At 68.6% G+C, this 115,080-nt stretch carries 108 protein-coding genes; 52 read left to right on the plus strand and 56 right to left on the minus strand.

Annotated elements, in window-relative coordinates; translation table 11 throughout:
• Positions 1–189: 189 nt before the first annotated feature.
• The 3 genes from IG65_RS0119080 to IG65_RS0119090 are packed head-to-tail and all read right to left on the minus strand — an operon-like array spanning position 190 to position 3,254.
• Complete coding sequence (locus tag IG65_RS0119080; RefSeq protein ID WP_030516292.1) at positions 190–1,305, minus strand: CHAP domain-containing protein; 1,116 nt, start codon at positions 1,303–1,305, stop codon at positions 190–192.
• 19 nt (positions 1,306–1,324) lie between these two features.
• Entirely contained in the window at positions 1,325–1,816 is a 492-nt protein-coding gene (locus IG65_RS0119085) for a hypothetical protein (RefSeq protein ID WP_030516293.1), read from the minus strand.
• Positions 1,817–1,841: 25 nt separating this feature from the next.
• The gene (locus tag IG65_RS0119090) at positions 1,842–3,254 is read right to left on the minus strand and encodes an amino acid permease (protein ID WP_197039871.1); all 1,413 of its coding nucleotides are present in this window, start codon (positions 3,252–3,254) and stop codon (positions 1,842–1,844) included.
• A gap of 172 nt (positions 3,255–3,426) precedes the next feature.
• On the opposite strand from IG65_RS0119090, the gene IG65_RS0119095 reads away from it, so the two are divergent.
• From IG65_RS0119095 to IG65_RS0119110, 4 genes are all read left to right on the plus strand, one after another.
• Complete coding sequence (locus tag IG65_RS0119095) at positions 3,427–4,200, plus strand: enoyl-CoA hydratase/isomerase family protein (RefSeq protein ID WP_030516295.1); 774 nt, start codon at positions 3,427–3,429, stop codon at positions 4,198–4,200.
• 9 nt (positions 4,201–4,209) lie between these two features.
• Positions 4,210–6,387 carry an acetate--CoA ligase family protein gene (locus IG65_RS0119100; protein WP_051756467.1) on the plus strand — a complete coding sequence of 726 codons (2,178 nt, stop codon included), beginning with the start codon at positions 4,210–4,212 and terminating at the stop codon, positions 6,385–6,387.
• Complete coding sequence (locus IG65_RS0119105) at positions 6,384–7,184, plus strand: crotonase/enoyl-CoA hydratase family protein (protein ID WP_030516297.1); 801 nt, start codon at positions 6,384–6,386, stop codon at positions 7,182–7,184. Before IG65_RS0119100 ends, IG65_RS0119105 begins: the two co-directional genes overlap by 4 nt.
• 95 nt (positions 7,185–7,279) lie before the next feature.
• Positions 7,280–8,650, plus strand: a complete 1,371-nt coding sequence (locus IG65_RS0119110; RefSeq protein WP_030516298.1) for an FAD-binding oxidoreductase — start codon at positions 7,280–7,282, stop codon at positions 8,648–8,650.
• 24 nt (positions 8,651–8,674) lie between these two features.
• Here IG65_RS0119110 and IG65_RS0119115 read toward each other — a convergent pair whose 3' ends face one another.
• Positions 8,675–9,589: a MurR/RpiR family transcriptional regulator gene (locus IG65_RS0119115; RefSeq protein WP_030516299.1), complete on the minus strand. Its 915-nt coding sequence runs from the start codon at positions 9,587–9,589 to the stop codon at positions 8,675–8,677.
• Positions 9,590–9,892: 303 nt separating this feature from the next.
• Positions 9,893–10,192 carry a hypothetical protein gene (locus IG65_RS0119120; RefSeq protein ID WP_030516300.1) on the minus strand — a complete coding sequence of 100 codons (300 nt, stop codon included), beginning with the start codon at positions 10,190–10,192 and terminating at the stop codon, positions 9,893–9,895.
• Between the two features lie 307 nt (positions 10,193–10,499).
• Between IG65_RS0119120 and IG65_RS0119125 the strand changes: the two genes are divergently transcribed.
• Positions 10,500–10,754 carry a nickel-binding protein gene (locus IG65_RS0119125; protein ID WP_030516301.1) on the plus strand — a complete coding sequence of 85 codons (255 nt, stop codon included), beginning with the start codon at positions 10,500–10,502 and terminating at the stop codon, positions 10,752–10,754.
• Between the two features lie 115 nt (positions 10,755–10,869).
• On the opposite strand, the gene IG65_RS0119130 is transcribed toward IG65_RS0119125, so the two are convergent.
• Positions 10,870–11,523: a hypothetical protein gene (locus tag IG65_RS0119130; protein ID WP_030516302.1), complete on the minus strand. Its 654-nt coding sequence runs from the start codon at positions 11,521–11,523 to the stop codon at positions 10,870–10,872.
• Between the two features lie 19 nt (positions 11,524–11,542).
• Here IG65_RS0119130 and IG65_RS38555 point away from each other — a divergent pair, with 19 nt between their 5' ends.
• Positions 11,543–11,716 carry a hypothetical protein gene (locus tag IG65_RS38555; protein WP_167356733.1) on the plus strand — a complete coding sequence of 58 codons (174 nt, stop codon included), beginning with the start codon at positions 11,543–11,545 and terminating at the stop codon, positions 11,714–11,716.
• Between the two features lie 96 nt (positions 11,717–11,812).
• On the opposite strand, the gene IG65_RS0119140 is transcribed toward IG65_RS38555, so the two are convergent.
• From IG65_RS0119140 to IG65_RS0119155, 4 genes are all read right to left on the minus strand, one after another.
• The gene (locus tag IG65_RS0119140; protein ID WP_030516303.1) at positions 11,813–11,992 is read right to left on the minus strand and encodes a hypothetical protein; all 180 of its coding nucleotides are present in this window, start codon (positions 11,990–11,992) and stop codon (positions 11,813–11,815) included.
• Between the two features lie 68 nt (positions 11,993–12,060).
• Positions 12,061–12,912: a carbohydrate ABC transporter permease gene (locus IG65_RS0119145; protein WP_030516304.1), complete on the minus strand. Its 852-nt coding sequence runs from the start codon at positions 12,910–12,912 to the stop codon at positions 12,061–12,063.
• On the minus strand, positions 12,913–13,767 hold the full coding sequence (locus IG65_RS0119150) for a carbohydrate ABC transporter permease (protein ID WP_051756497.1): 855 nt from the start codon (positions 13,765–13,767) through the stop codon (positions 12,913–12,915). It lies immediately after the preceding gene.
• Between the two features lie 116 nt (positions 13,768–13,883).
• Positions 13,884–15,242, minus strand: coding sequence for a sugar ABC transporter substrate-binding protein (locus tag IG65_RS0119155; RefSeq protein ID WP_051756469.1), 1,359 nt, complete (start codon positions 15,240–15,242; stop codon positions 13,884–13,886).
• A gap of 215 nt (positions 15,243–15,457) precedes the next feature.
• Between IG65_RS0119155 and IG65_RS0119160 the strand changes: the two genes are divergently transcribed.
• Positions 15,458–15,841 carry a hypothetical protein gene (locus IG65_RS0119160; protein ID WP_030516307.1) on the plus strand — a complete coding sequence of 128 codons (384 nt, stop codon included), beginning with the start codon at positions 15,458–15,460 and terminating at the stop codon, positions 15,839–15,841.
• A 52-nt stretch (positions 15,842–15,893) separates the two neighbouring features.
• On the opposite strand, the gene IG65_RS0119165 is transcribed toward IG65_RS0119160, so the two are convergent.
• On the minus strand, positions 15,894–16,385 hold the full coding sequence (locus IG65_RS0119165) for an SRPBCC domain-containing protein (protein ID WP_030516308.1): 492 nt from the start codon (positions 16,383–16,385) through the stop codon (positions 15,894–15,896).
• Between the two features lie 87 nt (positions 16,386–16,472).
• On the opposite strand from IG65_RS0119165, the gene IG65_RS0119170 reads away from it, so the two are divergent.
• From IG65_RS0119170 to IG65_RS0119185, 4 genes are all read left to right on the plus strand, one after another.
• Positions 16,473–16,814 (plus strand): helix-turn-helix transcriptional regulator, encoded by a 342-nt coding sequence (locus tag IG65_RS0119170; protein WP_030516309.1) that lies wholly within the window; start codon positions 16,473–16,475, stop codon positions 16,812–16,814.
• On the plus strand, positions 16,807–17,340 hold the full coding sequence (locus IG65_RS0119175) for an SRPBCC family protein (protein ID WP_036525168.1): 534 nt from the start codon (positions 16,807–16,809) through the stop codon (positions 17,338–17,340). The genes IG65_RS0119170 and IG65_RS0119175 overlap by 8 nt, the downstream gene beginning before the upstream one ends.
• Before the next feature lie 142 nt (positions 17,341–17,482).
• Entirely contained in the window at positions 17,483–17,881 is a 399-nt protein-coding gene (locus tag IG65_RS0119180; protein ID WP_030516311.1) for a hypothetical protein, read from the plus strand.
• Complete coding sequence (locus IG65_RS0119185) at positions 17,882–18,631, plus strand: 2-phosphosulfolactate phosphatase (protein ID WP_231509286.1); 750 nt, start codon at positions 17,882–17,884, stop codon at positions 18,629–18,631.
• Positions 18,632–18,649: 18 nt separating this feature from the next.
• Here the strand turns inward: IG65_RS0119185 and IG65_RS0119190 are convergent, their stop codons facing one another.
• Entirely contained in the window at positions 18,650–18,916 is a 267-nt protein-coding gene (locus IG65_RS0119190; protein ID WP_106958407.1) for a hypothetical protein, read from the minus strand.
• Between the two features lie 63 nt (positions 18,917–18,979).
• On the opposite strand from IG65_RS0119190, the gene IG65_RS37845 reads away from it, so the two are divergent.
• Complete coding sequence (locus IG65_RS37845; RefSeq protein WP_156055684.1) at positions 18,980–19,117, plus strand: Rv1535 domain-containing protein; 138 nt, start codon at positions 18,980–18,982, stop codon at positions 19,115–19,117.
• A 121-nt stretch (positions 19,118–19,238) separates the two neighbouring features.
• Here the strand turns inward: IG65_RS37845 and IG65_RS0119200 are convergent, their stop codons facing one another.
• Positions 19,239–19,670 carry a hypothetical protein gene (locus tag IG65_RS0119200; RefSeq protein WP_030516314.1) on the minus strand — a complete coding sequence of 144 codons (432 nt, stop codon included), beginning with the start codon at positions 19,668–19,670 and terminating at the stop codon, positions 19,239–19,241.
• Between the two features lie 166 nt (positions 19,671–19,836).
• Between IG65_RS0119200 and IG65_RS0119205 the strand changes: the two genes are divergently transcribed.
• From IG65_RS0119205 to IG65_RS0119215, 3 genes are read left to right on the plus strand one after another with little or no spacing between them, the layout of a single operon-like run.
• Positions 19,837–20,865 carry an AraC family transcriptional regulator gene (locus IG65_RS0119205; protein ID WP_030516315.1) on the plus strand — a complete coding sequence of 343 codons (1,029 nt, stop codon included), beginning with the start codon at positions 19,837–19,839 and terminating at the stop codon, positions 20,863–20,865.
• A gap of 57 nt (positions 20,866–20,922) precedes the next feature.
• Positions 20,923–21,390: a hypothetical protein gene (locus IG65_RS35980; protein ID WP_051756471.1), complete on the plus strand. Its 468-nt coding sequence runs from the start codon at positions 20,923–20,925 to the stop codon at positions 21,388–21,390.
• Positions 21,390–22,976, plus strand: coding sequence for an FAD-dependent oxidoreductase (locus IG65_RS0119215; RefSeq protein ID WP_036525170.1), 1,587 nt, complete (start codon positions 21,390–21,392; stop codon positions 22,974–22,976). The genes IG65_RS35980 and IG65_RS0119215 overlap by 1 nt, the downstream gene beginning before the upstream one ends.
• Here the strand turns inward: IG65_RS0119215 and IG65_RS0119220 are convergent.
• Both IG65_RS0119220 and IG65_RS0119225 read right to left on the minus strand, forming a co-directional pair.
• On the minus strand, positions 22,973–23,935 hold the full coding sequence (locus IG65_RS0119220; RefSeq protein WP_030516318.1) for a triacylglycerol lipase: 963 nt from the start codon (positions 23,933–23,935) through the stop codon (positions 22,973–22,975). The genes IG65_RS0119215 and IG65_RS0119220 overlap by 4 nt on opposite strands.
• A gap of 127 nt (positions 23,936–24,062) precedes the next feature.
• The gene (locus IG65_RS0119225; RefSeq protein WP_081879589.1) at positions 24,063–24,710 is read right to left on the minus strand and encodes a TetR/AcrR family transcriptional regulator; all 648 of its coding nucleotides are present in this window, start codon (positions 24,708–24,710) and stop codon (positions 24,063–24,065) included.
• Positions 24,711–24,754: 44 nt separating this feature from the next.
• Here IG65_RS0119225 and IG65_RS0119230 point away from each other — a divergent pair, with 44 nt between their 5' ends.
• Complete coding sequence (locus tag IG65_RS0119230; RefSeq protein ID WP_051756472.1) at positions 24,755–25,696, plus strand: alpha/beta fold hydrolase; 942 nt, start codon at positions 24,755–24,757, stop codon at positions 25,694–25,696.
• A 6-nt stretch (positions 25,697–25,702) separates the two neighbouring features.
• On the opposite strand, the gene IG65_RS0119235 is transcribed toward IG65_RS0119230, so the two are convergent.
• Positions 25,703–26,713, minus strand: coding sequence for an AraC family transcriptional regulator (locus IG65_RS0119235; protein WP_030516321.1), 1,011 nt, complete (start codon positions 26,711–26,713; stop codon positions 25,703–25,705).
• 122 nt (positions 26,714–26,835) lie between these two features.
• On the opposite strand from IG65_RS0119235, the gene IG65_RS0119240 reads away from it, so the two are divergent.
• Positions 26,836–27,681: an SDR family NAD(P)-dependent oxidoreductase gene (locus IG65_RS0119240; protein ID WP_030516322.1), complete on the plus strand. Its 846-nt coding sequence runs from the start codon at positions 26,836–26,838 to the stop codon at positions 27,679–27,681.
• Positions 27,682–27,732: 51 nt separating this feature from the next.
• Positions 27,733–29,376: an acyl-CoA synthetase gene (locus IG65_RS0119245; protein ID WP_030516323.1), complete on the plus strand. Its 1,644-nt coding sequence runs from the start codon at positions 27,733–27,735 to the stop codon at positions 29,374–29,376.
• Between the two features lie 76 nt (positions 29,377–29,452).
• Here IG65_RS0119245 and IG65_RS0119250 read toward each other — a convergent pair whose 3' ends face one another.
• Complete coding sequence (locus IG65_RS0119250) at positions 29,453–30,613, minus strand: acyl-CoA dehydrogenase family protein (protein ID WP_030516324.1); 1,161 nt, start codon at positions 30,611–30,613, stop codon at positions 29,453–29,455.
• Positions 30,614–30,749: 136 nt separating this feature from the next.
• Positions 30,750–31,400, minus strand: coding sequence for a TetR/AcrR family transcriptional regulator (locus tag IG65_RS0119255; protein ID WP_030516325.1), 651 nt, complete (start codon positions 31,398–31,400; stop codon positions 30,750–30,752).
• 102 nt (positions 31,401–31,502) lie between these two features.
• Between IG65_RS0119255 and IG65_RS0119260 the strand changes: the two genes are divergently transcribed.
• Positions 31,503–34,463: a crotonase/enoyl-CoA hydratase family protein gene (locus tag IG65_RS0119260; RefSeq protein ID WP_030516326.1), complete on the plus strand. Its 2,961-nt coding sequence runs from the start codon at positions 31,503–31,505 to the stop codon at positions 34,461–34,463.
• 124 nt (positions 34,464–34,587) lie between these two features.
• On the opposite strand, the gene IG65_RS0119265 is transcribed toward IG65_RS0119260, so the two are convergent.
• The 5 genes from IG65_RS0119265 to IG65_RS0119285 all read right to left on the minus strand — a co-directional run bounded on the left by IG65_RS0119265 (position 34,588) and on the right by IG65_RS0119285 (position 43,578).
• Entirely contained in the window at positions 34,588–36,024 is a 1,437-nt protein-coding gene (locus tag IG65_RS0119265; protein WP_063833679.1) for an FAD-binding oxidoreductase, read from the minus strand.
• Between the two features lie 62 nt (positions 36,025–36,086).
• Positions 36,087–37,313 carry a hypothetical protein gene (locus tag IG65_RS39165; RefSeq protein ID WP_231509287.1) on the minus strand — a complete coding sequence of 409 codons (1,227 nt, stop codon included), beginning with the start codon at positions 37,311–37,313 and terminating at the stop codon, positions 36,087–36,089.
• Between the two features lie 90 nt (positions 37,314–37,403).
• Entirely contained in the window at positions 37,404–38,972 is a 1,569-nt protein-coding gene (locus tag IG65_RS39170; RefSeq protein WP_231509288.1) for a BTAD domain-containing putative transcriptional regulator, read from the minus strand.
• Positions 38,973–39,450: 478 nt separating this feature from the next.
• Positions 39,451–40,209, minus strand: coding sequence for a Mut7-C RNAse domain-containing protein (locus IG65_RS0119280; RefSeq protein ID WP_030516329.1), 759 nt, complete (start codon positions 40,207–40,209; stop codon positions 39,451–39,453).
• Positions 40,210–40,305: 96 nt separating this feature from the next.
• Positions 40,306–43,578 (minus strand): arabinosyltransferase domain-containing protein, encoded by a 3,273-nt coding sequence (locus IG65_RS0119285; protein ID WP_030516330.1) that lies wholly within the window; start codon positions 43,576–43,578, stop codon positions 40,306–40,308.
• Positions 43,579–43,978: 400 nt separating this feature from the next.
• On the opposite strand from IG65_RS0119285, the gene IG65_RS0119290 reads away from it, so the two are divergent.
• Both IG65_RS0119290 and IG65_RS0119295 read left to right on the plus strand, forming a co-directional pair.
• Entirely contained in the window at positions 43,979–44,935 is a 957-nt protein-coding gene (locus IG65_RS0119290) for an LLM class F420-dependent oxidoreductase (RefSeq protein WP_030516331.1), read from the plus strand.
• Positions 44,932–46,053, plus strand: a complete 1,122-nt coding sequence (locus tag IG65_RS0119295; RefSeq protein ID WP_081879590.1) for a CaiB/BaiF CoA-transferase family protein — start codon at positions 44,932–44,934, stop codon at positions 46,051–46,053. Before IG65_RS0119290 ends, IG65_RS0119295 begins: the two co-directional genes overlap by 4 nt.
• A 176-nt stretch (positions 46,054–46,229) precedes the next feature.
• Here the strand turns inward: IG65_RS0119295 and IG65_RS0119300 are convergent, their stop codons facing one another.
• On the minus strand, positions 46,230–47,276 hold the full coding sequence (locus tag IG65_RS0119300) for a ferredoxin--NADP reductase (RefSeq protein WP_030516333.1): 1,047 nt from the start codon (positions 47,274–47,276) through the stop codon (positions 46,230–46,232).
• A gap of 73 nt (positions 47,277–47,349) precedes the next feature.
• Between IG65_RS0119300 and IG65_RS0119305 the strand changes: the two genes are divergently transcribed.
• From IG65_RS0119305 to IG65_RS0119325, 5 genes are all read left to right on the plus strand, one after another.
• Positions 47,350–48,753, plus strand: coding sequence for a class I adenylate-forming enzyme family protein (locus tag IG65_RS0119305; RefSeq protein ID WP_030516334.1), 1,404 nt, complete (start codon positions 47,350–47,352; stop codon positions 48,751–48,753).
• Positions 48,731–49,636, plus strand: coding sequence for an acyl-CoA dehydrogenase family protein (locus IG65_RS0119310; protein ID WP_030516425.1), 906 nt, complete (start codon positions 48,731–48,733; stop codon positions 49,634–49,636). The genes IG65_RS0119305 and IG65_RS0119310 overlap by 23 nt, the downstream gene beginning before the upstream one ends.
• A complete protein-coding gene (locus IG65_RS0119315) occupies positions 49,623–50,711 on the plus strand; it encodes an acyl-CoA dehydrogenase family protein (RefSeq protein WP_030516335.1) in 1,089 nt (362 codons plus the stop codon). Before IG65_RS0119310 ends, IG65_RS0119315 begins: the two co-directional genes overlap by 14 nt.
• Position 50,712: 1 nt before the next feature.
• A complete protein-coding gene (locus IG65_RS0119320) occupies positions 50,713–51,492 on the plus strand; it encodes an enoyl-CoA hydratase/isomerase family protein (protein WP_030516336.1) in 780 nt (259 codons plus the stop codon).
• 89 nt (positions 51,493–51,581) lie between these two features.
• Positions 51,582–52,394, plus strand: coding sequence for an LLM class flavin-dependent oxidoreductase (locus IG65_RS0119325; protein ID WP_051756501.1), 813 nt, complete (start codon positions 51,582–51,584; stop codon positions 52,392–52,394).
• A 38-nt stretch (positions 52,395–52,432) separates the two neighbouring features.
• On the opposite strand, the gene IG65_RS0119330 is transcribed toward IG65_RS0119325, so the two are convergent.
• Positions 52,433–53,179: an SDR family NAD(P)-dependent oxidoreductase gene (locus tag IG65_RS0119330; protein WP_030516338.1), complete on the minus strand. Its 747-nt coding sequence runs from the start codon at positions 53,177–53,179 to the stop codon at positions 52,433–52,435.
• Positions 53,176–53,940 carry an SDR family NAD(P)-dependent oxidoreductase gene (locus tag IG65_RS0119335; RefSeq protein WP_030516339.1) on the minus strand — a complete coding sequence of 255 codons (765 nt, stop codon included), beginning with the start codon at positions 53,938–53,940 and terminating at the stop codon, positions 53,176–53,178. The genes IG65_RS0119330 and IG65_RS0119335 overlap by 4 nt, the downstream gene beginning before the upstream one ends.
• A gap of 53 nt (positions 53,941–53,993) precedes the next feature.
• On the opposite strand from IG65_RS0119335, the gene IG65_RS0119340 reads away from it, so the two are divergent.
• From IG65_RS0119340 to IG65_RS0119350, 3 genes are read left to right on the plus strand one after another with little or no spacing between them, the layout of a single operon-like run.
• Complete coding sequence (locus IG65_RS0119340; protein WP_030516340.1) at positions 53,994–55,430, plus strand: class I adenylate-forming enzyme family protein; 1,437 nt, start codon at positions 53,994–53,996, stop codon at positions 55,428–55,430.
• Positions 55,423–56,568 (plus strand): thiolase family protein, encoded by a 1,146-nt coding sequence (locus tag IG65_RS0119345; RefSeq protein WP_030516341.1) that lies wholly within the window; start codon positions 55,423–55,425, stop codon positions 56,566–56,568. Before IG65_RS0119340 ends, IG65_RS0119345 begins: the two co-directional genes overlap by 8 nt.
• Complete coding sequence (locus tag IG65_RS0119350; protein WP_030516342.1) at positions 56,565–57,476, plus strand: ArgK/MeaB family GTPase; 912 nt, start codon at positions 56,565–56,567, stop codon at positions 57,474–57,476. The genes IG65_RS0119345 and IG65_RS0119350 overlap by 4 nt, the downstream gene beginning before the upstream one ends.
• 16 nt (positions 57,477–57,492) lie before the next feature.
• Here the strand turns inward: IG65_RS0119350 and IG65_RS0119355 are convergent, their stop codons facing one another.
• From IG65_RS0119355 to IG65_RS0119365, 3 genes are all read right to left on the minus strand, one after another.
• Positions 57,493–58,311: an SDR family oxidoreductase gene (locus IG65_RS0119355; RefSeq protein WP_030516343.1), complete on the minus strand. Its 819-nt coding sequence runs from the start codon at positions 58,309–58,311 to the stop codon at positions 57,493–57,495.
• A gap of 172 nt (positions 58,312–58,483) precedes the next feature.
• Positions 58,484–59,296 carry an acyl-CoA thioesterase II gene (locus tag IG65_RS0119360; protein ID WP_030516344.1) on the minus strand — a complete coding sequence of 271 codons (813 nt, stop codon included), beginning with the start codon at positions 59,294–59,296 and terminating at the stop codon, positions 58,484–58,486.
• Positions 59,297–59,340: 44 nt separating this feature from the next.
• Positions 59,341–59,994, minus strand: a complete 654-nt coding sequence (locus IG65_RS0119365; RefSeq protein WP_030516345.1) for a TetR/AcrR family transcriptional regulator — start codon at positions 59,992–59,994, stop codon at positions 59,341–59,343.
• A 178-nt stretch (positions 59,995–60,172) separates the two neighbouring features.
• Between IG65_RS0119365 and IG65_RS0119370 the strand changes: the two genes are divergently transcribed.
• The 5 genes from IG65_RS0119370 (at position 60,173) to IG65_RS0119390 (ending at position 64,568) form a co-directional block, all read left to right on the plus strand.
• Entirely contained in the window at positions 60,173–61,171 is a 999-nt protein-coding gene (locus IG65_RS0119370) for an acyl-CoA dehydrogenase family protein (protein WP_030516426.1), read from the plus strand.
• Positions 61,155–62,333 carry an acyl-CoA dehydrogenase family protein gene (locus IG65_RS0119375; protein ID WP_030516346.1) on the plus strand — a complete coding sequence of 393 codons (1,179 nt, stop codon included), beginning with the start codon at positions 61,155–61,157 and terminating at the stop codon, positions 62,331–62,333. Before IG65_RS0119370 ends, IG65_RS0119375 begins: the two co-directional genes overlap by 17 nt.
• A gap of 9 nt (positions 62,334–62,342) precedes the next feature.
• Positions 62,343–63,131 (plus strand): enoyl-CoA hydratase, encoded by a 789-nt coding sequence (locus tag IG65_RS0119380; RefSeq protein ID WP_030516347.1) that lies wholly within the window; start codon positions 62,343–62,345, stop codon positions 63,129–63,131.
• A gap of 11 nt (positions 63,132–63,142) precedes the next feature.
• Positions 63,143–63,661: a hypothetical protein gene (locus IG65_RS0119385; protein ID WP_030516348.1), complete on the plus strand. Its 519-nt coding sequence runs from the start codon at positions 63,143–63,145 to the stop codon at positions 63,659–63,661.
• A 187-nt stretch (positions 63,662–63,848) separates the two neighbouring features.
• Positions 63,849–64,568, plus strand: coding sequence for a 3'(2'),5'-bisphosphate nucleotidase CysQ (locus tag IG65_RS0119390; RefSeq protein WP_030516349.1), 720 nt, complete (start codon positions 63,849–63,851; stop codon positions 64,566–64,568).
• Positions 64,569–64,632: 64 nt separating this feature from the next.
• On the opposite strand, the gene IG65_RS0119395 is transcribed toward IG65_RS0119390, so the two are convergent.
• The 11 genes from IG65_RS0119395 to IG65_RS0119445 form a co-directional block, all read right to left on the minus strand.
• Entirely contained in the window at positions 64,633–66,123 is a 1,491-nt protein-coding gene (locus IG65_RS0119395; protein WP_231509289.1) for a DUF4153 domain-containing protein, read from the minus strand.
• Positions 66,124–66,397: 274 nt separating this feature from the next.
• Positions 66,398–67,420, minus strand: a complete 1,023-nt coding sequence (locus IG65_RS0119400) for an ATP-binding protein (RefSeq protein ID WP_051756505.1) — start codon at positions 67,418–67,420, stop codon at positions 66,398–66,400.
• Between the two features lie 56 nt (positions 67,421–67,476).
• Positions 67,477–68,178: a response regulator transcription factor gene (locus IG65_RS0119405; RefSeq protein ID WP_030516352.1), complete on the minus strand. Its 702-nt coding sequence runs from the start codon at positions 68,176–68,178 to the stop codon at positions 67,477–67,479.
• A gap of 82 nt (positions 68,179–68,260) precedes the next feature.
• Complete coding sequence (locus IG65_RS0119410) at positions 68,261–69,064, minus strand: inositol monophosphatase family protein (RefSeq protein ID WP_030516353.1); 804 nt, start codon at positions 69,062–69,064, stop codon at positions 68,261–68,263.
• Between the two features lie 179 nt (positions 69,065–69,243).
• Entirely contained in the window at positions 69,244–70,221 is a 978-nt protein-coding gene (locus IG65_RS36975; RefSeq protein WP_030516354.1) for an acyl-CoA dehydrogenase family protein, read from the minus strand.
• A gap of 145 nt (positions 70,222–70,366) precedes the next feature.
• On the minus strand, positions 70,367–71,464 hold the full coding sequence (locus IG65_RS0119420; protein WP_030516355.1) for an acyl-CoA dehydrogenase family protein: 1,098 nt from the start codon (positions 71,462–71,464) through the stop codon (positions 70,367–70,369).
• A gap of 54 nt (positions 71,465–71,518) precedes the next feature.
• On the minus strand, positions 71,519–71,935 hold the full coding sequence (locus tag IG65_RS0119425; protein ID WP_030516356.1) for a nuclear transport factor 2 family protein: 417 nt from the start codon (positions 71,933–71,935) through the stop codon (positions 71,519–71,521).
• The gene (locus tag IG65_RS0119430; protein ID WP_030516357.1) at positions 71,922–73,133 is read right to left on the minus strand and encodes an amidohydrolase family protein; all 1,212 of its coding nucleotides are present in this window, start codon (positions 73,131–73,133) and stop codon (positions 71,922–71,924) included. The genes IG65_RS0119425 and IG65_RS0119430 overlap by 14 nt, the downstream gene beginning before the upstream one ends.
• A gap of 4 nt (positions 73,134–73,137) precedes the next feature.
• Positions 73,138–73,479: a hypothetical protein gene (locus IG65_RS0119435; protein WP_030516358.1), complete on the minus strand. Its 342-nt coding sequence runs from the start codon at positions 73,477–73,479 to the stop codon at positions 73,138–73,140.
• Positions 73,466–74,731: an aromatic ring-hydroxylating dioxygenase subunit alpha gene (locus IG65_RS0119440; RefSeq protein ID WP_030516359.1), complete on the minus strand. Its 1,266-nt coding sequence runs from the start codon at positions 74,729–74,731 to the stop codon at positions 73,466–73,468. The genes IG65_RS0119435 and IG65_RS0119440 overlap by 14 nt, the downstream gene beginning before the upstream one ends.
• Before the next feature lie 4 nt (positions 74,732–74,735).
• Positions 74,736–75,266, minus strand: a complete 531-nt coding sequence (locus IG65_RS0119445; RefSeq protein WP_030516360.1) for a carboxymuconolactone decarboxylase family protein — start codon at positions 75,264–75,266, stop codon at positions 74,736–74,738.
• Positions 75,267–75,560: 294 nt separating this feature from the next.
• Here IG65_RS0119445 and IG65_RS0119450 point away from each other — a divergent pair, with 294 nt between their 5' ends.
• The 7 genes from IG65_RS0119450 to IG65_RS0119480 all read left to right on the plus strand — a co-directional run bounded on the left by IG65_RS0119450 (position 75,561) and on the right by IG65_RS0119480 (position 82,415).
• The gene (locus IG65_RS0119450; protein ID WP_030516361.1) at positions 75,561–75,866 is read left to right on the plus strand and encodes a hypothetical protein; all 306 of its coding nucleotides are present in this window, start codon (positions 75,561–75,563) and stop codon (positions 75,864–75,866) included.
• A 31-nt stretch (positions 75,867–75,897) separates the two neighbouring features.
• Positions 75,898–77,076 (plus strand): acyl-CoA dehydrogenase family protein, encoded by a 1,179-nt coding sequence (locus IG65_RS0119455; protein ID WP_030516362.1) that lies wholly within the window; start codon positions 75,898–75,900, stop codon positions 77,074–77,076.
• Positions 77,076–77,840: an SDR family NAD(P)-dependent oxidoreductase gene (locus IG65_RS0119460; RefSeq protein WP_030516363.1), complete on the plus strand. Its 765-nt coding sequence runs from the start codon at positions 77,076–77,078 to the stop codon at positions 77,838–77,840. Before IG65_RS0119455 ends, IG65_RS0119460 begins: the two co-directional genes overlap by 1 nt.
• Positions 77,840–79,084: a CaiB/BaiF CoA-transferase family protein gene (locus IG65_RS0119465; RefSeq protein ID WP_036525174.1), complete on the plus strand. Its 1,245-nt coding sequence runs from the start codon at positions 77,840–77,842 to the stop codon at positions 79,082–79,084. Before IG65_RS0119460 ends, IG65_RS0119465 begins: the two co-directional genes overlap by 1 nt.
• 188 nt (positions 79,085–79,272) lie before the next feature.
• Positions 79,273–80,115, plus strand: coding sequence for an enoyl-CoA hydratase/isomerase family protein (locus tag IG65_RS0119470; protein WP_036525196.1), 843 nt, complete (start codon positions 79,273–79,275; stop codon positions 80,113–80,115).
• Complete coding sequence (locus IG65_RS0119475; RefSeq protein ID WP_030516366.1) at positions 80,108–81,253, plus strand: thiolase family protein; 1,146 nt, start codon at positions 80,108–80,110, stop codon at positions 81,251–81,253. Before IG65_RS0119470 ends, IG65_RS0119475 begins: the two co-directional genes overlap by 8 nt.
• Before the next feature lie 13 nt (positions 81,254–81,266).
• Positions 81,267–82,415 (plus strand): acyl-CoA dehydrogenase family protein, encoded by a 1,149-nt coding sequence (locus IG65_RS0119480; RefSeq protein ID WP_030516367.1) that lies wholly within the window; start codon positions 81,267–81,269, stop codon positions 82,413–82,415.
• A gap of 60 nt (positions 82,416–82,475) precedes the next feature.
• Here IG65_RS0119480 and bfr read toward each other — a convergent pair whose 3' ends face one another.
• The 3 genes from bfr to IG65_RS0119495 form a co-directional block, all read right to left on the minus strand.
• Positions 82,476–82,958 carry a bacterioferritin gene (gene bfr, locus IG65_RS0119485; RefSeq protein WP_030516368.1) on the minus strand — a complete coding sequence of 161 codons (483 nt, stop codon included), beginning with the start codon at positions 82,956–82,958 and terminating at the stop codon, positions 82,476–82,478.
• A gap of 58 nt (positions 82,959–83,016) precedes the next feature.
• Positions 83,017–83,208: a bacterioferritin-associated ferredoxin gene (locus tag IG65_RS0119490; protein ID WP_030516369.1), complete on the minus strand. Its 192-nt coding sequence runs from the start codon at positions 83,206–83,208 to the stop codon at positions 83,017–83,019.
• Positions 83,209–83,364: 156 nt separating this feature from the next.
• A complete protein-coding gene (locus IG65_RS0119495) occupies positions 83,365–84,360 on the minus strand; it encodes a GlxA family transcriptional regulator (RefSeq protein ID WP_030516370.1) in 996 nt (331 codons plus the stop codon).
• A gap of 98 nt (positions 84,361–84,458) precedes the next feature.
• On the opposite strand from IG65_RS0119495, the gene IG65_RS0119500 reads away from it, so the two are divergent.
• The 3 genes from IG65_RS0119500 (at position 84,459) to IG65_RS0119510 (ending at position 88,485) form a co-directional block, all read left to right on the plus strand.
• Positions 84,459–85,781 carry an MFS transporter gene (locus IG65_RS0119500; RefSeq protein WP_231509290.1) on the plus strand — a complete coding sequence of 441 codons (1,323 nt, stop codon included), beginning with the start codon at positions 84,459–84,461 and terminating at the stop codon, positions 85,779–85,781.
• A 45-nt stretch (positions 85,782–85,826) separates the two neighbouring features.
• Positions 85,827–87,209 (plus strand): serine hydrolase, encoded by a 1,383-nt coding sequence (locus tag IG65_RS0119505; protein ID WP_063833670.1) that lies wholly within the window; start codon positions 85,827–85,829, stop codon positions 87,207–87,209.
• 169 nt (positions 87,210–87,378) lie between these two features.
• Positions 87,379–88,485, plus strand: coding sequence for a hypothetical protein (locus tag IG65_RS0119510; protein ID WP_030516373.1), 1,107 nt, complete (start codon positions 87,379–87,381; stop codon positions 88,483–88,485).
• A gap of 111 nt (positions 88,486–88,596) precedes the next feature.
• Here IG65_RS0119510 and IG65_RS0119515 read toward each other — a convergent pair whose 3' ends face one another.
• The gene (locus tag IG65_RS0119515) at positions 88,597–89,484 is read right to left on the minus strand and encodes a GyrI-like domain-containing protein (RefSeq protein ID WP_030516374.1); all 888 of its coding nucleotides are present in this window, start codon (positions 89,482–89,484) and stop codon (positions 88,597–88,599) included.
• 210 nt (positions 89,485–89,694) lie between these two features.
• Here IG65_RS0119515 and IG65_RS0119520 point away from each other — a divergent pair, with 210 nt between their 5' ends.
• On the plus strand, positions 89,695–90,579 hold the full coding sequence (locus IG65_RS0119520; RefSeq protein ID WP_030516375.1) for a universal stress protein: 885 nt from the start codon (positions 89,695–89,697) through the stop codon (positions 90,577–90,579).
• 28 nt (positions 90,580–90,607) lie between these two features.
• Here the strand turns inward: IG65_RS0119520 and mgtA are convergent, their stop codons facing one another.
• Complete coding sequence (gene mgtA, locus IG65_RS0119525) at positions 90,608–93,340, minus strand: magnesium-translocating P-type ATPase (protein ID WP_081879593.1); 2,733 nt, start codon at positions 93,338–93,340, stop codon at positions 90,608–90,610.
• A 165-nt stretch (positions 93,341–93,505) separates the two neighbouring features.
• Here mgtA and otsB point away from each other — a divergent pair, with 165 nt between their 5' ends.
• Positions 93,506–97,477, plus strand: a complete 3,972-nt coding sequence (gene otsB / locus IG65_RS0119530) for a trehalose-phosphatase (RefSeq protein WP_255359472.1) — start codon at positions 93,506–93,508, stop codon at positions 97,475–97,477.
• Between the two features lie 84 nt (positions 97,478–97,561).
• Here the strand turns inward: otsB and IG65_RS0119535 are convergent, their stop codons facing one another.
• Genes IG65_RS0119535 through IG65_RS0119550 form a run of 4 tightly spaced genes read right to left on the minus strand, consistent with a single transcriptional unit; the run spans position 97,562 to position 100,211 of the window.
• Entirely contained in the window at positions 97,562–98,137 is a 576-nt protein-coding gene (locus IG65_RS0119535) for a hypothetical protein (RefSeq protein WP_197039873.1), read from the minus strand.
• Positions 98,134–98,817, minus strand: coding sequence for a hypothetical protein (locus IG65_RS0119540; protein ID WP_051756479.1), 684 nt, complete (start codon positions 98,815–98,817; stop codon positions 98,134–98,136). Before IG65_RS0119540 ends, IG65_RS0119535 begins: the two co-directional genes overlap by 4 nt.
• On the minus strand, positions 98,804–99,754 hold the full coding sequence (locus IG65_RS0119545) for a universal stress protein (RefSeq protein WP_030516380.1): 951 nt from the start codon (positions 99,752–99,754) through the stop codon (positions 98,804–98,806). The genes IG65_RS0119540 and IG65_RS0119545 overlap by 14 nt, the downstream gene beginning before the upstream one ends.
• A 46-nt stretch (positions 99,755–99,800) precedes the next feature.
• Positions 99,801–100,211, minus strand: coding sequence for a hypothetical protein (locus IG65_RS0119550; protein WP_030516381.1), 411 nt, complete (start codon positions 100,209–100,211; stop codon positions 99,801–99,803).
• 254 nt (positions 100,212–100,465) lie between these two features.
• On the opposite strand from IG65_RS0119550, the gene IG65_RS0119555 reads away from it, so the two are divergent.
• Genes IG65_RS0119555 through IG65_RS0119570 form a run of 4 tightly spaced genes read left to right on the plus strand, consistent with a single transcriptional unit; the run spans position 100,466 to position 103,760 of the window.
• Positions 100,466–101,224 (plus strand): SDR family NAD(P)-dependent oxidoreductase, encoded by a 759-nt coding sequence (locus IG65_RS0119555; RefSeq protein WP_030516382.1) that lies wholly within the window; start codon positions 100,466–100,468, stop codon positions 101,222–101,224.
• A 2-nt stretch (positions 101,225–101,226) separates the two neighbouring features.
• Positions 101,227–102,192 carry a nitroreductase family protein gene (locus tag IG65_RS0119560; protein ID WP_030516383.1) on the plus strand — a complete coding sequence of 322 codons (966 nt, stop codon included), beginning with the start codon at positions 101,227–101,229 and terminating at the stop codon, positions 102,190–102,192.
• Between the two features lie 4 nt (positions 102,193–102,196).
• On the plus strand, positions 102,197–102,799 hold the full coding sequence (locus IG65_RS35985; RefSeq protein WP_030516384.1) for a hypothetical protein: 603 nt from the start codon (positions 102,197–102,199) through the stop codon (positions 102,797–102,799).
• 40 nt (positions 102,800–102,839) lie between these two features.
• On the plus strand, positions 102,840–103,760 hold the full coding sequence (locus IG65_RS0119570; protein ID WP_030516385.1) for a universal stress protein: 921 nt from the start codon (positions 102,840–102,842) through the stop codon (positions 103,758–103,760).
• Between the two features lie 30 nt (positions 103,761–103,790).
• On the opposite strand, the gene IG65_RS0119575 is transcribed toward IG65_RS0119570, so the two are convergent.
• Positions 103,791–105,506, minus strand: a complete 1,716-nt coding sequence (locus IG65_RS0119575; RefSeq protein WP_030516386.1) for a GAF domain-containing sensor histidine kinase — start codon at positions 105,504–105,506, stop codon at positions 103,791–103,793.
• Between the two features lie 271 nt (positions 105,507–105,777).
• On the opposite strand from IG65_RS0119575, the gene IG65_RS0119580 reads away from it, so the two are divergent.
• Complete coding sequence (locus IG65_RS0119580) at positions 105,778–108,303, plus strand: cation-translocating P-type ATPase (RefSeq protein WP_231509291.1); 2,526 nt, start codon at positions 105,778–105,780, stop codon at positions 108,301–108,303.
• On the opposite strand, the gene IG65_RS0119585 is transcribed toward IG65_RS0119580, so the two are convergent.
• The 6 genes from IG65_RS0119585 to IG65_RS0119610 all read right to left on the minus strand — a co-directional run bounded on the left by IG65_RS0119585 (position 108,290) and on the right by IG65_RS0119610 (position 112,748).
• The gene (locus IG65_RS0119585; protein ID WP_036525177.1) at positions 108,290–109,294 is read right to left on the minus strand and encodes a nitroreductase family protein; all 1,005 of its coding nucleotides are present in this window, start codon (positions 109,292–109,294) and stop codon (positions 108,290–108,292) included. The two genes, IG65_RS0119580 and IG65_RS0119585, sit on opposite strands and share 14 nt — an antisense overlap.
• Before the next feature lie 83 nt (positions 109,295–109,377).
• Positions 109,378–110,022, minus strand: a complete 645-nt coding sequence (locus tag IG65_RS0119590; RefSeq protein ID WP_030516389.1) for a response regulator transcription factor — start codon at positions 110,020–110,022, stop codon at positions 109,378–109,380.
• A 135-nt stretch (positions 110,023–110,157) separates the two neighbouring features.
• On the minus strand, positions 110,158–110,619 hold the full coding sequence (locus tag IG65_RS0119595) for a DUF2267 domain-containing protein (protein ID WP_051756482.1): 462 nt from the start codon (positions 110,617–110,619) through the stop codon (positions 110,158–110,160).
• Positions 110,603–111,115 (minus strand): pyridoxamine 5'-phosphate oxidase family protein, encoded by a 513-nt coding sequence (locus IG65_RS0119600; protein ID WP_369801567.1) that lies wholly within the window; start codon positions 111,113–111,115, stop codon positions 110,603–110,605. The genes IG65_RS0119595 and IG65_RS0119600 overlap by 17 nt, the downstream gene beginning before the upstream one ends.
• A gap of 101 nt (positions 111,116–111,216) precedes the next feature.
• Complete coding sequence (locus IG65_RS0119605) at positions 111,217–112,038, minus strand: sigma 54 modulation/S30EA ribosomal C-terminal domain-containing protein (RefSeq protein ID WP_051756483.1); 822 nt, start codon at positions 112,036–112,038, stop codon at positions 111,217–111,219.
• Positions 112,039–112,130: 92 nt separating this feature from the next.
• Complete coding sequence (locus IG65_RS0119610; protein WP_030516393.1) at positions 112,131–112,748, minus strand: DsbA family protein; 618 nt, start codon at positions 112,746–112,748, stop codon at positions 112,131–112,133.
• 130 nt (positions 112,749–112,878) lie between these two features.
• On the opposite strand from IG65_RS0119610, the gene IG65_RS34885 reads away from it, so the two are divergent.
• Positions 112,879–115,032 (plus strand): MMPL family transporter, encoded by a 2,154-nt coding sequence (locus tag IG65_RS34885; RefSeq protein ID WP_036525179.1) that lies wholly within the window; start codon positions 112,879–112,881, stop codon positions 115,030–115,032.
• Positions 115,033–115,080: the final 48 nt, after the last annotated feature.

Consider the following 115,080-nt stretch of genomic DNA (forward strand, 5'->3'; position numbering starts at 1 on the left):
TCGGTGGGATGGCCGCCAGGCTTCGACAAGGTCGAATACAAACGACGCAACGTGGTCGAGCGCGCGTTCAACAAGGCCGAACACTGGCGCGCAGTCGCGACTCGCTACGACAAGCTCGCCCTGACCTACCGCGCCGGATTCACACTGGCTCTCATCGTCGAATGGCTCAAATCATTGGGAGACACTGACCTAAGCCTCGACACCGTTGTTCTGCGCCGGTGGATGAATTACCCCGTCCACGTAACTGCTGCCCGGCGAGTACGTGTGCTCACGCACCGCATCACCCGAATTGCCTTCGATCGTGTGAATGGTGCCGTTGGCATCGACCTTCTCGACCAGACCGATGTGGCCGACTCCGTTCAGGACGATGAGGTCGCCCACCTGGGCGCGGGAGGCTTTGTCGGCGAGCCCGTGGCGTTGTGCGTCCGCCCAGATCGTGGGCACGCTGACGGCCAGCCCGTGACTGTCGGTGGCGGTCCAATTCAACGGGATGTGCGCCTGCTTCCAGGCCCAGGTGGCGAACGCCGCGCACCACGGCCCGTCGATGTTGTAGGGCTTGCCCGGCAGGTGGTTGTCGCCCGTTTCGTGGACGTTGAGCTGGCTCATGGCGGCCTGGATGGCGCCAGGGGCACCGGGCGCCAACCGAAGCGGGACAATGCTTCCCGGCCCTGCCGGCGTGCCGGGCGTCGACCACGGCGTCGTACCGACGCTTGGCGTGCCGCCGGACGGATATGTCCCGGTGGGGCGGTAGGTGGGGACCGAACTCTCGATGGTTCGCTTCTGGTGCTGGATCTGCCTCGCGGCAGACCCGACCTTGCCATGCACATAGCTGACGGCGTCGAGGGCGGCGGTGATCAGGCGCAGTTCGTCACCTGGTGCCAACGGTTGACGGCTCTCGTTCATCTTCGACGCGTATTCGAGCGTGCCCTGGAGGCGGTGCACCTTGGCCATGCAGTCGGTGAAGGTCCCGTTCGAGGTGTCGAAGGTGGAGTAGTAGGCCTTACGGACGTCGTCGTTGTGGCCGCTGATCGCCACCTTGGCGGCGCGTATCTTCGCCAGCGTCGCGGCGTGGCTGTCGACCAGGGCGGCGTAGTCGTGTTTGTCGTCGAGTCCGTCCTGGAGCAGTCCTTGCTTGCCCAATTGGTACAGCAGGTCGGGCTGTTCGGACGGCTTTCCCGAGGCCAGCAATCCGATCGATCGGCGCAACGCCGTCTGCACCGCGTCGAGAACGGCAATGAGGCCCTTGTGTGCTCCGGCCGGCGGAGTCAGGGTGATGTCGCTGAGGTGAAATGTGCTCGGGCTCATCGTGTTACCTGCGGGAGAGTCACGATCGGGGTCGGCGGTCGGGGTCGGGGTGAGCGGCGCGCCACCTGAGCAACCCGGCGATCAGCGCGTCGACTTGGCTGCCCGACAGGATAACTGTGCCGCATCGCGCGGGTTCGGTGATCGAGAATCTGAGCTCGTCCTCCGATATCGCCGGTTTCTCGCAGCCGAGCAACGGCGCTTCGGCCGCGATATACCCGTCGAGCATGGTCCCGATGTAGTAGGCGGGGTTGTCGTCCGGGCCGAAGGTGAGCCGACTGCCCAGCATGCGATCGACGATCGCGTGGATCTCGGGGATGACCTGTTCCGGCGGCCGGCCCGAATCGCGTGCGTGTTCCTCGATCATCACGGCGAGCGGGGCGGTCGGATCGCCACTGGCAGAGACGATTTCATCGACGCTGTGGCAGTTCCAGTCGATGTCGCCGTGCTCCATCCGGTCGGTGATTACCGACATCAGGCGGACGGCCAGGTCCTTGTCGGTGTGTCGGGGCATGCGGTCGGCCTTTCGGATACGGGTCTCACCCGCCGACGGTGTGGCTGGGCGTAGCGGAAGGGACAGATGTGGTTCGGCGATGTCGTTGATGGACCAACCCCGCGCATATCGCCGCTGCGGTCACGATTGTGGTCAGCGCCAGGGAGTTTCGCGTCGCGGAGGTGAAGGCCATGGCCGCCACGATGGTGACCAGCGCCGCGGCCACCAGATACGACAGGTAAGGATGTCCCCACATTCGAACTCCGCGTTCGAAATCGACGTCGGCTCGCTCGTTGCGACGAGAGACGATTTGCGTGGCGCAAATGCAGAGATAGACCACGACGGCCACCGAGCCCGACGAGTTCAACAAGAAGGTGAACACCGCGCCCGTCGGCAGGAAGTAGTTGGCGCCGACCGCGACGAATCCCGCACTGGCGGCGGCGAGCACCGCCGCGACGGGCACGGCGGATGCCCCTGGACGGCCGAGGAGCGCCGGCGCCTCCCCGCGCTGGGCCAGCGAGAACAACATCCGCGAGGACGAGTAGATGCCCGAATTGAGGCACGACAACACGGAAGTGAGCACGATGAGATTCATCACCGTCCGAGCTCCGGGAAGCCCCAGTGTGGAAAGAACTGCGGTATAGGGACTCTCGGTGACCACGGCGGCATTCCAAGGCAGCAACGTGACCACGACGAGCACGGAACCCACGTAGAAAATTACGATGCGCCAGGCGACGCTGCGCATGCTGCGCCTGACCGCGCGGCCGGGATCGGCGGCCTCACCGGCGGCGATGGTGACCAGTTCGGTGCCGAAATAGGAGAAGAACACTGTCAGCACGGCCACCAGTACGGGGCCCGCACCGCGAGGGAACAATCCGCCGTGTCCGAGCAGGTTCGTGGTGCCCGGTGAGTTGTGATGGGGCAGCAGCCCCAGGATCGCGGCACCGCCGATACCGATGAACAAGACGATCGCGGTGACCTTGATCAGCGCGAACCAGAACTCGAACCGCGCGAACGAGGTGACCGCGGTCAAGTTCACCGCGGTGAGGGCGGTCATGAAGCCCAGAGCGGCGAGCCAGGTGGGCACCGCGGGCGCGAGCTGGTGCGCGATCGCGGCGCCGGCGATGGCCTCGAAAGCCACTGTGACACACCAGTGATAGGCGTAGAGCCATCCGACGGCGAGGCCCGCCCACGAACCCAGCTCCCGTGAGGCGTAGGCGGAGAACGAACCCGTGGCCGGGTAGGCGGTGGCGAGTTCGGCGAGCATCCGCATGACGAGCACGACCAGCAGTCCGGTGCACAGATATACGAGCACGATCCCGGGCCCGACGGCCGAAATCGTTGCACCACTGCCGACGAACAGTCCGGCGCCGATGACGCCGCCGATACCGATCATCGTCATCTGGCGGGTGCTGATGGCGCGTTGCAGGTTTTCCGACGTGGACAGCGAGGTGGGCACGGTGGCGCCTTCTTCCTGAACCTCTGGGCGGTGACCCAGGTAATCGCTTGCCCCCCTTATGAAACACGCCATTCCCACGGGATGCAAGAGAAGTTGCATGAAAACTGTTTTGTGCAACTATTGCTTGCAGCCGGCGTAGCCGTGCTCGAGCCGACGAAGGGATATACCGACCGTGACGACAGTGGTGACGACTCGATCCGACGATCTGATGACGCTGACCTTGAACCGACCGGAGCGACTGAACGCGGTCAGCGAGACGATGTACGAAACACTGATCGAGCAACTGACTCTTGCCGATTCCGCACCCGAGCTCCGCGCCGTCGTCATCACCGGCGCTGGACGCGCCTTCTGTGTCGGAGCCGACATGAAAGCCCACAGCTCCGGCACCCGCGACCGCTCCGACCGCGAGCGCTACCTGCTGCTGGCACAGACAGTGTGTGAGCGGATACAGACGATGAACACCCCGGTAGTCGCCGCCGTCAACGGCTACGCGCTCGGCGCCGGCGCTGAAATCGCCGTCAGCGCAGACTTTCTCGTCGTCGCATCGGATGCTCGGATCGGCTTCCCGGAGGTCGGCCTCGGCACCTTCGTGGGCGGCGGAGTCACCCACCGGCTACCGCGGCTCGTGGGCCTGCGCCGCGCCACCGAACTGCTCTTGCTCGGTGAACGATTCAGCGGAGCGGACGCGCACGCGTGGGGTCTGGCGTATCTGGCGGTGGACAGTGGCAGCGTCGTCACAGCGGCTCAGGCGCTGGCCGCCACGTTGGCCAGGAAAGCCCCGCTGTCTGTCGGCCGAATGAAACAGGCGCTGCGCCACAACGACTCTCTCGACGCGGCGCTCGAATCCGAACCACACCAGATTCTCGCGTTGATGGAGACGCGGGACTGGGCCGAGGGTGTCGCGGCCTTCGCCGAGCGGCGCGCCCCCCGCTTCGAAGGAAAGTAGGAAAGCGCTGTGGTGCAAGCACATTCCGCATCGCCCGCCTTGCAGACCGCTCCCGCGCGGTCGGCCCTGGCCCGCTTGTTCGATCCACGGTCGGTCGCGGTCATCGGCGCCTCGGCCGATCCCGGCAAACGCGGCTACCAGGCCGTTCGGGGACTTCAGGAGGCCGGTTACGCCTATCCGGTGTATCCGGTGAATCCTCGCGGCGGCAGCATCCTCGGTCTCGAGGTCGCGTCATCGATCGCACAGCTTCCCTATGGCGTCGACGTCGCCCTCATCGCCCTGCCCGCCGCTGCCGTTCCCGAAGCGCTGCGGCGTTGCGCGGCGGTGGGGATTCCCGCGGCGGTGGTGTTGGCCAACGGATTCGAGGAGACCGGTGCGGCGGGCGCGCAGGCGCAGACCGCATTGGCTCGAGCGATCGCCGAGACCGGCATCCGCGTCGTCGGACCCAACACGTCGGGCCTTCTCAACCTCGCCACAGGCGCGAATCTCGTTGGTGTACAGAACGTTCCGCGTGGTGCCATCAGCGTGATCACGCAAAGCGGGAATATGCTGCTGTCGCTGGTGAACGACCTTCGGACACTGCGGGGTACCGGTATCCACGCCTATGTCGGACTCGGCAATCAGGTCGATGTGAGCTACGACGAATGTCTCGCCGAACTCGCGCGTCATCCCGAAACCGGGGTGATCGCCATTCATATCGAAGGATTCACCGACGGCCGTGCGTTCCTTCGGTCCGCGGCGCGGGCGATCCGGGACACTCCGGTGGTGGTCCTGCGCGGCGGACGGTCGCAGGCCGGTCGGGCCACCGCGCGTTCACACACCGCGTCCGTGGCCGGATCCGACGCTGTCGCCGCCGCCGTGCTGCGCCAAGCGGGCGTGGAATCGGCCGAACGATCCGACGAACTCGCTGTGCTCGCCAATGCCCTGGCCTCCACCCACCCCATGACCAACGGACGCGGCGTCGTGGTGCTGTCGGACGGCGGTGGACACGCCGCGCTGGCCGCCGACGCGCTGGCCGCCGCCGGTGTCGAACTCGCAGCCCTTGCCGACGACACCCGCGATGCACTGCGGCAACTCCTCGGCCCCGCAGCAGCGGTGTTCAATCCCGTCGATGTCGCGGGCGCCACGGACACCGATCCCGGTCTTTTCGCCGACGCGGTCGAGATCCTGACCGGTGATCCAGCGGTGGGGCTGGTGTTGATCGTCGGTATGTACGGGGGCTACCACCTGCGTTTCGATGCCGCACTGGCCGAGCAGGAGGCCGCCGCCACGGCGCGACTGCTGGAATGTACTGCCGCGCAGAAGGTTCCGCTGGTCGTGCACAGCTGCTACGCCGGTGAGCGGAATGTTCACCACGACCTGATGCGCGCCCGAGGGGTATCGGTGACCAGTTCCCTCGACCACGCGGCCCGTATCGTCGCGGCCCTGCAACGACGCGGCAGAATCCTGGCCACCGCAGCCCAGCGGTCGTCGTTCGCCCTGCCTCGTCCTGCATCGCGGCTGGTCTCGGATCGGCCGGTGCTCGACGAACCCGCCGCCAGAACCTTTCTCAGCCGGCAGGGCATCGGTGTCGGCGAATGGACGGTGGCACCGACGATCGCCGACGTCGTCGTCGCCGTCCGGGAATACCGGCGGCCGTGCGCGTTGCGGATCGTATCGCCGGATGTGGTGCACAAATCCGACGTCGGTGGTGTGCGGTTGCATGTGGCGGCCGCGGACGCCGAGGCGACCTCAACGGCCATGATCAAGTCGGTGACCTCCGGCGTGCCCGGTGCGCGGATCGACGGGATCATCGTCACTCCGATGGCCGAGCCGGGCGTCGAGCTGCTCGTCGGCGCGATGCGTGATCCGGTCTTCGGGCCTGTCGTCGCCTTCGGCAGCGGCGGGGTACTGGTCGAAGCACGGGACGACGTCACCTTCCGCGCCGCGCCGCTCACCGAGGTCGAAGCCCTCGAGATGATCGAGGAAACCAGGGCGTCACGTCTACTCGATGGCCACCGCCACCTGGAAGCGATCGATCGGAAACAGCTGGCGCGCCTGCTGGTTCGCGTCGCCGCGATCGTCGCGGCGCACCCGGAGATCGCCGAACTCGACCTCAACCCGGTAATCGCCTCCGGCACTGCGATCCTTCCGGTCGATGTTCGAATCATTCTGTCCGACAACGACACCGAGGAGGCCGGACGGTGAGTGGACCGGTGCGGATCGACCGCCGCGGTGACGTGGTGGTGTGGACTCTCGACAACCCGGCCACACGAAACGCGATCTCCGACCCCGAAACCATCGCGGCACTGGAGGACGCCATCGCCGAGGCCGACCATGACCTCGGCGTGCGCGTCGCCATTCTCACTGCGGCCGGCCCAGCGTTCTCTTCGGGAGGCAACATCAAGGACATGCGCGACCGGACGGGAATGTTCGGCGGCAGTCCGGCGGAGCTGTATCGCAATTACCGGCACGGCATTCAGCGCATTCCGAAAGCACTGTATTACTGCGAAGTTCCGACGATCGCGGCGGTGAACGGGCCTGCCGTGGGCGCCGGCTGCGACGTGGCGATGATGTGCGACATTCGGATCGCATCCACCGCCGCGACCTTCGCGGAAAGCTTCGTGCGAGTCGGCATCGTTCCCGGCGACGGCGGGGCATGGTTGCTTTCCCGCGCGATCGGCCCGGCCCGCGCCGCGGAGATGGCTTACACCGGCGAGCCGGTCGCCGCGGCCACCGCGCTCGAGTGGGGCCTGATCTCCGCGGTTGTCGAGCCGGCGCTTCTTCTCGAATCGGCACACACCCTCGCGACGCGAATCGCGAGGCAACCGCCGCATGCGCTGCGGATGACCAAACGCCTGTTGCGTTCGGCTGAAAACCACAGTCTGGACGGTATTTTGGATCTCTCCGCAGCGATGCAGGCCGCGGTCCACCACACCGCCGACCACGCCGAGGCCGTCGCGGCGATGCTTGCCCGCCGAGAACCGCGGTTCACCGGGACGTAGTCGGCGATCCGTGAGATGTGTTGTTGCCGTTGCCTTCGGTGAACGCCTCAGCAGAGGTAAATGGCTCAGCGGACGCGAGTAGGAGAATCGACGGGGTGCAAACCCTGGAACTGGTGGACGAGCTGGCGGCGATCGTCGGTCGAGCCCATGTGCTCACCGATCCGGACGTCGTCGCCGGACACGTAGTCGACTGGACCGGCCATTGGGTAGGGAGCACCTGCGCCGTGGTCCGCCCCGCCGACACCGCGGAGACCTCCGCGGTCCTGGCGGCCTGCCACCGAGCCGGGGTCGCCGTCGTTCCGCAGGGCGGAAATACCGGCTTGGTCGGCGGGTCCGTTCCGATGCGGGGCGAGTTGGTGCTCAGCACCGCTCGTCTCGACGAGATCGAGCGCGTGGACCCGATCGGCCGCACCATCGCCGCAGGTGCCGGCGTGACCGTCGCCCGAGCCCAGCAGGCCGCGCGCGCCCACCATCTCGACCTGGGAGTCGATCTGGCCTCTCGGGATTCGGCGACGCTCGGCGGGATCGTCGCCACGAATGCCGGCGGCATCCGCATGATCAAGAACGGCAACACCCGTCATCAGGTGCTCGGACTCGAAGCGGTGCTGGCCGACGGCCGAACAGTCAGTCGCTGGAAGGAATTGACCAAGGACAACGTCGGATACGACCTGCCCGGGCTGCTCGCCGGCTCGGAGGGCACGCTGGCGGTGATCACCCGCGTACTCATGCGGCTGGTCGTTCCGCCGCGGGAAACGCACGTTGCGCTCATCGGCGTCGGCGCCGTCGGCGGCGCACTGCGCCTGATAGCCGAAATACAGCGTGCCGGAATCACATTGGAGGCCGCGGAACTGATGACCCGGGCCGGTATCCATTTGGTCCGCACGCACTGCGCGCTTCGACCACCGCTCGCTGCCGACCCCGCGTACTACCTGCTGGTCGAGGTGTCGGGCCGGCCGGAAACCCGGGCAGCGCTGTTCGACGTGCTGGAAGCCGCCGGACCGAATGTGCTCGACGCGGCCGTGGAGCAGGGACCCGCGCATCGGCTCTGGCAGTACCGGGAAGGACACACCGAAGCGGTGAGCGCCGAATCATCCACTCCGCCAGTGAAACTCGATCTGTCCACCCCGGTGCGGGAAATCGAGCCGTTCCTCTCAGCGCTCGGCGAGGATCTCGCCGAATCGGCTCCTGCTGTGCGCGCGATCTGTTTCGGCCACCTGGGCGACGGCAACATCCACGTGAATCTTCTCGATGTCGCCGGCGACGACCGCGATGCGGTGACCGACACGGTGCTGCGGCGGGTGGCCCTCCACGACGGCAGCATCAGTGCCGAGCACGGAATCGGGCGGGCGAAGGCTCGGTGGATCGGACTCGGTCGCAGCGACGTCGATCTCGACATCATGCGGTCCATCCGAGCTGCCCTGGATCCGGCACGACTGCTCAACCCGCACATTCTTCCCGCGAAATGATCTTCATTCCTGCCGAGAAGTTGCTCAGCCGCGAGCAGACGTGGTCCCACTGCTGTAGATACCGAAACTGCTCAGCAGGTTCTCTTCCTCCAGCAGGGTCGATCGGACGCTGTGACCGAGGGTTTGGGCGACACCGGCGGCCAACGCCTGTGCCAAGGCGGTGAACGCGGTCATCGACCGGAGAACCGAGGCACTGGACGCATCGACGAGAAAACAATCGTGGGCGGTCGTCGCCAGCGGAGACCCGGCGTTATCGGTCAGCGCCACCACATGCGCACCGCGGTCGCGTGCCCACTGCGCGGCGCGCACGGTATCGGTGCTGTAGCGATGAATGGATATCGCGACGAAACAGTCGCCCGCACGCACTCGGCGCAGCTCGTCGGTGAGCGAGCCGGCCGCACCGTTGATGGTGTGCACATCCTCGCGCAGCATGCCGAGCAGATATCCGAGCAGGTAGGCCGGGGCATGAGATTTACGCAGACCCAGCACGTGGACGTGGGCATCGCGTGCCAGGCGTTCGACAACGCGGTGCCAGGTCGGCTCCTCGATACGGGCGAAGGTGCGGGCGATGTTCGCCTGATCCAGCGCTGCGGCCTGTTCGAGTACTCCGCTGCCGACGTTTCCGAGCTGCTCCATGCTGTCGAAGCGGCGCAGCAGTTGCGCCTGCTCCTGCAGATGTTCCCGACACAGACGGATCAGCCCCGGGTAGCCCTGCAAGCCCAGGCCATTGGCGAACCGAACGACGGTCGCCTGGTTCACCCCGACCGCGGAGGCGAGCTCCGAGACGGTCATGAACGCGACGGTCTCGGGATCCGACATCACGCGCTCGGCGAGCTTGCGATGCGAGGGCGACATCGAATCCAGACGCCGGCGCAGTTCGGCCAGAAGTTCGTCGAAGCTCGCAGGGCCCGACGTCGACTGCTCACTTGTGGCGGCCATGGTCGCTCCATTCTCCGAACTGCCCGGAGGGTCGGCGGATCCGGACACCTGAACTCTAATGGGCCGCGGTGCCCGACGAGCCACGCGGCGAATCAGATTCGGACGTCCACTCGGCGACCTGCTTGGCCGACAGATGAACCCAGTGTTCGAAGTTCCCCTGCTACGGCAACTCGGTACGGAGATCGAAGCGACCGAAAATGGCGAATCTGCAGCTATCGATCGTCATTCGAGGCCGGCTGCGGTCGCACCACCAAGGTGGGGTCCGCCGGCCGGCTGGAGCGAAAGAGGTTCTGCCGCCAGGGATCAGGAGGCCGGCTTGGGCTGGGAGAGGTCCTTGATACCGGTGATCGCCGTGATGATGTTGTCGATGGTGGAGGTGCCGCCCTCGAGGGCCGAGCTGCCGGAGTCGAGCATGGCCGAGCCCGACGACAATCCGGCGGAACCGGAGGACGAACCGCTGTCCGCCGAGCCCGTGTTCAGCTGCGCGGGGGCGGTGGTGCCCGAGTCGGCCGAGGGTGCGGCCGCGGAGGCCATGGCGACCGGGCCGAGGAACAGCGCGGCGGCGGAGAGGGTGGCGGCAGCAAAGATCTTGCGAGAGACCATGTACGGGGAGTTCCTTCCACAGATGGATAACGATGCCATCACGGCGCGTAACCCAAATATATGAAGGTGAAATGTGTAAATCCACTTTCGTTACTGTGTGAATGGTCACGGTTAACATCTGGCGAACTGCGTATTTCGTGTAGGCCTCAGAATTGATCTTGCATTCTTTCCGTTGATTACATGATCAATTTTCCGGGCTTCCGGCCGATGCCTCGAATCGCGGTCCGCGGGCTGTCGGAGGGATCACGTGCGGCGTAATCTACGTCACATCGCCACTCGGCGTCGCCCACTCGACCAAGGAGTCCTGATGGTCCTCTTCATCGACGTGCACGAACATCTGCCCGAAGGCACGACGGTGCGGGACGTGGCCGCCGCTCATGCCGCCGACGTGGCGATCCAGGGAGATTACGGCGTGACGTACCAGCGCTACTGGGTCGACGAAGCGAGCCACACGGCGTTCTGCCTGGTCGATGCCCCGGATGCGGACACCGCGATCAGCGTGCACCGCGAGGCGCACGGCCTCGTTCCCGACCGGATCTACCCGGTGGTGGAGGGCGACTGATCGTTTCCGCCGGAACGTCCACGCCCCGGCTCGATCGGCCCGCGGCGTCCGAACGAGTGCGGCTGGGATCGCCCGCGTCCTTCTGCCGACGCCCGGTACTCCGGATATCGGTGCGTCAGCGCCCGAAAACGTTCACTTCGATCTCACCGCCGAGGCGATAGCCCTCGGACAGATGCAGATTGTCGCCGCTCCAAAATCTGCCCGGGTCGTACCAATTCGGGCGCTTCTCCGGCAGCAATCCCATCGCTTGGTAGGTCAGGGCGACGATTTCCGCGCAGTAGGCGTTCTCCAGGCCTGCCTCGGTTTCGCGGTGCTTCGAACGCTTCGGTCGCGGTATCCGGCCCCGGAACCACCGGCCGGCCAGCGCGCTTGTCGAGGGAAAAGGCATGCCGTCCAGCCGTGCGACCGTCCGCAGGGCCGCATCCTCCATCTCGGGTGTCACAGGGCGATCGAGCTGGCGCAGCCAGGCTTGCTGCCCGTAATCATTGGTCCAGCGCAGGACCGCGGCCTGCAGGTCGTGCAGCTGGGCGCCGCGATGGTGGCTGCCGGACCAGACATCCGGCAGCGCCCGCCCGAGTTCGGCATGCCAGATCAGGGCGGGCAGGTCGTCGACGACCACCGCCATGCCGACATGGTTGACCGGGCTGTTGGTCAGGCCCCGGATCGCGCGATCGGCGCCGGAATGTCCACGGAACAACCACAAGTCGCCCGTCCGCGTGAGTTCGACCGCTTCATCCAAACCGATACTCGAGGGCGCTTCGCGTGGCACAGCGACTAGCCTAGGCCGTATGCGGTGGTGGAAAGTACTCGGCTTGGCAGGAGCCGCGGGTGTCGCGGCGACCGGAGTGGTCATCGTGCGCTCCGAGCGCAAGCGCCGGGCCTACACCCCGGATCAGGTCCGGGAGCGCCTGCACGCCCGCCTCGGCGACCAAGCCGAGCCCATCGGCGACGGCGAGGACTGATCCGGGACGGGAAGCGTTCGCCCGCAACAGTTTCCATTCCGTGGGGCGCATTGGTGAGCGAAATGTCCTTGTCGGAAGAAAACCCCGGGGCGTCGGTCAGTAGTTTCCGCCGGGCGGGTATTCGGAGAAGAACTGCTGCAGGAACGGGGTGGCGGCATCGAGGCCCCACCGGACAGCGCCGAGTATCGCGTTGCCCGTATTGATGACCACGAATCCGATGACATCGCGATTTTGTTCCGCGAGTTGCTGGAGTGGCTCGATGATATTCGTGAACATGATATGTCCTTCGCATCCGGGCGGATGGGTACGTTCCACGCTGCCACAGTGGGCAATGGGTGACCAGGTCACCGCCCACCCAGTCCCGACATCGCAATCCCTCGCACGAACGACTTCTGCGCGAACGCGTAGATCACCAGCATCGGCGCCACCATCAGGATGGAGGTCGCCATCAGGATCGGCCAGTTGGTTTCGTACTGGCCCTGCAGGCGCACCAATCCCAGTGTGAGCGTGGAGATCTCGTCGCGCTGGATCATCACCAGCGGCCACAGGAAGTCGTTCCACACCGTCACCCAGGTGAGGACCGCGAGCACCATCACAGCTGGGCGGGCGTGGGGGAGCAGAACGCGCCAGTAGGTCTGCCAGACCGAGCAACCGTCGAGGATGGCGGCTTCCTCCAGTTCGACCGGCAGGGTGATGAAGAACTGGCGCATGAGGTAGGTGCCGAAGGCGCTGCCGAACAGGCCCGGCACGATCATGGCCAGGGGGCTGTCGACCCAGCCGAAGGTGCGCATGAGGATGAACTGGGGGATGACGGTGACGGTCGCCGGGACCATCAGGGTGGCGAGGTAGGCGACGAACAGGACGTCGCGGCCCTTGAACGGCAAGCGGGCGAAGGCATATCCGGCCAGCGAGCAGAAGAACACCTGACCCGCGGTGACACAGCCGGCGTAGAGCACGGTGTTGAAGAAGATCCGCCCGAACGGCATCAGGTCGAAGATGTCGCGGTAGTTCGACCACGCCGGGTGGGCCGGGAGGATGCTGGTGTCGGAGATGTTGCCCTGCTTTTTCAGCGAACTCGACAACGCCCACAGCAGCGGAAACAGCGCGCACCATGCCATCGCGACGAGCACCAGGTACAGCAGTATCCCGCGCCCGGTACGGCGGAGAACGGCACTATTCGCGGTCGCGGTCGTCACCTAGGCCTCGCTTTCGTAGGCATCGCCGCGGGTGAAGCGCAATTGGAGCAGTGTCAATGCCAGCAGGATCGCGAAGATCACCCAGGCGAGGGCACAGGCGTAGCCGATGTCGTCGAAGGAGAAGGCGTTCTGGTACAGCATGATTCCGAGCACGTACGTGCCGGTTTCGGGACCGCCCTTGCCGCCGGTGAGGACGTAGGCCTGATCGAACACCTGGAACGAGTTGATGACCGTGATGACGAACGCGAACGCCAGCGCGGGCCGGATCAGCGGCACGGTGATCGAGCCGAACCGGCGCACCGCTCCGGCGCCGTCGATACGGGCGGCCTCGTAGATGTCGGCCGGTATGCCCTGCATGGCGGCGAGCAGGACGACGGTGACGAAGGGGACGCTCTTCCACACACTGACCAGACACAGCGAGACCATCGACCACCCGGGGTCGGTGAGCCACGGGACCGGACCGATGCCGATCCAGCCGAGGGCGGTGTTGAGCACGCCGTAGTCGGTGCTGAAGGTGAGCCGCCACACCACGGCCATCGCCACGGTCGAGGCGACCAGCGGCATGAACATGATGCTGCGAAAGATGCCGATACCCTTCAGTTTTCGATTCAGGGCCGCCGCGACGGCGAGACCGATGGCAATGGTCGGGATCAGCGTGCCGACGGTGAAGATCACCGTGTTGCGCAAGGCCACCCAGAACAGCGGGTCGTGTGCGAAGAGCCGGCGGAAGTTGCCGATACCGATGAACTTCGGCGAACCGAACAGATCCCAGCTGTGCAGGCTCAGATACAGCGTGAACACCAAGGGGAAGGCCATGAACACCGCGACCGCGATCAGGTTGGGGGCGATGAACATTCGGCCCGCGGCGGCCTTGCGCCGGCTCAGCGGTGAGCGATGGTTGCTCACTGTGCCCGGTGAGGTGCGGGACACCTGCACCCCGTCGGCACAGCGAACCGCTGTGCGATTGTCGCTCACTGTGCCTCCAGGAGGTCGTTGATCTGTCCGGCGAGGCCGTGCTTGAACCACTCCGCGGAGGCGGCGCCGCGGAACACGTGGTCGTATCCCTGCTGGATCACCGCGTCGACGCGTGGCCATGCGGGTGTGACCGGCAGGTTGTTGGCGTGGTCGCCGCCGTGGAACACCTCGAGGTTGTGCACCTTCGCATGTGCCTGCGCGAACCCCTCGGAGCCGAGCGCCGATTTCAACGCGGGAACGAACAGTCCCGATTTCGCGATGACCGCCTGACCGACCGGCCCGGTGGCGAATTTGACGAATTCCCAGGCCTGCTCCTTGCGCGGGCTGTCGGCGGCGATGGACAGGCCGGTGGTGCCGATATCGGACCGCGCGGCGGTACCGCGCGGGCCGACCGGTAGCACCGTGACGTCGAAATCGAGGTCTTCCTGGCCGGCGTAGGTGCTGTACATCCAGTGCCCGGACAACGCCATCGCGGCTTTGCCCTGAGCGAACATGTCCGACGACGACAGCGATTGCTGGAATTCGATTGTCGGCATCACCCGGTGCCGGGTGGACAGGTCGGTGTAGAACTGGACGCCCTCGATGAAGGCGTCGTTGTCGATGTTGGTGCGGGTCGGGTCGACGGACGGGGTGAACCATTCGATGCCGTTGTTCATCCCGAAGCAACTGGCGGAGTAGTAGACGGTCCAGGGATCCACGAACCCCCATTGGATCACGTCGCCGGAGCTGTCGCGTTTGGTCAGCGCCTGTGCGGCGCCGAGGAATTCGTCGAAGCTCCAGGCATCCTCCCAGCGTGCGGGCGGAGGTGCGAGTTTGGCGTCGGCGAAGAGTTTGCGGTTGTAGTACAGGAAGATTCCGGCCCACTGCTCGGGCAGCGCGTGCTGCGCGCTCTTGTAGCGGAATGTGTTGTACAGGGGCATCGAGCTGTCCCGCTTCAGCTCGGCCGCGTACGCCGGGTCCTTGTCCAGAATCGTGTCGAGGTTTTCGAAGATGCCGCGTTCGGCGAGGAAGGAATAGGACAGATCCCACGACATCAGCACGTCCGGGCATTTGCCGCCCGCACAGTAGGTCAGGATCTGAGTCTGTGGATCAGGGCCGGACATCTGAGTCCGGATCTTGATGTCCGGGTGCAGCTTGCGAAACTCGTCGATGATCTCGAGCCGGACCTTCGCCTCGTCCGGTTTGGCCTGGAAGAAGAAGGTGAGCGCATCGTCGTCGTTGTCACCGCAACCGGCTATCGAGGATGCGGCTGCCACCGCCCCGGCCGCCGCCGCGCCCCGCAGGAGCGTGCGCCGGTCGAACCTTCGAGTCGATGCCACCCGCGCCCCCGTTCGGCTGCAACAAGCGAACTTCATTGCAGAAGAACGTAATACCGCAGGGGCTGATTCGTCTGGAAAAACGCCCGAGACCGGCCGGGCCTACGGTCCTGCTCGTGACCGGGCCGGGGCAGCCCGCGGACATGTGGCAGATTCTCGGCAATCGCGGCTGGGCAAACTCTGGTCAACCCCCTCGACGCCCACGCGCGGCATACTGGAGTCATAGCGCCGACGTCGTCCTCGGGAGGATCGAGATGGCAAACAACGGGCCTTTCGGGATCGATCCGGAAGAATTCGAGCGCGCTCTGCGCGAGGCGGAAGTCGAGTTTCGCGACCTGCTCGGCAAGGCCGCCGGATACCTCGACCGCAGCACCGTCAATTCGCTGACGTCGCTGTTCGGCCAGTTAGTTCAGCCGGACCGCGCGCGGACGCCGGAACCGGACGACGCGACGACCGGGGAGACCGGCAGCGGGGTGTGGGCCGTCTACAGCGTCGACGACGCCGGTGAGGCCCGGGTCGAGCAGGTCTTCCCGACCGAGCTCGAGGCCTTACGCGCACATCGCGACAACACCGACGAACGCCGCAAGGTGCGATTCCTGCCCTACGGCGTCCCTGCGAGCGTGCTCGACCAGACCTGAGGGCGTTAACGGCCGGCCGCGGCCTTCCCGGGTGGCCGTCCCAGCGGTCTCCTCAGTGCGGCGTCGCTGCCGCATTCTCGACCGCCAGGGCGAGAGCTTGCGGGTCTTCGTCGGGTTGACCGGTGCCGGTGGTGATCAGGTCGTGCAGGCTCCGGTCGATGTAGAACGACCAGCCCTTGCGGCAGGCGTCGAAGCATTCGAACGCCGGGGTGAGGCCGACGTGGGTGAAGCGGAGTTCGGTGGTGTCGGCGCGGCGGGTGATCTCGAAACGGATTTCGGTGTCGTTCCATTCGGTCTGGTCGTCGACCAGGGTGAGCCGGGCGTCCAGGACGCGCCAGACGACGCGATCGTGCGGGACGACCTCGGTGACCTCGATGGTGGCGCGATGCACGCCCGGAACCTCGTACGTGAAGACGTCTCCGGGCTTTTCGCTGCGTCCGGTGAGAGCTTTCGACCACCAGCCGCGCACGTCGAGCACGGCGTCGAAGGCGGATTCGGGAGTTCGGTGGACGGCGAAGGTCGTCGTGAAGTTCTGCTCGGTCATGGGTTGCTCCCTGAAGGGGTGGGTGAATCGGCTGATATTCAACCGATGGGTTGACAGTAGGTGCGGGAAGACGGAATAGTCAACCATGTGGTTGAGAATTCTTCGGAACGGCTCGACGTGGTGTTCCACGCGCTGTCGGACTCCACGCGCCGCTCGATGCTGCGCACACTGGCGCGGCGCCAGTGCAGCGTCGGGGAGCTGGCTGCCCCGTTCGACATCTCGCTCGCGGCCGCGTCCAAGCACATCAAGGTGCTCGAGCGGGCCGGGCTGGTGCGACGCAGCGTGCACGGGCGCACACATCTGTGCCGGCTCGATCCGCGCCCGTTGCGAGAGTGCGCCGAGTGGGTGAACTTCTACGAGCGTTTCTGGAACCAGAGTCTCGATGCTTTGGAAGCCGCACTGCTACAGGAGGATTCGCGAGATGAGTGACTACGGGGAGGTCGTCGAACCGGGCACGGTCCGCATCGAACGGCTACTGCCCGGGCCGATCGAGCGGGTCTGGGCGTATCTGACCGATATCGACAAGCGCGCGACCTGGCTGGCCGGCGGGCTGCTCGAACAGGTCACCGGCGGCCGGGTCGAACACATCTTCCGGATTCACGAGCTCACCGGCGAAGGCGATCCCGCCGCGGTGGCCGACCGCAGGCACGGCGAGGTGCTCGAATGGGATCCTCCGCATCTGCTGCGCCACACCTGGAGCAGTGGCGGCGGCCTCGCCGACTCGGAGGTGACCTTCGCGCTCGAGCAGGTCGCCGACAAGGTCCGTTTGACGGTCACCCACCGCCGGCTCCCGACCCGCGGCGAGATCCTCGATATCGCCGCCGGCTGGCACACCCACCTGGACATCCTGCACGCCAGGCTCACGGCATCCGCACCGGATCCGTTCTGGCCGAAGTTCGATTCTCTTCGCGCGCAATACGAATCGCTGCTTCCGGATTCGTCGAATGACCGCTGATCTAGGCAACCGCAGGTGCCACGAGGCCGTAACCACCTTTGTCGCAACGCATCTGGTGCGAGCGAACCGGTCGAGCGATGGGACGCCGTCGAGCTGGTTCCACACCGGTGCGCCCAGCGAGGAACTGAACGGAGTCCTCAGAGTGGGCGCTGCGATCCCGCAGGAGATCGAGCAGTTGCGCACACTGTTCGACGGCGTACCGGCATGCTGGCATTTCTGGCCGGACGTCGATTCGCCGGAGATTCCGGAGCTCCTGCGGCGGCGCGGACTGGAGTTGTTCGAAACCGAGCCGCTGATGATGCTCGCCGATCCCGGCCGAGCCGTGTACCGGGAACACGGGCGACCGGAGCCGATCGAGGACGCGACCGGCGATGCCGGCCTCGCCGAGTGGGCGCGACTCTGGTCGGGTGTGCCCGAGGTCGACGATCTCGTGCCAGTTCACCGCGGAGTCGGCGCAAACCGTATGCGCTCGAGCACGACTCGACGCTGCTCACCCGCCGTGTGGCTCGCGGACGCGCCGAGTCGAGTGCACTATCGGTGAGTGAACGCGGGCATCTTCCGGCAGCAGGGCTATCGCATTCGTCTCGAGTGGGGGCGCGAGGGTGTCGAGCAGTTGGGTCCGGAGTGCGGGGCGTTGATCATCGTCGACGTCCTCTCCTTCTCGACAGCGGTCGATATCGCGGTATCGCGGGGCGGGCGGGTGTTGCCGTTACCGTTGCGGCACGCCGATCCCCGGGCTGCCGTCGAGGCCGAGCGGGCCGGCGCCGTGCTCGCTGCTGCCAAACACGAGAGTGGGTGGTCGCTGAGTCCCTCGTCCCTGCTCGTACTTCCGGCGGGCACGTTGCTGGCGCTGCCGTCGCCGAACGGCGCCACGCTGTCGGCCCGCGCCGCGGGATTCGATCTCACCGTCTTTGCCGGATCGATCCGCAATGCCGATGCGGTGGCGAAGGCGGCGATCGCCGCTGCCGGTGATCGACCTGTCGGGATCGTCCCGGCGGGCGAGCGGTGGGGCGTCGTGGACGGGCCGCTGCGTCCGAGCCTCGAGGATCACCTGGGGGCGGGCGCGATCGCCACCGCACTCCTCGCACACGATGCCCACGGCTCGCCGGAGGCCCGGCACGCGGCCGTAGGTTTCCGCGCCGTGGCAGGTGAATTGCCCGCAGTCCTGGCCGAGGCGATCTCCGGCCGGGAACTGACCGGTATCGGGCTGGTGCACGACGTACGGCTCGCGGCGCAGTGGAACATCAGTACGGCCGCGCCCGTGCTCGTCGGCGGAATCTACGGCGGGTAGGCGCGTCCGAGGTGGGAATCAGGCGTCTTCGAGGGCCTCGCCGATTTCGTGGGCCACGCGGTTGTGCTGGTTTTCCGCGAGCCAGTGCCCGCCGGCCAGTACCAGGGCGACGGGCCATTCGATGATTTCCGCGGCGGCCAGGGCGCCCAGTGCGCCGTAGTAGGCCAGTTGTTCGGGGCGGGGGATCGGTACTCGGCCGAGCAGAGGCAGTTCCACCGCGAAACTGTGCGCGGCCATGACCTTGTCGACCGCGTTCCGGTGGCTGGTATGCGATTTGTCGGCCATATGTTGCCTTCCGGTCATGCAAAATTCGGGGTCCCGACGCTCGAGTTCGCCACAGTGGCCGTCGTGAGGACAGCTGATGTAGGCGGCCAGGATCCGTTGACGGGCGCGCTGACGCAGGTGCTGACCGTTCCCCTGCGTGAGTTGTACGCGGCGTTGTGGCGCCTGGGAGTCATCGACGTCGTCGGCGAATCATCGCGCTGACCGTTCCCACGCTACGCCGCGAGTCGAGGCCGACGACGTCACGTAGGACGGCCGTCGACGCGCAACGAGAAGCGTGCGCCCACGGTCACGCGGAAGGCTGCTGGAGGTCCGCCGGCGCCGGTTACGCCTTGCTGGGTGCGCGCCGTGAGCGGGCCGCGGTCTTGCGGGCGGGCGTCTTTTTGCCACCGTCGCTGCGGCGGGCCGGTCGGTCACTGCGTGCCGGCTGCTTGCGCTGCGCGGCGGGAGCCCTGGTGCCCGACGACGGTTGCTGGTCCGGGTGCGAGGTGAGCCTCCGGAGTACGAGTGCGGTGCCGCCGACGCCCAGGAGCACAGGCCAGTCCACGACTCCCGTGGCTCCGATCGCCGCCAACGTGAGCGCGGCGGCCGGTGTCGAATGACTCCCGCTGCTCAGTCCGCTCCGCACCCCGGACACGACGCCCTGCATCCCGCCGAGAACTCCGTTCACCGCGGCGCCGCCCACCGCCCCGGCCGCGGAGGTGGTCGCATCGGCCGTCCACGAAATCGCTTTTACCCCGCCCTCGAGAAGGTCCATCGTCACTCCCTTTGAGTTCACCTTTTGGACATCTGCGAGCAAGCTGCAGTCTACTCGTGGCGCGCGGCCGCTCCGGGCGTAGCGACCGAGATGAAACATTCGCCCAGCACTCCTCGTGACGAGCGCGGTCGGTCATCACTCGGATCGTGATTTATCCTGGCGCGACATGAGCGATGTGATCCGAGCTGCCGCCCTGCGGGGTTTCGGGAGCGTGATCGAAGAGTGCGGAGGTGACCCTGCCGCGCTGCTCGCACATGTCGGAATCGAACCCGCGCTGCTGGACTCCGAGGACGCGCTCATCTCGCATCGCAGTCTGGCGCGGCTGCTGGAACACGCATCCGCCGAATTGGATGTCCCCGACCTGGGCCTGAGAGTGGCCGAACGCCAAGACATTTCGATCCTCGGCCCGCTCGCGGTGGTCATGCTCCACTCGGCGACCCTGCGCGAAGCGGTCGAGAGTGCATCCCGGTTCATGTTCGTGCACAGCCCGGCGGTGTCGTTCACCCTGACCGATGATCCGGACGGGAATGCGGACGTGGCCGGTGTGCGGTACTCGCTGAGTGCGCCCCCGCCCACGCGACAGGTCGTCGAAATGGCGCTGCTGGTGGCATATCGGGTGGGTCGACTCGAACTCGGCGCGGCGACGCCGCCGATAGGCGTGGACTTCCCGCATTCCCGGATCGCCCCGCCCGAGCGGTACGTGGAGTGTTTCGGGGCGCCGGCCCGATTCGGCCGCCGCACGGCCACCCTGAGATTGCCGGTCGAGGGGCTGGACTCCTCGCTGGCGGCGGCGAATCCGCTGCTCAGAAAGCTCGCCCTGGACTACCTCACCTCGCGTTACCCCGACCCGCAGCAGGTGTACGTCCCGCGGGTTCGTGGCTATCTCGACCAGGCTCTGGGCAGTGGGGCGATCGAGTTATCAGCTGTCGCAGCCACTTTCGGTATTCACGCGCGAACTCTGCAGCGCAGGCTGGTGGCGGAGGGCACGTCCTACGCCGAGATTCTCGACGCGGTCCGCCGCGATGCCGCGCTACGCCACTTGATCGAGTCCGACCTCGCCCTGTCTCGCGTGACGGCTGCGGTCGGACTGGCGGAGCAGTCGGCACTGACGCGCTGCTGCCTGCGCTGGTTCGGCGCCACCCCGAGCGCCATCCGCCGCGCGGGCGGCGTCGCCGAACCTGTCGTCCAGAGGTAAATCTCTGTCGTCGGTGGGCAATACCCCGCAGGTCGGTGGAACGCACACTTCCCTGTCATGGACAACACCCTCGCCCGGCGCAGCAGCGAAGAGTTACGCGCACTGTTTCGGACTGCGGCGTGCCCGGACCTCGCGGAGGTGACGGGACGTCTCGAGGCCGAGCTCGCCGGACCGGCGCTCGTGCGTGCGCTGGCCCCGATAGCGTTCCGGCTCACCGGCCTGGCGGACTGGTGGGGTAAGGATCTGCGACCAGCTCCCGCGGGGGACGGGCTGACGGGGTACAACCTCGCCGGCCCGCGCGGCGAATCGGCCACCCTGCCGCTGCGCGCGACCATCGGTCCCTCCCGGCTCGACGGCGCGCCGGCCGTGGTGGTCAGCTATGCATCCGATGCCCCCTTCCCCTGGCGGCGGGTCGTCGACGATCTGCGCATCCTTGCGGACGGGACCGTGCTGGGCCTGACGTTCGGCCTGCCCCTCACGCCCCGCGGCGGCTCGCCTTTCCTGCTGCGACGGGAGGTTCGGTGATGCGCGATTGGATCGTGATCGGATCCGGTTTCGGCGGCAGCGTCGCCGCGTTGCGACTGGCCGAGAAGGGATACTCCGTCACCGTGGTGGAGAAAGGCCGCCGCTACCGGGACGAGGACTTCGCCACCAGCGCATGGCAGGCCCCGCGCATGCTGTGGGCTCCGCGCATCGGCCTCAGAGGGATCCTCCAACTGCGGCCGATGAAGCACGTATCGGTGATCTGCGGGGTCGGCGTCGGCGGCGGGTCCCTGGTGTACGCGAGCACGCTGTACGTTCCGCACTCCGACGACTTCTACCGGCACGAGCAGTGGGCCGAGCTCGCGGATTGGCGAGCGGTGCTCGCTCCGCACTACGCCACCGCCGAACGCATGCTGGGGGTAGTGGACTGTCACAGCGACGGTCGAAGTGAGCAGATGATGCGCGCCGTCGCGGCCGACCTCGGTGTGCCGGATGCCGTGCACCAGACCAGAGTGGGGGTGTATCTCGGCACTCCGGGCAAGACGGTGCCGGATCCCTTCTTCGGCGGTGCCGGACCTGAACGCACCGGGTGCCTACGCTGCGGCGAATGTCTGCTCGGTTGCCGCCACGGCGCCAAGAACAGCCTGGTCAAGAATTATCTCCACCTGGCCGAAGGGTTCGGAGTCGAGATCCGGCCCGAACGCACGGTCGTCGGTATTCGCCCGCTCGGCGCCGCCGACGGCAGCGACGGTTACGCCGTCACTACCGAACGTTCCGGCGCCTGGATACGGCGTGACCGCCAAGTCGTGCACGCGCACGGAGTCGTGTTCGCGGGCGGAGCGATGGGAACGAGTGAACTGCTCACCCGAGCACGCGCGACGGGTTCGCTACCGAGACTGTCGGACCGTGTGGGGCATTTCGTACGCACCAACAGCGAAGCCATCACCGCGGTCACCGCGCACGACCGCTCGGCCGATCTCGCCACCGACCTGACCATCACGATGAGTGTGCATCCCGACGAGCACACCCATGTCACCAACAACACCTACGCGGCGGCCGGTGACGCGTTGGCCTTGACCTTCGGGCCGTTCACCGGCGGCCGGCGGCGAACCCTGCAATTCGTGCGAGAGATCGCCCGGCATCCGTTCCGCTGGCTGAATCCCATGCGCATCCGTGGCTGGTCCCGCCGCACCGTCGTCTTCACCGTCATGCAAAGCCTCGACAGCTCACTCCGGTTGCGTCCCAAGAGATTCGGTTCGGGGATGGCCACCGTCGTCGACGATGCCGGCACAGCCCCGGCGAGCTATCTGCCGATCGCGAACCGGTTCACCGAACTGGCGGCGCGACACATCGGCGGCTACCCCGAAAGCTCCGTCGCCGAATCGCTGATCAGCTCGCCCACCACGGCTCATATCCTCGGCGGCGCCGTGATCGGGCCCGACGCGAGCCGAGGAGTGGTCGACCGATACCACCGGGTCTTCGGCTACCGCAATCTACTGGTGACCGACGGGTCCGCGGTACCGGCGAATGTGGGCGTCAACCCGAGCCTCACCATCACCGCCATGGCCGAGGAGGCACTGAGCCACATTCCGGCCAAATCCACCCCGCGAGAAGCGGATTCGAACTAGCGGCCGGCGCTCATTCCAGGGTAGAACGGGTCGACCTGCATACATGGCACGGGCTCGGCCTCGGAGGGGGTGAGGGCGTTCTTCACGTAGCGCCAGGCGCGTTCGCTGTAGGCGATGGCGAGATGTTCGGACAGATCCTGCGGGCAGCCGTCCTGCAGGAGGATATTCGTGACGTTCGGTCCGTCGAGGAAGCCGTTGGTGTACGGGGTGGCGATCTCGTCGTATTTGGAGACGATCGTCGTATAGTGCGGGCCCGGCCGAGTGTCGCCGCTGCCGTACACCTGCTGGACCAGCTCCGAATACTGGGTCTGCTGCGCGAAGGCGGGCAGCAGCGCGGCGACGATCCGGTAGCCCATCTCGCCGAACGGCGGGATGAAATAACGGAGGTAGGTGAGCATATCGCCGGTCGAACCGTGATTGCCGGGTGCGAGGCCGATCATCTTGTCGACCTTGGTGTCTCCGCCGAGAAAGTCGATGTAGTAGTGCGGTAACAGTCCGCCGCCCTGTGACCATCCGACCAGGTCGACCTTCTTCGCTCCGGTCTCGTTCATGATGCGGTCGACCTGTTGCGAGATCTCCTCGGCAGAGCTGCGGATATCGGCCAGCCCCTGCACCGGGGAGGACGGGACCGCGGTGATGTTGCCGTAGTTGAAGGTGTAGACGCAGTAGCCCTGGTCGGCGAGAAAGGGTGCGCCGGCGGTGTATGCCCACTGGGCGGTGGCGGTGGCGTTGAGCAGGATCACCGGGTTCGGGTGTTGCGGGGTGAGTCGGCAGTTCGGGTCGTTGGCACCGGCCGGATGCCAGTGCGCGTCGAGTGTCTGATCGAGCATCTTCGGGATGGCGGCCCGGAAGTCCCACTGCACGGGATAGGTCGGTTCCGCTCCGGCGTTCGGAGCCATCGCCGCCGCTGCCAGCAGTGCGACCACTGCTGTCCACAACCTTCTTCCGAGCGTCCGCATCCCTCTGATCCTCCGAAAAGTCTTGTTCACGTGCTGAACCCGCATCTGGCAACGTGCGGAGCCAGAATGTTACGGCTGAGACTCGCCTGCCGTGGTGACTTTCGGACGAAAGGCCGGGATGGGTCGGTCAGCGCATCGGAGTCGTGACGAGCGGAGCGATGACGCGGCGGGCGAGGTCGCGCGCGACGGTTTCGTCGTCGAGGTCGAAGCCGGTGGGCGGGAAGAGGAGATAGCCCAGCGTGAGCCGGATGACCGCGCCGGCTTGCAGGTCCGGGTCGCCGGGCGGCAGTGTGCCCTCGGCCTGTCCGGCGCGTATCCGGGCGGCGACGAAACGGTGGCCGATGTCCATCGGGGACGGATCGCCGGAGGTGAGCGCCGTGAGCAGCTCGGCGTTGTACGGCGCTCCGGTGTTGTTCGCGAGCAGTTGCCGGCGCAGGCGCAGGCAGGCGACGAAAGCTTCGGCGATCCGCTCGGTGGGGTCGGTGACGGTGAGGTATGTCGAGGTGATCTCGGTGAGGAAGTCGTGCAGCGTATGCGCGACGGCCGCCTCGAACAGAGCGTCGCGGCCACCGAAGCGCCGGAAGAGGGTGGCACGACTCATCCCGGAGCGGGCCGCGACGTCGTCCATCGTCGCGGCGTGTGTGCCGTGTTCGGTGAGTACGCGCAGCGCCGCCTCGTAGACGCGCGCCACCTCCGGACCTACGGGGGTGGCTGCGACGGCCTTGTCGATCGCGCGGCCGAACAGGCTTGTCAGCGGCACAGATGAACGAGGCATCGGACCATCGTCTCACTTGAGACTTATATGCTAAAAATAGTCTCATGAGTGAAGCGGTGGCCGACGGGCGGCAGCGAGTGTCGGCCGACGGCCCGGTGCAGGTGCGCCAGATTCGCAGTGCGGACGGCACTCGCCTGCATGTGGAAATTCACGGCCCCGTGGACGGGCCCACGATCGTGCTCACCCACGGTGTGCTGTGCGCGCTCGGTTTCTGGCGCAACCAGATCGCGGCACTGTGCGGGGAGTTTCGTGTGGTGGCCTTCGACCATCGCGGTCACGGTCGTAGCGAAGCCGCCCGGCGTGGCCGCTACACCCTCGAACACCTCGCCGACGATCTGCACGCCGTCGTATCCGCCACGGTCCCGGCCGAGCGGCCCGCCGTGATCGCCGGACATTCCCTGGGCGGTATCGCCGTGATCGCCTGGGCGAACAGATATCCCGGTGAGGTGGCTGCCCGCGCTCGCGCGGTCGCCCTCGTGAACACCACACCCGGGGAGATCCTCGACAACGTGCAGTTCCTGCGTGGCCCGCGGCGACTGGCCGGTGCCCGCCGCCGACTGGCGCGGACGGTGGCGCCGCTGGCGGGCCTCCCGCTGCCGCGCCGGATGCCGGTGCGGCACCGGTTGCTGTCCCATCTCGCTCTCGGAACCGCCTCCGCGCGGCGGGTCGGCCGTGAACTCGATCGGATGATCGGCGCCACGTCCGCACGCGGCCGAGGTGGGTACGGGGCGATGCTGGTGAATCTCGTGACAGCGCTCGATCCGAGCTCTCTCACGGTCCCCACGATGGTGATCGCGGGCAGCAGGGACAAGATCGCTCCTCCCGCGCGATCGCGGTTGATCGCCTCGGCGCTGCCCCGGTTGATCGAACTCCGCGAAGTCGACAGCGGGCATTGCGGGCCGCTCGAGTGCGCCGACGAGATCACCGCGGCGTTGCGTGAACTGGCCTGCGCCCCAGTCGAATCCGCTGCTCCCGGAAGCGCGTGAACGGGGTCACCTCGCAGAGCGGGCGAAGCGGCCCGGAGTCGTGCCGGTCCAGCGGGTGAAGGCGTGAGTGAAGGCGGAAGCGTCGGCGTAGCCGAGTCGGCGGGCGACCTCGTCGACGGTGGTGCCGAGGGTGAGGAGTTCTTCGGCGAGGAGGTGGCGGGTCTCGGCGACCAGGCCACGGTAGGAGGTGCCTTCTGCGTCGAGGCGCCGACGTAGGGTGCGCACACTCATGCGGAGATCGGCGGCGATATCTTCCTGGGCGGCGGTGACGCCGCGGGTCAGGAGGCCGGCGCGGACGCGGGCCGCGGTGCCGTCGCGCCGGCGCCGGCGTTGCATGATCTCGGCCGCTTGCTGGTGGGCGAGCGCGGCGACATGTGGATTCGCCTGGGGCATGGGAAGTTCCAAGATTTCCCGCGTGAGGATGAGCCGGGTGACCGGTGCGTCGAAGGTAGGGTAGACCCCGAGCAGTTCGGTGAACCGCTCGGCGTAGGCAGGTGCGGGACAGGCGAGTTCGACGGTCGTGGGCGGTACCGCCGCGCCGAGCAGTTCGCGATCCAGCGTGATGAGTTCGGCCAGGTCGCGTTCGAGCAGGAACTGCCGCAGTGCGGACGGCGCCGCCGAGTAGTCCAACGTCACCGTGGCGCCGGTGGGGGTTTCCTGAATGCGCCAGCGGGCGAAGGAATGGGCGATGTCCATATGCTCGATCCCGATGCGCAGCGCTTCGCGTACGGTTCGGCTCGTCATCACCGCGAATGCCCAGATGCCGTGTGCTGCAAGGTGATAGCGCTGCCCTGCGGCCAGGCCGAGGCCGGGAATATGCCCCAGCCGCGTGACCAGGTTCTGGACCACCCGCAATTCCTGTGCGGCGCGGACCTCGCCGTTCGCATCGTTCAGAATCGACAGGGTGATATCCGAGCCGTCGAGGCATTGCGCGAGGGTCAGGCCGTGGGTGAGGCCGAGCTGAACCAGGATCGCGGCGCTGGTGCTCGACCGCGGCATATTCGGGTGGACAGCCATGGGCCCATCCTCGGACAGAATGGCCGAAAAGCACAAGTCTTGGCCGGTTAGATCATGGATCGGCAGGGCGTCTGCTTCCTAACCTCGTGATACGCGAGACAAGCGAGGAGTGGAGAGTGGGTATGGGGCTGGCAGGCATGCGGGTGGCGGTCACCGGCGGTGCGAGAGGTATCGGGCGAGCCACCGCGGCGGCCTTGGCCGCGTCGGGAGCGCGGGTGGTGATCGGCGACATCGATGCCGACACACTGGCGGCGACGGCCGCGGAACTGACCGCCGCGACGGGTACCGACGTGATCGGCGTCCCGCTGGACGTGCGTGATCGCGAGTCATTCGAGAACTTCCTGGATCGGGCCGAAGCGGAGCTCGGCGGGCTGGACGGCCTGGTCAACAACGCGGGGATCATGCCGACCGGCTCGTTCCTCGAGGAGCCGATGGATCTGGCCGACCGGCAACTGGACATCAACCTGCGCGGGGTGATCATCGGATCGAAGCTCGCCGGTCGGCGGTTCGCCGCTCGCCGCCGCGGCCATATCGTGAACGTGGCCTCCGTTCTCGGCTTGGTCGGAACGCCGGATGTCGCAACGTATTCGGCGACCAAATTCGGCGTCGTCGGCCTCGGTTCGGCGTTGCATCAGGAGTTGGCGGCATTCGATGTGCACGTGAGCACCCTGTGCCCGGCCTTCGTCAACACCGAGCTGATCGCCGGGCTGTCTCCGAACCGGATCACCCGGGTGATCGGCTTCGTCGAACCCGAGGATGTCGCGCGCGCGGTGGTCGACGCATTGGCTCGCCGCCGCGGCGGGCTGCGAGTCGTCCCCCGCATCGGCGGGATCGCCATCGCGCTGCTCACCGCGATGCCGGAAGGGCTGCGCAATCGGTTCGGCCGCCTACTGGGCAGCCACGACACCGTGTCCGGCGCCGATATGTCGCAGCGAGCGCGCTATCTCGAACGTGCGGGCCGGAGCTGAGAACACGCGGCCTTTCCGCGAAACATCTTGTCCCGAGGAGGAATTCACTTCATGGCACGGAATCTCGAGAGCCTGGTGGCCGGGCTCGGTGACGCGGCCGAGACGCTGCGCGCCGTCGTCCGCCTGCATCAGCGCGGCGTGATCGACTTGACACGCCCGGATCGGGTCGCGCGCATGGCCCGGGAGAACCGGATCTACGGTCCTCCGGCGGCGTTGATCATGGCGGGGGCCCGCCACCACCCGCACCGGCCCGCGATCGCCGACGAGCGCGGCGTGCTGACCTACGGTGAACTCGACGCGCAGTCCAACGCACTGGCCAATGCGCTACTGGCGCAGGGGCTTACGGCCGGTTCGGTGGTCGGGGTCCTGGCGCGCGACCATCGCGGGCTGGTGCTGGCGATCAGCGCGGCCGGTCGCGCCGGACTGCGGCTGGCCATGATGAACACCGGATTCGCCAAGCCGCAGTTCGCCGAGGTCGCCGCGCGGGAGAACGTGCGAGCCATGTTGCACGACAGCGAGTTCGGCGACCTGCTCGATGCGCTACCGCCGACGCTGCCGCGCATCCTCACCTGGGTGGACGAGGGGCACGCGGTACCGGCGGGCGCGCGCACCGTTGATGAGCTGATCGACGCGGGCGACCACCGGATGCCACCGGCGCCGGCACAGCCGGGTGGCTTCATCATCCTCACCAGCGGTACCACGGGCCTGCCCAAGGGGGCGCCGCGCACCAAGGTGACACCGCTGGCGAGTGCGATGATCGCGGACCGTATTCCGTTCCCGCGCAGGGGCTCTGTGGTCATCGTGTCGCCGATCTTCCATTCGACCGGTTTCGGGACGTGGACCGTGGCCACCGCCCTGGGCAACAAGACCGTGCTCTTGCGCCGGTTCGACGCCGAGGCCACGTTGCGCGCGGTGAGCGAGCACCGTGCCGAGATGCTGGTCGCGGTGCCGACCATGCTGCATCGCCTGGTGGCGCTGGGTCCCGACGTCATCGGCCGCTACGACCTGTCGGCGCTGACAACCATTGCCGTGGCGGGCTCGGCGTTGTCCCCGGAGCTGGCGACCCGGGTGCAGGACACCTTCGGCGACGTGCTCTACAACCTCTACGGTTCGACCGAGGTCGCGGTGGCGACGGTGGCGCAGCCGCACGAATTGCGCCGTGCCCCGGGCACCGTCGGTCGCCCGCCGGTGACGAGCAGGATCGCGTTGTTCGACGACGAAGGGCGCCGGGTGAGCACCCGGAACGTCTCCGGTCGGGTGTTCGTGCGCAGTGGCGCGCCGTTCGAGGGGTACACCGACGGCCGCCACAAGCAGTTCATCGACGGGTACATGTCCACCGGCGATATGGGCCGGATCGACGAGCACGGGCTGCTGCACATCGACGGCCGCGACGACGACATGATCGTCTCCGGCGGTGAGAACGTCTACCCGCTGGAGATCGAGAACCTGCTCGCGGCACGGCCCGACATCGACGAGGTGTCGGTCGTCGGCGTGCCCGACGACGAGTTCGGAAAACGCCTGCGCGCCTACATCGTTCCAGCGCCCGGAGCCATCGTGAACGCCCCGGACATCAAGGCGTACGTGAAGCAGAACCTGGCCCGCTACAAGGTTCCCCGCGATGTGGTCATCCTGGACGAACTGCCGCGCAATGCCACCGGCAAGGTCCTACGCCGAGTGCTGGAAGAGATGGACTGACCGCGGGTGGCTCCCACCTCACCGCGACCGGGGCGGCCGGTCGCGGTGAGGCGTCCGCGCCGATCGATCGTCCGGCTCAGGCGTCGTAGCCGAAGAGCTTGGCCGCCAGATCGGTCATCACTTCGCTGGCGCCGCCGCCGATGCCGAGGATGCGCGCGTCACGGTAATGGCGCTCCACCTCCGATTCCCGCATGTACCCCATGCCGCCGTGCAACTGGACGGCCTCGTCGACGACGTGTTTGACGGCCGCGACGGCGGAATTCTTCGCCAGGCAGGCTTCGCCGACGACGAATTCGCCGGCCGTGGCTCGCACGGCGACCTGGCGGGTGAAGGTGCGGGCCAGCTCGATCCGGCGGCGCATCTCGACCAGCTTGTGCCGCACCACCTGCCGGGCGATCAGCGGCTTGCCGAAGCTCTCCCGCCGCCGGACGTGGTCGAGGGTCAGATCCAGGCAGCGCTGCGCGATCGCGTACGCGTGCACCGCGATATTGACCCGCTCGGTGACGAAAGCCGCACCGAGCAGCGCGAATCCACCGTTCTCGGCGCCGACCAGATTGGCGGCGGGTACCCGGCAATCGGTGAAGGTCAGCTCGGCGGTGTCCGAGCACAACCAGCCCATCTTCTCCAGCTTCCGCGACACGCCGAAACCCGGAGTGCCGGTGTCGATCACGAGCAAGCTGATGCCGCCCGCGCCCGGTCCGCCGGTGCGCACCGCGGTGGTGACGAAATCCGCGCGTGTGCCGGAGGTGATGAACAGCTTCGCGCCGTTGACGACGTAGTGATCGCCGTCGCGGACCGCGGTGGTGCGCACGGATCCGACGTCGGAGCCCGCCTCCGGCTCGGTCACCCCGAGCGAACCGATCAGGTCCCCGGAGAGGGTAGGGCGCACGTACCGGTCGATCAGAGTGGTGTCGCCGGCGGCGACGATGTGCGGCAGCGCGATCCCGTGGGTGAACAGGGCGGAGTGGCAGCCCGACGAGCCGCCGGCCTCGATGAACGCCTCGGTGGCGACGGTCATGTCGACGAGATCCCCGCCGTCACCGCCGTACGCCTCGGGCGTGCCGATGCCGTACAGTCCGGATTTCGCCGCGGCCCGGTGCAATTCGCGGGGTAGAGCACCCTCGCGTTCCCACCGGTCGAGATGCGGCGCGACCTCGCGGCGAACGAAATCGCCCACCGCCGCGCGTAGCGCGAGACGTTCCGGCGTGCGGTAGGGGTCGGTGTAAGCGACAGTCATGATCACTCCTGAGATGTGCGGGATCGGATGCGTGCGTAAGGTTTTCGGGCGCCGGGCAGCGACCGGCGCCACCGCGGACAGGCGGTGGGACGGTGTATTCGGATGTCGTCGCGGGACGTCCCCGGACGGGTGTGGATCAGTCGATGGTTCCAGTGAGGATCGGCGCGACGGCGGCGCGGGCGACGCGTTCGGCCGCCGCGGGATCGGTCAGATCGATGGCATGGCTCGGTGTGGCCAGGTAGCCGATGATCAGGTGCACCAGGGCGTCGGCCTGGGCATCGGGGTCACGGACCGGGATCTTGCCGTCCGCTTGGGCTTTGCCGATATTCGCGCGAATGGCGTTGAAGGCCAAGGTGATCGGTGAGGGATCGCCCTGGCCGAGAGCCTGGATGAGTTCGGCTCGGCGCAGTGGGTCGGCATCGCGGAACAGGATGTGGTCGCCCAGTCCGAGCCCGGTGAGAAAGCCGAGCACCACCTGTTCGGTGGGATCGGTGACTTCGGTGAAGCGGTCGGCGAGGTCGGCCAGGATGCGGCCGATATCGCGAGCCAGCGCCCGTTCGAACAGCTGGTCCTTGCCGGTGTAGCGGCGGAACAGCGTCGTGCGGCCGACCCCGGCCTCGGCCGCGATGTCGTCCATGGTCGCCTCGCGGGTGCCGCGGCGCGCCAGGACTCGCAACGCGGCGTCGAGGACCCGCGCGTCCGTCGCGTCGTCGCTGGGCGCCGACTGCGGAAGCAGGGTCATCGCGCGGCTGAGCAGGCTGGACAGCGGCGCACCAGGTCTGGTCACGCGGTCATCTTGACACGTGGAACCACTATCCGTCTAATAGTTCCACGGAACTATTTCGCAAATAATAGTTCCGCCGATGGAAAGGGCTAGGTAGTGGCTGACGTGGGTCGACTTCCCCAGGTGATGCGCCAGGCGCGCGCTCGAGTACGTGCGGTGCGCGCACTCGCCGGCGCCGTGACGAGCGATCCGGCGATTCTGCGCGACGTCGTCGGGGGAGTGCTGGGCAGGCCCGCCACGCCTCCGGCCGGCCCGGCCGTCTCCGAGGCGTACACCCCGCCGGACGGGCTCGCGGACTTCGACAAACGAGCCCACGCGAGCAAGCATCTCGACCGTCCGGTGGCCGAGGTAGCGGCCTATCTGACCGATCCGGGCCGCTTCGCCGAATGGCTGACCATGCACGCGGCCTTCCGCGGCGAGGCACCCCGCAGTGTGTACCCCGGATCGGAGTTCGCTCAGCAGGTGAAGTTCATGGGCATCCCGGCCGAAGTCGCCTGGACCGTGGTCGCGGTGGACGAGACCGCGCTGGTGCTGCGCGGCGCCGGGCCGATGGGGTTGACCCTCGGCTTCTGGCTGACCGTGCGTGCCGAGGGGAACGGGGCGACCGCCTACTTCGACGCCGGGCTGTCGGGACAACCCGTCGACGGCCCGCTGGGTGCCTCGCTGGTGCGAAGCCTGTCGGAGGCCCTGCGGGAATCACTGGACCGTGTGCCGGACTGTATCGCCGCGGCGGGGCCCTTCACCGGCGCGAAATCGGTGCGCAAACCCGTGCTGCACAAGGCGTCCGGTCGCACGATCGCGCCGAATACGCCGGTTCTGGTCGGTGCCGGACAGCTGGTGCAGCAGCAGCCGAACACCGCCGAGGACCCGGCGGCGCTGGCGGTGCGAGCACTGCGGCTGGCCGCGCGGGACGCCGGGGAGGGGCAGTCGCTGCTCTCGGCCGCCGACGCGGTGTTCGCGGTCGCCAGTGCCTCCTGGAAGTATCGAGACCTCGGCGCCCTGGTGGCGCGTTCGGTCGGCGCCGACGGAGCCGATACCGTGCAGTCCTCGACCTACGGTGGCGACGGTGGCCAGCTGCTGGTCAATGAAGCGGCACAGGCGATCGCCGACGGCACCTACGAGATCGTGCTGGTGACCGGCGCGGAAGCGGGCGCCACCATGGCCGCCGCGCAGCGCGCGGGCACCGAGGTGACGTGGCCGGAACAGGGCCCCGAGGTGGAGCCGACCCGTATCGCCGGGATCGACAAGGAGGCCAACAACGCCGCCGAAATCGCCGTCGGGCTGGGTGCGCCCATCTACATGTACGCGCTCATGGAATCGGCCAACCGGCACCGGCTCGGCCGCGATCCGAAGCAGCATCTCGAGGCGATCGGCGAGCTGTGGTCGCGGTTGTCGGCGGTGGGCGCCGACAATCCGAATGCCTGGCTGCCGCAACGGTTCAGCGCGCCGGAATTGACCACACCGACCGCGGACAACCGGACGGTATCGGCCCCGTACACCAAACTGCTGTGCGCCAATTTGCAGGTGGATATGGCCGCCGGACTGGTGCTGTGCAGCGCCGCCGCTGCCGAGGCGGCCGGAATCCCGCAGGACAAATGGGTGTTCGTCCACGCCGGCGCCAGCGCGCACGACGAATGGTTCGTCTCCGAACGCGCGGAACTGGCTGCCTCCCCGGCGATCCGGGCCGTCGGCGCGGCTGCGCTCGAGCATGCCGGCCTGACCATCGACCGGATCGGTCCCGTGGACCTGTACTCCTGCTTCCCGGTCGCGGTGCAGATCGCGGCGCGTGAACTCGGGCTCGCCACAGACGATCCCGAACGCTCGCTCTCGGTGACCGGCGGACTGACCTTCGGCGGCGGGCCGGGCAACAATTACGGCACCCACGCGATCGCCACCATGGTCGCGCAATTGCGCGCCGACCCTGATGCCTTCGGGCTGAGCACCTCACTCGGCTGGTACGTCACCAAGCACGCGCTGGGCATCTATTCCGCCACACCACCGCAGCGGCCCTACGCCCATTTGCGGCCGGTCGTCGACAATCCGCCCGCCCGTCCGGTCCGGACCGAGTACGAGGGACCGGCGGTGGTCGAGGCCTACACGCTGCCCTACGGACGTGACGGCGAGCCGGAGGCGGCGATCATCAGCCTGATCACCCCCGACGGTACGCGAGTGCTGTTGCGCAGCAACAGATCCGATCTCGTCGCCGAACTGCGCGACGGTGATGCGCTGGGCCGGTCCGTCACGGTCGGTGACGGCGATATCACCTTCGATGGCACGCAACGCCACGAGTTGCCCGCGCCCCCACCGCCGCCCGTGCTGGTGGAGCGCCGCGGCCCCGTCATGATCATCACGATGAACCGCCCCGAGGTCCGCAACGCGGTCGATCACGCCATGGCACTCGGGCTCGAAAAGGCCTGTGACGCTTTCGAAGCCGATCCGAACGTCCGCGTCGCCGTCCTCACCGGCGCGGGCGGCTATTTCAGCTCCGGCATGGATCTGAAAGCGATGGCCCGGGGAGAAGCCCCGCTGACCGAAAATCGCGGTGCTCTGGGTCTGGCCGGTAAGCCGCCGCGCAAACCGTTGATCGCCGCCGTCGAAGGCCCTGCCCTCGCGGGCGGCTGTGAACTGGCTTTGGCCGCGGATCTGATTGTCGCCGCGAGCGATTCGCAATTCGGCATACCGGAGCCCAAACGCGGCCTGATCGCCGCCGCCGGCGGCGTCATGCGTCTGCGGGAGCGTCTGCCGCGCAATATCGCCATGCAGCTGGCGCTCACCGGCGACCCCATGCAGGCGACCCGGCTGGCCGAACTCGGCCTGATCAATATCCTCGCCGAACCGGGCCGAGCACTCACAGCGGCTCTGGAATTGGCCGAACGCATCGCCGCCAACGCACCGCTCAGCCTGGAGGGCAGCAAACGCATCGTCGACGAGACATCCGACTGGACCACGGCCGACGCCTTCGACAAGCAATACGACATCGCGTCCACCGCATTGTTTTCCGAAGACGCCGCCGAAGGTGTGCGCGCCTTCACCGAGAAGCGCGCCCCGGTCTGGAACGGCCGCTGAGTCCCGCACTACCGACGAGCAAGAGCCTCCCATGCGATAGGAAACCCGGAACGACCTGCCGCACCCCTCGGGGTCTTTCGACCGGTGGCAGGTCTTTCCGGATGCCGCGCGTCCCCGCCGGCGGTCAGCGGGCGGGCATTGTCCAGCGGGCGGCCGGGTCGAACATGCCGGCCGGGTCGTAGCGGCGGCGCGCCTCGACCAGGCGTTCGCGCTGACCGGCGGTCCAGGCCGCCATGGTTTCGGCGGCGCTCCGTCCGTGCGGATCGCGGGTGAAGTTCGGTGTGGCCGCGCCGAGACTCCACGGGGAGAAGGCATCGATCACGGTGTCCAGTGCCGCGGGGACCGCCGCCGCGATCGGCGGTGCCAGCACGCCGACCACGAGGAGGTTGAAGGCGGCCTGCCTGCCCGCAACCGTGGTGGGCGACAGCGAATCTCGCGCGAGTGCGCCACCGAGAGCGCGGATCTCGGTCATGGTGATCGGCAGTCCGCGCGCGGGACCGGCGGCCTCCAGCAGCGCGTCGATGGCCGCGTCGGGCAGTTCGCGCAGCAGCGTGGACCGATCGGCAGCGGGCATGGGGTCGACCGGGTCGTTGTGGATGGACGCGAGTGCCGCATACGGCATCTCGGCGATCGTGTCCAGCATCGGTGATGCCACCGACCGCAGCGGCTGCAGCAGCGCGGCACCCTCGGCAGCGTCGCCGACATGGGCGTAGCGCAGGTGCAGCACCGTCGCACCGCGCAGCGGCTCCGGAATCTCCGGCAGCGGAGGAAGATTCAGGACAGCCACCGAACTGGTCACGGCCTCCGGCACGGTCGCCACCCAATTCCGCCAGGCCCGCAGCACCGTCGCCGCATCGTCCATCCGATAGGTGAGACCGCCGGCGTACAGGCTGCGAATCGGGAACAGCCGGAAGGTCATCTGCGTGACGATTCCGAAGGCCGCGCCGCCGCCGAGCAGCGCCCGGAACAGATCGGGCTCGGCCTCGGGCGTGACCCGGCGCAGCGTCGCATCGGCGGTCACCACCTCCATGGCGGTCACATGATCGGCGGCGAACCCGTAGGTGCGCGCGATCGGGCCCAGACCGCCGCCGAGGGTGTAGCCGACCACACCCACACTGGTCGATGACCCCGCCAGCGCGGCGAGTCCGAACGGGGCGGCCGCATCCAATACCTCCTGCCAGCGCACGCCCGCGCCGACCGTCGCGGTGCGCCCGTCCGGATCGATCGCTATCGCGTCCAGGAGCGCCGTGTCGATCAGGATGCTGTGCGGAGGCGTGGGGCTCGCCCCGTGCCCGGTGGCCTGCACCGCGACCGTGTAGCCGGCAGCGTTGGCGACGCTCACGGCGGCCGCGACATCGGCGGCGCCGGCGGCCACGACGACGGCCGCCGCCCGGTGCTCGGTCGCGATGTTGAACCCGGCTGCCGACAGGCGATATCCGTCCTCGCCGGGGGTGTGGACCCGACCGGCCACCGCCGCGCGCAGGCGCTCGGCGAGGGCGACACCGGTCAGTGGTTGCCGCCCGGTTCCGGTCGGCGCGGGCGGATCGAAGACGCTGGACATGTGACTCCTGAAGTCGCTGATGGTGAACGTCTTCAGCACACCGTGCACCGCTTAGCGCGAACTTAGCTCCCGCTCAGCGTCCTCGTCGGCTCGGCACCCACCGCGCTCACCAGCGCGTTCACCTCGGCGCGTGTCATGGCCGCGCCGGCCGCCAGACCCGCGTCGAAATCCCGCTCGGACAGCGCCGCCCGGACCGCGGCGGCCTCGCGGGGCGCATCCACCGGATCCATCGCCTCCGGAAGGAATCCGATCCGACCGCCGAGTGCGCGCACGGCCCCCAGCAGGCGGGCACCGTCGTCGGCACGGCCGCTGCCTGCGGCGATCGCGGCGGCCAGATGCACCATCACCAGCCACGAGGTGACGTCGCCGTCGGATTCCAGCGCGGTCTGCATGGTGCGCAACGCCGTGCGTGCATCGGTCGGATCGCCGGTGTCCATCGCGCATCGAGCCAGCGTCCACGACGCGGAGGCGACCGGCCAGCGGTGGCCGCATCGCTCCGCGACCGATACCGCCTCCCGCAGCGCGTCCCGTGCCGCGTCGAGGCGATTCACGAAACGCAGGATCATGCCCTCGATCATGAGCGCCTCGGCCAGCTGCCACGGGTGGCCGGCCGCGCTCACCTCGGCGACGGCGGCGCGGGCGGCGGCCGCCGTCGCGGGCGACGCCGTGACCACGGCGTGCATGTAGGTGGTCCATGTCCGCATCCACGCGCCGGTGGCCTGATCGCCCGCATCCGCCGCAACCCCGGCGGCTCGCTCGGTCGATTCCGCGCCCCGGACCGGATCGCCCGACAGGTAGTACAGTCCGCCGAGACCTGCCAGGGCGGCCGCCAGTGTCGCCCCGTCGGCCTCGTGTCCGGAGCGCTCACACGCGGCGAGCGCGCCCGTGATCGCCTCGATGCCCTCCTCGATGAAGCCGCGCCGGTACCAGAACCAGTAGAGCGCTGCCGCCAGGCGCAAGACGTAGCCCGGGTCGCCGTCCGCGAATGCGGAGGCGATCGCGCTGCGGTGCTCGGCGACATCGGCAGCGAGCGCATCGAGCATCTGTGCCGACCGCGCGTCGCGCAGGTGGGCGGCCGCCAGCTGCGATCGCTCCAGGACGCAGCGTCGATGCGCCGCCCGCACCCGAACCAGTTCGTCGGCTTCGCAACGGGCCAGAGCGAATTCGCGGATGGACTGCAACATTCGGTACCGGCGCGGCGAGGACGCCGGCTGCACTCGCAGCAGCGATCGACGGACCAGACCCGTCAGCGTTTCGAGAACCGCCAGCGGCCAGGGCGCGCCGTGCACGGCGGCTGCGGCGTCGATATCGAAACTGCCGGCGAAGACGGCGATCTCACGCAGCAGCCGGGCTTCCGCCGGGCCGAGCGTGCGATAGCTTCAGTCGATGGTGTCGGCCAGCCGGCGCTGGCGGGCCGGCGCGGTGCGCGCGCCGCCCGCCAGCAGGGTGAACCGGTCGGCCAGTCCGTCGGCGATCTGTTGTTCGGACAAGACCCGCAGTTGCGCGGCGGCCAGTTCCACCGCGAGCGGAATGCCGTCGAGGTCGGCGCAGATCTGCCGCACCGGTTCGCGCACCCGCTCGTCGAGCGTCCAGCCGTCGACCACACCCGCCGCCCGCGTGGCGAACAGTTCGACGGCGTCGGACTCGTCCAGCGGCAGGACTTCGACGACGCGTTCGCCGTCGACGGCCAGCGCCTCCCGGCTGGTGGCGAGGATTCGGACGCGCGGGCATCGGCTCAACAGGACGCTCACGACGGCGGCGACCCCGTCGAGCAGATGTTCGCAATTGTCCAGCAACAGCGTGCATTCCCGGTCGGCGAGGACGTTCGCGAGCCGATCCGGCGTTGCCGCACCGCGAACCTGGACAGCCGCGGCCACGGTGGCGGCGACCAGCTCGTCGGATTCGACCGGTGCCAGATCGACCCACCACGGCCCGTCGCCCGCCGACAGTCGCCGGCAGGTTTCGAGGGCCAGCCGGGTCTTGCCGACGCCGCCGGTGCCGACGAGCGTCACCAGCCGGTGGGTGCGCACGGCTCGTCCGATGTCGTCGAGTTCGCCGCTGCGGCCGATCAATTGGGTGCGCGGAACCGGCATCTGTGGAGCCGACGCGACCGAGCCTTGGGCGGCCGTCGTGCGCCTCGCGGAGCCGGAGAGCAGATCCTCGTCGTGACGCAGGATCGCAGTCTCCAGTTCCCGCAGCCGGACACCGGGCTCGATGCCGAGCTCGCTGTCGAGCAGGCGGCGGATATCCCGCAGGGCGGCGAGGGCCTCGGACTGCCGCCCGGCCCGGTAACGGGCCAGCGCCAGCAGCTCCCATACCCGCTCGTCGAGGGGGTGCGCCGACACCAGGTCCTCGGCGTCGGCCAGCGCGGCATCGGCGCGACCGGCGTCGAGTCGCAACTGCACGAGTGCCTTGCGGGCGCGCAGTTCCAGCGTGGTCAGTCTGACGATCTCAGGGCGCACGAATTCCACATCGGCCACATCCGCGTAGGGCGCACCCCGCCAATCCGCCAGCGCCGCCTCGTATGACCTGAGACCGGCATCGAGATCGCCTGTGGAACAAGCGGATTCGGCGTCGATAACGTATTGTGCGAATCGATGCGCATCGATCCGGTCCGCGGGCAGATCCAGCAGGTAGCGGGTGCCGCAGCGGGCGATCACGCTCCCGCCGCCGCGGCGGCGGTCGGGCTCGAGCCGGTTACGCAGCGTCGAGATTCCGAAATGCAGCGAGTTCACCGAGGGGTCCCTGGCGTCGTGCCACACCTGCTCGAGCAGTCGGTCGGCGGACACCTCGTGCGGGAACGCGACGATCAACGCCGCCAGCAGTGTCCGTTGCCGCAAGCCCCCGAGATCGACCGGCCGGCCGCCGACGGTGGCCGCCAGCCCACCCAGTACCCGCAGCCGCAACTGCGCACCGCTCGAATCATCCGTATCCGGGGGATCACCCACGAGTCACCTCACTACAGCTCTCGCCCGGCAATCTAACCCGGCGCCGCCCGATGACGGCCCGGCAGGGAGCATTCCTCGGCATGCCGAGCACCGACGGTCACTTGTGATCGATGCGGCGCCGGGCGGAGAATAGGTGGAGTGGTAATCCCGACTCCTGCGAAAGAACTGTTATGTCTCGAAGGATTGGTCTTGCCGTCGCGACGGCTGTCACTACGTTGACCCTGGGGGTCGCCGCCCCCGCGATCGCTTCGGCCGCCGCCCCGGCGGCCGGAACGCCGGGGACCAGCGACACAGCCCAGGCGACGCAGATTCAGTGGCTCTCCGTTTGCCTCAACCTTCCGGTCGGCTCGGCGAGCGTCAGCTTCTGCATCTAGCGTGAGAAGTATGCCCGGCACCGGCGGCACCGGTGCTGGAGAAGCCTGCTTCCGTCCCGGTTCAGGAATTGCGTCGCATCTACGCCGGGGCGGTGCGGTTGCCCCTATCTGTCCGGTCCGACCGCGGCTCGAATTCTGGTGACGAGGTCGTCGAGCCGCCGCTGGTGCGAACCCTCCCAATAGATCCGGCGGCATTCCCGGCATTGTCTGAAGGTGTCGTAGTACTTGCGGGTGAGTGGCTCGAGCCGGTCGGCGATATCCTGTTCGGCCACGTCGGTCAGCAGGCCCCCGCAGGGCAGGCAGCGGCTGAACGGCCTCAGCCGATCGGTCAGATCGAGCCGGCGGATCACCTCGACGAGCTGGTCGACGGGCCGATTCGAACGCACGAAGACTCCGTGGGTCACGTTGCGTCGCTTCAGGAGTCCGCGGTCGCGGGTGAGGATGATCCGGTGTTGTTCCGCGGCGGCCGTTGCCAGGGCGGCATCGTCGGTGTCCGCCGGGCTCCGGGCGTCGAGGCCCATCAACCGCATGAGCCGGGCGAGCCCACCGAGATTGACGTCCACGATGAAACGCGGATCGCGCAACGGGCGGGGACGGACCCGTGTCGCCGCCCCGATGTCCAGGGTCTCGAAGACCGGGTAGGCGGCGAGCCGATCGCCCGGCCGCGGGTGATGACCGAAGTCGACGGATTCACCGTTCACCAGCATGAGGTCGACCTCGGTATGCGGGATGCCCGCGGCCTCGACGATATCTTTCACGGTCTGATGCGGACGGATCGGCCGCCGCTGCGCCGCGTACCGTGCGGCCGGGGGCACGAAGTCGTTCAGCTCGGCATACACCCGCAGTTCGACACTTGCGGTCATGGAGACCATTGTCGTCCTGCTCCGGGACGCGACGCGCTGTGCGGCGGCGGTGCGAAACGCGCGAAGTCCGATCACGGCCGGGCTCCGCGGAAGCGGTCACCAGGTGTAGATATGCCCGGGTGACCACATACCGCCGTGGGTCTCCTGGGTGACCGCCGGGGTTGCCGGGACGGCCGAGGGGTCGATCTTGCTGAGGCGTTGCAGTTCGCCCCAATCCTGGTCCCAGTCGTAGGCGAGGTAGGTGGCCAGGGTTTGCGAGCGCAGCAATTGCTGACTCCAGCCCAGCGGTCCGCCGCCGGCGTGGCTTTCCCACATCGTGGTGTCGGCGGCGCCCAGGCGGTTGGGCAGGATCCGCCAGTCCGGTACCTGGGCGATGCCGTCCTTGTGGTCGAAGGGGCGCTGGCAGGGGAACTGCAGGCCCACGGCCCAGTCCAGCAGAACCGGCTGCTTCGAGCCGACCAGATCGTTCAGGGTGTGCGTCTTCGGGATGCGCGGGGGAGTCAGCGCCACCCAGCGCTGCGGATCGAGGTTGTGATCCTTGGCCACGATGCGGATCACGTTGGCCGCGGCGGGAATTCGATCCAGGGGGACGCGCAGGTTCCGCCACGACGGCGCCGGGCCGATGTCGATCGGGGTCACCCGTCCGAGTGCGTGTGCGCTCGTCGCGGAGTCGGTGCTGCCGTATTCGATCTCCACCGGTTCACCGCCGACGTATCCATTGTTCGGACCCACCGCCTGGATGCGCCCCGCCGCCGCGATCGAGACGATATCGCTGCGATCGTGCTGCGCGGGCAGGCGGTACCAGCCGGTGACGAGATCGGCGGGCTGCTCCTCGCCGTAGGTGCCGAGTTCCGGTGTGGTCGCCGCGTCGAGACCGTAAGGCAGTGGAGCACCGCCGGTCTGGGTGGCCGACTCGCCGGTGCCGGGTTTGTTGCCGAAGGACTTGGCGATGCTACTGGTCTCCTCCTTCTCGTCGGGTGACATCACGTCACCGACGCCGTTCGGCACGAATCCGCGAGCGCCGTTGGAGAAGGTGGAGAACTGGTCGCCGACGAGCGGCTGCATCAGCGAGGCGTTGGGGTCGGTTTCGACCAGGACCTTGTTCGCCAGGCCGCACGGATTGCCCACTACCGCATGGATATTCGAGGAAGCCAGCGAGAATCCCGGGTATTGCGTTACCGCGCCCGCGGTGAACGAGAACACCTCGAACACCACCAGGATCGCCGCGGCCGCCATCAACGGCGGGAACTTCGCCAGGCGCCAGGCGCGCGGGGAAACCCGATGCGGCGTACCGGGTTTCGGCGCCCGCACATGCCACCAGATCGCCAGCAGCAGGCACAGCGCGGCGATGATCAGGAATATCCGGCTGAACCCGACGCCGAGCACCGAAGGTGGCTCGTTCCACCACGGGACACCGAAACTCGAGACCCACCACCACTGGTTGACACTGGTGAAGATCTGCGCCATCGCCAGCGCCACGACCGCCGCGAACAGGGCGCGATTGCGCGGTGAGCGCATCACCCGGGGCCCCACCGCGACCGCGGTCAGCACCGCGACCGCTCCGGCCAGGCCGGCGTACACACCGTTGTGGTGGGTGAATTTCGTCGGGCAGGTCGCCATCAGCACCATGGCCCCGAATGTGACGCCGAGCAGCCGCCGCGCCGGCCCCGGGGCGGTGAACGGAATGCGCCCGCCCTTGCGCAGCAGGACGAAGACGCAGACCAGCAGGCTCAGCCACATCGCGACCATGCCGAAGCGACGGGCGATGGAGCCGTCGGCCGACGGCATGAACAGCCACTGGTAGTTCAGGTAGTCGTTGTACCAGGGGTCCGAGGGGCCGACGATGTTGTGCACGCGCTGCATCTCGAACATCGCCGAGAGCGGTTCGACGGCGAAGGCGAAGGCCAGCACCAGCATTCCGGCCGCGGCCAGCGGTGCCAGCAGCGCCCCGTACGCCCGGATCCACGCGCCGGTCGGCACCGAATTTCCGTCCTGCGCGCCGGCGAGTTCGCGTGCTCTCGGGACACCGAATCCCACGGCCGAACGCAGGCCCGCGAGCAGCGGCGCCAGGCAGATGATGCCCGAGGGCGCGGCGGTGAAACTGAACGCGGCGACCAGGATCGCGAGGGCATACGGCAGCAGCCGGTGCGTCGCGATGGCGCGCTCCACGAGGCACCAGGTGAGCAGTACGCAGACGGCGACCACGGGCTCGGGCCGCAGCCCGTTGTTGTAGGGCAGCCACACGGCCAGGAAGGCCAGCGCGCCCGTCCACACCGCCACCTTGTCGTGGCGCACCGCCACACCGAGCCGCGGGATGACCTCACGGCTCAGCGCCAGCCAGGTGACCACGGCGGCCAGCAGCGTCGGCAGTCGCATCCACGGGCTCGCGACGCTGATCTCCGACATGTGCGCGATGATGTCGTACGGCGGCGTGCCGACCGGATTCTCCGGCACGCCGAAGAACCGGAAGTAGTTGGCCATATAACCGGACGCCAGCGAGGTGCGTGCCATCCCGAACTGGTAGCCATCGTCGGAGGTGGTGGCCCCGATGAAATGCCACAGCAGCAGCGTGCCGAAGACTACGACGTCCACGCCGGTGAACGTCCACCACCGCTGCGGCAACAGCCGCCGCAAACGCCGGCCGTCGGTGCGGTCCAGCCGGTACAGCGCGAGCAGCGCTACCAGTGTGAAGACGACCGCCAGTACTTCGGCCGCGCGCTTGAGGAAGGTCGGCGTCACCGAGAACCGGCTGTCGACCTGCGCGACGACCTTGGCGCCGTCCGCCGTGGGGAGATCGCTGAAGATGCCGACCACCTGTGGCCGCCAGTCACCCGGCGGCAAGGTGGCGCCTTCGATATCGGTTCCGGTGACACCGACCTTGGTCGACGACATATCGGCGTGCACGGTCAAGGTGCCGTCGGCGACCGCATCGATCGGCACATTCAGCAGCGATTGATTGCGCAACACGACCTCGAGTTGCGCGGGCTTTCCGTCCTGCACCGGTCGCATCCGCGCGACGAACCCGTACTTCTCCAGTTGCGGCGCACCGGCGGGCAGCGTCGATGCCAGCACGCCGCCGTGTGCGCTCAGTTGCGCCATCGACCGGCCGGGGATCGTGGCATCGAAGGTCAGCGGTGCGTAGGTGACCAATGGGGCGTCGACACTGCGGGCCGAATCGGCCTGCGGCCACGACAGGGTGGTGTGGTCCACCTTCACCGGCAGCAACGGCACCGCGAGGGCGCACAGCGCGCCCAGCAGCCCGGCGAGGAAGGCGATCGGTCCGGCCCAGTCGCCGCGCTGTCTACCCGAGGTCCTGGGTGTCGCGCCTGCAGTAGGCGCACCGTCCGCCCTCACCATCGTGTCGACCACGGTCGCCGATGCTAGCGTGACGCTTCTGTTATCCGCGATTTCGTCTCTTGTTCTCAGTCTGCACTCAGGAATCGACGGCCGGGGCGAGGTCGCGTCCCGAGGTCGCCGACGACACCGGCCGGTGAGTTGCCGGCGGGTAGGTCACCGTTCGCGAATCGGACAATCGATCCCTGTTTGTGGCAACGGCTTTCAGCGCATCCCGAGTCGGATGGCCGCCCGGTCGAGCGCGCGGGGTGCGGGCAGGTGTGCGCAGCGGTTGCGAAGGCGCCGGTCGCCGGTGCATCACCGGTTCGATAACGTATGACCGCGCTAACGGTATTGGCATTCTCTTTTTTCGCAAGTACCGTATTCATCAGTGGGTGACGCGGTCGCCCGGCGTAGCGGCGGGTTGGAGGTCTTCGTGCGTGTCGGAGTGATGATCGGACCGGAGAAGGGGGATTCCGCGCGCAAGCTGAGCCGGATGCTCGACGACATCGCCTGGGCCGAGGAGGCCGGGCTCGACACCGCGTGGATTCCGCAGATTCCCAGCGATTTCGACGCGCTGATCACGGTCGCGGCGATGGGATTGCGGACTCGCCGCATCGAATTGGGGACCGCCGTGGTGCCGTTGCAGGCGCAGCATCCGATCGCCCTGGCACGCCAGGCGCTCTCGGCGCAGGCCGCCGCGGGTGGGCGATTGGCGCTGGGGGTGGGCCCCTCGCATCACTGGATCGTGCGCGACATGCTCGGCCTGCCGTACGAGCGCCCGGCGGCCTACACCCGTGACTACCTGGATGTGCTGGCGGCGGGACTGACCGGCCCGGGGACCGTCGACGTCGAGAACGACACGTTCTCCGTGCACAATCCGCTCGATCTGGGCCCGGTCGCCCCGGTGCCGGTGCTGGTGGCCGCGCTCGGGCCGGTGATGTTGCGCATCGCGGGGGAGCGGGCCGACGGGACCATCCTGTGGATGGCCGACGAGCGCGCGATCGCCGATCATGTGACGCCCAAGATCACCAAGGCCGCCGCCGACGCGGGCCGGACACCGCCGCGCATCGTGGCGGGACTTCCGGTCTGCCTGTGCCGGGACTCGGAGGTGGAGGAGGCGAAGGCGCGAGCCAATCGCATTCTCGGCGAGGCGGAAATCTCGCCCAACTATCAGCGCCTGCTCGAACAGGGCGATGCTCGCGACGTCGGCGACATCTGCGTGGCCGGCGACGAGGCCGCCATCGCGGCCGGATTGCGCCGTTTCGCCGAGGCGGGTGCGACCGATGTCTCGATCCGGCTGCTGCCGATCGGCGACACTCGGGACGAACTGATCGCCTCCAAGCGCCGCACCCGCGAGATGATCGCAGACATCGCGCGGGAATTACGATGAGCACCGATTCATCTGCGGCGCCCGGTACGGGTCCGGACCGGCGAACCGGAGCGTTGCCGGAGCGCACCAGTGCCGGTCCGCTGGCGGGGATTCGCATTCTCGAGGTCGGCACCATGCTCGCCGGTCCGTACGCGACGATGATGCTGGCGGATCTGGGTGCCGAGGTCACCAAGCTGGAACCGGCCGGCGGCGACATCTCCCGGCAGGTCGGCGACAGCTATTTCGCGAGCCTGAACCGCGGCAAGCGCAGCATCCGCCTCGACCCCGGCAGTGCGGCCGGCCGGGCACGCCTGGGTGAGCTCGTCGCGCATTCGCATGCGCTGCTGGTGAATTTGAAACCCTCGGCGATTCACCGGCTCGGCCTGACGTACGCCTCGCTGCGGGAATTCAACCCGGCGATCGTCTGCGTCGCGATCACCGGATTCGGCCTCTACGGCGGCGACGATCCGGCCTTCGACTACATCGTGCAGGCCGCCACGGGGGTTGCCGCGCTCACCGGCGATCCGGCCGGACCGCCGACCCTGCCGGGCTATTCCTCCGCCGACAACTCCACCGGCCTGACCGCGGCGCTGGGTCTGCTCGCGCAGATCGTGTCCGGCCGCGGTGGTCAGGTGGACGTCTCGCTGCGCGATGTGATGTTGTCGCAGTTGAACTATCACGCGGCGGCGTATCTCAACGAGGGCACACTTCCGCAGCGGCGCCCGTTCGGCGCGCATTCGTATTACGTTCCGGCGCAGCTGTTTCCGACCGCGAACGGTTACCTGGCGTTGTTCGTCACGCACGACCGCTTCTGGAAGACCTTTGCCGCCGAGGCCGGGGTGACGGGCTTCGACACCATGGCCGAACGCGTGGGCCGGCGAGCCGAGGTGCTCGCCGCGGTGACCGCCGCACTGGCCCGCGACGACGCCCGGGGCTGGGAGGCGCGGCTGCGCCCCCTGGGCATTCCCGCCGCCGCGGTCCGCACATTGCCCGAAGCGCTCGACGCCACGCCCGACGCCGTGGCCGCGGCGGGGACGTACCGTTTGGTGGCATCGCCCATCCGAATCGACGGCTACACACCGGAATACGGCCCACCGCCCCGGCTGGGCGAACACGACAACCAGGAGTCGGTGCGTTGAGTCGATAGGCGCCGACCAGCGTCGGCCTCGGCGCTGCTCACTTGCGCCGGGGCCAACGGAAATTGTCGCGACACGCAGTTCAGCAGGCGGACGGCATCGTCCGCTACACACCGATCCGGACACATCCCTGCGGGAACCGAGGCGGCCGACCGGGGACGACCGCCCGCGGTCTCCGCTCATTCGTAATGCACCGTCACCGACTCGGTGTCCGGCACCGCTTGGCAGGTGAGGACGTAGCCGTCCTCGACCTCGTCGTCGGCGAGGGCGTCGTTCACCCGCATCGTGGCGCTGCCCTCGCTGAGCCGGGCCATACAGGTGGCGCAGTTGCCGGATTCGCAGGAGAACGGCGGAGTCAGGCCCGCGCGGCGGGCGCTTTCCAGCAGCGTCTCGCCGGCGTGGCGCGGCACCGTGGCCTTTTTGCGGTTGAGGAAGATCGTGATCGTGCCACCGGCAGCGCCGGATTCGGTTGCGGGCGTGGGGGTATCGGAGGTGGTTGCGGGTGCCGGCTCGGTCGCCGAATCGGCGAGTTCGGGGACCGGTGCGCCGAACCGTTCGCTGAAGATCACCCCCGGGCCGGGCAGGGCCGCCTCCACCATCTCCATGAATTTCTCCGGCCCGCACACGTAGCTGTCACCGTGACCGTCCGCGCCGACGAAGTCGCGCACCGCCCTCGGGGCGAGCAGCCCGGCGGCACTGTCCAGATGCCGGATCACCTGGAGCCGGCCCGGAAAGCGCTCCGCCAGCTCGAGCAGTGCCGCCCCGAAGATCACCGATTCCGCGTCGCGGTCCGCGCACAACAGCCGCACGCGGCGCTCGGTGGTCGCCAGGGCGCTCTTTGCCAGCGACAGCACCGGCGTGATCCCGCTGCCACCGCTGAAGCCCAGGAGCGGAACCTCGGTGTCGCGCAGGCAGAATCGGCCGGCGGGCCGGCCCATATCGATCACGTCGCCCTCGGACACGTTGTCCAGCAACCAGTTCGAGACCTTGCCTCCCGGCACCCGCTTGACCGTGGTCATCAGTTCGGAGTCGGTTTCCGGTGCGCTGGACATCGAATAGGACCGATACAGATCGGTGCCGTCGACCCGGACCCGGAAGGTGCAGAACTGTCCGGCGCGATAGGTGAGCGGGCCGTCGTGCGGGGCCAGCACGAAAGTCCGCGCATCGGCGCACTCCTTCACGATCCGGGTCACGGTCGCGGGCCGGAACATCGGGGGACTCGCCATGGAACGCCTCTCCTGGTATTAAGATTCTTATACAAAGAGAATAGCGTTCTCCCGAACGAGATGGGATTTTCTCATGACCGAGCCGACGGCGATCGTGTTCGACGATCGGCACTACAGCCTGTCGCAGCTCGACGAGCTGGCCGGCGGACTGGCCGAGACCCTGCACGCGCGCGGCGTTCGCGCGCGCAGCCGGATCGCCGTGATGTCGTCGAATCGCCCGGAATTCGTGCTCGCGGTGCTGGCGGCGTGGAAGCTCGGCGCGGCGGTGGTCCTGCTGAGCCCGGCGTGGCGGCGAGCCGAGGTCGAGCACGCGCTCGCGATCACCACACCCGGATTCGCGGTCGGCGACCATCCGGTGCTGGCGGAACTGATGCCCATGCTCGATCTCGACGACCCGATCACGCCCAGCCGCGCGGAATTCGACCCGCCGGACCCGGAATCGGATGCGGTGCTGGTGTTCAGCTCCGGCACCACCGGCCTGCCCAAGGCGGTGCGCCACACGCACGCCTCGTTCGCGGCCGCGGTGCGGGACTGGCAGCAGGTGCTGGAGCTGGGCAGCGACGACCGGATCCAGATCCTGACCCCGCCGTCGCATATCCTCGGCCTGCTCAACATCGTCACCGCGCTGCGGGTGGGCGCTTGGATGCGGCTGCATCGCCGCTTCGACCTGGAGTCGATGCTGCGCAGCATCGAACGCGACCGCATCACCGTGGAGATGGCGGTGGCGCCGATCGCGCTGGCCATCGCCTCGCATCCGCAACTGGAATCGTTCGACCTGTCCTCGCTGCGCTACATCATGTGGGGCGCGACGCCGGTGACGGTGAGCGTCGCCGAAACCGTGACCCGCCGTACGGGCGTGCGCTGGCTGCCCGCCTACGGCGCCACCGAACTGCCGGTGCTGGCCTGCAATCCGATCGAGGGCGCCCGGCTGGACACGGTGGGACGTGCCGCGCCCGGGGTATGCCTGCGAACGGCGTCGCTCGACGACGGAAAACCGTTGCCGCCCGGGGAGATCGGGGAGATCCAGGCGCGGTCGCCGTCGCTGATGGCGGGTTATCTGCCCGACGGCGCGGACGCGGGGGCCGTCGTGGACGGCTGGTACCGCACCGGCGATGTCGGCTGGATCGACGCCGCCGGCAGGGTCCGCATCACCGATCGGGTGAAGGAGATGATCAAGGTCCGCGGCTTCCAGGTCGCGCCCGCCGAGATCGAGTCCGTCCTGCACGGGCATCCCGCCGTCGCCGATTGCGCGGTCTTCGGTGTGACCGACGGCGCCGACGGCGAGGCGATCGTCGCCGCGGTGTCGGCCGCCGCGCCGGTGACCGCGGAGGAGTTGTCCGCTCTGGTCGCCGATCGCCTGGCCGGATACAAGCGGCTGCGCCGGGTGGTCTTCGTCCCCGACATTCCGCGCCTGCCGTCCGGCAAGGTGCTGCGCCGAGTCCTCGAGGAGCGCTATGGACGTCCGTCTGACCAGTGAACAGCGCCAATTGCGTGATGCCGCAGCCAAGTTGGCCGACGATCTGGGGCCCGGCTCGGTAGCGGAACTGGCCGACCGGGAGCGGATCACGCGGCTGGACAAGACCGTCGAGCTGACCGGATGGCGAGCCCTGCGCTCCGACGGCGCGTCGGGCGTGGAACTGGCGCTGGTGGCCGAGGAATTCGCGCGTGGACTGGTCGACGTGGCATTTCTGGGTCCGGTGCTGGCCGACGATCTGCGCGGCCATCCCGCCGGGGACGAGGGTCGCTGGACGCTGGGGGTGCGTGGACGGGCCGCCGACGCGGCCGGATGTGATCGGGCGGTGGTACTCGCCGACGGTCAGGTGCTGGCCGGCCGGCTGGGTCCCGCCGCGCCGTCGGCGGATCCGACCAGAGCGGCGGCCGAGCTCGACGGGCGGCTCGAGCATATCGGGGAACTTTCGCCGGATCAGGCGTCGCAATGGCTCGCCCTCGCCCTGGTTGGCACCACCGCGGACCTCCTGGGCGCCGCCCGGGGCGCGCAGCGGCTGGCCGTCGACTACGCGAAAGTCCGTGCCCAGTACGGCAAGACGATCGGCTCCTACCAAGCCGTGGCGCATCTGCTCGCCGAATCGCAGGCCTTGATCGAGGGATCGGTCAGCGTGCTGCGCTACGCCGCCTGGGGAGTGGACGAACTGTCGCCCGACGAGGCGGTGCGCGCCGCCCGCATCGCCAAGATCTACTGTGCCCGCGCCGCGCGCACCGTCTGCGAAACCGCCATCCAGGTGCACGGCGGCATCGGCAACACCTGGGAATGCCTGGCGCACATCTACCTTCGCCGCGCCCTGGTCTCGACCGAACTGTTTCCCGTCCGTCTGGAGGAGATCGCCCGTGGACTATCGTGACTCACCGGCCGAGGCCGAATTCCGGGATCGGTTGCGGCGCTGGCTGTCCGAGGTCGCCGGCGACTTCCCGACCTCGGGTGACGAATACTGGGCCCGTCAGGGCGAGTGGCATCGCGCCCTGTACCGGGCCGGCTTCTTCGGATCGTCGTGGCCGAAGGAGTTCGGCGGACACGATCTGGCGCCGGTCTACGACGTGATCGTCGACGAGGAACTGGCCCGCGCGGGCGCCCCGCCGCGGCCGAGTCTGGGCTATCTGATCCAGGGCTTGGGCCGCCACGGCAGCAAGGAACTGCAACAGCGATTCCTGCCCGGCATGATCGACGGCACCGAACGCTGGTGCCAGGGCTTCAGCGAACCGGGAGCCGGTTCGGATCTCGCCGCCCTGACCACCACCGCCACCCTCGAAGGCGACCGCTATGTGATCCACGGCCACAAGATCTGGACCAGCTACTCCGATGTCGCGGACTGGTGCCTGCTGCTGGCCCGCACCGATCCGCAAGCGCCTCGGCACAAGGGGATTTCGGCGTTCATCGTGTCGATGAAGCAGCCGGGTGTGCAGCAGCGGCCGCTGCGCATGATCAGCGGTATCACCACCGAATTCGGGCAGGTGAGTTTCGACGGCGCCACCGTGCCGGCCGATCGGATGGTGGGCGCGCCCGGTGAGGGCTGGAAGCTGGCGATGACCGTCGTCGGTCACGAGCGGGAGCCGTCGACTCTCGGCTATTCGGCCCGCTACGCCAAGACGGTGCGCGCGCTGGCCGACCGCGTCGACGGGCCGCTGCCCGACGAATTGACCTGGGCGGCGGTGCAATCGGAGATGTTGCGGCTGCACGTGCGGCGACGGTTGTCCGAACAATTGGACGGCGTCTCGCACGGCCCCGACGGCTCACTCGACAAACTGCTCATGACGTGGGTGGACCAGGCCGTCGGCCATGCCGCGCTGACCGTCGCCGGCACCGACGACGCCGATATGTTCGGCACCTACCTCTACAGCCGCGCGCAGAGCGTCATGGGCGGCACCTCGCAGATCCAGAAGAACATCATCGCCGCCCGCATACTCGGATTGGGAGCCTGACATGTACGACCTGCCCGCCGAAGTCGACGTCCGGGCCGAGGGCCCGATTCGCATCATCACCTTGAACCGCCCCGACGCGCTCAACGCCGTCGACGACGCGCTGCACACCGGGCTCGCCCGGCTGTGGCCGCGACTCGGCGAGGACCGGGAGGCCCGCGTCGCGGTACTCACCGGCGCCGGGCGCGCCTTCTCCGCCGGGGGCGACTTCGCCTACCTCGGCGAATTGAGCCGCGATGCCGAGTTGCGCGCGAAAACCATTGCGCACGGCCGCGATATCGTGCTCGGGATGGCGCGGTGCCGGGTGCCGATCGTGGCCGCCGTGAACGGGCCCGCGGTCGGCTTGGGCTGCAGCCTGGTCGCCCTCAGCGATATCGTCTACATCGCCGAACAGGCCTATCTCGCCGATCCGCACGTGCAGGTGGGACTGGTGGCCGCCGACGGCGGCCCGCTGACCTGGCCGCTGCACACCAGCCTGCTGCTGGCCAAGGAGTACGCGCTGACCGGTGACCGGATCCCGGCCGAGCGGGCGCGGGAGATGGGTTTGGTCAATCACGTGGTCGCCGATCCGGTTGCCGAGGCACACGCCTGCGCCGAGCGGATCCTCCGGTTGCCCAGGCAGGCAGTCGAATCCACCAAGCGGATCCTGAACCTGCAGCTGGAGCGCGCGGTGCTGGCCACTCTCGACTTCGCGCTCACCGCCGAGGATCTGACCTTCCAATCGGAGGATCTGCGCGCCAATCTGGCCCGGTTGTCGGCGCCGAAGAACGGCGCGAAGAAGTAGCCGTGGCAGCGGTAGGTGGGGTGGAGTCAGGCCGGGTAGTGGCGGGCGGGGCGCAGTGGTATCTGTTCCTGCCGCAGATCCGGTTCGATATGGCCGAGATCGTGGCGCGGGCCCGGGCGGCGGAGGCCCGCGGATTCGACGGCATCGCCTTCATCGATCATCTGCGGGCGCCCGGCGCCGAGCAGCAGCCGCTGTGGGAGGCGATGACGGTCGCCGCCTGGGTGGCCGCGCGCACAGAACGGTTGCGCATCGGCCACCTGGTGCTCTGCGACGCGCTGCGCCATCCCGCGATGCTGGCGAAACAAGCGGTGGCGTTGCAGGAGGCCAGCGGTGGCCGGTTCGAGCTGGGGCTCGGGTCGGGGTCGGTGCCGAAGGAACTGGCCGACTTCGACATCGGCCACGAGAACGGCCCGGCCCGCCGGGCCCGGTTGGAACGCACGCTGGCACTGCTGCCGCGGTATTGGTCGGGTGAGGGGGACCTCGGCCTGGCACCCGCCCCGACATCGCGGATTCCGATCGTGATCGGCGGGTCCGGTCCCGCGACGATGGCGCTGGTGCGTCGCTACGCGGACTGGTGGAATCTGCCGGCCAACCAGCTCGACCGGTTGCCACGGTTGCGGTCGAGCGCCGGGCGGGCGCGGGTGTCGACCCAGCAGTTGGTGGGTTTCGTGGGACGCCGCGCCGATCCCGACCGGGTGCGTGCGGTGAGCCGGCGCCGATTCGGTTATCTGGCAAGCGGTTTGGTGTGCGGAAATGCCGAGGAGCTGATCGCCCACTTCGCCGCTGCCGCGGAGCAGGGTGTCGAACGGTTCTACATCTGGTTCACCGATTTCGCGCACCCGGAAACTCTCGCCGAATTCGGTGACGCGGTCATCGGTGGCATGCGCCGCGCCCGGTCGTAACGCCCGCTCGAGCTACCGTGCTCTGCCGACGACGACTATCATTGCGCCAGCAGCACTTCCGACTGTTGGACCGATCCCGTGATGCCGCTCGCGTCCTGCCGCGCGAGCAGTACCGCGGCCTCCGCCATGGTTTCCGGCGGTTCGACCATCTCCGCCGGAATCCGCTGTCCGCCGCCACCGGCCCGCCAGCCCTCGGTGAGAACCACCCGCGACGGGCACAGACAGTTGACGGCGATATTGTCCGCGCGCAGATCGGCCGCCAGTCCCAGATACATGCGCTCCACCGCGGCCTTGGTGATCCAATAGGCGTTGGCGCCGCGGTCGAGCATGCCGACGCCGGTGGTCGTGATGGCGATCATCGAACCGCCGCCGCGAGCACGCAGCAGCGGAATCGCCGCCCGGGTGACGTGGAAGACGCCGGTGAGGTTGACATCCAGACAGCGCTGCCAGCGTGCGTCCGGGGTCGATTCGATCGGGCTCAGTGCCAGTACCCCGGCATTCGCCACGACGATGTCGACCCCGCCGAATTCGGAAACCGTTGCCGCCAAGGCCGTCTCGACGGATTCCGCGCTGGTGACATCGCAGGCCACCGGCAGGGCCCGGCCGCCGGATTCGGTGATCCGCTGCGCCACCGAATGGATGGTTCCGGGCAACCGCCCCGGTTCCCGCGAGCGGGCGGCGACGGCCACCTCGGCCCGCGCCGCCGCCAGACCGTGCGCGATCGCGGCGCCGATGCCGCGGCTGGCACCCGCTACGAACGCGACTTTGCCTGTCAGAGAGGTCATTTGGGCGGGAAGCGCAGGGCGCCGTCGAGGCGGATCACCTCACCGTTGAGGTAGTCGTTCTCCACGATGGACTGCACCAGTTGCGCGTATTCCGGGGAGCGGCCCATCCGCTTGGGATGCGGAACCTGTTTGCCCCAATAGGCTTCCAGCTGATCGGCGGCCTTACCGTAGGCGGGGGTGTTGAACGTGCCGGGTGCGATGGTGACCACGCGGATGCCCAGCGGTGACAGGTCACGCGCGGCGACCAGCGTCATGCCGACCACCCCGCCCTTGGCCGCCGAATACGGCAACTGCCCGATCTGGCCCTCGTAGGCGGCGATCGACGCCGTGTTCACGATGACACCGCGCCGGCCCTCGTCGCCCGGTTCGGACTGGGCGATTGCCGCGGCCGAGAGTCGCAGCACGTTGAACACGGCGGTGAGATAGAACTCGATCGTGGTGCGGAACCCGTCGAGCGCGAGCGGGCTGCCGTCCTTGCCGACCAAGCGGCCACCGCTGGCGGGCCCGCCGTGCGCGTCCACCGAGATGCGCAGCGGGCCCAGTGATTGTGCCTCGGCGATCGCCGCCTGTACCGACTCCTCGCTGGTGGCGTCGGTGTGCACATAGCGGATGCCGAGCTCGGCGGCCAGCTCCTTGCCCTTGTCGTCGGCGACATCGGCCACCACCACCTTGGCTCCCGCGGCGTGCAGCCGCCGCACCGTCGCCTCGCCCAGCCCCCCGGTGCCGCCCACCACGATCGCGGCGCTACCGCTGATCTCCATGACGCTGCCCTCTCTTGAAATTAACACTCTCTTACTGAGAGAATAATGTTCTCATGAACATTAGCATGATCCTCGAGATGGCGGCCTCGGCCGGAAACCGGCCGGTGATCACCGTCGACGGCCGTTCGCTCACGGCGTCGCAATTGCTGCGACTGGCGCGCCGCGCGGCCGCGGAATTCGCCGACAGTTCGGCTGTGCTGTATCTGGGCACGAACCACCTGGCCTATCCGGTGGCGCTGTTCGGCGCCGTGCTGGCCGCGGTGCCGTTCGTGCCGCTGAACTATCGGCTCGGCGAACAGCAACTCTCGGCACTGCTGGCGCGGCATCCGGGTGCGCGGGTGCTGCGCTCCGGGGATCTCGATGCCCTGGTGGAAACCGATGCGGCACAGCACGATCCGGGACCGGGACCGGCCCCGTGGGACGGCGAGGCGGTGGCCGCGATCATCTACACCAGCGGCACCACCTCCGAACCCAAGGCGGCGCTGCTGCGGCACCGGCATCTGATGGCCTACCTGCTGAACACGATGGAGTTCGGCACGGCCGCCGAATCCGACGCATCGCTGGTGTCGGTCCCGCCGTACCACATCGCGGGACTCACCAATCTGCTCTCCAATCTCTACACCGGCCGCCGTGTGGTGTATCTGCCGGCATTCGAACCGCAGCGATGGCTGGAAACGGTTCGGGCCGAGCGGATCACGCACGCCATGCTGGTGCCGACCATGCTGGCCCGCATCGTCACCGCGGTCGACGGCGCCGACGCGGCCACGCCGACGCTCGCGAGCCTGGCCTACGGCGGTTCACGCATGCCGCGGCCGGTGCTGGAACGGGCGCTGGCGATGTTCCCCGAGACCGGGTTCGTCAATGCCTACGGCCTCACCGAAACCGCCTCCTCGGTGGCGGTGCTCGGACCGGAGGACCATCGCGCAGCGCAGGCCGCGACCGATCCCGCGATCCGCGAGCGGCTGAGCTCCGTCGGCCGGGCGCTGCCGGGCGTCGAATTCGACATTCGCAGTGCCGCGGGGGAATCGCTGCCGACCGGGCAGACCGGACTCGTGTACGTGCGGGGCGAGCAGATCTCGGGAGAGTACGGTGCGCGCACCGCGCTGGATGTCGACGGCTGGTTCGGCACCCGTGACCTGGGCAGACTGGACGAGGACGGCTATCTGTTCATCGAGGGCCGCGCCGACGACACCATCATCCGCGGCGGGGAGAACATCTCACCGGCCGAAATCGAGGACGTGCTGCTCGCTCATCCCGGGATCAGCGAGGCCGCGGTGATCGGGGTGCCCGATCCGGAATGGGGGCAGCGCCTGGTCGCGGTCGTGGTGGGTGCCGGTGATCCCGAAGAGATCAAGCGGTGGGTGCGGGAGCGGATGCGGTCCTCGAAAACTCCCGACGCGATCGTGTTCCGCGCCGAACTGCCCAAGACCGAAACCGGAAAATTGTTGCGCCGCAACCTCGTCGCCGAATTGGAGAGCTCCCATGCCTGAAGCCGTCATCGTCTCCGCCGTGCGGACCCCCATCGGAACCGCGCGCAAGGGCACGCTGCGCGACACCAACGCCTTCGACCTCGCCCACCATGTGGTCGCGGCGGTCGCCCGCGATATCGACCCGAGCCGGGTGGACGACGTCATCCTCGGCGAGGGCCGCTACGGCGGCGGGGTGCTGGCCCGCCACGCGGCGGTGACGGCCGGGCTCACCACGGTACCGGGACTGGCCGCCAACCGGCACTGCGCGGCGGGAATGGCCGCGGTGCAGACCGCGGCGGCCGGAATCCGTTCGGGGATGGACGAACTCGTCCTCGCCGGTGGCGTGAATTCCGATTCCACCGGGCCCCGGGTGCGGTTCCGGGTCGGTGCGGACGAATGGATCGACCCGTGGGTATCGCCGTCGCATCCGGACCGCCCGGACGCGCCCAATCTGGATATGTCGATCACCGTCGGCTGGAATACCGCGGTCAAGGCGGGGATCTCGCGCGAGGAGATGGACGCCTGGGCCCTGCGTTCGCATCGCAACGCGATCGCCGCTATCGACGAGGGCCGGTTCAAGGAGGAGATCGTCGCGATCGAGACGCCGCACGGCGAATTCTCCGTCGACGAACATCCGCGCCGCGACACCAGTCCGGAGCGGCTCGCCGGATTGAAGGTGCTGCATCCGGAGATCGAGGGATTCTCGATCACCGCGGGTAACGCCTCGGGATCCAACGACGGCGCCGCCGCGCTGGCCATCGCCTCGGACCGGCTGGGCCTGCCCGCGCTGGGTGTCATCCGTTCGTGGGCCTCGGTGGGCGTGGATCCCGCCGACACCGGCCTGGCGCCGATCGAGGCGATCACCAAAGCGGTTGCGCGGGCGGGTATCTCACTGTCCGAGGTGAAGCTGATCGAGATCAACGAGGCGTTCGCCTCGGTGCCGCTGGCCGCGGTCAAGGCGCTGGATCTGGATCCCGAGCGGGTGAACTACAGCGGCAGCGGCTGCTCGCTGGGGCATCCCGTGGCAGCCACCGGCGCCCGCATGATCGTCACCCTGGTCCACGAATTGCGCCGTCGCGGCGGCGGATTCGGTATCGCGGCGCTGTGTGCCGGGGGAGGTATGGGATCGGCGACCGTGATCGAGGTGCCCGCTCCGTGACCACCGCCGGGCGTGAGGCCAAACGGCTGCTCGCCGCCGCCCGGGAGGGTTCCCTGCGAGCCACCGGGCGGCTGCTGAGCATGGTCGAAAACGGCAGCCGCGACGAGGTTCTCGCGCTGCTCGGCTCGGTCGCCACGCCTCGGGTGCTGGGCGTCACCGGCCCGCCGGGCGCCGGAAAATCGACCACGGTCGCGGCGCTGGTCGGCACGTATCGAGCGCAGGGTGCGAGGGTCGCCGTCCTCGCGGTCGATCCGTCCTCGCCCTACAGCGGCGGCGCCCTGCTCGGAGACCGCATCCGCATGTCGGCCCATGTCGGCGACCCCGGTGTGCTGATCCGCTCGGTGGCCACCCGCGGGCATATCGGCGGCCTGGCCGCGGTGGTGCCGGCCGCGATCCGGCTGCTCGCCGATCTCGGCTACGACCGGATCGTGGTCGAGACGGTCGGGGTCGGGCAATCGGAGATCGAGGTCGCGGCGGTCGCCGATCCGACCGTGGTCATCCTGAATCCCGGTGCGGGAGATGCGATTCAAGCCGCCAAGGCGGGACTGCTGGAGGTCGCCGACATCCTCGTGGTGAACAAGGCCGACCGGCCCGGCGCCGACCGGACGGTGCGGGAACTGCGCGGCGAATCGTCGGCCCCCATCCTGACTCTTGTCGCGGAGAACGGCACCGGGGTGCCCGAACTGGCCGAGGCCATCGACGCGCACCAGCGCAGCGACAACCCCGAACGTCGCGCCGCCCGCGCCCGGGTGCAGATCCTGTCGCTGGTGCACACCCGCGTGCGAGCCCACCCCGACCTGGCACGGCTGGCCGAGGAAGTGGCCAGCGGGAGCCTGGATGCCTACACCGCCGCGGAGCGGCTGGTGCCGCGTTCGCCCGCGGTCCCGGCACCGGCCATCCGGTGGTGAGGTAGATCCGGCCGGCTCACTGTCCGCCGCGGCGAGCGTAGAAGATCTTGCCGACCTGCAGATACGCGAGCCGGTCCGCCAGCCGCGAACTGAGCCGGCGGGTGACGTTGTAGACGTGGGCGTCCTTACCGATGACCACCCGGCCTCGCCCGCGCATCGTCGCGTCGATCATTCGTTTCGCGACCCGTTCCGGCCGTGCCGCGAATGCTCTGGCCACGGGTTCGGGTGCTCCCAGTTGCGCCGCGCTCGCGCGCACGAGATCGGTCCACACCGTCCCCGGGAGAGCCGTGGTCACCGTGACGGCGGAGCGCCGCCCGCGCAGATCCTGGGACAATCCGTATCCGAACATCGCGAGCGCGGCTTTGGAGGCCCCGTAGAACGTCGAACCCGGAACGGGCACGATCGCCGAGAGGCTCGAGGTGTTCATGATCGTGGCCTGCGGGCGCTGCGACAGGTGCGGGAGGAATGCCCGGCACATCCATACGGAGCCGAAGAAGTTCACCCGCATCAAGGTGTCGATGCGATCGTCGTCGACCTCGGCGACGGTCTGCATCTGCTGGGCGATTCCGGCGATGTTGAACAGGCCGTCGACATGGCCGTGCGCGGCGATCACCGCATCGGGGAAGGCCCGCACCGCGTCGCGATCTCCGATGTCGAGGCGGTGAGCCGAGAACCTGGATCGGTCGGTGACCATGTCCGCGGTCGCGGCCAGTGCCTGTTCGTCGAGGTCGGCGCCGGCGACGATCGCTCCTCGTCGCACCAATTCGAGGGCGACGCAACGCCCGATGCCGTTACCCGCGCCGGTGACGACGAATACCTTGCCAGCGACCTGCACCGGACGAACTCCTTCCGCCCCTCCGCGCACCGCGCTCGAAACCCATCGAGCGGAAAGAGGGTTCTAGAACAGGTTCTATCATTCCGCGGCGGCCGGGAAACAGCCGGCCATCGGCTTACGCGACGCGGAGAACCGGCCCGATGCCGGATGGGCCGACCGGGAAAGGGATCGGCTAGGGAAACCGCACCATGGCTTCCTGGGCGAAAGACGCGACCAGCGAACCATTCTCGGTGAAGACGTCCCCGCGGCCGAAGCAGCGGCCCTGCGCCATCACCGGGCTGTCCTGGCGCAGCAACAGCCAGTCGTCGGTGCGGAACGGCCGATGGAACCAGAGGGTGTGGCTGGTGACCGCGGAGCGGAACGCGGTGCCGTTGCCGCGCTGGCACACCCCCTCGATCGGGCGCAGTGCGGTGCCGATCAGGGTGAGGTCGGTGGCGTAGCCGGTCAAGGCCGGTGCGAGCGCGGCGTCCGCGGCCGGTGTGCGCATCCAGAACTCGAATTCCGGTGCGGCCGAACCGGTGTCGTCGAGGTCGACGTTCGTGCGGGTCTCCCACGGGATGATGTCGAATCCGGCCTTGTGCTCGGCCGACAGCAGCGGGCCGATCGGTGCGGTCGCCTGCTGTTCGGGTCCGTCGTCGGCGGCGTGCAGGGAAATGGCCGCGGTGGCAACGATTCCCGATGCCTGCTCGGCCAGTATCGTCGCCGAGGCGAAGGTCCGTCCCTGATGCTGGACCCGCACCCGGTACCGCAGGGCCTCGTCCGGTTTACCCTCGCGGGGAAACAGCGCATGCAGCGATTTGACGGACTTGTCCGGACAGGCCAGCTGGGCGGCGCGCACGAATTGCGCCAGCAGCTGGCCGCCGAAGATCCGGTAGTACCCCAGGCTCTGATTGGGGCCGGAGAACACCGCGGTATCGCGGTCGTCCTCGGCCGGAACCGAACGCAGGTCGAGACAAGCGAGAAGGTCGCTCCACAGATCGGGCATGAATCCGAGTGTAAGCGACCTTCTCGATTACGAGAATGAAATTCTCAGTCTTGCGCAAAGCCGTGGGCGCAGAAGTTCCACACCTCTTCGGCGGTGATGGGGTGGGTGGTCTCCTCGTCGGTGCCGCCGGTGGACTGCGCGGTGAACATCACCGTCTGCATGACCATCGCCGCGGTCCGGCGCGCGTTGAGATCCTTGCGCAACCGGCCCTGTGCCTGGGCCTTCTCCATCAACTCCGTGATCAGGCTCAGCAGCGGCGCGTGCGCCACCTTCACCTGCGCGGGATGCGAAACCAGCAGCTGCGGCGCGAAATCGGTGAACAGCGGCCGCTGCGCGGTCGGATCCGGGCGGCTCAGTTCGAACAACAGCTCGATGGTCACCCGGAGCTGGTCGATCGGATCGTCCTGCCCGTCGGCGGCCGCGCGCAGCTGGTCCGAGGTGCGGCTGAGCGCATCCTCGAACAGGGCCAGCAGCAGTTCGTGTTTACCGTCGAACTGCAGGTAGAAGCTGCGCAGCGATTGTTTGGAGCGGTCCACTACTTCCTGCACGGTGAAGTCGGTGGTGCCCTTCTCGGTGATGATGGCCTGCGCCGCGTCGAGGAAGCGCTGTACTCGCTGTTCGGCACGCAATTTCGCGGTCCGGATCGAGCGCTCGACGGCGCGTTGCTTCCAGGCGGGCTCTTCGCTGGGGCTGCTCACGGTCGGCTCGGTCCTTGGTTATGTGTGCAGAACATGAATGCACTGTACCGGAGAATGTCATGTTCCCGGGCACCGAGGGCGCGTGTTCGGGAACGGCACGAGAGACTGTTACTTTCTGTTGTGGAGAATGATATTCTCGCCTCGGTAGGCAGTCTAGTGGCCAGAGAGGCGGTCCGGGATGCTTTTGGAGTTCGACTCCGAACAAAGACTCTGGCGCGACACCGTGCGCGAGGCGGTCGGCAAACAATGCCCGGCGACGCTGATCCGGGAGATCGCCGACAAGGACGGCGACCCGATGCCCTTGTGGCGCAGCTACATCGGGCTGGGCTGGACCGAATTGACCGGGGACGCGGCCGCTGTCGAGCTGGCGATCGTCCTCGAGGAACTGGGCCGGGCCACCGATCCGACGCCGTATCTGGCCACGATGACCCAATTCGCGCCGCTGGCACCGGAGTTCGCGGACCCCGCACTGTCCGGTACGGCCGTGTACGACGGTGTGAACGCGGTCCTCGACGCCGACGGCTGGGTGCTCGGCGGCACCGCGCACCACGTCCTGGACGGTGACCGCGCCGAACAGTTCGCGGTGGTGACCAGGGCCGGTGTGTTCGTGGTGCCGGCCGCCGAGGTGCAGGTGCGCCGCAGTGCGGTCTTCGATCCCGTGCTGCATATCGCCGAGGTGCGCTTCGACGGCGTGCGCGCCGGACACGATCGGCGCAGCACCGTGGATGTGGCGCGGGCGCGTCGGTTCGCCGCCACCGGAATGGCTCTGACCGTTGTCGGCGCCTGCCAGCGCATTCTGGACCTGGTGCTCGACCATGTGCGCACCCGCCACCAGTTCGGCGTGCCGATCGGCTCGCTACAGGCGGTCAAACACAAGGCCGCCGATATGCACGTGGCGATCGAGCGGGCCCGGGCGCTGGCCTATTTCGCCGCGCTGACCATCGCCGAGGACGATCCGCGCCGGGCGCTGGCGGCCTCGATGGCGAAGGCCGCCGCGGGGGAGTGTCAGAACGTGGTGTTCCGCAACGGATTACAGCTGTTCGGAGCCATGGGATTCACCTGGGAGAACGACTTGCAATTCGCGCTCAAACGAGCCCAGGCCGGCGAGCTGATGCTCGGCGGTGCGGCCGAACACCGGGCGCTGATCGCCGAGGAGTGCCGTGCAACTGAGATTTGACGACGACGTCGAGGAGTTCCGGGCCGAATTCGTGGCCTTCCTCGACGCCCATCTGCCCGATGCGGCCACCGCGAGCCGGCGGCGGTCGCATTCCAGTGCCGACGTGCCCGAATGGGCGCGCGACTGGCAGCGGCTGCAGTTCGATCACGGCTGGCTGCTGCCCGGCAATCCGCCCGAATTCGGCGGGCGCAATGCCACCATCCTGCAGCAGTACGTGCATCTGCAGGAGCTGTCGGATCGGCGCATCTATCACAGCTTCAATCCGCAGGGCGTCGGAATCGTCGCCGCCTCGCTGCTGTCGTTCGGCACCGAGGAACAGAAAAACCGGTGGGCGAGAAGGATTTTGCGTGCGGAGATCACCGCCGCACTCGGCATGAGCGAGCCGGGCGCGGGGTCGGATCTGGCCGGTCTGCGAACCCGGGCGGTGCGCGACGGCGACGAATTCGTGGTCGACGGGCAGAAGGTGTGGACCTCCGGCGCCCACGACGCCGACGTGCTGCTGACCTTCGTGCGCACCGACCCGGACGCGCCGAAACACAAGGGCATCAGCGTGCTGCTGATCCCCACCGATACCCCCGGCGTGACGCGCCGGCCGTTCGCCTCGGTGTGCGGTCCGCACGATCTGGATTTCAACGAGGTGTTCTTCGAAGGCGTGCGGGTGCCGGCGGAGAATCTGGTCGGCCCGCTGCACGGCGGATGGGGTGTCGCCAACGGTTCACTCGGCCACGAACGCACACTGCTGTGGTTGTCCTACGCGGACCGGCTCGAGGAACTCGCCGCCGATTTCGCTCCGCAGACGGTGCTCGATCGCGATCACTACGCCACCCTGATCATGGACAGCTACGCCCTGCGGTTACTGGGTTCGGCGGCGCTGGCCCGGGCCGCGCGCGGCGAACAGGATGTGGCGGCGCTGTCGGTGCTGAAGGTCTTCGGTTCCGAGGCGGTGCAGACCGCCTCCGGACACGCGCTGCGCGCGCAGGGAGCCGATGGCCTGATCCACCCGGCGCGGACCTCGGCGTTCAACCCGTTGAATCTGGATGCCTTCGGCGCCAGCTGGTTCGAACGCTATACCCGCAGTTTCGCCGGGACGATCGCCGGCGGCACTTCCGAAATCCAGCGCAACATCATCGCCGAGCGCGTGCTCGGCCTGCCCCGAGGCTGAGGAGTCGCCATGTCGTACATCGAATACGAGGTCGCCGACAAGATCGCGACCATCTCGCTCAACCGCCCGGAGGCAGCCAACGCCCAGAACGGCGAACTACTGGAAGAACTGGATGGCGCCTGGCAGAAGGCCGGCGCCGACGACGATGTCGCGGTGATCGTGTTGCGCGCCAACGGGAAACACTTCTCCGCCGGACACGATCTCAAGGACCGGTCGTGGCCGGACCCGTCGACGATCACCCTCGAACGCATCTACGCCATCGAATCGAGGAAGTACCTCGAATTCTCCCTGCGCTGGCGCAACATCCCGAAGCCGTCCATCGCCGCGGTGCAGGGCCGCTGCATCGCGGGTGGGCTGCTGCTGTGCTGGCCGTGCGATCTGATCGTCGCCGCCGAGGACGCACAGTTCTCCGATCCGGTGGTGATGATGGGGATCGGCGGCGTCGAATACCACGGGCACACGTGGGAACTGGGCCCGCGCAAGGCCAAGGAGATCCTGTTCACCGGGCGGGCCGTCACCGCGCGGGAGGCCGAACAGATCGGCATGGTCAACAGTGTGGTGCCGCGTGCCGACCTCGACGCCCGCACCCGGGCACTGGCCGAACGCATCGCCGCGATGCCGCCGTTCGGTCTGCGCCAGGCCAAGCGCGCGGTCAACCAGACCCTCGATGTGCAGGGCTTCTACGCGGCCATCCAGTCGGTGTTCGACGTGCACCAGACCGGGCACGGTAATGCGCTGAGCGTCAACGGTTATCCGATTCTGGTCAACCTGGACGAGATGAAACAGAAGATCGAGTGAAGGGTAAATCCATGCGCAACAAGATGATTCGCGGCGCGGCGAGTCTGTGCGGCATCGCGGTGATCGCAGCGGCGACCGTCACCGGCTGTAGCGACGACAAGTCCGACAGCAGCGCCTCGACCACCACGGCCGCGGCGGCGACCACCTCGGCGGCGGCGCCCGCCGCCGGGACGTCGGCGGCCGACCCGGCGACCACCAAGGCCGTCACCGACGCCTACGTGCTGTTCTTCGACGCCAAGCAGCCCGCCGACAAACGCGCGGCCGCGGTGGAGAAGGGCGACGTGTTCGCGCCGGTGCTGGCCGCCCAGGCGAACAACCCGCAGGCGCAGGGCACCTCCGCCACCGTCTCGAAGGTCGCCACGGTCGACGCCGGCCACGCCGATGTCACCTACACGCTGCTCATGGGCGGCAATCCGGTGCTGCCGGATCAGTCCGGGCAGGCCGTGCAGGAGAACGGGCAGTGGAAGGTCGCCGCCTCCACCTTCTGCGCTCTGCTGAAGTTGCAGGGCGGCACCGCACCCGCCTGCTGAGCGCCTGCTCCGGCCCCCTGATCGACCCGCAGCGACAGGGGGCACGCCGCCGCGGCCGCACCGGCTGGCACACTGCAAGGGTCCCGCCGATCACCGCGGGGCGATGCGAGCGCCGGCCGAACGCCGGCGCGCCACGTGCGCCCGGTCGGCGTCGGTTCGCCGTCCGGCGGGAGAGTGAGAACCGAATATGGACGACCACGCGGTGGCCGCCGAGCTCGCCCGGGAAGCCGGTGAGCTCCTGCTCGAGATTCGTGACCAGGGTGGTGCGGTCGGGGACCGGCGTTCCGACGAACTGCTGCTGAAGCGGCTCGCGGAGCTGCGCCCCGACGACGCGGTCCTGTCGGAGGAGAGCACCGACGATCCGATTCGCCTGTCCCGCAGCCGGGTGTGGATCGTCGACCCGCTCGACGGCACCCGCGAATACGGGCAGCCCCCGCGGGCGGATTGGGCCGTACACGTGGCGCTGGCGGTGGACGGCCGCGCCGAGATCGGCGCCGTCGCGCTTCCGGTGCCCGGGCTGGTGCTGGAAACCGGTGCGCCGCCGGTACTCCCGCCCGCCCACGACGGCCCGCCGCGCATCGTCGTCTCCCGCAGCCGCCCACCCGCCTGCGTGCACCATCTCACCGCCGCGCTCGGCGCCGACACCATTCCGATGGGTTCGGCCGGCGCCAAAGCCATGGCGGTCGTGCGCGGCGAAGCCGACATCTACGCCCACTCCGGCGGGCAGTACGAATGGGACTCCTGCGCCCCCGTCGCGGTGGCCGCCGCCGCGGGCCTGCACACCTCGCGCCTGGACGGATCGCCGCTGATCTACAACCAGCCCGACCCCTACCTCCCGGATCTGCTCATCTGCCGTCCGGAACTGGCGGACGAAGTCCTGGAAGCCTTGCGGGACTTCGGGATCTGAGTGGTGGCGGCCCGGCGCTACGGGCCGTCCGGCCGGGGCCGCCGTCACTGCGTGATGCTCGCGGTCATTCGCCCGCGCGCATCCGGGCCAGGTTCCAGCTGTTCCAGGTCTCGTCGTCTTCTCGGTGTGTGAGCCGCTGCCTCAGGTCGAGGCGGGTCGGTGCCGGGAGGCGGTCGAGGACGGGGACGATATCGGCCGACAGCCCGGACAGATAGTCCGCGTCGAGGTCTTCACCGCGCTGCCAGCGATCGATGTTCTCCGAGGCGACCAGCGCCTCGGGATTTGCGACGGCGAGCATCAGCAGCGCGGCCACCGCGGTCGCGAGGGTGGTGCGTGGCAGCCACGCCGTTTCCAGGCGCAGGACCGCGACGACCACCAGCAGGTACACGACGCCGAGCCAGAGTTCGCAGGTTCCGACCAGCAGACGCAGCACGGTGAATCCGTATGCCTGCTGATAGGTCCACATGCGACCGAACGCGGAGGCGATGATCACCAGGGTGAGCCCGCTGATCGTGCAGAGCAGGCCGCGCAGCCAGCGGCGGTCGGTCGCCGAATCCCTGGTGGCGCGGTGCAGGACGGGCAGGATGACGGCGAGGGTGAGCAGGGTGACCGCGGCCAGTTGCCAGAATCCACTGCGCGCGTAGTCGGCGTAGGTCAGCCCGGCGGTGCGCTGCACGTAATCGTCGCCACCGAACAGGGCCACCAGCTGCGCGCCGAGGAACGATGCGAACAACACCGTCAGCGCCCCGACCGGCAACGCCCATTCCAGTCGTGCCAGTGTGCGTTTCGCGGGTGTGCTCCCTGCGTCGGCAGGAGCCGGGGGCCCGGCGAGCACGTACAGCGCGCCGAGAGTTGTCGTAGCGGTGAGCAGGAACAGCACGATCCATCGAGTGGTGGTGGGGGCGTCCATGCGCGGCACCAGGCCCGTGACGATGGCGGCGAACGTGGCGTCGGCACCGGCGAGCAGCGGCACGAACACCGCCAGCAACGCCACCGTCGCGGCCACGGACGCACCGAGTCGCCAGTGCCGGGCTCCGGTGCTGCCGCGCAACCTTCCCTGCGCCGCGTACACCCAGGCGAGGGCGCCGGCCGATGCCAGCGGGACCGCGATCGCATCGTGGAACACCCCGCGCGCCGACGGCCGGCCGACCACGGCGAGCGATCCGCAGACGGCCGCCGCGATCAGGCAGAGGACGAACAACCACCCCGCGGCCCGGAAGGTGCCCACCGCGAGCAGTGCGAGTGCGGCGGCCGCCCACCAGCGGCTCGGGCGGTGCCGGCGCTCGGTGGGTATTTCCGCGCGGTCCGCGGCGCGACGATGGACGGTACCGATCGCGACGGCGATGGCGAAACCCGCTAGCAGCCAGCCGATTCCGGGCCGATCCACCGGCACGGCGGCTGCCGCGAACAGACCTGCCACTCCCGCGGCGGGCAGCACGCCCGCCGGGTAGGCGACCCATCGCGCGCGGGGCGCAACGGGTGGTGCGGACCGGGAGCCCCAGCGAGGCGGGTCGGCGACCACAGCTGTGGCGGTACCGGCATTCCGTGACCACACCGGCGCCTCGTCGTGCCCGGCTGGTGCCGAGCCGCCGGCGGTGGAGACGTCGTGCGACGCGCCGCCCGGAGTTTCGCCGGGGTCGTTCGGGACCGAGGCGTCCGCGGCTGAACTCGTCTCCGGGGCAGCCGGTTTCGCTGGGGCCGGAGGAGATGCCGGTTCCGGTGATCGCGTGGGGTCGGGGGTGGGTTCTTCGGGCACGGCCGGTCCTCCTGAGGGTGTGAGGTATCGGCCCGGGACCGAATCGGTCTGCCGGGCTGTGAGTTTCGGGCTGTCAGTGGTGGTGCGGCGCGGTGGCCGGGAGTATCACGCGAATCCGTGAGCCGGGTTCGGCCACCGCGATGGAGCCGTGGTGCAGGTCGACCACCCAGCGGGCGATGGCGAGACCGAGTCCGGTGCCGCCGTCGTCGGTGCTGCCGCCACGGGTGAAGCGGTCGAAGATGCGCTCGCGTTGCGCGGGAGGAATGCCGGGCCCATCGTCCTCGACATCGATGACCAGGCGCTCGCCCGCGATGTGGGCGAGCAGGCGGACTTCGCCGCCGGCGGGGCCGTGCCGGGCGGCGTTGTCCAGCAGGTTCAGCAACACCTGGTGCAGGCGGGCGCGGTCGGCGTACACGGTGGCGGTGGCGGGATCGATCGTGCTGCGGAAGTGGATACCGCGGCCCAGCGCCGCGGTCATGACCTCCGCCTCGGCGGTCACTGTCGCGAAAGTCGGTGCGATATCGAATTGTTCGCGGTCGAGCGGGATCGCTCCGGCCTCGATGCTGGACAGATCGAGGAGCTCGGAGACGAGCCGGCCGAGCCGTTCGGTCTGTGCCAGTGCGGTTTCCAGTGTTTTCGGATCGGGCTCGGATACGCCGTCCACCAGGTTCTCCAGGACGGCGTGCAAGGCGGTGATCGGGGTGCGCAGCTCGTGCGAGACATTGGCGATCAGTTCGCGGCGCTGCCGGTCGGCGGCGGCGAGGTCGGTCGCCATCCGATTGAACGCGTCGGCCAGTTGTCCCACCTCGTCGCGGGAGGATGCGCGCACCCGGCTCGTGTAGTCGCCGTGTGCCATGCGTTGCGCGGCGGCGGTCATCTCCCGGAGCGGCGTGGTGATGCCGTGCGCCAGGAACTGGGACGACACCAGGGCGATGAGCATCGCGGTCAGTGTGGTCATCGGCGGCAGCCAGCCGATCCGTTGACTGAACCAGGCGAAGGCGAGCCCACCCGAGAAGGTCATCAGAACGGCCAGTTTGAGTTTGATGGATCGGATTCGATCCAGCGGCCGCGGTAGCCGATCCGACAGCTGCGTCACCAGCCTCGCGGCCCGGAGATCGGCACGGTCGCCGGCGTCGAGGTCGGCCCGCGCGCTCATCGGCTCTCCAGGGCATAGCCGACGCCGTGGACGGTGCGGATCAGGTCGGCGCCGAGTTTGCGTCGCAACGCCTTGATGTGACTGTCGACGGCCCGGGTACCGGCCGCATCCGCCCAGTCCCAGACCTCTTCGAGAAGCCGCTCCCGGGCGAGCACCGCGCGGGGACGCCGGGCGAGACGGGCCAGCAGATCGAATTCCAGCGGCGTGAGCTGGGCTTCGACCCCGCCGCGCCAGACCCTGCGCTGATCGCTGTCGATGCGCAGATCGCCGACCACGGTGACCGCCCCGCGCCGATCACCGGCGCGCTCGACCCGCCGCAGCAGAGCATGCACGCGCGCGGTGAGCACCCGCAGCGAGAACGGTTTGGTCAGATAGTCGTCCGCGCCCACCCCGAGTCCGATCAGCTGGTCGGTCTCGTCGGTCCGCGCGGTGAGCATCAGCACCGGTATCGAGCGCTCGGCCTGGATCCGCCGGCACACCTCCAGCCCGTCGTAGCCGGGCAACATGACGTCGAGGACGACCAGATCCGGCTCGAACGTCTCGGCGGCCGCCACCGCCGCGGGACCGTCCGGAGCCGTGGTGACCGTGAACCCTTCGGCCCGCAGCCGAGCCGCCACCGATTCCGCGATCGTGGACTCGTCGTCCACGACCAGGATCCGCCGCGCTGTCGTGGCCTCCACCGGTGGGTTCTGTTCCATGCTCGGGGAGCCTAGCGAGCTCGTGTGGAGAGAACCGGTATCAGTTGTGGAGATTCTGTGTGGTCGGCGATGCCGAGGGGCGTCAGTCGCGCCGGCTTACGTACTCCAGTAACTCGTTGTGCAGCAACCCGTTCGACGCCGCCGCATTCCCGCTGAGCGGGTTCGGGTCGCCGTCGAAGCCGGTGAAGGTGCCGCCGGCCTCGGTGACGATGATCGCGTTGGCGGCCATATCGCCCGGCGACAGGCGGGGATCGGCGCAGATGTCGATCGCGCCCTCGGCGAGCATCATGTAGGACCAGAATTCGCCGTAGGCTCGGGTGCGCCACGCGTCGCGGGACAGGGTGAGGAAGCTGTTCAGGCGGCCGTCGTCCGCCCAGGCGCTGACGGTGGAGTAGGCGAACGATGCGTCGGTCAGGTTCGAAACGCCCGAGACTCGCAGCCGCGACGCCGAGGTCAGGCTGCGGCCGGTGAAGGCGCCGTGGTCCTTCGCGGCCCACCAGCGGCGGGCGAGTGCGGGCGCGGAGACAACGCCGACGATGGGGCGATATCCGCCCTCGGAGACCTCCAGCAGGGAGATCTGCGTGGCCCACACCGGCACTCCGCGCACATAGTTCTCGAGTCCGGTAATGGCGTCGACCACCCAGCAGCGCGGACCGCCACCCTCCAGTCCGTCACCCGCGCCCAGGACCGCATCGCGCGGGCGGGATCGGCGCAGCTGGCCGCGGACGAGTTTCTCCACGGCGTTCTCGGCGTCGCTCACCGTGGCCATATCCGGTCTCGCCCGGACCGCGAGGTCGAGGCCCTTGAACCGGTCCATATTCACCGCGTCGGCGGAATCGGCGAGGACATGGGCGAAACGGAGATCGTCGTCGAGGTGGTCGTGCACCACTGCAAGCTATCCGCAGCCGATGAACACTGCCACCGCCTCGGGTCGGCTCATGCCGAACCAGGCGTGCAAACCTCGGGGCATTGCGCGGTTTTCCGCATTCTTTGTCGAGGTTTGCACGATCTGTTCGGCCCCCGGGCACTGCAAGCGCCGGGCGAACGGAGCCGGCCGAAGACATCTCACAGCTGCGCGAGCCGCGGGGCGGTGCCGCGCGTGCGCACCCAGGCGCCCGCTTCGCGTGTCAGTTCCGCTGCGCTGCCGAGCAATCCGTCGAGGACCAGAGCCCGGCGAGCGTGCCGGTGAAAGTCGTGTTCGGCGGTGAACCCGATACCGCCCAGGACCTGCTGGCAGTGGCGGGCGGCGATCCGGGCGGCATGGCCGGCGGCGGCCTTGGCCAGCAGCGCGCCGAGATCGGTGTCGGCGGTGGCGAGGGTGGCCTCGGCGCCCTCGATGGCTACCAGGGTTTCGGCCAGGCGGTGCCGGACGGCCTGGTGGGCGGCCAGCGGACGGCCGAACTGGACCCGGTCGAGGGCGTGGCGGCGCGCGAGATTCAGCATCGCGCGGCTCGTTCCTGCCAGCCACCAGGAGAGCGCGCGGCGGCCCTCGGCCAACGGAAGCGTCTCGCCGGCGGAAACTCGGCGCAGCGGTAGCTCGGGGTCGAGCACCGGTGGTGCGGAAAAGTGTTGTGCAGCTACCGAATCGGGACCGCCGCGCACGGCGCCGGAGTCGCGGTCGGCACCAGTGGCCGACCGGCCTGTCGGGTCCGTCGCATCGGGCCGGGAACCGCCCGGCGTGCAGCCGACGATCGGATCGGCCCCCGGATCGACAGCGGTCCCGCTGGGCGCAGCCGGAGCGGATGGAGCTACGCCGGTTCGCTCCCACACGATCCAGTGGCCACCGGTAAAGGGAAGCGCGACGCCGGCAGGCAGGTCGCGGCCGGCGGCGTGCGCGATGACGTCGTTGAGCACGGGAGCATGGGCGCCGGTTTCACCGAGCAGCCGGAATACCAGAGGTATCGCCACTTCCGGAGTTTCGGTCAGCAGGTCGAGCCAGCCGAAGTCGAGGAGTGCGCGATCCAGTGTGTCACCCGTGCTGCCGGTCATGGTGGCGCGCAGGCTGTCGGTCAGCAGCGTGATCTCATCGGCATCCATGGTCATCCGTTCGAAACTCGGTGCGGTGCAGTGCAACCGGGGCCCCGGCCCTGTGGCGGCCGGACCGACCGGGCCATGCTGCGCGCCTTAAAGGGAGCCGAGGTCTCGGCCCACACGCGGCAACAACGCGCGGCAGATGAACACCCGCGTCTCATTCCCGCCCCAAATCGAGCAGGCGGCGCGCGATGATGTTGCGCTGGATCTCGGCCGTCCCGCCGTAAATCGTGGCTGCCCGCGAATACAGATATTCGGTACGCCATTCCTCGTCGTCGAATTCGACTGCGCCCGGAAGCATGTCGCGCGCGGTGTCGAACAGCTGCTGTTCGGCGGTGGCCAGCAGCACCTTGTCGATCGAGGTCTCCGGACCGAGCCGCTGTCCGTCCGCCAGCCGCCGCTGGGTGGCGTGCGAGCGGCACCGCACGGTGTGCAGTGCTAGAAAGGCAGCGCCCAGGGCGGCGTCGTCACGCAGATCCGTATCCGCGATCAGCGCGTCCAATCGGGTGAACAGGTAGGCGATCCGGTGCCAGAAGCAGGTGGACCGCTCGTGCGGCAGCAGATCCATCGCCACCCGCCAGCCGTCCCCGGGCTTGCCCAGCATGCGATCGCCGGGCACGACGACGTCGTCGAAATACACTTCGGCGAATTCGTCGACGCCGTGCATGGTCCGCAGTGGGCGCACGGCGATCCCGGGGGAGTCCATATCGACGAAGAACGCGGTGATGCCCTCGTGCCCCGGCGCGGTGCGGGTCAGCAGGACACAGCGGGCGGAGTACTGTGCCAAGCTGGTCCAGACCTTCTGGCCACTGATGATCCACTTGTCGCCGTCGGCAACGGCTTTGGTGCTCAGAGACGCCAGATCGCTACCGGAACCCGGTTCGGAGAACCCCTGGCACCACTGTTCGCGCCCCGACAGCAGCGCCGGCGCCATCGCGGCGGCCAGTTCCGGCCGGGCGTAGGAGATCATCGTGGGCGCCAGCACTTCCACCATCGAGTAGATGCCGGGTTCGGCCAGGCCGTGGGTGGCGACTTCCTCACCGAGTACCGCTCGTAGCACCGCGGGCCCGCCGAGCCCGCCGACCCGTTCGGGCCAGCCGTGGCGCATCCAGCCGGCGTCGAAGAGGGCGCGCCGCACCCGGGCCAGCTGGGCCACCTGGCCGTCGAGGCTGCGATCCGGGCCCGGTGTGAGGTCGTGGTCCGCCAGCCATCGCCGCAGATTGTCCCGAAACGTCGCGATATCCGTGGTACCCATCTCTGCGATTCCCTCGATCACTGTGTGCGAACGTCACTTTCGGGCCGGGGCCGCTCAGACGGCAGGGCGGTCGAATGCGTGCGGGATACCGGAATCGTGGTCGCCGCTGCGCCGGATGAAGGTCATTCTGCGGGTTTTGATCCGCCAGCCGTCGTCGGTGCGGACATAGGTGTCGCTGTAGTAGCCGATCCGCATGTCGTGGGTGGAGTGCTCGACGAAACACAACGTCTGCGTGCCGGAGGCGTTGTCGCCGTCGAGTTCGAGCACCGGTGTGCCGGTCAGGAACAGGCCCTTGGGCGCGGCCGCGACGAGTTCGGGGAACACGTCGAGGTTATAGGTGTCGCCGAAGGCGCTGTAGGTGCCGTCGGGGGCGAAAACGCTCAACAGCCCCTCGATATCGCCCTTCGTGATGGTGACCGCGTAACGCGCCAGCAGCTGCTGGATATCGAGCAGATCGTCATTTCTGGACATACACTTTTCCGCCTTTCATCACGAATCGCACGTCCTGGGTCACGGTGATGTCGTCGACGGGATTGCCCGGCACACCGATGATGTCGGCGAGCAGGCCGGGGGCGATCCGGCCGCGGTCGTCTGCGTCGATGAGTTCGGCGGCGTTGATCGTGCCGGCGCGCAACACGTCGATCGGTGCCAGTCCGCGTTCGACCAGTGCCACGAGCTCGTCGGCGTTGCGGCCGTGCGGGATGGCGGGAGCGTCGGTGCCGACCGCGATGCGGACCCCGGCGTCGTAGGCGGCCTTGACCGAGAGGCGCGCCTTCGGGAACATCTCCGCGGCCTTGGCCTGCAGCGCCGGATCGGCCTTGGAGACGTCCATGGCGTCGGCCAGGCGGGTGGTCGGCACCAGCCAGGTGCGGGCGGCGACCATCTGCGCGATGGTTTCGTCGTCGATCAGGAAACCGTGTTCGATGCAGTCGATTCCGGCGGCGATGGCGTGCCGGACCGCCTCCGCGCCGTGCGTGTGCGCGGCCACCTTGAGGCCACGCCGATGCGCCTCGTCGACGATCGCGCGCAGTTCCTCGTCCGAATAGTGTTGTGCGCCAGGGGCTCCGGTGAGCGACATGACGCCACCGGAGACGCAGATCTTGATCAGCTGGGCGCCGTACTTGATCTGGTAGCGCACGGCCTTGCGCACCTCGTCCACGCCGTTGGCGATGCCCTCCTCGATGGTGAGATGCAGGACGTCGGGCATGAACGCCGAGAACATGGTCGGATCCAGATGGCCGCCGGTGGGGGTGATGGCGTGCCCGGCCGGCACGATCCGCGGACCGTCCACCCACCCCTTGTCGATCGCCTTGCCCAGCGCCACATCCAGCAGATAGCCACCGGTTTTGACGAACAGGCCCAGGTTGCGCACGGTGGTGAACCCCGCGCGCAGGGTGCGGCGGGCGTTACCCACCGCCCGCAGCACTCGGGTGGCCGGATCGTCGGTGACGCTGGAGGCCAGCCCGGATTCCCCGCGCCCGCCCATGAGCAGGTTGACTTCCATATCCATCAGGCCGGGCAGCAGCACCATATCGCCGAGATCGACGACCTCGCCCTCGGGTTCGCCGCCCACGCCGACGATGCGGTCGTCTGCCACCCGGACCACGCCGGGGCGGATGATCTCACCGGAATCGATGTCGAGGACACCGGCGGCCTTCAGCGTCAGCATCGGCCTACACCACCGGCTCGCGCGCGAGATCCAGATAGGCCGCACCCGAATCGGGCACCCGCGGCTGCTTCCACACCTCGACCGGGAACGACACCATGATCAGCGACTGCATCAGGTGTGTCAGATACCGTGCGTCGTCGGGCATTTCGTCGAGCGGGAACTGGTCCAGATAGTCGAGCGCCTCCTCGAGCCGGGGGAACGCGGCGTCGTAGAACGCCTGCATCTGCGCCATATCGGAGGCGAGCCGTTTGCGATAGCGTTCGGGCTCGGTGTCGATGATCCAGTCGGAGAACTTCTCCAGTTCGGCGAATTCCCCGGGCAGTTTCTTCGTCTCAGACGTTGGCATCGCGGTACTCCTGAACTTTGCGCTGTGCGACATGATGCAGATGCCGCAGCAGGACTTCCTGGTCGTTGAGCGGGAATTCCTTGACGACACTGGTTTCCAGCATCGTCTGGGTGGCCTCCAAGGTGTTGGCGTCCTGCAACGCGTATTCCTTGAACGTCACGCCGGTCAATTCCTGCCGCAGCCGTTCGCGGGCGTTCTTGGGGGGTGTGAAATACAGGTTCGCCTCGAAGATGTGCGTGCGCACCGAGGTCGGCCACCAGTTGTAGGTGAGGAACCAGCCCGGCGCCCACACCAGGATCGCGAAATTGGGGAACACATCGAATTCGTCCACGCCCCAGGCGCGATGGCCGGACGGATTGATCCCGGGGGGCATGGGATCCAGCCCCTCGATATCGGGCCGGTCCCACGGTCCGAACAGGCCCGAGCGGAGCACTCGCTCGATCGGCTTGACCATGTCGAGGTCCTTCGGCGGGGCCATGCCGCCCCACGAGGACACCATGGAATGGGGGGTGTCGATCTGGTAGTGCAGGGCCTCGAAGCCGACGTCGGCCAGTTTGTCGGCCTCGTCCTTCACCGCCTGCTTCATATGCAGGATCGGCGCGTGATAGAACTCGGCGAACGCGTCGATGAACAGTTTCCAGTTGCTGCCCACCTCGGCCTTGTAGCTGTAGACCTCGGTGAATTCGTGGAAGGGAAATCCCTCCAGCCCCTTCACCATCGGGCCGAGGTAATCCTGCAGCGGCGGGGCGTCGGGGTCGACATTGACGAAGATGAACCCCTCCCACACCTCGCAGCGCACGTCGGCGAGGCCGTAGTCGGCCTTGTCCATGCCGAAGAATTCCTTCTCCTGCTGAACGAAGGTGCACGTGCCGTCGAGGTTGTAGCGCCAGGCGTGGTACTTGCAGGTGAACTGCCGGCAGGTGCCGGAGGTCTCCTCGTTCGGGAAGTCGTCCCAGACGAGTTTGTTGCCGCGGTGGCGGCAGATGTTGTGGAAGGCCCGGATCACGTCGTCGGTGCCGCGGACGATGATCAGCGAGGTGCCGATGCAGGCCAGTTCCTTGGTGAAGTAGCTGCCCTTGCGCGGCAGCAGCACATCGCGGCCGACGCACAGCCAGCTCTTGCGGAAGATGGCGTTGCGCTCGTCCTCGTAGAACTGCGGGTCGATCGAATCGGTGTAGTCGACGGTGCCGGTCCCCAGTTCGGGATAGTTCTCGGTCCAGCTTCCGGCGGCTGGTTTGCTGAAGTGCGGCAAGGGATTACCTCTCGTGATCGGGCTGGATGCCGAAGGTGTTGAAGGCCATCGCGACCATGGCGTAGCCGCCGACGGTGAAGACCAGATCCATGCGCTGGCGTTCGTCGAGGTAGTCGCTCAACGCGGCCCAGGTGGTGTCCGACAGCTGCGACTTCTCGTCGAGTTCGTCGACCGCCGCGAGCAGCAGCCGATCGAACTCGCCGGTGAGCCGTCCGTCGCGGATCCCGTCGATGTCGGCGTCGGACAGGCCGGTGGAATCGGCCATCGCGACATGGTGGGCCCATTCGTAGGCGCACTGACGGCGGTGCGCGATGCGCAGGATCGCGATCTCGCGCACGCGCGGCGGCAAGGTGGATCGGAACAGCAGGTAGACGCCGAAGCCGAGATATGCCTCGGCCAGGTCCGGATGTCTGGCCAGAGCCGACATCGCGGGTCCGGCGCCGTCGGGATTGCGCCGAGCACGTGGCAGCAGAGCGGCCAGGGCACCGCGGGTCCGATCGTCCCATTGGTCGGCCGGCAGGGGCGGCAGGCGCATCCTCTCCTCCTCTCATTCAGGAGAATGACATTCTCCTCAACGGACCAATAGATTTTCACGTGAGGGGTCGACTCGTCAACGTTCGGTACGAAGTGCGGGAAATTCCCTGCTCAGAAGTGGTCCGCGCGAGGTGTGCGGAACGTCGGACGGTTGCCGCTGTCGGCGACGGCGTCGGTCCGGTAGGACTGCCGACTGCGAGCGGGAGCCGATCCCGACGCAGAAGTAGAAGGTTGATTCTCCAAATATGAGAAGATAGTTTTCTAGTCGCACAGTCCAGGAAGAGGAGTCGAGAGCATGGCAGCCCTGCGTCCCGGTGAACAGCTCGCCAGCACCGTCTGCGGCACCAAGGTGGTGGTGGTGCGCGCGCCCGCCGATGCCAGTCCCGTATTGACCTGTGGCGGAAGCCCTCTGGTTCCGGCCGCGAGCGCGCCACCGGCCGCACCCGCGGCGGGAGAACCGGTGACACTGATCGGCAAGCGCTACGTCGACGCGGCCGATTCCGTCGAATTGCTGTGTACCAGTTCGGGTTCCGGTGAACTGCGCTGCGACGGAACCCCGATGACGATCAAGGCGGCCAAGGCGCTGCCGGCCTCGGACTGAGGGGTGCGGTGACCGGAGAGCAGGAGTGCGCATGTCCGCCGGAATGACATTCGAACCGACCGAGGATCAGCAGCTGATCCGCTCGGCGGTAGCGGAACTGTGCCGAAAATTCGACGACCGCTACTGGATGCGCAAGGACCAGGACCACGAATTCCCCACGGAGTTCTACCAGGCGATCGCCGCCGGTGGCTGGCTCGGCATCACCATCCCCGAGGAGTACGGCGGCCACGGCCTGGGCCTGACCGAGGCGACCATCCTCGCCGAGGAGGTCGCCCGCTCGGGCGGCGGAATGAACGCCGCCACCGCGATTCATCTGTCGATCTTCGGCATGCAGCCGGTGGTCCGCCACGGCTCCGAGGAGCTCAAGCGGCGGACGCTGCCCCGGGTGGCGGCCGGAGACCTGCACGTCTGTTTCGGGGTCACCGAGCCGGGGGCGGGCCTGGACACCAGCCGGATCACGACCTTCGCCCGCCGCGACGGCGACCATTACATCGTCAACGGACGCAAGGTGTGGATCTCCAAGGCGCTGGAATCGGAGAAGATCCTGCTGCTGACCCGAACCACCGGCTACGACGAGGTGAGGCGCAAAACCGATGGGATGACCCTGTTCCTCACCGATATCGACCGCGCCCACATCGATATCCGCCCGATCGCCAAGATGGGTCGCAACGCCGTCTCCTCCAACGAGGTGTTCATCGACGATCTGCGGATTCCGGTCGAGGACCGCGTGGGCGAGGAGGGCGAGGGTTTTCGGTATCTGCTCGACGGGCTGAATCCGGAGCGAATGCTCATCGCCGCCGAGGCGCTCGGCATCGGCCGCGTCGCGCTGGACCGGGCGGTCAAATACGCCGGCGAGCGTGTGGTCTTCGACCGGCCGATCGGCATGAATCAGGGCATCCAGTTCCCGCTCGCCGATTCGCTGGCCCATCTGGATGCCGCGGAACTGGTGCTGCGCAAGGCGACCTGGCTCTACGACAACGGTAAACCCTGTGGCCGCGAGGCGAATACGGCCAAATATCTGTGTGCCGACGCCGGCTTCACCGCCGCCGACCGTGCCATGCAGACCCACGGCGGGATGGGATATGCCGAGGAGTACCACGTGGCCCGCTATTTCCGCGAGGCGCGCGTCATGCGCATCGCCCCCGTCAGCCAGGAAATGATCTTGAACTACCTGGGTTCGCACACATTGGGATTGCCGAGGAGCTACTGATGCCGGCACGAGGACTTTTCGATCTGACCGGCCGCGCGGCCATGGTCACCGGCGCCGCGGGCGGCATCGGATCGGCGGTGGCGCAGGCGCTGGCCACCGCCGGCGCCGCGGTACTGGTCACCGATATCGACGCCGCGGCCGCGGCGGCGGTCGCCGACAAGATCGCCGGCGCCGGGGGGCGGGCGGCGAGTTGCGCGCTGGACGTATCCGACCGCGGCGCCGCCGATTCCGCGGCCGAGCAGGGCGCGGCGCTGGCCGGCGGCACACTGCACATCGTGGTCAACAACGCCGGTGTCACGGCGCCCGCGATGTTCGGCGCCACCACCGTCGATTCGATGCGCCGCCTCTACGACATCCACGCGCTGGGCACCTTCAACTGCGCGCAGGCGGCGCTGCCGTATCTGCCCACCGACGGCACCGGGCGCATCATCAACGTCACCTCCTCGGCCGGGTTGACCGGAACCCTGGGGCAGGTGAACTATTCGGCCGCCAAGGCCGCGATCGTGGGCATCACCAAATCGCTGGCCCGCGAGCTGGCCCGCAAGAACATCCTGGTGAACGCGCTGGCCCCGCTGGCGGCCACACCGATGACGACCACCATCCGCACCGACGAGAAATTCGCCGCGCAGATGCTGAACCGAATTCCGTTGCGGCGCTGGGCCGAACCGGACGAGGTGGCCGGAGCGTTCGTCTTCCTGGCCTCCGACGCCGCCTCCTTCGTCACCGGGCAGGTGCTGCCGGTGGACGGCGGCATGGTGATGTGATGATCATCGATCCGCAGGCGGCGGGCCCGCTCGCCGGGGTCACGGTGGTGGCGCTGGAACAGGCGGTGTCCGCGCCGATGTGCACGCGCACCCTCGCCGATTTCGGGGCCCGGGTGATCAAGGTGGAGAACCCGGACGGCGGTGACTTCGCCCGCTACTACGACGACGTGGTCGAGGGCCAGGCCGCGCATTTCGTGTGGGTCAACCGCGGCAAGGAATCGGTGACCCTCGACCTGAAATCGCCAGCGGGCGTGGAACTCCTGCATCGCCTGCTGGAGCGCGCCGACGTGCTGGTCGCCAATCTGGCCCCCGGAGCCCTGGACCGGCTGGGATTGTCTCCGGCCGAGGTGGAGAGCCGGCACCCGGATCTGATCTCGCTGACCATCGACGGATTCGGCGCGGGCGGGCCGCTGTCGCACAAACGCGCATACGACCTGCTGGTCCAGGCCGAGGCCGGGGTGTGCGCGGTGACCGGCACGGCCGGCGCGCCCGCCAAACCAGGCCCGCCGGTGGCGGATGTGACCACGGGCCTGTACGCGGCCCTGTCGATCGTGTCCTCGCTGTGCGGGCGGCTGCGGCGCGGGCCGGGCCCGGGCACCGCGATATCGGTGAGCCTGTTCGACACCATGGCCGAGATGATGGGCTATCACCTCACCTACGCCCGGCACAGCGGAATCGACCAGCAGCCGCTCGGCATGAGCTCACCGGCGGTGGCGCCGTACGGCGCCTACGCGACGGCCGACGGGCAGACCGTGGTGCTGGGCACGACGAACGACCGGGAATGGCAGCGGCTGGTCCGCGACATCCTCGAACGCCCGGATCTCGCCGCCGACGACCGCTTCCGCACCAATCCCAGCCGGGTCGCCCATCGCGCCGAGCTCGACGAGGCGATCGGAAGCTGGTGTGCGCGACACGATCTGGCCGACATCCAAGCGTCCGCAGACGCCGCCGGAATCGGCAACGCGCGCTACAACCGGCCCAGCGAGGTCCTGGCCCACCCGCAACTGTCCGAGCGCGACCGCTGGCGCGGTATCGACACCCCGAACGGGCCGATCCCGTCCCTGCTGCCCCCCGCCGTGATCGAGGGCTACCAGCCGCCGATGGGCGCGGTGCCGGGCCTGGGGGAGCACACCGATGCGGTGCTGGCCGAAATCGGCTGCAGCGCAGACGAGATCGCTCGATGGCGAGCGGCGGGCGTGATCGGCTCCCGCCACGCAGGGGTGGCTGCCGCTCATGTGCGCTGACTCGATCGTCGACCGCGCCGCGTCGCCCGTGATCTCGGGCCGGAGTGAGGGATTCGGCCGGTGGAATACCGCCGCGGCCGTGGCGGCCGGCCGAAACACCGGGCCCGCACGTTCGACGCCGCGTACCTCGTCGTGCCCGTGTCATGCCGGTGGCAGGGCGCGTGGCCGCCCGGAACGGGAGCACCGTCATGGTCTCGCATGACCCGGTCCTGCACTGCGCCGATCAAGCGGGTGTGCGGACGCTGACCTTGAATCGGCCGCATCGCAAGAACGCGATCGACGCCGAACTGTGGGCGGCGCTGCAGGACGTGCTGCGCGCCACCGCGACAGACCTGGATGTGCGCGTGGTGGTTCTCACCGGCGCGGGTGGTGAATTCTGTTCCGGCGCCGATATTTCCACGCCCGACAACACCCATCCGACCTATCGGATGCGGGCGCTGACCGAGGTGGCGCTGGCACTGCACGAGCTGCCGATGCCGACCGTGGCGAAGGTCCGCGGCGTGGCCGTCGGTGCCGGGTGGAATCTCGCGCTCGGCTGCGATTTCGTCGTGGCGACCCCGCGAGCCCGGTTCTCCCAGATCTTCGCCCGGCGCGGGCTGTCCCCGGATCTGGGCGGCACCTGGCTGCTGCCCAAGATCGCCGGACTGCAACAGGCGAAAAGGCTTGCGCTGCTGGGGGAGACGATCGACGGCGAACAGGCGCGCGAACTGAACCTCGTGACGTGGCTGTGCGAGGACGCCGAACTCGACGGTTTCGTCGACGACCTGGCGGCGCGGCTGGCGGCGGGACCGCCGGTGGCGCTGGCCCAGACCAAGGCCTTGCTCAACGAGGGCGCCGACCGCAGTCTGCGGGAGGCGCTGGCCGGGGAGGCGCGGGCGCAGGGGATCAATTTCGCCACCGCCGACGCACCGGAGGCGTTCGCGGCCTTCGCCGAGAAACGCCCGCCCCGGTTCACCGGCCGGTGGACGGTCACCAGACCGCCGATCCGCCGTGCGGATCGGCCCGACGACGAAGGTCGAACAGATGCGTGAGGTAGTCATCGCCGCGGCGGTCCGCACCCCGATCGGCAAACGCAACGGCGCTTTGGCCGATATCCACCCCGTGGACCTGTCTGCGCTGGTGCTGACCGCATTGGCCGAGCGCACCGGTCTGGATCCGGCGCTCGTCGACGACGTGATGTGGGGATGCGTCTCGCAGGTCGGCGACCAGTCGTCGAATATCGGCCGCTATGCGGTCCTGGCCGCGGGCTGGCCGGAAGCGGTTCCCGGCACCACGATCAACCGCGCATGCGGATCCAGCCAGCAGGCGGTCGATTTCGCCGCCGCCGTGGTCGGCTCGGGACAGCAGGACCTGGTGGTCGCCGGCGGTGTGGAAGTGATGAGCCGGGTGCCGCTGGGCTCGGCCCGCGCCACCGGCATGCCGTACGGGCCGAAAGCCCGTGCGCGCTATCACGATTTCTCCTTCGACCAGGGGATCTCGGCCGAACTCATCGCCGAGAAGTGGGGCTTTTCCCGCACCCGCCTCGACGACTACGCCGCGCGCTCGCACGAACTGGCGGCCGCGGCCGTCGACCGCGGGGCCTTCGACGACCAGATCGTCGACGTGCCCGCCGGTTCGGCCACGGTCGGCGCCGACGAGGGCATTCGCCGCGGCACCTCCGCCGACACGCTGGCCCGGCTGAAACCGGCCTTTCGCGCGGACGGGGTGATCCACGCCGGCAACTCGTCGCAGATCTCCGACGGCGCGGCCGCGGTGCTGATCACCACCCCGGACAAGGCACGAGACCTGGGGCTGACACCGCTGGTCCGCTATCGCGGTGGCGCGGTGACCGGCGCGGATCCGATGCTGATGCTCACCGGCCCGATCCCGGCGACGGAGAAGGTGCTGCGCCGGTGCGGGCTGTCGCTCGCCGAGATCGGTGTGTTCGAAGTGAACGAGGCGTTCGCGCCGGTGCCGCTGGCCTGGCTGGCCGAAACCGGCGCCGACCTCGGCCGGATGAATCCGCTGGGCGGGGCCATCGCGCTCGGCCATCCACTCGGCGCCTCGGGCGCGGTATTGCTGACCCGCATGATTCATCACATGCGCGACAACGGCATTCGCTACGGCCTGCAAACCATGTGCGAGGGCGGCGGCACCGCCAACGCCACCGTCGTCGAACTGCTGAACTGATCGGAGGACCGGCGTGCGCCGAGAACTGTTCACCGCCGACCACGAATCGTTCCGGGCACTGGCCCGCGAATTCATCGACAAGCATGTGGTCGAGAACTACCCGGACTGGGAACGCGCCGGCCGGATGCCGCGTGAAATCTTCACGCGGCTGGGCGAATTGGGCCTGCTCGGCATCGCGATTCCCGAGGAGTACGGGGGAGCGGGGCTGCGCGACTACCGCTACAACGTGGTGCTGCAGGAGGAGGCGGCGCGGGCGCTGGTCACGCTGTCGACCGTGCGCACCCAGTTGGACGTGATCCTGCCGTACTTCCTCGACTACGCCGACGCGGCCCAGCGCGAGCGCTGGTTTCCCGGCCTGGCGTCGGGCCGGCTGCTGACCGCCATCGCCATGACCGAACCCGGCACCGGATCCGATCTGGCCGGGGTGCGGACCACCGCCGTCCGCGACGGTGACCACTACGTTCTCAGCGGAGCCAAGACGTTCATCACCGGTGGGCTGCTGGCCGATCTGGTGATCGTGGTGTGCCGGACCTCGACCGATCCGGACAACCGCCGGCACGGGCTGACGCTGCTGGTCGTGGAGGACGGCATGCCCGGCTTCTCGCGTGGCCGGGTGCTGGAGAAGATGGGCTGCAAGGTGCAGGACACCGTCGAGCTGTCGTTCGACGAGGTGCGGGTGCCGGTGGCGAACCGTCTCGGTGCGGAGGGCGCGGCATTCGGCTACCTCGGCCACAATCTGCCTCAGGAGCGGCTGACCGTCGCCGTCGGATCGGTGGCGCAATCGCGCGCCGCGCTCACCGCCACCATCGACTATGTGAAGCAGCGCAAGGCATTCGGCACGCCGGTCGCCGCGTTCCAGAATACGAAGTTCGAACTGGCGGCCATGTCCGCCGAGATCGAGGCGGCTCAGACCATGCTGGACCGGGCGGTGGCCGACCTGGTCGACGGGGAACTGTCCGGGGCCGACGCCGCGCGCGTGAAGCTGTTCTGCACCGAGGTGCAGGCGCGGGTGGTCGATCGCTGCCTGCAGCTGTTCGGTGGCTACGGCTACATGATGGAATATCCGATCGCGCGGCTCTACACCGATGCCCGGGTGGCGCGCATCTACGCCGGAACCAGTGAGGTGATGAAGACGATCATCGCCAAATCACTGGCGTTGTAGGCGCTTTCGGCGCACGAACACCCGGCCGCGATGCCTCGGCGGCCGGGTGCTGTGACGGCGTCAGTCCCCTTCGGGGGTATCGGTGTAGCGCTGCAGATAGAGCTGTTCGCCCAGCGTGCTCAGCAGTTCGAGCTCGGTTTCGAGGTAGTCGACGTGACTTTCCTCGTCCTCGAGGATCGACTCGAAGATGCGGGCGGAGGTGACGTCACCGCGCGAGCGCATCAGCTCGATACCACCGCGCAGCCGGGTCACGGCCTCCATCTCGATCTCGAGGTCGGCGCGCAGCTGTTCCGGGACGGTCTGGCCGATCCGCAGCGGGTTGAGCTTCTGGTAGTTCGGCAGACCTTCGAGGAACAGGATCCGATCGGTGAGGACTTCGGCGTGCTTCATCTCATCGAAGGATTCGTGGCGCGTGTGCTTGGCCAGCTTGGGGTAGCCCCAGTTCTCCTGCATCTTGGCGTGCAGGAAGTACTGATTGATCGCCGTGAGTTCGGCCGTCAACTGCTCGTTGAGTAGCGCGATGATTTCCTTGTCGCCTTCCATGATGTGTGATCGTGGCACAGATCACAGATCAGGGGAATGAGCGGGGTGCGTGTCGGTGTCAGGCAGCGGTCGACTCGGCCGGTTCGTCGGTGCGCGCCCGGCCTATCGCCTCGGCCAATCGGGCGGTGCACGAGCCGCAACCCGGCTTCCAGCCACAGGCCTTCTTGACTTGTCTGGTCGAACAGGCGCCGGCGGCGACGCAGGTGTGCACGTCCGCTTCGGAGACGGCATTGCAGATGCAGATGTACACGGTCGGCCTCGGATGCTCTGACGACAATTGCAGGGTCTTTTCGAGAGGTAAGCCTCGCCTAAACAGGTAACCCTTGCCTAAGGTAGCACCCGGGTGGCGGGGGTTGTCAATGGGGCGGCGCGCGCGTCGCGGACATGCTCCGGGCCGGCGACGTGCTCACCGCGTCACCGGCTGCTCTCGCTGCGCCCTCGGCTGGCGGAAGGTCCTTCGATAGGCGATCGGCGAGACGCCGAGTTGAGTGCGCAGGTGGTGGCGCAGCGAGGCGGCGGTGCCCATACCGGCGGCCCGCGCGACCTCGTCGACGGTGAGTGCCGTGGTTTCCAGGAGATGGCGCGCGTGGCGCATCCGCTGGTGCAGGATCCAGGCGCCGGGTGCCGTGCCGGTCTCGGCCTTGAAGCGGCGGGTGAACGTGCGCACGCTCATCCGGGCGTGTGCGGCGAGGGTGGTGAGATCCAGATCGTCGCTCAGTCGCGCGAGCGCCCATTCCCGGGTGGCGGCGGTGCTTTCCGCGCCCGGATCGGGGACCTGCTGTTCGATGAACTGGGACTGCCCGCCTTCACGCCACGGCGGCACCACACAGTGGCGGGCGGCCCGGTTCGCGGCCGCGCTGCCGTCGTCGGAGCGCACCAGATGCAGGCACAGATCCACCCCGGCCGCCAGACCCGCTGCGGTGCAGACATTTCCGTCCTCGACGAACAGCAGATCCTCATCGAGCAGTACGGCGGGAAACAGGGTGCGAAAGTCCGCCGCGTATTTCCAGTGGGTGGTGGCACGGCGGCCGTCGAGGATGCCCGCCGCGCCCAGCACGAACGCGCCGGTGCAGATCGAGACGATGCGCGCATCGGACCGGATCGATGCCAGCGCATCCGTCACCGCGCGCGGCAGGACGCCGTCGCGGCGCGGGCCCGGCATGGTCGTACCCGGCACGATCACGGTGTCGGCGTGGGCCAGCAGGTCGGCGCCGTACTCCGGCGTGACGGCGTAGCCGTTGGTGGACGGGATCGGGGACCGGTCCAGCCCGCAGATCCGCACGTCGTAGAGCGAGGTGCCGTCGTCGGCGGTGGCCGCGCCCAGCACGGTCGGCGGAATCGTCATATCGAAGCCGACGATGGGGGCCAGGGCCAGGACTGCCACCAGATGCGGATCGGGCACGGTCGTCTCCTCGTCGCGGCGCAGGTATGGCTGAATCTTTACGCATTATGGCATTCAGGCCACTCGTCGGCGACCGCGCGATTCGGCACGCTCACTCGGTGACCGAAATTCGCCTCACCGACCACATACCTTCGCCGTCACCGGAGCGGCCCACGCCCCGATTCGCGCGTCGTCCGCATCCTGCGTGGATTGTCGCCGCCGTCGGCTTCGTCGCCCTGCTGGGCGCGGCCGCGTTCCGCTCGGTGCCCAGCGTGCTGATGGATCCGCTGCACGAGGAATTCGGCTGGTCGCACGGCACCATCGGCGCCGCGGTCTCGGTGAATATGCTGCTGTACGGGGTGATTTCGCCGTTCGCGGCCGCGCTGATGGACCGGTTCGGCATTCGGCTGGTGGTGGCGTGCGCGTTGCTCCTCGTCACCGCGGGCAGCGGGCTCACGGTCTTCATGACACAGCCGTGGCAGTTGATGGCGACGTGGGGGCTGCTGGTCGGCGTCGGCGTGGGATCGATGTCGATGCCGTTCGTGGCCACCATCACCGGACGCTGGTTCGTCCGGCACCGCGGACTGGTCACCGGTGTGCTCACCGCGGCCGGCGCCACCGGACAGCAGGTGTTCCTGCCGCTCGTCTCGATGCTGGCCCGCGACCACGGCTGGCGGGCCCCGGCACTGGTCGTCGCCGCGACCGCCCTGGCCGTGGTGCCGCTGGTGGTGCTGTTCATCCGTGACTTCCCCGGCGATATCGGACATACCGCCTACGGCGCCGGCCCCGGCAGCGACGCGGGCCTGCGCACCGCGGCGGCCGGCGGGGCCGCGCGGGCGCTGACCGTCCTGGCCGCGATCGTGCGCCGGCCCGTATTCTGGCTGCTGGCAGGGGGTTTCGCGATCTGTGGCGCCTCCACCAACGGATTGATCGGCACTCATTTCGTCAGTGCCGCACACGATCACGGCATGCCGCCCACCACCGCGGCCGGACTGCTGGCCACCGTGGGCATCTTCGACGTCGCGGGAACGATCGCCTCGGGCTGGCTCACCGACCGCATCGGCTCGCGGTACCTGCTGACGATGTACTACGCGCTGCGCGGCCTGTCGTTGCTGATTCTGCCGATGCTGTTCGCTCCCGATGTGCGGCCGAGCATGTGGGTGTTCGTCATCTTCTACGGTCTGGACTGGATCGCGACGGTGCCGCCGACGGTCGCGCTGTGCCGCGAACACTTCGGCGCCGACGGGGCGATCGCCTTCGGCTGGGTGTTCGCCTCACATCAGATCGGCGCCGCGATCGCCGCATCCGGGGCCGGCTTCATCCGCGACGTGCAGGGCAGCTACCAGCCGGCCTGGTTCATCGCCGGAGGTCTGTGCGCGGTGGCGGCGGTGATGTCGCTGAGCATTCGCCAACCGCGTCCGCGAGAGGCGCTGGCGCAGTAGAGTTTCAATCCCGGCTCCACCGTTCCCGATGAGGGAGGTCGTGCAGTGCCCGTGGTTTCCGTGCCGATCCGGCCCCGGCTGATCGCCGGGGCATTGACCGGCGTCGCAGTTCTGTTCGTCGCCTGCGGGTGCGGATCGTCGTCGAAACCCGCGCCCGCGAGCACCACGTCCGCCGCGGCGACCACCTCGCCGGCCCCGGCAATCCATCCGCTCGACGAGCCCACGTTGCGCGGCATCGTCGAGTCGGTGGCGCGTCCGGCGTCGGTGCCGGGCGCCGTGGCGTTCGTCCGCACCGCCGCCGGCGACGTCGGCACCTCCTACGGCACCCGCACCTTCGGCGGCGGCCCGGCGGTCACCGCGGCCGACCATGTGCGCATCGGATCGCTCACCAAGACCTGGACCGGCACGGTAATCCTGCAACAGGTGCAGGAACGCAAGCTGGCCCTCGACGATCCGGTCTCGAAGTACCGCACCGATGTGCCCGGCGGCGCGGCCATCACCATCGCCCAGCTGCTCGACATGCGCAGCGGCCTCTACAACTACAGCGAGACCCGGGAACTCGCCGAGGCCATGGACGCCGATCCGGGCCGGGTGTGGCAACCCGACGAACTGCTCGCCATGGCATTCGCGCACCCGCCGTATTTCCCGCCGGGACAGGGCTATCACTACTCGAATACCAACACGATCCTGCTGGGGCTGATCGCCGAGCAGCTGGACGGCAAACCGCTCGAACAGATCATGCGGGATCGGCTGTTCGGACCGCTCGGGCTGACTCAGAGCTCGTTCCCGGCGCGCACGTCGGCGGCCATACCCGACCCGCATCCGCAGGGCTACATGTACGGCACCAACGTCTTGACCATGGGATCTCCACCGGCGTTGCCGCCCGAGATGCAGGCCGAGGCCAAGGCGGGCCGGCTGCTGCCCGGTGATCGGACCGCGGACAATCCCTCCTGGGGCTGGGCCGCGGGTGCCGGGATCTCCACGGTCGGGGACCTGGCGACCTGGGCCGAGGCGCTCACCGACGGCAAGGTCCTCGACGCCGACATGCAGGGCCGGCGCATGAGCAGCCTGCAGGCGACCGATCCGGCCAACCCGCCGGAGGCGCCGCAGTACGGTCTCGCCATCGCGAAATTCGGAGCGCTGTACGGACATACGGGTGAGCTGCCCGGCTTCAACACCTTCGCCGGATCCGATCCGGCGCACAAGGTGACCGTGGTGGTGTGGGCGAACCTGGAACCCACGGCCGCCGGCAGCGCGGCCGCCACCGAGATCGCCAAGCACATCATCGAGCACCTCTACGGAACGGGCGCCGCGACGACCACCACCGCAGCCGCCACCACGACCCCGGCCACCGCCACGACGGCCGCCACGGCCCCGGGCAGGCCGGCCCCGCTGTCGCCGACCGCCACGCCCGCACCCAGCCGGTGAGTCGTCGAAACGAATGCAGCAACGTTTCGGCATCCGATACTCGGATGCGTACCGGCCCGTGCCGATGTCCAGTAGCGTCGACGTGGTTACGAATTGGCTAACGATACGGCCGGTATCCGGCACGGCCCGTGCACCCGTCGCACAGTTCGGGCAACGAAGGAGGATCGAAGTGCTGCACACCGACATCCCGACCCGCCGCGAGATCGAAACCCTCGCCGAATGGACCGGCCCCTGGTCGGTGTCGATCTACCTGCCGACCGAAGCCGCCACCGCGAATCCGGAGGCGAACCGGATCGCGTTCGGCAATCAGGTCCGGGAGGCGGTCGAGCTCGTCACCGATGCGGACAGCCGCGCGGCCATCGCCGAACAGCTCGACGATCTGGCCGAGGACGGAGATTTCTGGCGCTTCCAATCGCACACCCTGGTCGTGCACGTATCCCCGCAGCGCATGTGGACCTTCCGGATCCCGAACCGTCTGGGTGCGGCGGTCACCGTCTCGGACCGGTTCCTGCTCAAGCCGTTGCTACGAGCCGTCACATTCCCGCAGTCCGCATTCGTCCTGGCGCTGGCCGAGGGGTCGGCGCGGCTGGTCGAGGTGACTCCGGACCGACCGGCCGAGGATGTCCGGGTTCCCGAAATGCCCACCGGCGCCGTCGATTTCGCGGGCGAGCCCATGGACGATCGCGCGCCTAAGCGGCGGTTGACCGACAGCGAGAGGAAGAAGGTGCTGGCCCGGCAGTACGCGCGTGCCGTCGACCGGGCGCTGCGTGACATTCTCTCCGGACGCGACACCCCGCTCATCCTGGCGGCGGCGGAGCCGATCGACGCGATCTACCGCTCGGTCGCCACCTACGCGGAACTGCTCGACGACGGAATTCCCGGCAACCCGGAACACCTGTCGGATCAGGACCTGGCCGATAAGGCCCGCCACATCCTCGACGGCCACTACGCGGCGCAGCTCGCCGATCTGCGTCAGCTGTTCGAGAAGCGCCGGAGCGAGGCCCGGGCCACCGCCGACCTCGCCGACATCGCCCGCGCGGCCACCTTCGGCATCGTGCAGACGCTGCTGGTCGATATCGACACCGCAGTGCCCGGCACGGTCGCCCCGGACACCGGCGCGATCGAATTCGGTCCCCCCTCCGAGACCGAGATACCGGGGATCCTCGACGAGATTGCCCGCCGCGCACTGCTTTCGGGCGCTCGGGTGCTGGCGGTGCGCAAAGCCGATATCCCGGACGAGGCGTCGGCCGCCGCCATCCTCCGCTATTCGATGTGACCGAATCCCCTGCCCGGCAACATCTTTCGCGATGAGAATCAGCTGCCGAGGCAGCGGTGGTGGCGTCGTCGCAGTAGGTGGGCCGTCCACTCTCACCGCTGGTGTGCGGGCTTAACCGTCGGTCGCGGTCGCCGTCGCGGCGAGGGCGTCGATGGCGGTGATCAGGTGGCGGCGGCTGTCGGCGGCGAGGGTCAGGAGTTCCTCGTCGCCGAGTGCGCGGGCCCAGATCGCCGGGTCGAGGGCCTCGACGACGACGGTGTCGTGACGCTCCCGGACGACCACCGGATGCGGCACGATCATGTCGGCCCGGTCGTCGCCGGCGAGTTCGGCCGCGAGCAGGTTGCGGCGGCAGATCTCCAGGATGGTGTGGTGGGCCAGGCGCCGGGTGCGGCCGTCGTAACGCGCCGTGTTCAGGTCCACCTCGGCGAGGATGGTGAAGCCGTTGGACCGCAACGCGTTCCTGGTCCGGTCCAGTGCGGTGTCGAAGTCGGAGAGCACGCGGGTGACGATCGTCGGTGAGGGGGCCACGGGCAGCCGGATCTCGGTGACGAGCTGACGCGGGTCGCTGACCTCGTCGGGACCGATGAGATAGACCTCGGTCGGCGGGCCGGTGATCCGATAGGCGTTGCGATCCACCCATTCGGCCAGACTTCGGTAGGCAGCGCCGAGATCGTGATAGCTGCCGCGATGGCAGGCGCGGGCCACCGTCGTGCCCGGCGTGACGACGACTTCCGCACCCGAGGCCGGACTCAGTGCGGCGGCGGGCTCGATCGGTACGCGAAAGTCGACGCTCGTCGCGATCGCCGATCGTTCGGTGTCGGTGTCGGTGTAGGTGATCGCGGTCGGGCCGCTGGCGGTGAGGCCGGATCTTGCGACGGTCGCGAACAATTCGCGCATACCCGCGGTGATGTCCTCGCCGGGCCGATCGGCCCGGATCGCGCGAGGTAGTCGCAACAGCGCGTGTGGCGGCACTTCGCATACGTCTACCCGGTAGTCCATGGCGTCCTCTTTCTCGGTATCTGCCTCGACAATGCCCGCGGCCACGCGCGTGCGCGAGGGACCAAGGACCTGTCCTGGCGGGACATCCGCGCCGATTTCGCCCAGGTTGCCGACCGCGGACGAAGTCGGCCTGCGGTGGCGACTTTCGGCCCTAGATCGACGGTCGGCGCGGCCGGACGATCGGAGCAGGTCCGGCAGCAGGAGGCGGCGATGAGCAGTGACAACGGGACCGAGCGGACGATCGTCGCGGCGGTCGACGGATCCGGTACGGCGCTGCAGGCGGTGCGGTGGGCGGCGGCCGAAGCGGCCGTGCGCCGCTGGGGCTTGCGGATCCTGCTCTCCTCGGCCTCGGCGCCGCGGACCGGACTCAGCGCGATGGAGATCGTCGGCGGCCGGGAGTGGTTGTACTGGAACGGCGAAGGCGTGCTGTCGGAGGCCGCGGCCATGGCCCGGCATGTGGCCGACGGCGTGGACGTCACGACCGAACTGACCGCGGATCCGGTGATCGACACGCTCGTGGAGCGCTCGGCGAGCACGCCGATGATCGTGGTCGGCAGCCACGGCCGCGGCGCGGTCCGGCGCGCGCTGCTGGGTTCGGTCAGTTCGGCGGTGACGCGACAGGCTCGGTGCCCGGTCGCGGTCGTCCACCGCGAAAGCCTGTTCACCGTGGGCGAGGACGCGCGACCGGTGGTGGTCGGCGTCGACGAGGAGGGGACCGCGGTCGGCTGCGCGTTCGAGGAGGCGGCGCTGCGTGGGGTCGGTCTGGAGGCCGTCCGGTGCTGCGACGACGAGGTAGGGGGATTCGTCCTGGACGGAGAACTTCAGCAGTTCCGCGCGGACGAGACGCGGGCGCTGAACCGGCAGTTGGATCCATGGCACCGCAAGTATCCGGAGGTCCCGTTGGAAACCGAGGTGATGTTCGGCGGGCCCGCGCAGGTCCTGCTGGAACGAGCGCGTGACGCGCAACTGCTGGTGGTGGGCCGGCACCGCTGGACCGGCCTGGTCGGAACCGCGATGCGGTCCACGCGCGCGGCGGTGCTGCATCGCGCCCACTGCCCGACGCTCGTGGTGCCCGAGCACGTGGAGCCGGAGTAGATCGGTCGACGCGCATCTGGGCGTCGAATCAGCTGTGGGACAGCAACATACGGATCCGGTGGCGCCGGTTCGGACGCTCCGTCCGAGCCGGTGTCGTGCCGATCGGCGTGCGCACCCCACGGACGCTGAAGCGCGACGCGCGACGCTGTACCCGGCGATCGGTCCGCGGCGGATGGGCCGGCGTCGGTGCCGGAGTGCGGAAGAACCACCGCTTGGCGGCTTCGGCGAGAACCAGATAGACCAGCACCGTCGCGCCCAACGTGCCGAAGAACGCGGCGGGCAGCGGGGTGAGGCCGAGATCGGGCGCCACCGGCGTGTACGGCAGAACCACACCCACACCGACCGCGGCTAGCACGGCGAGAACCAGCGGAATACTCGGCCGGCTGCGGTAGCTGGGACTGCGGCGGGTGCGAATCACGAACAACACCAGCGTCTGCGTGCACAGCGATTCGACGAACCAGCCGGTGTGGAACAGCTCCGCACCGGCGTGGAACACACCGAGCATCAGCGCGAAGGTCGCGAAGTCGAACACCGAACTGATCGGGCCGAAGACGAGCATGAAACGCCGGATCAGGCCGATATCCCAGCGTGCCGGGCGGGCGAGTTGTTCCGGGTCGACCGTATCGGTCGGGATGGCGAGCTGGCTGGTGTCGTACAGCAGATTGTTGAGCAGGATCTGTCCCGGCAGCATCGGCAGGAACGGCAGGAACGCCGAGGCACCGGCAGCGCTGAACATATTGCCGAAATTGCTGGACGTGCCCATAAGCACATATTTCATGGTGTTGGCGAAGATCCGGCGCCCGGCCATGACTCCCTCGGCGAGGACCTGCAGATCCTTTTCCAGCAGCACGATATCCGCGGCATCCTTGGCGATATCGGTCGCCGAGTCGACGGAGACGCCGACGTCGGCGACGTGCAGGGCGAGCGCATCGTTGACCCCGTCGCCGAGGAAGGCGACATCGCGTCCGGCATGCCGTTGCAGGCGGACGATCCGCGCCTTCTGTTCGGGGTCGACGCGGGCGAATATCGTTGTGGTGGGCAGTAACTCGGTCAGCGAGGCGTCGTCGAGGCGATCGAGGTCCGCGCCGGTGAGCGGCCGGCCGGGGTCCAGGCCGAGGTCGGCGCACACCCGGACCGCGACCGCGGGATTGTCGCCGGTGACCACCTTCACGGTGATGCCCAGGCCGGCCAGACGCCGCAACGCGTCGCGCGCACTCGCTTTCGGAGGATCGAGGAAGACGAGGAAGCCGCGCAGTGTCAGCTCGCGCTCGTCGTCGGTGGTGAGGCGATCGGCGCGGACCGCTGTCCGAGTCGCGACGGCGACGATGCGGTGACCGGCCGCGAACTCGGCGTCGAGGGCGGTGCGAGCGGCCTGCGGGACGTCGCGGCAGCGCGCGAGCACGGCCTCCGGGGCGCCCTTGGCGATGATCGTGGGGGTGCGGTCCGGGCCGGCGACGAGGACCGACACCATGCGGCGGTTGTGGTCGAAGGGCAGGACCGCGCGGCGGACGAAACCCGCCGCGGCAGCGTGTTCGGCCGCACACGCGCTCCACAGTGCCGTGTCCAGCGCATCGGCGCCGGCCTGGCGTCCGTCGTGGACGGTCGCGTCGGTGCAAGCCAGACCGTAGACGACCGGCTCGTCGCCGGGAGAACCGTCGGCCGCCAGCGCGTGCAGATATTCGATGCGCCCTTCGGTGAGGGTGCCGGTCTTGTCTGTGAACAGAACCTCGATATCGCCGAGGTCCTCGATGCAGACCATCCGCTTGACCAGTACCTTGCACCGCGCGAGCTGCCGTGATCCGGCAGCGAGGCTGGTGGACACCACGGCGGGCAGTAATTGGGGTGAGATGCCGACCGCGATCGCCAGCGAGAACAGCAGGGCATCGAGGATCGGGCGATGCAGGGCCAGGTTGACCGCGAAGATGCCGGCGGTGAGGGCGGCGGCCACCCACACCAGTAGCATCGAGAACTGCCGAAGCCCGATCTGAAATTCGGTGTCGGGCTGTCGTTTTCCCAGCCCGAGGGCGATCCGGCCGAACTCCGTCGCGCCTCCGGTGGCGACGACGACCCCGCGCCCGTGGCCCGCGGCGACGACCGTGCCCATCAGGGCGCAGCACGACAGCTCGGCGACGCCCGACTCCGGTGGCACCGGGTCGGTCGATTTCTCGACGCTGTCCGATTCGCCGGTCAGCACCGATTCGTCGCACTGCAGCCCGGTCGCCGACAGCAGCCGCACATCCGCCGGGACCAGCTGCCCGGCCCGCATCTCCACCACATCGCCGGGGACCAGATCGACCACGTCGACCGATGCGGGCCGGCCGTCGCGAATCACCGTGGCGCCGTGGCGGATCCGCTCGTGCAGCGCGTCGGCGGCGCGTTCGGCGCGAAACTCGTTCACCGCCCCCAGCCCGACCGACACCAGCAGGATGATCCCGATGACGACCGCGTCGGAACGTTCGCCGACGAAGAACGACACCACCGCCGCGACCCCGAGCAGCAGCAGAAGCGGCGAACGCAACTGCCGCGCGACCACGGCGAGCAGCCGGGCACGATGCGTGCGAACAGCGTTGGGGCCGAGCAGGTGACGTCGGCGCGCGGCTTCCGTGCTCGTCAGGCCGGTGTCGGTAGTGGTCACCGCGGCCAGCACCTGTGCCGGCGTCGAGGTGGCGGCCGATGTCGCCGGCAGCGGGCCGATCGACGGGGCGGCATCGGTCCGGGACGTGGCCGTCGAGACGACCGCTCGCACGGCAGCACGGTTCATACCTCGATGGTTGCCGGAGCCCCCGGGATTCGCCAGGGACCAAAGACTCTGCCGGATTGCTACGGCGGTCACCGCCGCTGCCGATCGGCGGCCGGGGACCGGTGGCCGTGCGGATGAGGACTTGTGTACCTTGCCGGGGCCCGCGCACGGGCGGAGGCTGGAGGAGTGCACCCTGACAAACCGGTGGCCGGGCCGGTGATCGACGCGCGTCGCTACGACGCGGTGATCTTCGATATGGACGGCGTGGTCACCGACACGGCATCCGTTCACGCCGCGGCGTGGACCCAGGTGTTCGACGGATTCCTCGCCGCCCGCAAGCCCGGGCCCGGCGAGAACTGCGCCCCGTTCACCGCCTCGGACTACCAGGACTACGTCGACGGCAAGCCGCGGTACGACGGTGTCGCGGATTTCCTTGCCTCCCGGGCGATCTCACTGCCGCGAGGCGAGTCGTCGGATACGGCGGCCGACGCCACGATCTGCGGGCTCGGAAACGGCAAGGACGAGGTGTTCCTCGCGCGGATCGCCGAATCCGGCGTACCGGTGTTCGCCACCACGGTGGCCCTGGTGCGCCGCCTGCGCGCCGCCGGGGTGCGGACCGCGGTGTTCTCGGCCAGCCGCAACGCGGCCCAGGTGCTCGACGCCGCGGGGCTGGGGGATCTGTTCGCCGTGCGGGTGGACGGTGTCGTGGCCGAAGAACTCGCGCTGCCGGGCAAACCGGACCCGGCCACCATGGTGCTGGCCGCGCAGCGGCTGGGCGCCGAACCCGAGCGGACGGTCGTCGTCGAGGATGCCGAGGCCGGGGTGAGCGCCGGGCGGCGCGGCGGCTTCGGACTGGTGATCGGCATCGAACGCGGCGGAGATCCGGACCGGCTGCTGTGCACCGGAGCCGATGCGGTGGTCGCCGATGCCGACGAGATCCGGGTGCGCAGTGGTTTCCGCCGCCTGTCGGAGATCGCGGACGCGCTGGCGTGCTGGCCGTCGATCGCCGACGCTGTGGAGGACGAGCACGTCGCGGTACTGCTGGATTTCGACGGCACGATCTCGGAGATCGTGCCCGATCCCGATGCGGCGATCCCGATCGAGGGGGTGCGCGCCATCTTGACCGCACTGGCCGCGCGGTGTCCCGTCGCCGTGATCAGCGGTCGCGGACTCGAGGATCTGCGCACGCGCGTGGGCGTCGAGGGAATCTGGTACGCCGGTAGCCACGGCTTCGAACTGATGGCGCCCGACGGCACCGAACACGTGCACGAAGGCGGCCCGAAGGCGGAGCGGGCGCTGGTGCAGGCGGCGGCCGAACTCGCCGAGCGGCTGAGCCGGATTCCCGGAGTGCTGATCGAGCCGAAGCGATTCGCGGTCGCCGTCCATCACCGCAAGGTCGCCGCCGATGCCGTGGCGACGGTGGTGGCCACCGTGCACGACATCGCCCGCGGGCAGGGATTGCGTGTGACCGCGGGCCGCAAGGTCACCGAATTGCGTCCGGATGTGGACTGGGACAAGGGCCGAGCCCTGCACTGGGTGCTGGATCTGGTGGGTCGCGCGGTGATGCCGGTGTACCTCGGTGACGATCTGACCGACGAGGACGCGTTCGACGCGATCCAGGTCACCGGCATGCCGCTGGTGGTTCGCCACGGCGATACCGGCGACCGGCGCACCGCGGCGCGGTTCGCCCTCGACAGTCCCGCGCGCGCCGGCGAATTCCTGGAGCGGATCGCCGAATTGCTCACCGGGGAGAGCGACTGGGCGGTGGGACGGTCGTGGCTGCTCACCTACGACGGCTACGACCCCGATGCCGAGCGGCTGCGCGAAGCGCTGTGCGCGGTGGGCAACGGCTACCTCGTCACCCGCGCGGCCGCACCGGAGACGCGTGCCGGAGCCCACCACTATCCCGGCACCTATGTCGCGGGGATCTACAACCGGCTCGGCGACGATATCGCCGGGCGGCACGTCGAGAACGAGAGCCTGGTGAATCTGCCGAACTGGCTTCCGTTGACCTGGCGCGTCGCCGACGAGGAATGGTTCGATGTCGATGGTGTCGAATTGCTGGACTACACACAGCAATTCGATATGCGCCAGGGGCTGCTCACCCGCCGGCTGCGCTGTCGCGACACCGCGGGCCGGATCACCGCGGTGGTTCAGCAGCGTTTCGCGTCGATGGACTCCCCGCACACGTGTGCGATGCGAACCACCCTGACGCCGGAGAACTGGAGTGGGCCGCTCACGGTCCGCTCGTCGATCGACACCTCGGTTCGCAACACCGGAGTCGACCGGTACCGCGAGCTGTCCGGAACGCATCTGAGCGAACTGCGCCTCGACATCCCGGACGCCCACACCGTGTGCGCGCTGATGCGGACCACGCAGTCACTGGTCACCGTAGCGGTGGCCACCCGGACCACCGTGACCTCGGAGGCGCAGGAGACGGCCGGCTCCGCACTCGCCGACGGCGCGGCCGGCCACGATTTCGTCGTGCCCGCCGAATCCGGTCGCGACATCGTCGTCGACAAGACGGCAGCGGTGTTCACCGGCCGCGACCGCGCCATCTCCGCACCCGACGAGGCCGCCGTGCGCCTGCTCGACGAGGCGCCGGGCTACGACGCGCTCTGCGCCGCGCACGCCGACGCCTGGGAGCATGTGTGGCGGCGCCTGCGCATCGATCTGGATGCCAGTGAGGAATCGGTGCGAGCGCTGCGACTGCATGTCCTGCAGGTGGCGCAGACGCTGTCGCGCCACACCGCCGACCTCGATGCCGGGGTGCCGGCGCGGGGCCTGCACGGCGAGGCCTACCGCGGTCACGTGTTCTGGGACGAGCTGTTCGTCCTGCCGGTGGTGAGCCTGCGCGACCCGGCGCTGACGCGAGAACTGTTGCGGTACCGCTATCGCCGGCTGCCGCAGGCGCGTGCCGCGGCCCGCGCCCAGGGCTGTCGCGGCGCCCTCTTTCCGTGGCAATCCGGCAGTGACGGCCGGGAGGAGAGTCAGCGCCTGCACCTGAATCCTCGTTCGGGACATTGGAATACGGATGCCAGTGCGCGCGCGCAGCATGCCGGTCCGGCGGTGGCCTACAACGTGTGGCACTACTATCAGGCGACCGGAGACCGGGCGTTCCTCGCCGAGTTCGGCGCCGAACTGCTGGTGGAGATCGCCCGATTCTGGTCCGACCGCGCCACCTACGATCCCGCCGACGACCGGTATCACATCCGTGGCGTCATCGGACCCGACGAATTTCATTCCGGCTATCCCGGGCGGCCCTATCAGGGGATCGACGACAACGCCTACACCAATGTCATGGCGGTGTGGGTCATCCGGCGCGCGCTGGACGCGGTCGAACTGCTGCCGCCGCGCGTGCGGTCGGAACTGCTGGACCGCCTCGCGGTGCCGGCCGTCGAATCGGAGCGCTGGGCCGAGGTCGCCGATCGGATGTTCGTGCCGTTCCACGACGGGGTGATCAGCCAGTTCGCCGGATACGACCGGCTGGCGGAACTGGACTGGGACGACTACCGCCGCCGCTACGGCGATACGAGCCGGCTCGACCGCATCCTCGAGGCCGAAGGTGACGATGTCGACCGGTATCGGGTGGCGAAACAGGCCGACGTCCTGATGCTGTTCTATTTGTTCTCCGCCGACGAGCTGGGGCGGTTGTTCGCCGGGCTCGGTTACGATTTCGGCGGTGCGGACATCCCGCGCACCGTCGACTACTACCTGGCCCGCACCTCGCACGGCTCGACGCTGAGTGCCGTCGTCCACGCCTGGGTGCTGGCTCGGGCGAACCGCGACCGCGCGATGGAATTCTTCGCCAGCGTCCTGGAATCCGATATCGCCGATATTCAGGGCGGCACCACGGCCGAGGGCATTCATCTGGGCGCCATGGCGGGCAGTATCGATCTGGTGCAGCGCTGCTTCACCGGACTGGAGACCCGTGACGACCGCCTGATCTTCGCCCCGTCGTGGCCGCCGGAACTGGGCACGCTGACCTTCGCGATCATCTACCACGGCCATCGCCTGACGGTGCGCATCGACGCCCGGCGGATCGAGATCAGCTCCGATACGGACGGGGCGCGTTCGATCACGGTCGAATGCCGCGGCCGCACCGTCGTGCTGGCGACCGGGGAGAGTGTCACGCTGTCGGCGACGGACGAACACTGACAGCGTGAACACCGACAGCACGAACACCGACGGCATGGGAGCGCCGAACCGTCCGGGTGGAGGTTCGGTGCGTCGTGCTTCGAATTACGCTGCGGTCGAACGGAATTCGGTGACCCGCCACCATTCCCTGCCGCTTGCGGTGTGACCGGTGGCTGCCACCGGCAGGTCGCGGCGGCGCAGGCCGGGCAGCACTCGATAATCGATCGAGCCCGGGACGCTGACCAGGGCGAGCACCCGCCAGAGCGCGCGGGCGTAGGCGTCGGCGGACGCCACCCCGTCCCATTCGTACAGCCCCCGGTACACGCCGCGTTGATCGTGCGCCAGCCACAATTTGCTGATCATGCCCGGAAATCCGGCGAAGAGCACGGTATTGAGGATGCTCTCGCGACGGAACCACGCATGTCCGCGTCCGCGTACGCCTCGCAGCTCGAAACGCACCAGCAGCACACACGGTTCGGGCGAGGGGATTCGATCGATCACGGTTTCCTGGTAGACGTAGGCCGACGTTCCGTCGCCGAAACTCAGCCATGTCCCGACGTTCCGGGCCGGGCAGTGGATGCGGTGGCGTGCCAGCAGCCCGACGGTCGTGATCATGCACCGGCCGACCGCGAGGAAGGCCGGCGCGATCGGCAGTGGTGTCGGTGTGCCGGTGGTGGTCACGGTGTCTTGCTCCCGATCCGCACGGGTTCGGCGACGTGGTGCCCTTCGGCGCGTTCCTTGATGCCGCGCAACATCTTCTGCTCCATGACCAGACTGCCCGGTTCGAGGAAGAACGTGTTGAACAGTCGCAGCGCGGTCGAGGCGCCGGGAGTCGCGATCCGATTGCGGCTGACCAGGCGGGTGCCCTCCGGGCACGGATACAGCCCGAACTCCCAGATCCAGTTCCCGTCGTCGGTGCGGAAGACGAGCGTTCGCTCGGGCTCGAGCACCGCCACCCGGGACGGGGTGCTGTCGGAATTCACCGTGACGACGTCACCGACGGCGAGCTCCTGGAACTGCGGCAGGATCGACCGGGCGCTGTGCACGTCGACACCCACGAGCCGGTCGATCCAGTCGTAGCTGTAGATTCCGCCGCGTCCCGGCCCGAACTGTACGAGCCAGGGCCAGACCGCGGACGGATCGGCCTCGATCGTGATCGCCCGGGTCGAGAGCATGTCGGGAAGCAGGAGCAGATCGTCGCCGGGCATGCGGCGGCGCACCTCCTCCTCGGTCGCGCCCCAGCTCAGACACCACCGGCGGGCGAAGAGCCGGTAGCCGGTGGCCAGCCCGCCCAGAAACGATGCGACGCCGACCGCGGCCGCGGCGCCGCGACGGGCCGCCGAATGCTCAGTCCTTGTCATGCGCCTGCTTCTCCTCGGGCGAACGCACCACCATGACGGGGCATTTCGCATGCTGGACAAGAGAATTCGACACCGACCCCAGCAGCAGCCCGCGGAAGCTGCCGCGGCCGTGGCTGCCGACCACGATGAGCTGCGCGGATTCGCTCCACCGCTGCAGATGGGCAGCGGGCTCGGCCATGCTGATGTGCCGGCGCACCGAGACGTCCGGATACTTCTCCTGCCAGCCGGCCAGTCGTTCGGCCAGGATCGCTTCCTCGTTGACCTCGATATCCGACATCGGGAACCAGGTGTACGGGTCGCCGACGAACGAGCCGAAGGTCAGATCGCTCCACGCGTGTACTGCGACCAGTTCGGCGCCGCGCTCGGCGGCCTCCTCGAACGCGGCCGCCACCGCGCCCTCGCTGAGCGGGCTGCCGTCGACGCCGACCACCACCGGGCCGGTCTCGCGCGGTCGTGACTGCTGCTCGGACTCGGTGCGTACCACCACGACCGGGCCTTCGGCGTGGCTGGTGACCGACAGCAGGATCGAACCGATGTGGGTGCCGAAACCGCCGGCGCCCTGTGCGCCCAGGGCTACCAGATAACCGGTGGCGCTGTGGCGCAACAGCATTCGCGCCGGATGCTCGGAGGAGACCTCAGTGCTCACCTGGACCTCGGGCAGGGTGTCGCGGACGGCGAGCGCCTCGCGGGCGACCAGGGCGGCGCCGTGGGCGCGCAGGCGTTCCAGCACCGCCGGCTCGGAAATGTCGTAGTTGTTGAAAACCCGGCTCGCGCTCGGCAGGTCGAGTCCGTAGGCGATGCGCAGGTCACGTCCTCGGTCGCGGGCGACCTCGGCCGCCCACAGCAGCGCGGTGCGGGCACCGGCCGACCCGTCGACACCGACCACGATCGGCGCGGAGACGAGGTGGTGCGCGTCGTCCGCATACTGAGAGCTCATCGGTATTTCCTTTCACCCTGATCGATCCGCCGCGCGCATATGCCGGTCATGATTCGATCTCCTCGGTTTTGATATGCAGTCCCAGCCCGGCGACGACGATGCCGAGGACGAGATACAGCGGCTGCGCCCAGTCCAGCGCGCGGAGGACGGTCATCTCGGCGAGCAACCAGCAGATCAGCAGTAACCCGCTGATCACCGCGGCCGTGGCGACGCGCCGATCACCGGTGAGGGCGCCGCCCGCGGTGACCGCCATCGGTATCCCGACGACGAGCGCGAAGGCCACCGCTCCGGCGGCTACGCCGTGCCCGGCCGGAGTGCTGTCCAGCGGCGCGCTCAGATGCAGGCCGATGCCCAGCGCGACCGCGAGCGCGAGGACACTCGCCGCGACCGCACCCGCGGACGCGGCCAGCAACATGTGCCAGCGTCCGACGCCGTCGCCGAGAGTGATTCCTGCCATACCCCGACCTTTCCCGACGTCGGGGAAGGGCCGCCAGGGCCTTTGGTCCCGCACTGCCGCCCCGAGGGTCCACCGGAGCCGGCCGATGCGGCGACCGCCCGCCGCTCACGGCGCCGGATCCGATCGGCGACGACTGCCCGGCGGTCACGACTGTCCGAAGACTCGGCGTTCCGGTGACTTTCGGCCGTGCCCCGCCCACCGCCCGGGGCGCGATGCTGAGTGCGACAACGCACCAGTGAAAGGGGCGACAGACAATGGGCACGTTCAGTGGTCGCAGTGCGATCGTCACCGGGGGCGCACGGGGCATCGGTGCCGCCGTGGCGGCCGAGCTCGCCAAGGAGGGGCTCGGCGTGGTGATCGCCGATCTCCTCGAACGCGACGGCACCGCCACAGCGACGGCCTTGGGCGCCGGCGCGATCTTCCGCCGCCTCGACGTCGCCGACGAGGATGCCTGGCAGCGGGTGATCGCCGACGCCGAAGCCACGTTCGGCCCGCTGGCCGTCCTGGTGAACAACGCCGGCATCGTCGATTTCGGCGGCGTGGACGCCGAGCCACCAACGATGTTCCGCCACGTCCTGGATGTGAACCTGTACGGCTCGTGGCTCGGCATGCACCTGGCCGGTCCGCGCCTGCGCGCGGCCGGCGGCGGAGTAGTGGTCAACATTTCCTCGACCGCCGGCCTGATGGGGTACGCGGGCATCGGCGCCTACGTCGCCAGCAAATGGGGATTACGCGGACTGACCAAGGCGGCGGCGCTCGAATGGGGACCGTCGAATATCCGGGTCTGCTCGGTGCATCCCGGCCCGATCCGCACCGCGATGACCGCCGGTATGGACGAATCCGTCACGGCCGCACAACCGTTGGCCCGTTTCGGGGAACCCGAAGAAGTCGCCGCCATGGTCCGGTTCATCGTCATCGAGGCGACGTTCTCCACCGGATCGGAATTCGTGGTGGACGGCGGCGCGACGACCGGCCAGGTACTGGATCTGCCTGCCGCGGTAGGAGACCGATGATCATGACGAGACATCCGGACTACGACACCCTCATGACAGCGGTGGACCTGGCGGTGCGCGCACCGTCGGTGCACAACAGCCAGCCGTGGCTGTGGCGCATCGGGGACGACACCGTCCAGCTGTACGCCGACACCAGCCGGCAGCTGCGGCAGACCGACCCCGACCAGCGCGATCTGATCGTGAGTTGCGGTGCGGCACTGCATCATCTGCGGGTCGCGGCCGCGGCGCTGGGCTGGGCGACGGTGGTGCACCGATTGCCGAACCCGGCGGTGCCGGAGCACCTGGCGGCCGTGGAATTCCGGCCCGCCCCCGCGACGGCCGAAGCGGTCGGCCTTTCCCGCGCGATCCCGCTGCGCCACAGCGACCGCCGCCACTACACCTCCTGGGAGGTGCCCGACATTCACATCGGCTCCTTGACGGCCGCCGCGGCGGCAAACGGCGTGCTGGTCCGCGATGTGGTCGCCGACGGCGAGCGGGTGCGGCTGCTGCACGCCTTCGAACGTGCCGCCGCCGCACACAACGCCGACGCCGCCTACCGCGCCGAATTGGCGCGCTGGAGCGGCCATCACGCGGCACCCGACGGTGTTCCGGCTCGCAGTGCGGTCGCCGCGAGCGACGCCTCGGCCCGGCCGTTCGCCGATCCCCGGCTGCCGGAGGGGGTGGTTCGCGATATCGCCGACGCCGATCACATGCTTATGCTCTACACCGCCGGCGACGACACGGTGAGCCGACTGCGCGCCGGGGAGGCGACCAGTGCAATTCTGCTGGCCGCGACCACATTCGGGCTGGCAACCTGCCCGTTGAGCGAACCGCTCGAAATCCCGGAGGTGCGCGCGGAACTGCGCACCGACCTCCTCGACGACAGCGGATATCCGCAGATGATCATCCGAACCGGCTGGGCCGCAACCGGTTCCCCGCTGTCACCGACACCACGACGACCGCTCGACGACGTCGTGACCCGGCTGTGAGGAGATGACCGACATGACGCGGTATCCGTCGTTGGCAATCCGCGCGTGGCGCACGGGTCCGTGCGCGGCGAACCGGCTGATGCGGCCGTCGGACCGGATCGAGGCCGTCATCCGGATCCTGGCCGTGGTGGTGGTTCTCGGCGCGGTGCCGGTCTGCGCGGCGATGGGCACCGCCCGCTACACCGATGCCGCCGTGCAGATTCGCGACGAGAACGCGGCGAAGACGGCGGTCGCCGCCACGATCGTCGCCGATCCGGTTCGCACGACGGCGACGTCGATGGACGTCTCCGCCGATCGATACGAGGCCACGGTTCGGTGGACCCGCGACGGGCATTCCGCCGAAGCCACGACGCCCGTGGCGGCGACCGCGCATCCCGGGCAGCAACTGACCATGTGGCTCGCGCCCGACGGCCGCCCGACCGCCGCACCGCTGCCCGCCGACACCGCCGCGATGCGTGGGGTCGGGCTGGGAATGGCCACATTCGTCGAAATCTGTTTCGCTACAGCGGCACTGGTATGGCTGACGGCCTGGGCCTTCGGTATCCGGCATCGTGCCGGCTGGGCCCGGGAATGGCGAAACATCAGCCGCCCCATCGGAACTCCGTGAACACCCGATCCACAACCACCCGATCCACGAGGAGAACATCATGACCGAGCACTACGCGGTACCGCAGCGGCACACCGATTCGCCGATCGTCGCCGCGGTCGACGGCTCGGCCGTCGGCTACCACGCGGCCGCCTGGGCCGCCGCCGACGCCGCACTGCGCGACTGCCGCCTGCATCTGGTCACGTCGATCTCGGTCGCGGGCGGGCTGGGTCCCGCACCGATCCTCACCGAGGACGATATGAGCTGGCTGCGCGTGGACGCCGAACGCATCCTCGTCGAGGCCGCCCGCATCGCCCGCGCCGCGACACCGGACCGTACGCCGGTGATCACCACCGAGATCACCACCGACGCGATCATCGGCCATCTGATCGCACAGTCCGATCAGGCCCAGGGGATCGTGGTGGGCAGCCGTGGCCTCGGCGCCATCCGGCGCGGCCTGCTGGGGTCGGTGTCCTCCGCGATCATCCGGCACGCGAATTGCCCGGTGACCGTGGTGCATTCGATCTCGGCGACGGATGCCGTCACGGCGGTGAAGCCGGTTCTCGTCGGCGTCGACGGCACGGCGAACAGCGTGCCGGCGCTCGAGCTCGCCTTCGAGGAGGCGTCGCGTCGCAATGTGGGGCTGGTGGTGCTGCACGCGTGGAGCGACCGCAGCAGCGGCCTCGATCCGGCGATCGTCGGCTGGGACGCGATCCGGGAATCCGAGGACGCGGTGCTGGCCGAAACGCTGGCCGGATACTCCGAACGGTATCCGGAAGTGAAGGTGCGTCGCGAAATGGTGCTGGATCGGCCGGTGCGCTCCCTGCTCGATGCGTCGGAGAACGCGCAGCTGGTGGTCGTCGGCAGCCACGGCCGCGGCGGATTCACCGGAATGCTGCTCGGCTCCACCAGCGCGGCATTGGCGCAATCGGTGGAATGCCCCATCACCGTGGTCCGCCAACCGGCCGGAAAGACCGCGTAACAGCAGGTTCGGTAGCAGTCGGCGGGGTGGTCAGCTCAACGGAGCAGACCACTCCAGCCGCGTACCCGGCCGCTGCGAGCCCGCCGCGCCGGGCACCGTGCGGAAGGCGCCGCCCAGCGAACGCGCGCGCTCGGCGAGATTGGTCAGCCCGCTGGGGGTGATGTTGTCGCCGATACCGCAACCGTCGTCGGTGACGGTGATCGTCAGGTCGTCCCCGACACCGATCACGACCTCCAGCGTCGTGGCGCCGGCGTAGCGGACGGTGTTGCTGACCGCTTCGCGCACAACGGCTTCCGCGTGGTCGGCCAGCTGCGAACTCACCACCGAGAGCGGTCCGGCCACCCGCAGCGAGTTGCGAATCGGGGTGTCGCCGCACTGCTGGCGGATCGCCTCGTCGAGGCGCTGGCGCAAGCGCGTGCTGGTGCCGCCGTGCAGATCGAAGATGGAGGTGCGGATCTCCTGGACCACATCCTGCAGACCGTCGATCGCTTCGGTGAGGCGGGCCTTGACCTCGGGAACGCGGGTGCGGGGTACCGCGCCCTGCAGCGACAGCCCGATCGCGAACAACCGCTGGATGACGTGATCGTGCAGATCCCGGGCGATCCGGTCGCGGTCGGTGAGCACGTCGAGTTCGCGCAATCGCTGTTGCGTGGCGGCCAACTGCATGGCCAGCGCCGCTTGATCGGCGAAGGCGGCGGTCAATTCCAGCATCTCGTCGTCGTAGGGCGCGGTGTCCTTCGCCCGGACCGCGATGAGGATTCCCTGCGGGGCGTCGCGGGTGTGCAGCGGGACCAGCAGTGCCGGGCCGCCGGTGGGGAACAGTGCGGCGAAGTCGAGGTCGCCCACATCCTCGAAACGCAGCGGCTTACGGTCCGCGAAGGCCGTCCCGATGGTGCCGGTGACATCGAGGGAGTGTCCGGCGTCGGCCCCCTCGCCCGCGGCCTGGTCGACGACCAGCTCGGTGATCTCCTCGGCCGGCACATCCGGGTCGGTCACCGTGGCGAGCAGCACCCACTCCGATCCGGTGAGGACCCGCACGTGGTCGACCAGATGTGCCAGCACCCGGCCGGGCTCGTCGGCGGCGAGGAATTCCGTGGTCAGATCGCGGGTGGCCTCGATCCACGCCTGCCGGTTGCGAGCGGCCTCGTACAGCCGGGCGTTCTCGATGGCGATACCCGCGGCGGCGGCGAGCGCCTGCACGATCAGCTCGTCGTCCTCGGTGAACTGCTGCCCGCCGGCCTTCTCGGTGAGATACAGATTGCCGAAGATCTCGTTGCGGATGTGCACCGGAACACCGAGGAACGTGCGCATCGGCGGGTGGTGGGCGGGGAATCCGACCGACGACGGGTGGTGTGCCAGGTTCTCGAGCCGGATCGGTTTGGGCTGGGTGAAGAGCATGCCCAGCACGCCGTGGCCCTCCGGCAGATCCCCGATGAGCTTGCGGGTCGGTTCATCGATGCCCTCGTAGATGAACTGAAGCAGGTGTTCGTCGTGGCCGCGGACGCCCAAGGCGCCGTATTGGGCGTCGACCAGGCTGATCGCGGCGTGCACGATGGTGCGCAGCGTTTCGGCCAGGTCGAGTCCCGCGGTGACCGACAACATGGCCTCGACCAGACCATCCATCCGGTCCCGCGAATCCATGATCTCGTCGACGCGGTCGCGCACCTCGGCGAGCAGCTCGCGTAGCCGCAGCTGCGAGAGGGTGTCGCGCACCGAGTAGGAACCGGGTCGCTCGTGGTCGGGCATGTCGTCAGTCCTGCTCTCCACCGTCCGAATGCGCGAAACGTCGGTATTTACGCCTGAAGAGAGCCTACCGCTCCGATCCCGGAGTGCGACAGGGAACAGCGGGCCGGGCGACGGATCGCCCGGTCGGACGCTGGACGGGCCTCGCCGCCGCGAGGTTGTCGCGGAAGCTCGCCGAAAGGGCGTCGAAAGACCCTGGTGCCGGAGGGACCTGGGATGGATCGTCGGAGTAGGACGAACCCACTCAGCACATCGGCCGGAAGGATATCGCCCGGTGACAGGCTTCAGCAGCACCAGGACAATGCCGACAGGCCTGTCGTCGGCCGAGGCCGCCCAGCGGTGGGCCCGCGACGGCGCGAATGTCGTGCCGCGGCGGCCGCCGGCACCGTGGTGGCGGCGGGTGGTGAGGCAGCTGCGCGACCCGTTGATCCTGGTGCTCCTGGTTGCCGCGGCACTCACCGTCGCGACCGGGGATTGGACCGATACGGCGGTCATCGCACTGGTCATCGTCGTCAACACGGCAGTCGGCGTCGGACAGGAAATCCGTGCCCAGCAAGCCATTTCGGCGTTGGAACAGTTGACGGCACCCACTGCTCGGGTGATCCGCGACCGGAGTCAACAGCAGATTCCGGCCGCCGAGGTGGTCGTCGGCGACGTCGTGGTGCTGGGTGAGGGCGATATCGTCGCGGCCGATGCCTCGGTCGTCGACGCGGCGGCGCTGATGGTCGACGAGTCGGCCCTGACCGGGGAATCGCTGCCGGTGGACAAGTCCGTGAACGGAGACGTGACGCTGTCAGCGGGAACCGTGGTCGTCAAGGGCCGAGGTGCCGCGGTGGTGACGGCGATCGGAGCTGCGAGCGCCACCGGCCGCATCGCCGGACTGCTGGACCGCCGGACCGGTCCGACGCCGCTGCAGCGACGTCTGGTCGACATCGGGCGCCTGCTGGCCGCGGTCACGGTCGTGCTCTGCGTGGTGGTGTTCGCGCTGGGAATGGTCCGGCATCAACCGCTGGAACTGATGCTGGTGACCGCGATCAGCCTCGCCGTCGCGGCGGTTCCGGAATCGCTGCCGGCGGTGGTCACCCTCGGGCTGGCGCTGGGCGCGCGCCGCATGGCGGCCCACCGTGCTCTGGTCCGCACGCTGCCCGCGGTCGAGACGCTGGGGTCGGTCACCGTACTGGCGACCGACAAGACGGGAACGCTCACCGAGGGCCGGATGGTCGTCGGAGATATCTGGACGGTGGCGCAGCGGTCGTCGGAGGACGATCCGGCGGTCGTCGAACTGCTGGCGGCCGCCGTGTTGTGCAATGACGCGCAGTTCGTCGCACCCACCTCCGATACGGACGAGACGGCGGTGCTGGGTGATCCCACCGAAGCCGCATTGCTCTGTGCCGCAATGGATGCCGGCATCGACGAACGGGAGTTGCGGAGCAGGCTGCCGCGCGTGGCGGAACTGCCGTTCGACAGCGACCGCAAGCGTATGACGACCGTGCACCGCCTACCGGACGGGACCTACCGCACTGTGTGCAAAGGCGCGCCCGAGGCCGTTGTCCGTGAGCGGCTGGTCGATGCCGTCCCGTCGCTGCGCGCCGAGGCGCTGGAACACGCGGCCGCCTTCGCCGGCCAGGGGTACCGGGTGCTGGCGGTCGCCGCGGCGGATCGTCCGGAGGCCCCCGGCGAGGATCCGGAGGACGGCCTGCGCCTGCTGGGACTGGTCGCGATTCTGGATCCGCCACGGGAGGAGGCGGCCGCGACGGTGGCGGCCTGTCGCCGAGCCGGGATCCGGCCCATCCTGATCACCGGCGATCATCCCGGCACCGCCGCCGCCGTGGCCACCGACCTGGGCATTCTGGCCGGTGGCGACGCCGTCGTCGACGCGCGGAGTGCGAGCGACGCCGAACTGGGCAGCGCCGCGGTTTTCGCGCGGGCGACACCGGACCGCAAACTCGACATCATCAATACCCTGCAGGCCGGCGGCCAGATCGTCGCCATGACCGGGGACGGGGTCAACGACGGGCCCGCGTTGCGGCGCGCCGATATCGGCGTGGCGATGGGGCGGCGGGGCACCGAGGTGGCCCGGCAGGCCGCGGACCTCGTGTTGGCCGACGACAATCTCGACACCCTGGTGGTCGCCGTCGAGGAGGGCCGCCGCGTCTACGCGAACATCCGGCGTTTCCTGATCTACGGCCTTTCCGGTGGGGCGACGGAAATCGCGGTCATGCTGTTCGGTCCGCTGTTCGGACTCGCGCTGCCGCTGCTGGCCGCCCAGATCCTGTGGGTCAACCTGCTCACCCACGGTCTCACCGGAGTCGCGCTGGGCGGTGAACCGGCCGATCCGGCGATCATGCGGCGCTCGCCGCGCCCGCCCGCGCAGAGCATCCTCGGCGCGGGCCTGTGGCAGCGGATTCCGCGCATCGCCTTCGTGCTCACGGTGATCACCCTCGCGGTGGCGGTGTGGGCGCACCACACCGATCGGCCCTGGCAGACGATGGCGTTCTTCACCCTGGGGGTCACTCAGCTCGGCGTGGCGCTGGGGTCGCGCACGCGTCCGTGGTCGACGGCCAATCCACTGCTGCCGGTGGCGATCGCGGTCTCGTTCGCGCTGCAGGTCGCCGCGGTCTATCTGCCACTGCTGCAGCGGCTGCTGGAGACCGAGGCACTGACCGTCACCGACCTGCTGGTGGTGAGCGGCCTCTCGGTATTCGGGTACGCCGCCGTCCGGATGGATCGTTTCCTGCACCCGGGATCGGAGCGTGAAGCCGGCGTCGGTTCGAGCCGGAGTAGCCTCACCGCTCGGTGAAGGTCAGCACCTCGTCGATATCGCGGCGCGGGGTCGACGGCGGAGTCGGCTCGTCCGGCGGCGAGCTGCCGATGCGGACCAGGACCTGCGGATAATCGTGATGCGGGAGCAGCGCGGCCAAGGCGCGACGACCCGCCGGCACCTCCGTGAGGTGGGTGACCGGGCAGGTGCCCAGTCCCGCCGCGGTGCATTCCAGCAGTACCGCGGACAGCGCCTCGCCGGTGCGGAGCCAGTACTCGCGCGAATCCTCCGGAGAGCTGATCGCGACGAGCCGGGCGTGATCGAGGCGACCGGGCCGGCGCTCCGAATGGGGGGCAGCGGGGAACGGCCGGGCGACATCGACCCGCGCGAGTTCGGCGGCGGAGATCAGACCGCTGCCCGGAATCCCCTCGGTTTCCTCGAAATTCCCTGCCCACCACAGCAATTCGTCCTGATACATCCAGTCGTCCCGCCGAGCCGCGGAGGCGGCGCGCGAGATCGCGGCCACCCGGGCGCGGACGTCGCCGGCGAGTTCGTCGAAATCGAGCCCGTGCGGCGTGACGAGAGCAGACAGCGTGGGTGCCACTTGCTCCCAGTGCCTCGGCGCGTCCATCGGCAGCCGATCGGTGTATCGGTGGGTGATGGCCGCCGCGCGATGCGGGATTCCGTTCGGGGGGTCACCCCAGGGCCGGAATTCCAGGACCGCCATCAGGCCGGGCCGCTGCGGATCGGGCATCCGCACGATATCGGTATGCCAGTCGCGGGCGGCGAACGCGGTGCGAGCGTGGTGCAGCACCGTGCCGCAGCTGATCACCTGCTCGCGGCCGTGCGGGTCGGCGCCGGGCAGGACGCGATCGGGATCGGTGTACAGGAGCAGCCGATGCCGGTCGAATATCCAGCGCCAGGGTTGCGTGTTGTGGACCGAGGGTGCTCGCTGCGCCAGCTCGACCACTGCCGCGACCGTCCGGTCGTCGGGCCTGTCGACGATTGTCGAGTGCTTTGCCGTGGTCATGGTGTCCAGTCTCACAATCGTGAGGCGACTCGACTACGGGCGTTGATCCCGGCAAGTGGGGCCGATGGTCACCTGCGTGCGGGCTACTCCGCCGGAGTCCTCGAATGCAGTTTGGTGGCGTAGACGGCCGCCTGGGTGCGGCGCTGCATACCCAGTTTGGCCAGCAGCCGCGAGACGTAGTTCTTGACGGTCTTCTCGGCGAGGAACATGCGGTCGGCGATCTCTCGATTGGTGAGGCCCTCGCCGAGCAGATCGAGCAGTTTGCGTTCCTGCTCGGTCAGTGTCGCCAACGGACCGTCGGGCTCGGTGCCGTGGCGCAGCTGCTCCATCAGTGCGGCGGCGGCGCGGTTGTCCAGCAGCGATTTACCGGCGCCGACGTCCTTCACCGCGCGGGCCAGTTCCATCCCCTTGATGTCCTTGACCACATAACCGCTGGCACCGGCCAGGATCGCGTCGAGCATGGCGTGCTCGTCGGTGAAGGAGGTGAGGATCAGGCAGCGCAGCCCGTCGACCTTGGACAGCAGCTCCCGGCACAGTTCGATGCCGTTGCCGTCGGGAAGGCGGACATCGAGCACCGCGACATCGGGGCGTAGCGCGGGAATGCGGGCGAGGGCCTGGGACACCGATCCCGCCTCGCCGACGACCGACAACTCCGGGTCGCCGTCGAGCAGGTCACTCAGCCCGCGACGGACGATTTCGTGGTCGTCGACCAGGAACACCTTGATCATGGCGAGTGCGTCCAATCGAAGTAGCGATGAATGTACTCACCATAATCGCCTGATCATTGCCTCAGCATGGACGAAAGTCCCTTTCCTGGTTGCTGAGACCGTTCCCGAGGCCGTTGCCGAGACCTGAGCGTCGACCTACGCGTCGCCGGGCACGGTCGCGGCCGTCCCGTTGAGCTCGCTGCCGAGCAGCACCGCGCGCAGCGGCTCGGGCACCACGGCGAGTACGTGGTCGAGATGCCCGGGGGAGAACACATCGGACAGCGCGATCGTCACCGCACCGATCAGCGCTACCGCCTCGTCTGCGGAGACGCCCGCCTCATGGGCGAACGCGTCGACGAAGGTCGTGACGTCGTGGTGCACCGGAACATGGGCGGGCACCCAGCCCTCGTAGAAGATGCCGCGGAGCAATTCGGGCAGCTGGGCGCTGAAATGCGCGGCGACGGGAACGTCGAGGCGGTCACGCACGGTGTGCAGCCAGGCGCGCAGCGCACGCAGCGCGAACGTGCGGTCTTCGGTGGCCAGCCGGTCGGCGACGGTTCGCAACCACGTGTGGGCGGTGTTCAGGGCCGGCGCGAACGGATCATCGTGGTAGGTCATGAGTGTCGGCTTTCGACGAGAGGGTCGGTGGCGCCGGCGTACCGGATGGTTCCGGTGCGCCGAGGAGACGGATACCGGTCACGATGGTGGGCTCGATCTCGACGACCGTATCCATGGTCGCCGCTATCCATGGTCGCAGCAGCCGCTCGTATCGCGCGACGCGGTACGGATCGGCGACCGGCCGCGCCAGGCCGGTCACCACGACCGACCAGCCGGTGCGGGTGCCGGGGTCGATCTCGTCGGCCTCGTAGGCGACGACCACTCCGGGATCGGCCCGGATCGCCGAGGTGAGCCGGGACGTGAGCCGAGTGCGTACCACGACGCGTCCGTCGTCTTCGACGAAATGGTTGACCGGGCGAATGGCCGGCAGTGCGTCGCGAGTGAAAACGACTCGGCCGTAATCGATTCCAGCCAGGAGCCGCATCGCCTCGGCGCGGTCGAGGGCGACTGTGGAGTTGGGTGCGCCGTCGTCGGTGCGGTCGGGGGGAATCACGATGCGGTACCTCTCGGGAGCTGAGCGTCCGGTCTGTCCATGCCACCACCGGGGCGATTGCGGTGGTAGGGGCGAAGGTCCACCGTGACGAGGGGCTTCGGCGGTTATCGCCGCGAGGTGATGAATCCATAGTGACCGTCGTAGCGGTGATAGAACACGCAGCCGCGGTCGAGTTCGCGATCGCGGAAGAAGAGGAAGGGCGAACCGCTCAACTGCAGCCTGGCCAGGGCCTCCACCCGGTCGAGAACCGGGGCCGGGGCATCGGCGACGGTGAGCGGCAGATTCGCCGAATCGGCGGTCGCCGCTCGCTCGTCGAGCCGAATCAACCGATAGTGCCCGCCGGTCGTGCGCGCGAGCACGCTTTCGGTCTCCGCGCCGGACTCGGCGAACAGCCAGAAGTCGTAATCCATCAGCGCCATATCGGCCGCAGCCTCCGCCGCCGTGCGGTCGAGCAGATGAAAACACTTGGTGCGCACGATCTTCCGCTGCGTGACCGGGCGGAGATAGAGCAATGTGGCGGCCTGCGGTTCACACCGCTGTCGCCGTGTCGCCCCACCGCCGATCGGCATGCGCAGCCGGGCACGCGTCCGTGTCTGCAGCAGATCCACCGCGTCGCGCGCCGTGGCTCCCGTCACCTGCACTCGCAGCGGCCGCTCGGCGACGATGTCCGCCTGTGCCACGAACGGATTCGCCAGCGCCGAGTCGCGATGGTCGGCCAGGCGGACCCGGATCGACGCCACCGGCGACGGTGCACAGCGCGCGGCGTCGCCGATGCGCCGTCGCGCGTACTCACCGAACATGCTGGGGACTCGGTCACCGAGCCGGATGTCGACGGTGGGCAGGTCGTACCCGGGGCCCTGGACGTCGGATTCGGCGCGGCGGACGGTGCCGCGCCGAGCGCCCGGCGCGGTGCTCGCGAAGTTCATGGTCACGCTCCTTCGCGTCGATACCACCGCATTCCCGGTGCTGCCGGACAGGGCCGAAGGTCACCGGCCACCGGGCGTTGTGCTGCGGCGCATCAGGCGTCGACGGCGGGTTCCGTGGTGCCCGGCGGCCCGGAATAGGGGCGCTGCATCGCGGCGAAGCCGGGCGTGGAGGCCACGGTGACGAGTGCGTCGAACAGCTGTTTCCCCTCCCGGGGCCCGGGAATCTCCGTCAGTACCGGACCGGAGAAGCCACGGCCGTCGATCACGACGATGGGGCTCCCACCCCGGTCTCCGAGCGCCTGCTGGCTGTGTCGATGCGCGTCGGCGACGGGCTCGTCCAGAGTCGTATCCTCCACGTCGTCGGCCATGGTGGGGTCCATCCCGGCTCGGGTGAGCAAGGTTCGCATCGTCTCGTCGGTGATCGGTTCCCGGCGCGTGTGCGCCACGGTGCCGAACTCGTGATACAGCCGGGTGAATCCCTCGACGCCGTACAGTCGCGTCGCGGCGGCGAAAACCCGCCCGATCCGCCGGGATCGCTCGAGCATCGGGCGGTGATCGGCGTCCACCTCGTGCCCCTCGTTGAGGACGGCGAGGCTCATCTGCCGCAGGGTTACGCGAGCGCCGGCATCCGCGGCCGCCGTCTGCAGCCAGCGGGCGGTCACCCAGCTGAACGGGCAGACCGGGTCCACGTACAGGGCGATATCCGTCATGTCGTCTCCTTTCGCATCCATGGCCGGTGTACCCGCCTGTGGGCAAGCGCACCTTTGCGTCCTGTATACCCCCTGGGGTATGTTGTCCGCTATACGAAATATACCCCCTGGGGTATCGAAGGGAGGCGTGATGACCGAATCGCAGGTCGTGTCACCGCCGGCGGCCACCACGCGTGGCTCCGGCGGGATGCTGGGCAGGCTGGGGGCCGCTATGGCCGGCCACACCCGCATAGTGTTCGGGGTCTGGCTGCTCGTGCTGGTCGCGCTCGGAGCCGCGGCGCCGAGCGTGTTCAATTCCCTCGCGGGCGCCGGCTGGCAGGCCAACGGGTCGGATTCGGTGCGGGTGCGCGAGCTGGCGCAGCAGCACTTCGGCGGCAATTCGTCGGCCGCGGTGCAGGTCGTGGTGCACTCCGACACCCGGACCGTCGAGAGTCCGGAAGTGCAGTCGGTGCTCGGCCGGATGACCGCGATCTTCGCCGGTGATTCCCGATTCGGCGAGGTGGTGGCGCCCCAGCCGGGGATGTCGATCAGCCCCGACGGGCACACCGGAATCCTCATCGCCGGCGCCGCGGCCTCGACCGATGACATGGTGAAGGCGGTCGATGCGCACAAGGACGCGCTGACGGCGTTGTCGGGCAACGGAATCGAGGTCTATCCCACCGGCGCGTCGGCGTTGTGGAGCGACTTCAACAAGGCCAATCACGATGCGATGCTGAAGGCCGAGATGTTCTCCTGGCCGGTGACCCTCGCCATCATGGTGGTCGCCTTCGGCTCGCTGGTGGCGGCCGGACTGCCGTTGCTGCTCACTCTGGCCGGCTTGATCGCCTCGGCCGGTGGGCTGGTGCTGCTCAACCACGTGACGCCGATTTCGGTATGGGCCATGAACTTCGCGATGATGTTCGCCCTGGCGCTGGGCATCGACTACGCCCTGTTCATCGTCGCCCGCTTCCGCGGCGCGCTCGCGGCGAGTTCCGATCCACGCGCGGCTGTGGCCGAGACCATGAGCACGGCGGGTAAGGCCGTGGTGCTGTCCGGGCTGACGGTGCTGGTGAGCCTGTCGGCGGTGCTGATCGTGCCGGCTCCGGCGGTGCGGACGATGGCCGTCGGGATCATGTTCGCGGTGGCGTTCGTGCTGCTGGCGACGTTGACCCTGTTGCCGGCCGCCTTGGGCGCGCTGGGTGGCCGGATCAATGCCGGGTCGCTGCCTCGCATCGGCCGCCAGCATCACCGCTCACCGCGGTTCGCGGCCTGGGGCCGGATCCTGCACGACCGGCCGTGGCCGTTCGCGATCGCCGCACTGCTGGTCCTGATCGCGCTCGCGATCCCGGTGACCGGATTGAAGGTCGCGATGCCGTCGATCCAGGTCGTGCCCTCGGACGCGCCGGTTCGTCAGGGTTACGAACTGGTGCAGGCACAGATGGGCGAAGGCGCTCCCGGAATGTTGCAGATCATCGCGCCCGCAACGGAATCCGGTGCGGTGGCGAACGCCGCCTCGGCGGTCGACGGCATCGCGATGGTCACCCCGCCGCAACTGTCCCGCGACGGAAGCGGACTGGCGATGATGCAGGCGCTGCCGAACGTCGACCCCTCCGACGCGCGGATGACCACGATCCTCGATCACCTGCGAGACCGGCTGCCGGCCGGAGCGCTGGTGGGCGGTGCGCCCGCCGAGAATCTGGATCTGCAGCACGCTCTGAACCACTACTTCCCGATCATCGTGGGAATCATCCTGGTGCTCGGCTTCGCCCTGCTGCTGGTGGCGTTGCAGGCTCCGCTGATCGCGGCGCTGGGCACGGTGGTGAGTCTGCTGTCGACGGCCGCGGCGTTCGGAGTGGCGAAACTGATCTTCCAGGACGGGCACGGGGCCGGCCTGCTCGGTTTCACCCCGCAGGGATTCCTCGACGGCTGGGGTCCGGTGTTCTTCTTCGCGATGATCTTCGCCATCGCGATGGACTACACGGTCTTCCTGCTGGCGACGGCGAAGGAGCATTACGAGCGCTCCGGCGATCCGAGTCACGCCCTGGTGGACGGACTGGCCCATTCCGGCCGGGTGATCTTCGCGGCCGCGGCGGTCATGGTGGCGGTGTTCTTCACCTTCTCGCTCGCCGATCCGCTGCCGCCCAAGGAGATGGGCATCATCCTCGGTGTGGCCGTGTTGCTGGACGCCGTCGCGGTGCGACTGGTGCTGCTGCCGGTCCTGCTGCGGCTGACCGGGCATCGTGCCTGGGCATCGCCGAGGTGGTTGCGCCGGATGCTGCCGTCGATCAGCTTCGCGCATGACTGACGCCACAACCCTCCAGCATACCCCCAGGGGTATGCTGGAGGGGTAGGC

Origin of the sequence: Nocardia sp. NRRL WC-3656, assembly GCF_000720265.1 — a bacterium.
GTDB lineage: Bacteria > Actinomycetota > Actinomycetes > Mycobacteriales > Mycobacteriaceae > Nocardia > Nocardia nova.

Coding starts and splice junctions, on each gene's coding strand:
- IG65_RS36975 (WP_030516354.1), bottom strand. CDS start 70,221: ATGACCATGGATGCCGATGAGATCACGCTGCTGACCGACAGCCTGCGC.
- IG65_RS0119220 (WP_030516318.1), bottom strand. CDS start 23,935: ATGCGGACGCTCGGAAGAAGGTTGTGGACAGCAGTGGTCGCACTGCTG.
- IG65_RS0119335 (WP_030516339.1), bottom strand. CDS start 53,940: ATGGAGATCAGCGGTAGCGCCGCGATCGTGGTGGGCGGCACCGGGGGG.
- IG65_RS0119475 (WP_030516366.1), top strand. CDS start 80,108: ATGCGTGAGGTAGTCATCGCCGCGGCGGTCCGCACCCCGATCGGCAAA.
- IG65_RS0119205 (WP_030516315.1), top strand. CDS start 19,837: ATGAGCGATGTGATCCGAGCTGCCGCCCTGCGGGGTTTCGGGAGCGTG.
- IG65_RS0119465 (WP_036525174.1), top strand. CDS start 77,840: ATGATCATCGATCCGCAGGCGGCGGGCCCGCTCGCCGGGGTCACGGTG.
- IG65_RS0119215 (WP_036525170.1), top strand. CDS start 21,390: ATGCGCGATTGGATCGTGATCGGATCCGGTTTCGGCGGCAGCGTCGCC.
- IG65_RS0119230 (WP_051756472.1), top strand. CDS start 24,755: ATGAGTGAAGCGGTGGCCGACGGGCGGCAGCGAGTGTCGGCCGACGGC.
- IG65_RS35980 (WP_051756471.1), top strand. CDS start 20,923: ATGGACAACACCCTCGCCCGGCGCAGCAGCGAAGAGTTACGCGCACTG.
- IG65_RS0119425 (WP_030516356.1), bottom strand. CDS start 71,935: ATGTCCAGAAATGACGATCTGCTCGATATCCAGCAGCTGCTGGCGCGT.
- IG65_RS0119280 (WP_030516329.1), bottom strand. CDS start 40,209: ATGACCGCAAGTGTCGAACTGCGGGTGTATGCCGAGCTGAACGACTTC.
- IG65_RS0119330 (WP_030516338.1), bottom strand. CDS start 53,179: ATGACCTCTCTGACAGGCAAAGTCGCGTTCGTAGCGGGTGCCAGCCGC.
- IG65_RS34885 (WP_036525179.1), top strand. CDS start 112,879: ATGACCGAATCGCAGGTCGTGTCACCGCCGGCGGCCACCACGCGTGGC.
- IG65_RS0119380 (WP_030516347.1), top strand. CDS start 62,343: ATGTCGTACATCGAATACGAGGTCGCCGACAAGATCGCGACCATCTCG.
- IG65_RS0119300 (WP_030516333.1), bottom strand. CDS start 47,276: ATGGCGAGTCCCCCGATGTTCCGGCCCGCGACCGTGACCCGGATCGTG.
- IG65_RS0119310 (WP_030516425.1), top strand. CDS start 48,731: ATGGACGTCCGTCTGACCAGTGAACAGCGCCAATTGCGTGATGCCGCA.
- IG65_RS0119435 (WP_030516358.1), bottom strand. CDS start 73,479: ATGCCAACGTCTGAGACGAAGAAACTGCCCGGGGAATTCGCCGAACTG.
- IG65_RS0119295 (WP_081879590.1), top strand. CDS start 44,932: ATGAGCACCGATTCATCTGCGGCGCCCGGTACGGGTCCGGACCGGCGA.
- IG65_RS0119175 (WP_036525168.1), top strand. CDS start 16,807: ATGAGTGACTACGGGGAGGTCGTCGAACCGGGCACGGTCCGCATCGAA.
- IG65_RS0119595 (WP_051756482.1), bottom strand. CDS start 110,619: ATGACCTACCACGATGATCCGTTCGCGCCGGCCCTGAACACCGCCCAC.
- IG65_RS0119340 (WP_030516340.1), top strand. CDS start 53,994: ATGAACATTAGCATGATCCTCGAGATGGCGGCCTCGGCCGGAAACCGG.
- IG65_RS0119430 (WP_030516357.1), bottom strand. CDS start 73,133: ATGCTGACGCTGAAGGCCGCCGGTGTCCTCGACATCGATTCCGGTGAG.
- IG65_RS0119520 (WP_030516375.1), top strand. CDS start 89,695: ATGAGCAGTGACAACGGGACCGAGCGGACGATCGTCGCGGCGGTCGAC.
- IG65_RS0119150 (WP_051756497.1), bottom strand. CDS start 13,767: ATGTTCATCGCCCCCAACCTGATCGCGGTCGCGGTGTTCATGGCCTTC.
- IG65_RS0119305 (WP_030516334.1), top strand. CDS start 47,350: ATGACCGAGCCGACGGCGATCGTGTTCGACGATCGGCACTACAGCCTG.
- IG65_RS0119125 (WP_030516301.1), top strand. CDS start 10,500: ATGGTCCTCTTCATCGACGTGCACGAACATCTGCCCGAAGGCACGACG.
- IG65_RS0119420 (WP_030516355.1), bottom strand. CDS start 71,464: ATGGGTACCACGGATATCGCGACGTTTCGGGACAATCTGCGGCGATGG.
- IG65_RS0119265 (WP_063833679.1), bottom strand. CDS start 36,024: ATGTCCAGCGTCTTCGATCCGCCCGCGCCGACCGGAACCGGGCGGCAA.
- IG65_RS0119560 (WP_030516383.1), top strand. CDS start 101,227: ATGACGAGACATCCGGACTACGACACCCTCATGACAGCGGTGGACCTG.
- IG65_RS0119450 (WP_030516361.1), top strand. CDS start 75,561: ATGGCAGCCCTGCGTCCCGGTGAACAGCTCGCCAGCACCGTCTGCGGC.
- IG65_RS0119190 (WP_106958407.1), bottom strand. CDS start 18,916: ATGGCCGACAAATCGCATACCAGCCACCGGAACGCGGTCGACAAGGTC.
- IG65_RS0119545 (WP_030516380.1), bottom strand. CDS start 99,754: ATGAGCTCTCAGTATGCGGACGACGCGCACCACCTCGTCTCCGCGCCG.
- IG65_RS38555 (WP_167356733.1), top strand. CDS start 11,543: ATGCGGTGGTGGAAAGTACTCGGCTTGGCAGGAGCCGCGGGTGTCGCG.
- IG65_RS0119550 (WP_030516381.1), bottom strand. CDS start 100,211: ATGGCAGGAATCACTCTCGGCGACGGCGTCGGACGCTGGCACATGTTG.
- IG65_RS0119345 (WP_030516341.1), top strand. CDS start 55,423: ATGCCTGAAGCCGTCATCGTCTCCGCCGTGCGGACCCCCATCGGAACC.
- IG65_RS0119080 (WP_030516292.1), bottom strand. CDS start 1,305: ATGAGCCCGAGCACATTTCACCTCAGCGACATCACCCTGACTCCGCCG.
- IG65_RS0119610 (WP_030516393.1), bottom strand. CDS start 112,748: ATGACGGATATCGCCCTGTACGTGGACCCGGTCTGCCCGTTCAGCTGG.
- IG65_RS0119250 (WP_030516324.1), bottom strand. CDS start 30,613: ATGACTGTCGCTTACACCGACCCCTACCGCACGCCGGAACGTCTCGCG.
- IG65_RS0119115 (WP_030516299.1), bottom strand. CDS start 9,589: ATGGCCGCCACAAGTGAGCAGTCGACGTCGGGCCCTGCGAGCTTCGAC.
- IG65_RS0119460 (WP_030516363.1), top strand. CDS start 77,076: ATGCCGGCACGAGGACTTTTCGATCTGACCGGCCGCGCGGCCATGGTC.
- IG65_RS0119575 (WP_030516386.1), bottom strand. CDS start 105,506: ATGCCCGACCACGAGCGACCCGGTTCCTACTCGGTGCGCGACACCCTC.
- IG65_RS0119200 (WP_030516314.1), bottom strand. CDS start 19,670: ATGGACCTTCTCGAGGGCGGGGTAAAAGCGATTTCGTGGACGGCCGAT.
- IG65_RS0119370 (WP_030516426.1), top strand. CDS start 60,173: ATGCTTTTGGAGTTCGACTCCGAACAAAGACTCTGGCGCGACACCGTG.
- IG65_RS0119320 (WP_030516336.1), top strand. CDS start 50,713: ATGTACGACCTGCCCGCCGAAGTCGACGTCCGGGCCGAGGGCCCGATT.
- IG65_RS0119235 (WP_030516321.1), bottom strand. CDS start 26,713: ATGGCTGTCCACCCGAATATGCCGCGGTCGAGCACCAGCGCCGCGATC.
- IG65_RS0119445 (WP_030516360.1), bottom strand. CDS start 75,266: ATGCGCCTGCCGCCCCTGCCGGCCGACCAATGGGACGATCGGACCCGC.
- IG65_RS0119385 (WP_030516348.1), top strand. CDS start 63,143: ATGCGCAACAAGATGATTCGCGGCGCGGCGAGTCTGTGCGGCATCGCG.
- IG65_RS0119165 (WP_030516308.1), bottom strand. CDS start 16,385: ATGACCGAGCAGAACTTCACGACGACCTTCGCCGTCCACCGAACTCCC.
- IG65_RS0119570 (WP_030516385.1), top strand. CDS start 102,840: ATGACCGAGCACTACGCGGTACCGCAGCGGCACACCGATTCGCCGATC.
- IG65_RS0119245 (WP_030516323.1), top strand. CDS start 27,733: ATGGCACGGAATCTCGAGAGCCTGGTGGCCGGGCTCGGTGACGCGGCC.
- IG65_RS0119515 (WP_030516374.1), bottom strand. CDS start 89,484: ATGGACTACCGGGTAGACGTATGCGAAGTGCCGCCACACGCGCTGTTG.
- mgtA (WP_081879593.1), bottom strand. CDS start 93,340: ATGAACCGTGCTGCCGTGCGAGCGGTCGTCTCGACGGCCACGTCCCGG.
- IG65_RS0119555 (WP_030516382.1), top strand. CDS start 100,466: ATGGGCACGTTCAGTGGTCGCAGTGCGATCGTCACCGGGGGCGCACGG.
- IG65_RS0119590 (WP_030516389.1), bottom strand. CDS start 110,022: ATGATCAAGGTGTTCCTGGTCGACGACCACGAAATCGTCCGTCGCGGG.
- IG65_RS0119470 (WP_036525196.1), top strand. CDS start 79,273: ATGGTCTCGCATGACCCGGTCCTGCACTGCGCCGATCAAGCGGGTGTG.
- IG65_RS0119160 (WP_030516307.1), top strand. CDS start 15,458: ATGGCAAACAACGGGCCTTTCGGGATCGATCCGGAAGAATTCGAGCGC.
- IG65_RS0119455 (WP_030516362.1), top strand. CDS start 75,898: ATGTCCGCCGGAATGACATTCGAACCGACCGAGGATCAGCAGCTGATC.
- IG65_RS35985 (WP_030516384.1), top strand. CDS start 102,197: ATGACCGACATGACGCGGTATCCGTCGTTGGCAATCCGCGCGTGGCGC.
- IG65_RS0119240 (WP_030516322.1), top strand. CDS start 26,836: ATGGGGCTGGCAGGCATGCGGGTGGCGGTCACCGGCGGTGCGAGAGGT.
- IG65_RS0119360 (WP_030516344.1), bottom strand. CDS start 59,296: ATGCCCGATCTGTGGAGCGACCTTCTCGCTTGTCTCGACCTGCGTTCG.
- IG65_RS0119405 (WP_030516352.1), bottom strand. CDS start 68,178: ATGGAACAGAACCCACCGGTGGAGGCCACGACAGCGCGGCGGATCCTG.
- IG65_RS0119325 (WP_051756501.1), top strand. CDS start 51,582: ATGGCCGAGATCGTGGCGCGGGCCCGGGCGGCGGAGGCCCGCGGATTC.
- IG65_RS0119585 (WP_036525177.1), bottom strand. CDS start 109,294: ATGACCACGGCAAAGCACTCGACAATCGTCGACAGGCCCGACGACCGG.
- IG65_RS0119140 (WP_030516303.1), bottom strand. CDS start 11,992: ATGTTCACGAATATCATCGAGCCACTCCAGCAACTCGCGGAACAAAAT.
- IG65_RS0119605 (WP_051756483.1), bottom strand. CDS start 112,038: ATGAACTTCGCGAGCACCGCGCCGGGCGCTCGGCGCGGCACCGTCCGC.
- IG65_RS0119155 (WP_051756469.1), bottom strand. CDS start 15,242: ATGAAGTTCGCTTGTTGCAGCCGAACGGGGGCGCGGGTGGCATCGACT.
- IG65_RS0119085 (WP_030516293.1), bottom strand. CDS start 1,816: ATGCCCCGACACACCGACAAGGACCTGGCCGTCCGCCTGATGTCGGTA.
- bfr (WP_030516368.1), bottom strand. CDS start 82,958: ATGGAAGGCGACAAGGAAATCATCGCGCTACTCAACGAGCAGTTGACG.
- IG65_RS0119390 (WP_030516349.1), top strand. CDS start 63,849: ATGGACGACCACGCGGTGGCCGCCGAGCTCGCCCGGGAAGCCGGTGAG.
- IG65_RS0119120 (WP_030516300.1), bottom strand. CDS start 10,192: ATGGTCTCTCGCAAGATCTTTGCTGCCGCCACCCTCTCCGCCGCCGCG.
- IG65_RS0119540 (WP_051756479.1), bottom strand. CDS start 98,817: ATGACAAGGACTGAGCATTCGGCGGCCCGTCGCGGCGCCGCGGCCGCG.
- IG65_RS0119225 (WP_081879589.1), bottom strand. CDS start 24,710: ATGCCTCGTTCATCTGTGCCGCTGACAAGCCTGTTCGGCCGCGCGATC.